The sequence below is a fragment of the Panacagrimonas sp. genome (assembly GCF_965216805.1).
GTDB lineage: Bacteria > Pseudomonadota > Gammaproteobacteria > Nevskiales > Nevskiaceae > Panacagrimonas.
Map to the genome: position 1 here is coordinate 2,036,510 of NZ_CBDCGN010000002.1, position 112,371 is coordinate 2,148,880.

The window sequence follows — 112,371 nt, forward strand, 5'->3', positions numbered from 1 at the left end:
CCCGGCCAACGCTGTACAACTGGAAGCATCAGCTGCTCGGCAGCGAACCTTCCTTGCTCATGCCGCGTAAACAAGACTCCTCGCCAGACCCCGAGCGAGACAAACTGGAAAAGCAGGTCGAGGCACTTCAGCGAAACATCCGGCGCCTGCAGCTCGAGCAGGACATCTTGAAGAAGGCGAACGAACTCCTAAAAAGATCTGGGCATCGACCAGCAGCTCCTGACGAATCGGGAGAAGACACAGCTGATTGATGCCCTGAGATCGAGCTATACGCTGACAGAGTGCTGCGAATGCTATAGCTCCGTTCAGCGGGGGGATTGCTTATATATTATTGTGGTGTAACATCAATGACACGCCAATGAAAACCAAAGACCGACTATCCGCCGTGGATGCCAGTGCCAAGGGCTGGCGCGAGGGCGTTCCCGAGTTCTCGATCGAGGATGTGACGCTGATGCGCCTGATCCGCGTTGCCAGCCTCGGTATTACCGCGTTCACCGATCCGGTCCTGCGGCCGACCGGTCTCACCGAAAGCTCCTACCACACGCTCATCGTGGTGCTGGCCAGTGGCGACGAAGGCACGACGCCTTCGACACTGAGCGAGCAGGTCGGTCAGAACCACGCGAACATGACGCGCATCCTCAGCGTGCTTGCCGCCGAGAAGCTGGTTCGGGTTAGCCAGGACGCGCGCGATGCGCGGCGGCGCCGCATCGTCGCGACCGCCGCCGGCCGCACGCTGGTTCGGACCTTTGCAGCCCGGTTCGAGCCCATCGTGAAGGCTGCATTCGGCAGTCTGAGCGCGGCAGACAAGCGCGCGCTCCAACGCACGCTGCGCTCGCTCATCGAATCCATGGACGCGGCAGAACGCATGCTGGGACCCACCGCGTGACCGCGCGCCGGAGCGGCGACTGGCAGCGACGGGTGGCACGAACCGCCGGCGGGGTGCTCCTGTGGCTTGCAGGCGAGGCCGCAGCATCGAATGGCATGAATTCGCCCGGTACGGGTGCGGTGCAGCTGGGCATGGCCGGCGCGGGCACGGCGCTGGCGTCGGATGCTTCTGCGACCCTGCGCAATCCGGCAGCGGGCGCGTGGCTAGGCAATACCCGCACCGCCGAACTCGGCATCGCGATTCCCGACGGCGGCTATCGAGCCGGACCGCTCGGCGAGAACGCAGCCTTCGGCCTGCTCGACTTCAAGCCTGGACGCAACACCTCCGTCACTGGCGTATTTCCTATTCCCTCGTTCGCTCGCAACTGGCGGCTGGACGACCGGACCGCCGTCGGCTGGGGCGTTTCCGCGTCAGGATTGAAGGCGCTTTCGGAAGGAGGATCGGCCACCCTGGCGCGCGGCGTGCCGGTGCTCGCCGCGCGCTGCGACGGCGATTTCGGCGGCGGGCAACCGCTGTCGGCCTTCTCCGATATTTCGGGGCTCTGTGGTCGTAGTGGCACGACGCTCGGCGTGGACCTCACGCAGATCCTCGTGTCTGCGCACTGGGCGTATCGCGTCTTGCCGAACCTGTCGGTCGGAATCGCGCCGGTGGTGGCCGGGCAGCGGATCGAAATTCGTGGGCTCGGGGCGTTCGCGGCGTTCTCGAATTCTCCGGAGCACACGTCCAACCGCGGGCTCGACTACTCCTATGGAGGCGGTGCGCGGATCGGCCTGCTGTGGGAGGTCGGTTATGGAATCGGAATCGGCGCGGCCTACCAGACGCGTCTGTATCAGACCGAATTCGACAAGTACCGCGGTGCCATCATCGGCGGCTCGTTGGATTTCGCGCCCGTCCTCAACCTCGGCCTGCAGTTTCATGTGATCGACGGCCACCGGCTGTTCCTCGACTACGAGCAGGTGCGGTACGGCGACATCCGGCCCTTGGCCAATCAGGTCGAGCCGCAGCGCTTCACCGATGGGTGTTTCGTTCCCCGCCTGTTCACTCGCAACCAGCAAAGCCCACCCGATCTCGACGCCTGCCTGGGCGCGCCCGGCGGCCCTGGATTCGGCTGGGACACCATCGATGTCTACAAGATCGGTTACCAGGGTGGGCATGACCGGCTGACCTGGCGGGCCGGATTCAGCTGGGGGGGAAATCCTTTGGTGCGCGACCAGACGCTGCCGAAGATCTTCGCGCCAGCCATCACGGACCGCCATGCGGCGCTTGGCCTGTCCTGGAAGCTCTCATCGCAGCTCGAACTGGGGTGGGCGTTGATCTACGCCATCAAGAACACGATCCGCGAGACCAACAGCTTCAGTAGCGCGACGCCCACACTGCTGCAGGGGGAACTTCTGAGCTTCGACGTGAGCAAAGATCCCGAGGATCAGACCGTAGAAACGCATATCAGTGTGTGGCAGTCCCAGCTCAGCCTGACGTGGAGCCTGGGGGACGAATGAAACGGCCCGTGCCCGCCGCGATCCTTTGCTCGCTGTTCTCCGCATGTCTTGCGGCCTGCGGCGATCCTCAGCCCTATCCGGCGCGAGCGCCATCCGAGCACTACCTGCCGACCCTACGCCTCGCCACCGAACGGCTCGCCGAGGACTACCAGACCGTGGGCTCGGTGGTTTCCGACGAGCGAGTCGAAATCAGTTCGCGCCTTCCGGCCTATGTCCGTGCGATCAGCGTGCGCGAGGGCGAGCACATTCGCCGCGGCCAGGTCCTCGTCCAGCTCGACGCTCGGGATCAGGAAGCGGCCGTACAGCAGGCCCAAGCACAGCGCGCGCTGCGCGAAGCCGCGCTGCGCGATGCCGAACGCACGCTGGTGGATACGCAGACCTTGTTGGCGCGCGGCCTGGTGTCTGACGCCGCGCGGCGCAAGGCGCAACTGGAACGTGATACGGCCGACCAGTTGTTGCGCACCGAGGATGCAGCGCTGAGCGCGGCGCAGGCTCAGCTCCGCTACACCGAGATTGTCAGCCCGGTGGATGGCGTGGTCGCCGAACGACCCGCACGGGCCGGTGACCTGGTGACGCCCGGCCGACCCTTGCTGGTGGTGGAATCCGATACCGCGCTGCTGTTCGAGACGGCGGCGGCGGAATCGCAGGTGCAACACATCACCGTCGGCGACGTGGCACAGGTGAACATCGATGCAACAGGGAAAAGCTATCGAGCGACCGTGCTGCGAGTGGTTCCGTCGGGCGATCCGGTGACGCGGCGGTTCACGGTGAAGCTGCAACTGGACGATGCGGCGGGCCTGACGCCGGGACTGTTTGGACGCAGCCGCTTCAAGGTCGGCGAAACCGACGGCCTGCGCGTGCCGGACGCGGCGCTGGCGCAGCGCGGTGGACTGACCGGCGTTTTCGTCGTGAGCGAGAAAGACCGGCTCGACTTCCGCTGGGTGCGCACCGGGCGGCGCGATGGCGTGCTGACCGAAATCACCGCGGGGCTTCAGGCGGGTGAGACGGTGCTGGCGCAGGTGCCGGAGACGGTTCGCGACGGTGATCGCCTGAAGCGGCAATCGCCTTAGCAGGCCGGGCATGCGCGAACGCGAACTCAACTCGGCAGGCCGGATCGCCGACTACTTCATCGAGTCCAAGCTCACACCGGTCTTCGTGCTGTTCTGTCTGGCGGTCGGATGGATCGCCGCGACGCTGACGCCGCGCGAGGAAAATCCGCAGATTCTGGTCCCGGGTGCGGAGGTGTTGTACGCGCTTCCGGGCCGATCCGCCGCCGATGTCGATCGCCTGGTGGCCGCGCCGGTTGAACGCGCGCTGCGCGAGATTGAGGGCGTGGACCACACCTATGCCACGGCGATGCAGGGACAGGCACTCGTCGCTGTCCAGTTCCACGTCGGCGTGGACAAGGAAAAAGCCATGGTGCGCGTGTATCAGCAGATCGGCAGTGTCCAGGCGCTACTGCCGCCGGAGGTCGCGCCGCCGCTTATCAGGCGGGTGGATACCGACGACATTGCCGTTGTCACCGTCACGCTGGCCTCGGAGCGCTACGACGACTACGCCCTGCGCCGCCTGGCGGAGCGCGTCGCCGAGCGGCTCAACTCCATTCCCTCCGTGTCGCGCGTCGAACTGCACGGCGGCGTGTCACGCGAGATTCGCGTCGAGCCCGATCCGGCGCGGCTCGAAGCCTTCGGCCTGACCCTGAGCGAGGGCCTGGCCGCACTGGCGGCGGGAAACACGGCCGCGGAGGTCGGCGATACCGTGCACGCGGGGCGGACCCTGCGCGTGCAGTTGCGCGGTGAACTGCAATCGGCCGACGAGGTGCGCATGCTGGCGGTGGGCGTTCATCGAGGCCGCGTGATCTACGTCGACGACGTGGCGACCGTCCACGACGGGCCCGCGCAGGAGCGGGAATCCCAGGTGCGACTGGGCTTTGGTGCCGGCGATGCGCGATTCGGGCAAGTCGCCGGTGAAATGCCGGCCGTTACGATATCCGTGGCCAAGAAGCCGGGAACGAACGCGGTCACCATGGCTCGCGAGGTGCTGGCCGCCGTCGAGACGCTGCGCCAGCAATTCATTCCGGCGGACGTGCACGTCGTCACCACCCGCGACGACGGTGCCAAGGCCAACGACACGGTCAATCATCTGCTGCGTGATCTGGCGGTGGCGATCAGCGCGGTGATCCTGACGCTGCTGCCCTTTCTCGGGCTGCGCGCCGGCTTGATCATCAGCTTCGTGCTGCCCCTGATCCTGTGCCTGACCCTGATGGTGGATCTGCTCACCAGCCACACCGTCAATCGCATATCGCTGTTCGCGATGATCCTGTCGCTGGGCATGATCGTGGACGACAGCATCGTGGTGCTGGAGAACATCTACCGCAACTATCAGCATCGTTCGGATGTCGACTCACGCCGCCAGGCGGTGCTGGCGGTCAACGAGATCGGCCCGCCGACGACCATTGCGACGTTCTCGGTGGTTCTCGTGTTCGCGTCGCTGAACCTGCTCACCGGCATGAACGGGGCCTACTTCGAGCCGATCGCGTTCAACGTGCAGATCACCATGGCGCTGTCGCTGCTGCTGGCGTACATGATCGTGCCCTGGGCCTGCCATCGATGGCTGCGCGGGCACGTCCACTCGCATGCGCACGAAGACGCGTCTTCCGCGTCGCATCACCGCTATTTCAAGGTTCTGACGCCGCTGTTGCACGATCACCGGCGGCGCCGGACGTTCTATGCGCTGACCGCGCTCGCCCTGCTGGCCGCGCTGATGCAGCCGGCGTGGCAGTTCATCCGGCCCGCGGGCGTCGGCGGTCCGCCCTCGGCCGGCAGCGTGATGGTCGCCATCATGCCCAAGGAGGACCGCAGCCATTTCAGCATCACGCTCGACATGCCCGAAGGCACGCCGATCGAAAGGACCGACGAGGTCGTGCGCCGCTTGGGCGCGCTGCTGCGCGGCCAGCCGCTGGTCGCCAACTGGGTGAGCTACGTCGGCCTGCCGCCAGTGGTGGACTTCGCCGGACAGATCCGTGGGGCTGCAAACCGTCAGGCCGCGCATCTAGCCGAGATCACGGTCATGCTGGTACACAAGAAGGCGCGCAAGACGACCTCGTCCGCGGTGATCGCGGAACTGCGCGCCGCCGCCGCCCCTTTGCGAACCGACTACCCCGGTCTGGAGATCACGCTGCGCGACGTTCCCCCCGGCCCTCCCAGTGTCGCCACGGTGGTCGCCGAGATCTACGGCGAGGATGCCGGAGTGCGCCGCCAACTGGTCGCCCAGGTGCGTGAACGCTTCGAGGCGACTTGGGGCGTGGTGGACGTCTATGACTCCGAGCCAGTGGATGCACCACGGATCGATCTGCAGGTCGACCACGAGAAGGCGATGTTATCCGGCGTCACCGCCGCTGCCGTCGAGGAGACGCTGCGCAGCCTGCTCGACACGCGCGTGCTCTCCGAGGCGCGCATCGAAGGCGAGCGGGCGCCGGTGCCCATCCTGGTCCAGGTGCCGCGCGGGCACGATTTGGATCCGCGGCGGCTCGACCGGGTATACGTGGTCAATGCACAGGGCCAGCGCATTCCGGTTTCGGAAGTCGTTAAGCCGGTGCAGACGCACGTCGATCGGCCGATCCTGCGCAAGGACAATGAGCCCTACAGCTTCGTCGCCGCCGACGCTGCGGGCAGCGCTGCGGGCTACATCATCCTCGAAATGAACCACCACCTGGACGGCCTGGAGCTGTCGGGGGGCAAGGTGCTGCGCACCGGCAATCTGGGCCTGAAGGCGCAGGCACCGAGTTCTCTGGACGGGTACCAACTGCTCTGGGACGGCGAGCTGCGAGTCACGCTCGATGCACTGGGCGAAATGGGCATGATCCTGATCGCCGGTCTTTCGCTGATCTACCTCCTGCTCGTGGCTGTGTACCGATCGTTCGTGCTCGCCACGCTGGCGATGACGGCGGTGCCGCTCGGGTTCATCGGTGTATTTCCCGGGCACTGGCTGCTCGGCATCGACTTCAGCATGGGGTCCGCCATCGGGGTCGTCGCACTGGCGGGCGTGGTCATCCGCAATTCGCTGCTGATCATCGACTTCATTCGCGACTACCAACGTGCGGGCCATCCGCTGGAGGAAGCGGTCAAGCTCGCCGGTGCCGTTCGCTTCAGGCCAATCATGCTGTCAGCGCTGACGGTCGCCCTCGGAACGCTGATTCTCTACACCGATCCGATGTTCGCCGGGCTGGCCACCTCGCTGATCTTCGGCACTGTGACTTCGACCGGACTCACGCTGCTGATCCTTCCGACGATGTACTACGGCATTGCCACCACGCACCCGGGATGGCTGCCGGGAATCGTTCTGAATAGCACCGCCAACGTGCAGGGCGATGAGCTGCAGTCCTGACTTGTCGTCGCAGATGACTTGGACAACGAGTCCGCGATCTCTGACGAGCCTCCGGTCCACGCGATCGCCATAGAATCGGTCCCGGGTCATTCCAAGGGGATCACTCTGTGGGATCAGCGGCGAGCTTCTCACCGACAAGCCTCATCGGAAGCTGGGGTGGTTCATCGTTGGATTCGACGCCGGGGACCACGGCATCGCTACATCCTCGCCACGCCGAAGGTATTGCCGTGAAGGCGTGTATGCTCGTTGCGCACGCATAGATCAATCAGCTCCACCAGCAGGTCGCGCGTGCGACGCGGATCGACGATACCCTCATCCCAGACCCGCGAGGTGCAGTAGAGGGCGCTGGAGACCTCGTCATAGAGCGATGTCAGTTCACGGCTCTGCGCCGCGAGCTTGTCGCGATCCAGAGTCTTGCCGCGTGCGCGCTGCTTGTTGTCCTCCACGATCTCCATGACCATCGCGGCCTGTTCGCCACCCATCACCGCAAGCCTCGCGTTGGGCCAGGCAAACAGGAAGCGCGGCTCGAACGAGCGGCCGCACATGGCGTAGTTGCCCGCGCCATAGGACGCACCAACGATGATGGTGATCTGCGGCACCCGCGCATTGGAAACGGCATGGATCAGCTTGGCGCCGTTCTTGATCATGCCGGCGGTCTCGGATTCCTTGCCGACGATGAATCCGGTGGTGTTCTGCAGGTAGATGATCGGCTTGTTGGCCTGACCGCAGAGCTGGATGAACTGCGCCGCCTTCTCGGCACCGTGGTTGTCGATGGGGCCGTTGTTGCCGATCAGGCCCACCGGCCAGCCGCCGATCTCGGCGAAACCACAGATTGTGTACGGGTCGTACAGGGCCTTGAACTCGGTGAAATCCGAACCGTCAACCAGCCGCGCAATGATCTCCCGGCAGTCGAAGGCCTCACGGTAGTCCACCGGCACCAGACCGCAGAGATCCTCCGCCGGATATCGCGGCGGCGCCACCGCGCGGCCGTGGTGCGCGGGAACGCGCTCATGCCAGCGCAGCTGCTGCACCAGCTCGCGCGCAATCTGGATGGCGTGCGCATCGTCTTCCGCCACAAACTCGGCGAGGCCGGAGTGCGTGGCGTGCATGTCGGCGCCACCCAGCGTTTCTTCGTCCGCGATCTCGCCGGTGGCGGCCTTGAGCAGCGGCGGGCCGGCGAGAAAGGCGCGCGCCTTGCCGCGCACCATCACCACGTAGTCGGACATGCCAGGGATGTAGGCGCCGCCCGCCGTGGAATTGCCATGCACGACGGTGATCTGCGGAATGCCCGCCGCAGACGAGCGCGCCTGGGTCATGAAGCGGTGCCCGGCACGGTTGAAGCCCAGGTGCTGCTTGAACAGGTTGCCGCCGCCGCTCTGCACCAGGCTGATGAACGGCAGCCGCGCGCGCATTGCGATCTCCTGCGCGCGCTTGAGCTTGTCGTAGGCCTGCGGCATGTTGGTGCCGCCCTTGATCGCGGCATCGTTGACGTACACGAGGGTTGGCGGGGATTCTGACGAAATCGCAGCAAAGTCGGCATAACTTGCTGTTTGTGCTTGTTAATTTTAGCCCTCGAAACTTGAGATTTCAGAGCTTCTAAACCACCCGCCCTTTTGACCTTTTAGCGCGGCGGCGATGCATCCAAGCGGTGACTACTCACGCTCAAGCCGCCGCGAGCACTTCAATGATGGGGCAGGCATCCCCGCCATCACCGGCGTCGCACTGCCGGATCAGGTCCGTCAGCGCCTCCTGCATTGCCACGAGATCGGCCATTCGCTGCTCGATGATTGCCAGCTTCCGCGCAGCAAATTCCCGGGTGTCGGCGCACATGCAGGCGGAATCCAGCCTAAGCAGGCCACCGATCTCAGACAGCGTGAAGCCTAGGCCCTGTGCCCGCTTGATAAAGCGAAGCTGCTTGGCTTGCTGAGGGGTATACCGTCGATACCCGTCAGACGGCTTCGTGGGTTCGTTGAGTAGGCCCAGCCGTTGGTAGTACCGCACCGTCTCGATATTGACGCCAGCTGCTTCCGCGAGCTTGCCGATTGTCAGTCCTGTTGTCATCGCGCGCCCCTTGACTCCGTACCTTGGTACGGAGTTTAGAGTAGCAGCTAAATTGCCAGGTCAAGGATGCGGCGGATGCAATTCACTGGAAAACCCTCACTGATTGCGAGTGTCGCGGCGGCCACTGGAGCATCCGTGTGCTGTGTCGGGCCGCTGGTGCTGCTGGCCTTCGGAATCGGTGGATCGTGGATCAGCAACTTGTCGGCGATGGAGCCGTACCGGCCGATCTTCATCGGCCTGACGCTGGTCTTCCTCGGCCGCGCATTTCACCAGCTCTACCTCGTGCCACAGGTATGTGCGCCTGGCATGCCATGCATCGATCCAATCACCACCAAGCGCCACCGCCTGATCTTCTTGGTCGTCGGCATCCTGCTGCTCTGCCTGCTCGCGGTACCTCTGCTGGCCTCGCTGTTCTACTGAAACGGAGACTCCCATGTACAACACTTTCTTGGCACTGCTCGCACTCACGGCGCTGCCGCTGGCAGCCTTCGCGATGGCCCCACAAACGGTAACGCTTGTTGTTCAGAACATGACCTGTCAGGTGTGCCCGATCACCCTGAAGAAGTCGCTGCAAGGCGTCGCCGGCGTAAGCGAAGTCAGCATCGATTTCGCGAAGAAGACGGCGCGCGTCACTTTCGATCCGGACAAGGCCAAGTCCGCCGATCTGACCGCCGCGACCAGGAATGCCGGGTATCCATCGGCCGTGCAAAAGTAGCGACGGCCATGAGCGCCATCGTGTTTGAATCAGTGATTACCTGTCCGCGATGCGGAGCTTCAAAGTCCGAGACCATGCCTGCGGATGCCTGCCAATTCTTCTACGAATGCAGCGATTGCAAGACGCTTCTCCGGCCGACTGCCGGTGACTGCTGTGTGTTTTGCTCATTCGGCTCGGTGAAGTGCCCTCCGATTCAGCAACAGAGCCGATGCTGTGGCTGATCCAATGACTGACCCGCGAAGCTGCGACAGCGTTCGCAGGCCGTCGCATGTGCTCGGCTTCTGGATCATTCCCGGCGGCATCTCCGCAGGGGCGTTCTTCGGCGCTGACCGGTATCCCGCGCTTCTTCTGATCGGGGCCGCCGCCTGTGTCTTGATGGGGCTCGCCTGCCTCGTCAATGCCGCTCGCTGCCACCGACTGCATTGCTACATCACAGGACCCTACTTTTTGCTCCTGGCAATAGCTGCGAGCATCGCGTACGGATTCGACGTAGGCACCTCGCATCACTCCGAAAAGTGGCTGCTAGTGTCGCTCGGAATAGCTCCACTGCTCATTTGGCTGCCCGAACGCCTTTCGGGTACGACCTATCGGAAGTCATCAGGCTGCTGAACGATCGCCTGGCACCCCCTGCCTCATCCTCGGGCAACCTTGACGGCGAGTAACTCAGCGCCTTGGTATCAGCCGTCGCCTACTACGAGTTGTGTCACTTTCGCTGGTGAAACATCCGCAAAGCAGCGGAATCGCGGAGAACGTTGCAAGAATGGTTGCGAAAATTCTCATGTGGTGGACGCCTTTGATATGATCAATCCGGCCGCCGGACAAGGTGCGGCGGCATAGGTGACTGACGCAACCTGTGCTGCAGACGTCGAACTAAGAGCTTCCAGCCTCACCGGCTTTGGCCTTCTGCAGACGGCGAATCTCAGCCTTGGCTTCCTCCAATTGCCCCAGCAGTGCCGACAGCCGGCCTTCGAGTTTTGCCGCATCTCTCAAGGCCTCGTCGCGGTCACGTTTGTGCTGCTCGCTGCTCCCGGTCAGCTGTTCGATCTCGGCACGGGCACGATCCAGTTCAGCCTGGCGCAGTGCCTGGTCCCTGGCGGCCTGCTCATGGACCCGCTGCAGGGCATTCTCGGCGGCCACCACGGCCTCCTGGCGCTTGGCGAGGTCACGCTGCGCAGTCGTCAGCTCCGCCCGGAGCGAAGCATTCAGTTTGGCGGCCTCCGACACCGATGTCTCGAGGGTTGCCGCATGCTTGGCTGCGGCGGCCGTTTCACGCTCTCGATCCTGCACCAGGCGTTGCAACTGGGCCTTCTGTTCGTCGATACGACCCAGCAGGTGACGCTCGTTGCCCTCAGCCTGGTCGCGCAGCCGCTGCAGTTCGCCGGTGTGCTTCTGGGCGGCGCGTTCGCGCTCGGCCTCGGAAGCGCGGGCCTGGGCCTCGGCGGTGGTCGCGCGGGTCGTCTGGGTTCCCAGCTCTTTCTCGGTGCTGGCGAGCTTGGCTGAGGTGGTCTTGAGCTGCTCCCGGTGACGTTCCAGATCGGCGTTCAGGTCGGCAACTCGCTGATGGAACGCCGTGCGCTCGACTTCGAAGTCGCGGCGATCCTGGGCCAGAGCTTCGCGACCTTGGGCGAGCGCCGCCTCAGCCTCTGCACGTTCCGTTTCGAGTTCCTGGCGGGCAGTACTCTGTACTTGCTCGTAGAGTTCAGCCGCGGCCGTCGCGATCGACGCCGGCAAGTTCAGGCGCAACGGCAGCGACTGGAAGTACTGCTTGAGCAGAGCGTTCACCGTACCAGGCGAGCCGGTCCCCAAGATCCGGCGCACGCCATCGATCGTCGGCCGCTCACCTTCGGCCAGCAGCTGATCCGCAGCGCGCGTGATGTCGGTCAGCGTTACACCGCGCATAGGGTTTTCCCGGTATTAACCGGCTCCGATTTTCGCGTTTTAATGCTCATGGGGCCTCCCGATTCTCAATTCCCTGCCCTTGCCTTTATACTCGTGATAAGAGATGTTTATCACGAATACGACAGGTCGAACGTCGTATTTAATACATAGTACATAGGATTTATACCGATATGCCGACCGCTGAGCCACCGCGCAGACGCAGGCCCAAATCCGCGGCCGTGACGGTCGCGGCGCCGGCCGAGCTGATCTCGCCGTCCGAACTGGGCGACGCGGCGCGGCGCGCGGCCGAGGAAATCCTGGTCGCCGGCCAAGCCGAGAATACCGTCCGCAGCTATCGCAGCGCCCTGCGCTACTGGTGTGCCTGGGCCCAGGCGCGTTACGGGCAGCCGCTGGCCCTGCCCGTCGCCGTGCCGACGGTGCTGCAATTCCTGGTCGACCACCTGGCGCGCGGCCCGATCGACCAGCCGGTCTGCGAGCTGCCAGCGGCGATCGACCAGCTCTTGGTCGAGAGCGATTTCAAGCGCCAGGCCGGACCGCTGAAGATGAACACCGTGGTCCACCGGCTGGCGGTGCTTTCCAAGTTGCACCAACTGCGCCGGCAGCCTAATCCCTGTGAAGATCCGCAGGTCCGCCAGCTGCTGTCGAGCGCCAAACGCGCCGCCTCCAAGCGTGGTGAAATCGTCACGAAGAAGACGGCGGCGACCCGGGAGCCTCTGGAAGCCATGCTGGCCACCTGCGATGACTCCCTCAAGGGAATCCGAGATCGGGCGCTGCTGCTGTTTGCCTGGTCCAGCGGCGGTCGCCGGCGATCGGAGGTGGCCGATGCCATCGTGGAGCGCTTAATCAAGGCGGATGGCAGCAACTATGCCTATCGGCTGCATCGGTCAAAGACCAACCAGGATGGGACAGTCAAGCAGCCAGATAAGCCGATCCGTGGCAAGGCAGCTGAGGCCCTGAAGGCCTGGCTCGACGCGGCTGCCATTGCCGAGGGCGCGATCTTCCGGCGCCTGTGGGGGTCGCGAGTGGGCCCTCCCCTCACCCCGGAATCCGTCGCGAACATCGTGCGCAAACGCGCCTTGTTAGCCGGATTGGACGGCGATTGGGCGGGCCACAGCCTCCGGTCAGGCTTTGTCACGGAGGCGGGTCGGAAGAACATTCCCGTGGGTGACGTAATGGCCATGACCGAGCATCGGAAGGTCGATACGGTTATAGGGTATTACCGGAGCGGCGAACTGGCGGCCAACGCCGTTGGAAACCTGTTGGACTAAGGCAGTTCCGTGCGCGGAGGTAACCCGAGCAATGCTCGGCAGATGTGGGGGTCTTAAGCTACTATCGAACTTGGCAAAGGCCGGAATCTACAGGTCGAAGCCCTTGATTCAGAATAAAAAGACTCAAAACCGATCGGGGACCAAAACGGCGCCATGCCTATTGCCTTCATTCACCTCTCGGACATCCACTTCGGCCAGGAAAAAGGCGGAGCGGTCGCCGTCCACGACGATGTCAAGGAACGGCTGATTGAAGATGTCCAGGATCAGGTGGCACGTCTTCCCGGACAGCGAGCCAGCGGCGTCATTGTTTGCGGGGATATCGCGTACGCTGGAAAGCGTGAACAGTATGCGGCCGCCGCGGCTTGGCTCGATCAGATCGCTGGCGCGGCCGGTTGTGCGAAAACCGACGTACAAATAGTGCCGGGCAACCATGACGTAGATCGCGCCAAGATTTCTGCGGCACTCACCTGGATGCTTGATGAGATCAAGGTGAAGGGCGAGCCGAAACTTGACGAATTCTTGGCGGCCGAGAACGACAGGACCCTCCTCTATAGCCGCTTCCACGCCTACGAGCCCTTTGCAGCGGGCTACGCCTCACCCCTAGACAAATCCGGCGGCGACGCAGGAAGCCGAGTCGTCGAACTTGCCCCTGGACGACACCTTCGATTCATCGGTTTGAACACCGCCCTAATCTGCGCCAAGCAGGATGACAAGGCATCCTTGCTCCTGGGGGCGAGGCAACGAGTCCTACCCAGCAAGCCGGGCACCGAGTTGGTGGTCCTCACCCACCATCCTCTGGATTGGCTGCAGGACTCCGAGGACGCCCGCAAATACCTGCGCGCCAGAGCCCGGGTATTCATCTCCGGCCATGAGCACATGCCCTCGGCCAAGGTGGACCCTGTTTCTGCGGGCTGCGATTTGTTGCACATCGCTTCTGGCGCGACCGTTCCCCCCACAAACGAGGTGGAATATGGCTACACCTATAACCTGCTCCAGTTCGAATGGGATTCTGCAGCGGATGAGCTTGTTGTTACAGTGATTCCCAGAAAATGGGATGACGATGCAAAGCGGTTCGCGGCTGATCCAGGACGCCTGGGCGAAGGCGGGCCGAACTATCGGCTAGGATGTCCCAACTTCAGGGCCGTGCCCAAACCGGCAAGCGGGTCCGCGCCGTCGCCAGAGCAAAGCGAGGTTCCTGTCCATATTCCGATTGTGCAGGAGGAAGGCATGATCGAAGAGAGGACAAGTTCGTCGGAACCGCCAAAGTACGCGCAACTCCGCCTGACTTTTTTTCGCGACCTGACGGCCACACAGCGCATTAGCGTGCTGGTGAAGCTCAATGCACTGCCGCCGCAGTGGCAGGACACGCTCATGCATAGTGCCGAACAACAAATTCTCGATTCCCTGCACCTGACAAACCGTCTTGCTGAACTCGAAGCGGCGATGAACGAAGTGCTGGGCCTCGATCCGAACAACCACCAGAAATAGCCGGATACCCCGATGGCCGACATTGCACGCTACTGCCGCATATTCGATCAGACCCCTAGCGATGATCTGGTCACAAAACGGACCCAGGGAATCGAGGCGCTTCGGAAGGCCTGGCTAAAGAAAACCGACGTCGAAGGCCTCGTCCGGTTGGCCAGTGGCGTCGCCGACGCCTTGCAGGATCCCAACGCCCTGCCCGCTTCACTTGCGACTGAGGCGGTCACCCCATTGAAGAAATTTAGTCCAGCTCTGATCTATCAAGGACATGAGTTGGAAATCGCGGTCTGCTCCGCCGTCGCCTTACTCGCTTGGCTGGAATCGTCAAGTCCATCCGATGATATTCCCATGAGCAGGACCGGCTGCATTGCCAGCGCACTCTGGTGCGCTTTGGCCGTGCAGACTCCGTCGTCGAATTTAAAGCTGGAGGAATTGCGGCGCCAGGTTTTGTCCCAAGCTCAGGAATGGGTCCTCAATTGCGGCATCCTCACCCGGCGCCGAAAGACAGTACCCGATTTTGAGATGCCCCTACAGGAAGGCGAGGTGCCCGATGCTCCCAAGCTCCTGGAAAAGGTCGAGATCGCCGCTGACGCCACCATCTCCGCCCTACGTGAGAACGCCATCCGGGATCGAGAGGAGTTGGACTTGCTTTGGTGGGCCCTCAGCGATTTCAGCGAGACGCTCAGCCGGCCGCTTTCGGCGTTGCCTCCGGTGCTGCGCGCCATCACAGGCGCCTTGGAACTTTCGAAGATCATGAGGCGCCTGCCCACGGAGTCCCACAAACAGTTGGTCATCCGGCAGATCGAAGATACGGAGGCGATGTCATTCGAAGCCATCTTGGCCGATCTTGGCAAAGACCGGGCGAAACTGGCGGGAATCCATTCCGGCAGCAAGATCGTTTCCGATCTCCCTAGGGTGTTTCCGCTCCTTTCTGCCATCGCAACTAATGACCGCAAAGTCGACAGCTCGATCAACTTGCCCCTGTCCATCTGGACAAAGCATGTGCTCCTTGAGGCGTGCGTTGCCACGATGGTCGTCCAAGCATCGCCTGGAATCTGACCGTGGAACGCGGATGCAGAAAGGAAGAGTGCACGGTTCAGCAAACTGGCAAGTGCGCTCTGAGCCGAGACCCCAATGAGTGCTCCGAGCGCCTCGATGAATCAGAGGGGGCTGCCATCGAACCACCCTCGGTCTTGGAGACGGAGAGCACCCTTGCACCTCCGCCGGAAAAGCCAAAGCTTCCGAATAGCCTTACCCTCGATTTAGACCAAATTCGAAGTCTGGGGGCTTCCCGGCAAACCACGCTGGTTGGGGTACTGGGATGCCCTGACTCGGGTAAGACGGCAGCACTTGTTAGTTTGTATCTGCTTCTGGCCCACAACCGCCTGGAAGGCTTTCGCTTTGCCAACAGCCTCACTGTGATGGCTCTTGACGAAATCAGCCGCGGCGCCAGGCGCTGGAGCGAAGGCGCGCGGCCAGATCAGATGACGGTGCATACCGAGATATCTACGGAACGCGGAGCTGGGTTTATGCATCTGCGAGTTCTCGACCAGCGAGATCGTCTCTGTGACCTGCTCGTCCCTGATCTGCCAGGTGAATGGTCGAATTCGCTTGTCGACGAGAACAGGGTGGAGCAGTGGTACTTCCTGAAATCGGCTGACGTTCTCTGCTTCTTTGTCGATGGTCGACAACTGGCAAGCAAACGGCAGTCCACCGTCCATCGCACAAAGCTGCTAATTCAAAAGGCGGCGGCTCTGGTTGCACCGCGAACGCCGCCGGCCATTTTGGTAGTGTCGCACCGGGATGCCTTCGAGCCCAATGCGACAGCCTTGCAGCAAATCATAGAGGAGGCTGCCCGCTACGACTTGCAAATCCAAGTAGTCCCCATCGCGTCCTTCACTAAGGCGGACTCCGGGGTTCAACCGGGATTCGGCATTGGCGCCCTCGTCGAGACCTGGGTAAATCCGTCTCCTCCCCTTCCCCTGGAATTCTGGCCGGATACGGACAACTCTTGGTGCAACCGGGTCATGCTACGCTTCCGGGGACGCAAATGACCGCGAGCACCGCCTCGATCCTGCTTGTGGGCTTGCCCGAGACTGGCAAGACGAACTACCTCGCGCGTTTGTGGGCCTCCCTACGCGAGGGGAAATCCGCAGTGACTTCGACACCGGATACAGGGGTGATCAAGTACGTTGAGGATGCCGTCGCCCATCTTCTCGAAGGTGCATTTGCGGGCCGAACCACCCTGGACTCCGAAGATCAAAGCGCAACATTTCGGATTCCGGTGCGTGCTTCAGAAGGAGCAATTGCCGCGGAACTGGTGGTGCCTGACGTAAATGGTGAAATGTGGCGAGATGCCGTGGAGGATTCCGAAATATCGCAGCGCTGGCATGACGAACTCTGCCGAACCTCGATGGCATTGCTGTTCGTGCGAGCGCGGTCTCCGTTGAATCACATGCCCTTGGACTGGGTGGTCTCGGATGGCATTCTGACCAAAATCACCCCAAATGCCGAGGTGCAGAGTCGGATTCCCACCCAGGTCTATTTGTGTCAGCTGCTTCGATTCCTCGAGACCACCTTGGGTCAGTCAGGGGTGAAAACTCCGCGCCGTGTTGCCGTCGTCGTGACGGCATGGGACCGGCTGGATGCACAGCAACGCGCGCAGGGTCCCTGGCGATATCTAGAGTCCGAATTCCCGTTGTTCTTTGGTGCCTTGCAGAACTCTGAAGAACTCGACATCGATGCCTTTGGGGTGAGTATCGTCGGGGGCGACTTGACCGATGATCCGGGGTTCAAGGCTGACTTCTTGGCCAATGGCGACGTCCATGCTTCCGGCTACGTCGTGCATGGCACCGAGGAACAAGCGGATGTCACCATCCCAATCGCCTGGCTTCTACGGAAGTGACGCAGCGACGAGAATGTACGCACGCGAGCAATTTCACGGCTACCGGAACGGTCATCAACTGCTGCAGGGTAATGTTGAGCTGATCCAGCAAGACCAAGATACCGTCGACCGTCTGTCCGATATCTCCGGGCAGTTGCGGCCAGGGGAGGAGTTTGCCCCGTATTTTACGTTCTATCCCCTCCCCAGCCAGACTTACTATGTCGTGGCGCTGACGCGACAGGATCTGGCGGCGCCAAGAGCAGGCTGCGTTCGCACGCATAGCCTGTTTGTGCCGATGCCGGAATGGACCGCGCCCACAGTCCTTCAGACTCTGCGCGATGTTGTTTCACATTTTCAGCTGAGCGCGGATTCGAATGTTTTAGGACATCCTTCGGGCGCAGAGGAGATTCGGACCTGGCCTCGTCTCGAAAGCCCATGGAGCCTGGAGCTGGTCGAGGCAATGTTTTTGGAGAAGCGCGCCCCGATTGCGGTGTTCGATGCAAAGGATGCCGACCTTGCTTGTTTTCGCCTGATTGCAGCTTTATGGCCGGCGCTCCGGAAGATGTTTGCCGTTTGTACCTTTTCTCTCGGTCCCAGATCAGTACAAGGACGTCCTTTCGACATAGTCTTCGCACCAAAAGCTGCACGGTCACGTTTCAGCGATTGGTCAGGTAGAAGGATTGAGCCATCGTCGACGCCCTACCGTCCACGCCACCGTTGGTCGAATGCCCTTGCTGAGGCGGTCTTCAAGGACTTCCCTCCGAATCTGGATCGTCTGGACGAACTGGGAATTCTTGGAGGCCATCAGGACGCCAGCGAATCCCGACTGAGACTATCCCTGTTCTGGCGAGAGCTGGCTGATAAGTCGGCGGAGTCGCCGGAAGCAGTCTTGGGGTTGATCGATATCTACACGACGGCTCACCCGACTAGCCTAAGGGCCCGTGAATCTCTGGCAAACGAGATTCGAGTTGGTGTCTCGACGGCGCGGCGGTCGTTTTCGGATTCCCAGTTCTGGCAATACCTCCTGGCCCTCACGCAGAAGTTCGAGAAAGGTAGGCTGCCCAAAGGAACTGCCTCCGTAGTCCGCGCAGCTGCTAGGGCCCGTGCAGCGAACGCGCCGCTTGCTTGCGTGTCGGCGTTTCAAGAGTCCATGACCGAGGGCGCGACTCTGCCTGCCCCACTGGCCTCGGCCATTGGTGAAGGAGTATCGCAAGCGACTGAGAATGACGCAGAGGTTCTGGCCACACTTTCGGCGTTTCCCGGGAGGATCGGCTCGCAGATCATTTCCAGGAGCAGAGTGCTGGCGAATCGACTCGTCTTTGCGGCGGGAAATGACAGCGAGCTTCTTTCGGGTCTCCACAACCTGTTGCAATCGGCAGATTCGAAGACGCGACAATCCCTTCTACTTCGCTCCGCGCTCTCGTTTACCCGGGCAAGCCAAGCCGGATTGCTGGATAGTCTTCTACGAGGTACCAGTTCTTCGACGCTCTTGTTTGCCGTGCAGGCCATAGGAAATGCCACGTCATTCGATGTGCCACAGTTCGATGAACCCTTGGTCAGCGCGGCCCACGCCACGCACTCAATACTCAACTTAAGAAAAGTGGTCGGTCTTCATGAGAGCGAAGGAGCCGATCGGCTACTGGCGACCACGTTGACGATCCAGAGCGAGGATGTTCGTTGGCTGAGTCAGAGCATCTCGGAACCTCAACGAAAAGCCAGGGTATTGGCAGAACTGATTCATGTGTCTTCGGATCACCAGATCAAGCAGCTCGTCGAAAATGCATCCGCAGACTTTGACCTCTTGGCGACGCTGGCGGTGGATTCCTTAACGTATGCCTTGCCGATGACAAGGCTTCTAGGACTTGCTTCTGTGTCCGATGAGCAACTGTCGTCGTATGGCTCCTCACTGCTGCGACAACTGTCTCCTGAGGACACTGCCTATCGTCCCCTCGCACTCCACGTAATCAGTCGTCTGCAGGGGAACTCAGAACTCCTTGATGATCGTGCGTTGCTGCAGACAGTAGAAACCCTAGTTGCTACGGGAAGCGGGCGGGAGGCAATTGACTCGCTGTTTTCCGGCCGGACTTCAGATACGGCAGTAAGCCGAGCGCTGTATGCCTACGACTTAGGTTCACAGCGCTTTAAATCCCAACTGCACAGTCGGATTGACTTGGTGACAGGCCGAATACTGCAGTCAGGCCTAGCCGGGCTATCTAAACCGGACTTTCGGACAATTGCGGAGATGTTGAACCGTTCCGGGGATTCGAATCGGCGTGGACAAGCCGTTGCATGTGGCCGCGTTCTCGATCAGTGTTTCGCTTCCCCTCATCTTCCGGTCGGAGATTTGGTGGTTGCGGCCTTCCCGATTGTCTACCGAGAAGTGAGATCCGGAAGTCCCGGATTCAACCTACTCGACTTGCTATTTACCGATTGGGACCACTGCAAGACCATCCGGCGCAAGCTTGTAGAAACCTACATCCGATCAGCCTGGCCTCCTGTAGGCGTATTGATTTGTGCGTGGCGCGCGCATGATGTTGATAGAGTGTTGCGCAGCCTTCAAAAGGCATGGCGAGGTAGGGAGTATTTGAAAAGCATTCAAGAAAGCCTTTCGCAGTACGAAGGGCCGGATAAGGAGCTCCTTTCGCGCGCCCTACGATCCTTTGTCGCCATCGAATCGATTGACGCGGAGGATGATTAACAAAGAGTAGCAGCCTCGCGTGCAGTCCCCGTTGCAGAATGACGCAAAGACACTACTCCCAGGTGCCTGCGCCCATATGGCGAGCCGAAATTCGTCAAGGACGATAGAGTTTCTCGAAGAATCCACTGACACGGACAATCACGGTCACCGGCTGGGTTCCCTTGTTACTCCAGTACCACCCGTGAGCGCCGTCGAATGGAGCGATGAAGTTGCCATGCGCGGCGGTCTGCTCACGATCACGCCAGTAGCTGCTGAACTGATCACCGGCATTCGGGGGCTCACCATGCATGTCGAAATTCACGGCACCGCCCTCTGCTTTCCAGGTGAAAACAAAGGAATCGCCCTCGCGCATGGCGGCCTTGATCTCAGCTCCTTCATTCGGCTGGAGAACCAGCATCATCTCCTTCGTTTGGAATGGCGCCTCGTTGGCGATCACTGCCATCTCGGTATTGGGAACGGTACTCGCGGGGCTCGCAGCGGAGGCCTCCGAGGCGTGCAGCGCGATCAGCCCCAGGACTTTTCCGATGCCCGTGGGATCGACGCCGAACTCCGCCGGCATGACCGTGGTAACCAGCAAGACTGCAGCGCCTGCCAGGGCAATGGCCGTGGCCTTCAGCAGTGTCGGAACGCTGGCTTGGATCGGCGAAACAGGGACGTTTGGGTTAGTCATTGAGATAGAAACCTGCAAGTTGATAGCCGGTGAGCAGGAAGCCCGCACTCATCAGCACGACATTGGCGGCGAAGGCCTGGCGTCCGAATGCAGACGTCCTGCGCCAGAAGCCCATCGCGATCAGAATGCCGGTCAGGGCCAGCAACTGTCCTATCTCCACGCCCACATTGAACGCGAGCATGTTAGGCACCAATCCGTCTGAGCCCAGTGAGAAGTCCTGCAGCTTGGTGGCCAAGCCGAAGCCATGGAACAAGCCGAAGATGAACACGGCCGCGCGATTGTCAGGCTGGACGCCGAATACCGTCTTGAAGGCGCCGAGGTTGTCCAGTGCCTTGTAGACGACCGACAGACCGATGATCGCATCGACGATGTATGGGTTGACGTGGGTGCCGCTGAGAACGCCGTATAACAGGGTGCTGCTGTGACCGATCGCGAACAGGGTCACATAAAGCCCCACGTCGCGTATCCGGTAGAGGAAGAAGATCACCCCGAACAGAAACAGGAGGTGGTCGTAGCCCGTCACCATGTGCTTCGCGCCCAAATAAAGGAACGGGATCAGTTGCGCTCCCGCGCTGCCCTCGATGAAGAGCTTGTCATCCTCGGCAACGCCATGCGCCGCCGCTGCACCGGCCAGGAGAAGGCCGGGCAGCAGCAGTGCAAGGGATACCCGCCTCACTTCGATGTAGGCGCAGCCGGCGCCTTCTCGTCGGCCTTCTCGGCTTCGGTCTCTGCCCCCTGTGCCTTGTCCCCCTTGGGGGCGGCTTTGGATGCGCCAGCCTTGCGCACAGACTGGGGCTTGACCACAGCGCCCTCTTCTTCCGGCTCGTGGTTTCCGTGAGCCATGGCCAGCGGGGCGCTCAGGCTCAGCAGGATCGCAGCAACAAACGACTTCTTCATCTCGAACTCCAGTGGGGATGGAACAGCGGTACAGCAAGGGACCGGTACACCGGAGCGGCCGTCGAGCCGCGCCGGTGTTCCAGTGGGGGTTAAGACGGCCACCTCCGATGCACCTCATCGATCACGAAGGGATGGCTATGGCCATGGTCGCTATGCTCGCCTTCGGCCAGATGCGGGTGGTCTGACGGGAGATCGTCATGTCGGTGCACCGGCGCTCCGCTGTCGTCGGCGGACCAGAACCGCGCCGCCGCGATCCAGCCCAGCGTGGCGATCGCCGCCATGGTCCATAGGGCCATCCCCATCCCCGCCTGGGCCCCCAGCCATCCCACCAGGGGATAAGTGATAAGCCAGCAGGCATGGGACAGCGAAAACTGTGCAGAGAACAGTGCCGGCCGGTCCTCCTCCCTTGAGGAGCGCTTCAGCAGACGCCCACCCGGGGTGACCAGCGCCGCATAGCTGCTGCCCAGCAGGACCCAGCCTCCCAGCAGGAGCCCCCAGTGCGCGCGCTCCGCCAGTGACCAGGCCATGGCCAGGACAGCGAGCAGGATCGACATGCTCCCGGCCGCCGTCAGCATCACGCTGCGATCCCGATAGCGCTCCAGCAACCGCGGCAGCACAAAGGCCATGATCATTGACCCTGCGCCGAAAGCAGCCAAGGCCAGGGCCACGGCGTGATCCGACTTCTGCAGCTCGCCCCGCACAATCACCACGGTGTTGACGATGACCATCGCGCCGCCGGCTGCCGCCGCGAGATTGAGTGCCAGCAGGCCACGCAGGCGGGGCGTGGCGAGGAAGATGCGCATGCCCTGAGTGAGCTTCCGGGTGATGCGGGTCGACGCAGTCTTGGCCACCGGCCGCGGCAAGGCCACCGAAAGCACAAGCAGAGCCGATCCCAGGAACCCGACAGCGGTCCCCATGAACAAGCCCTGGTCGGTGATGATCGTCAGCAGCACCGCCGCCAAAGCCGGGCTTAGCAAGGTCTCCAGGTCATACGCCAGCCGTGCCAGGGACAGGGCCTTGGTGTAGTCCTCTTCCTTGGGCAGCACTTCCGGGATGGTGGCCTGGAAGGTCGGCGTGAAGGCGGCCGAGGCGCTTTGGAGCACGAAGATCAGCACATAGATCTGCCAGATCTGATCCACCCAGGGCAGCACCAGCACGACGAGCAATCGGACCACATCGAGAGTGACCAGCAGCCTCTTTCGCGGAAACCGTGCAGCGTAGGCCCCGGCGATCGGGGCAACCACCACGTAAGCGATCGTCTTGATGGCGAGGGCGGTGCCAAGCACCGCCCCCGCATCTTCGCCCGCCAGACGGAAGGCCAGCAGCCCCAGGGCCACCGTCGCCAGGCCGGTACCCACCAGCGCCACGACCTGCGCCAAGAACAGGTGCCGGTAGGTCCGGTTCCGCAGAACCTCAAACATGGGCCACTCTCCCGGGGTTGGTAGCCCGCCCGGCCTCCTTGCGATGAGCCAGGCGGTACAGCGCCGGGAGCACCAGCAGCGTCAGCAGCGTGGAACTGATGATGCCACCAATGACCACCGTCGCCAGCGGGCGCTGGACCTCGGAGCCGATTCCTGTATTGAAGGCCATGGGCACGAAGCCCAGCGCCGCCACCAGGGCCGTCATGAGTACCGGGCGCAAACGGGTGCGGGCGCCCTCGCGGATGGCTTCGTCCAGACCCACGCCATTCTCGCTCAGGCTGCGGATGAAGCTGACCATGACCAGGCCGTTGAGTACCGCGACCCCAGAGAGTGCGATGAATCCGACACCCGCCGAGATCGATAGCGGGATGTCGCGCAGCATCAGCGCGGCAACGCCGCCGGTCAGCGCCAAGGGCACACCAGTGAAAATCAGCAGCGCATCGCGCATCGACCCGAAGGCCAGCCACAGCAGGCCGACGATCAGCGCCAGCGTGATCGGTACGACGATCGCCAGGCGTTGGCTGGCCGACTGCAACTGCTCAAAAGTGCCGCCATAGGAGATCCAGTAACCCGGCGGTAGCTCCGCGTCGCGGGACACCGCCGCTTGGAGATCGGCGATGAACCCGCCCAGGTCCCGATCACGGACATTAGCCGTCACGACGACCCTGCGCTTGCCATTCTCGCGGTTCACCTGGTTGGGGCCAGGCGCCAGCTCCAGTTCGGCCACCTCTCCGAGCGGGACATAGCCGCCAGTCGGAAGCGGCACAGGCAGACGCTCGAGGGCATCGATATCCTTGCGCAGTTCCTCCTGCAGCCGGATCACCAGCGGACTCCGGCGGTCACCATTGAACACCAGCCCCACCGTTTCGCCGCCGTAGGCCGATGCCACGACCGATTGCAGGGCGGCGACATCCAGACCGTAGCGCGCCAGGACCTCGCGGCGGGGCTGCACGCTCAACACCGGCAGCCCGGTGACCTGCTCCAGCGAAACGTCCTGGGCACCACCGACGCCCTCGACGATCCCTTCGATCTGCTTGCCAATACCGGCCAGCACCTCCAGATCATCGCCGTAAACCTTCACGGCAACGTCCGCTCGCACGCCGGACAGCAGCTCGTTGAAGCGCATCTGGATCGGCTGCGTGAACTCGTAGTTGTTGCCCGGGATCGGACGCACCACAGCTTCCAGATCGGCGACGACCTGTGCCTTCGGCTTGCGCGGATCCGGCCATTCGCTCCGGTCCTTGAGGATGATGAAGTTGTCGGCCACCGACGGCGGCATCGGATCCGTGGCGATGTCCGCCGTACCGATCTTGGCGACGATGCGCTCGACCTCCGGCAGCTGCTTCACGGCAGATTCCAGCTGGGCCTGCATACCCACCGCCTGCGTCAAGCTGGTGCCCGGGATGCGCAGGGCGTGCATGGCGATGTCACCCTCGTCCAGGTTCGGCAGGAACTCCGACCCCATGCGCGACGCCGCAAAGCCCATCACCAGGACCAGCGCGGCTGCCGCTCCCGCCACGGCGACGCGCGCCCGCAGGCTGGCATCGAGCAGCGGCACGTAGACGCGCTCGGCGAACCGCGCGAAGCGGGTTTCCGAGTGCGGCTTGGGCGCGGGCACCAGCAGCGCGACGGCCGCGGGAACCGCCGTGACCGAAAGCACCATGGCAGCGACCAGGGCCATGACCACCGTCTGGGCCATGGGGTGGAACATCTTCCCCTCGACCCCGCTGAGGGCGAAGATCGGCAGGTAGACGGCCGTGATGATGAAAACCCCGAACAACGCCGGGCGAATCACCTCACTGCTCGCCTCGTAAACGATCTGCAGCCGCTCCTTGAGTGGCATTTCCCGCCCGTGGGCTGCTTCCAGAGACAATCGCCGCAGGCAGTTCTCGACGATGATCACCGCGCCATCCACGATCAGGCCGAAGTCCAGGGCGCCCAGACTCATCAGGTTCGCCGAGACGCCCGCCTTCACCATGCCGGTGATGGTCAGCAGCATCGTTATCGGGATGACCATGGCGGTCAGCAGCGCCGCCCGGATGTTGCCCAGCAGCAGGAACAGCACCACGATCACCAGCAGAGCGCCTTCGAGCAGGTTTTTCTGCACGGTCTTGAGCGTCTTGTCGACCAGCCAGGTGCGGTCGTAGGCAGTGACGACCTGAACGCCCGGCGGCAGCGACGGCTGGATCTCCTTGATTTTGTCCGCCACGGCGCTGGCCACGGTCCGGCTGTTCTCGCCGACACGCATCAGCACCGTGCCCAGAACGACTTCATGCCCGTTCTGCGTAGCAGCACCGGTCCTCAGCTCGCCGCCCGTCGTCACATTGGCGACATCGCCGACGCGCACGGGCGCATCGCCGACCGTCTTGATGACGATGCTCCGGAGGTCATCCAATGCGGCGTCGCCGGCTCCCACCTGACCGGGGATGCGCAGCAGCATCTGCTGGCCGAAGCGCTCGATGTAGCCGGCGCCGGCGTTGGCGTTGTTCCGCTTCAGGGCGGCCGCCAGTTCTTCGAAGCTGACGCCGTAGCCCAGTAGCGTGGCCGGATCCGGCTGTACCAGGTACTGCCGCTCATAGCCGCCAATGGAGTTGACGTCGGCGACGCCTGCGACGCGCAGCAGCTGGGGGCGCACGATCCAGTCCTGCGCCTGACGCAAATCCGTCGCCGTGACCGGTGAGCCATCTGCATTGCGCGCACCGGGCGCGGCATCGACGGTGTACATGAAGATTTCGCCGAGTCCGGTCGCCGCGGGGCCCATCGACGGCTCGATGCCGGGAGGCAGCTGGCCGGCGACTGCCTGCAGCCGTTCGGCGACTTGCTGGCGGGCGAAGAAGGGATCCGTTCCCTCCTCGAAGATCACTGTGACCTGCGACAGGCCGTAGCGGGACAAGGAGCGCGTGTACTTGAGCCGCGCAAGCCCCGCCATCGAGGTCTCCAGCGGGAAGGTCACGCGCTGTTCGGCTTCCAGCGGCGTGTAGCCCGGAGCCTCCGTGTTGATCTGGACTTGGACGTTGGTGATGTCCGGAACGGCGTCGATCGGCAGGTTCTGGTAGCTCCAGATGCCGAACAAGGCCGTTGCCATGACGATGAGCAGCACTGGGATGCGCTGCCTGATGGATAGACTCAGTATGCGTTCGAGCATGATCAATCTCAGTGGTCGTGGCTGGCGCCGGATTTATCGACATCGGCCTTGATCAGATAGCTGTTCTCGGAAACGTACCGGGCGCCCGGCTCGATGCCCCCGAGGACTTCCACGTAGTTACCGTCCTGTCGACCGAGCTCCAGCATGCGCACTTCGTAAGTCTCTCCGATCAGCTCGAAGACGACCGTGAAGTCACGGAAGGCCTGTAGCCCGCTGCGCTTCACTGCCAGGGGCACCTCGGCCGCACCAATGCGCACCTCGCCGCGAGCGAAGAGGCCGGGTGTCCATTGGCCAGAGCCATTGTCCAGCGCGACTCGCGCGGTGTAGACGCCGCTCAGGGTGCCGCGACCGGCTCCCTCGGCCGGGGCGATACGGACGATCTGGCCGGAAGCCTGGACGTCCCCGCGGTCGACACTGGAAAGGGTCACGGGCTGGCCGACGCGGAGCTTCGCGAGGTCGCGCGGGAAGACCGATAGTTCGACCCAGAGCTTGGTGAAGTCAGCGATCACGAACAGCGGACCGTTTCCGGCAAATTCGCCGGGGTTGGCATCGCGCTCCAGCACGACGCCGGAAATCGGCGAGGTCACGTTGTAGCTCTGCAGGCTGTCGTTGCTCTCGACCACCGCCAGCCGGTCACCCGCCTGTACGGTATCGCCGACCGACTTGGACACCTTCTGGATCGTGCCGGGGAAGCGTGCGGTGACGGCCCGCACATGCTCGGCATTGGGAACCACACGACCCGTGAGCTTCAGTACCTCCGCGATCGTTGCGGGACCGGCGGCTTCGGTCCGGACGCCCGCATCCTGGGCGTTCTTGGCCGAAATAGTGGTACGGCCTTCGAAGTTGTCGAAGGCCCAGCGATGGGTCTTACCACCCTCCTCTGCCGTCACCACGACGCTGAAGGAATGGGGCTCGGTGACCGTGCCGCTGCCGATCAGGTAGCTGTCCTTCGGCGCGAAGGTGAAGCGGTTCTGCTTGTTGCCCAGCCGGTTGAGTTCGACGACCACCTTGGCCGCGGTCGGCGGAAGAAGCTTGCCGTTCCGGTACAGGTAGACGTGGTACTCGGGCGGCACGCCGTCCTCGAAGATCTGGAGTTCGAGGGCGAAGTCGCCGTCACGCAGCATGCGGCCGCGGTTGGGGCCTCGTTCGTACTCCGCTGATGCGGCCGTTTCGCCACCGTGCTCGGCGGCGGGTTCGGCAGACTTCGGGTTGCAGGCTCCCAGCACCAGGCCGAGCGCGATCAGGATGCAGGTCGTTTGGCGATTCATGGGGTGTTTCCTTCGATGAGACGGTCGCCGGTAATGCGTTCGAGTTCGGCGAGCAGAGAGTGATAGCGGACAGCAGTGTCCAGGCGGGCGCGACGGGCGTCGGCAAGCTCCTGGAGCACCAGCGACAGTTCGAGGTAGCCATAACGGCCACGGTCGTAGGCGTACTGGGTCTGCTTGAGTGCCTCCTGGCGTGCAGGTAGAACCTCGGTGTCGAGCAAGCGCAGGGCTTCCTTGGCATGGCCGAGTTCCTGGTAGCGCTCGAACAACTCCTCTTCAGCGCGAAGCAGGGCAGCCTGGCTTTCGGCCTGGGTCTGTTCCTGGCGGGCGGAGATGAGGGCGGCCTCGTCCCTGGCCCGACGTCCCGCGAGTAGCGGCAGGCTAAAGCCGACGACGGCTGCGACATCGTTGCCGTCCTCATAGCGGCGCGCGCCGCCGGTGAAGGTCGGCCGCAAGCCGGCAGCAGCCAGCGCAGCACGGCGTTCGGCATCCAGCGCGGCGGCTTCGGCCAGACGAGCCCGAGCCGACGGGCTCTGCTTCAGGCGTTGACGCAACTCCGGCAGCGGACGCAGCGGGGGCAGGTCGAACAAGGGCGCTTTGAGTTCGCCAAAGTCCGGCTCGGGAGAGCCCATCGAGACCGCCAACGCGACCCGGGCGCTCATTTCCTCGTGCTCGGCGTGCTCCCGTTCCAAAACCGCCTGGGAAAGAGCGGCCTGGGCACGTGCACGCTCGGCCACAGGGGCGCGAGCAGACCTCACTCGAGCGTCTGCTGCCGCCAGGCTTTTGCGGGCCAGTTCGACCTTCTCTTCGGCTAGACGTAGACACTCGCCGTCGGCGGCGGCCTCGTAGAAGCGCTGGGCAACCTCCGCCAAGGCGTCGCGGCGGCGCACTTCCTGGTCGGCCGTCAGGGCCACGGCCCGGGAGTCGGCCGCGCCAAGACGGCTGGAGCGCTGGTCGCCCAGCTCCAGGGCCTGGGAAAAGCTCAGGGTCCACTGGGCGCCATCGAGGCCGCTGCGGGCTCCGTTGCCGAAGACATCCTCCAGGAGGACGCTGACCTCTGGCGTGGGCGATTGCTGCGCCAAGCTGCGGCGGACGGCGGCGCCTGAGCGCTCGGCGTCAAATCCTCGCAGGTCGGGATGCGAAGCTTCTGCTCGCTGCAGGGCGTCGCGCAAAGTGAGAGGCTCGGCTGCCCGAACGGGCGCGACAAGCATGAGCGCTGCCGCAAGAGCGGCAGGACGCCAGACAACGGAAAGGTACACGGGAAGTCCTCTTCCAGGAACGCGGATGTACGCCGCGTCCTTCAGAGGGCGCGGCGCGCTAAACGGTCGAGAAAGCCTGGGGAGGAGCTTGGCTTGGAGGCATCAGGAACCGGGGTGGCCCTGTTACACGCTGATCCGCGAGCAGGGGCAACAGGCCGGGAACCCCATCGACGTCGATGGACAGAGCGGCACTGGGTACTGGCCCCACCGGCGGATGATCCAGAGAAACGCGGGTACCCAGCTTGTTGCTGTCGTCATCCTGACTGCCTTCAGCGTGAGCCTGGGCATGGTCGATATCCAGCGCAGAAACAACGTAGCTGTGCACCTCATCATGCCCGTGCGTATGCCAATGCACATGCGGGCCAAAACCACTAAGGCCCGCCAGCAGGCAAAGCGACAGCAGGATGGGGACGAGGCGCGCGAACATCAGTAGACAATAGTCGATATCGATCGGGTGGCGCCAGCAGCCTGGACTGCGGCAGGCCAGGAACCACCGATAAAGTAAGAGCCGGGCATGGCTGTCCTCACGCTGCGGCGATCTCGACCGTGACGTGGACCAGTTCTTCATGCACCGCGAGTTGCCGATGGAAGTCCTCGGCCGTCGCATGACCCGCGACCGAAAGCCGCAGGATGCAGGCGTACTTGCCCGTGGCCACGCGCCAGACATGCAGATCGGAGATCGACGCCTTGACCGGGCTTTGGGCAATCACCTCGCGGATTTCCTCGATCACGGGCGCATCCATCTCCGCATCGAGAAGCACGCGGGTCGTGGACTTCAGCAGGCCCACCGCCCAGATGCCGACCAGCACCGCCCCGACGATGCCCATCGTTGGGTCGAGCCAATCAGCCCCCCATAGCTTTCCCCCAAAAAGCGCCACGATGGCCAGAACCGAAGTCATCGCGTCCGCCACGACATGAAGATAGGCGGATCTGAGATTGAGATCTGGCGCGCCATGGTTGTGGCCATGGCCATGGCCATGATCGTGCGCGTGATCATGCCCATGTGGCTGATGCCCGCCGGCATGCAGGAGCTTTGCGCAGACCAGATTGACCGCCAGGCCAACGAAGGCGATGACGATCGCCTGGTCGTAAAGAATCGGAGTTGGTGAGTACAGGCGCTCGATCGATTGATAGGCCATTGAGAAGGCCACGAGCAGGAGCAGCAGCGCACTGGTAAAGCCGCCCAGAATCTCGATTTTCCAGGTGCCAAATGCAAAGCGATGGTCGTTGGCGAGGCGGCGGGCCAAAGAATAGGCCAGTGCTGCCAGACCGAGTGCAAGAGCGTGGGAACTCATGTGCCACCACATCGGCCAGCAACGCCATCGAATTGTAGATCCAACCGCCGGTGATCTCGACCACCATCATCAGCGAGGTCAGTGCTACCGCCCAGCGCGTGCGGGTCTCCGCCAGAGGGTTCCCCTCGTTGAACGTATGGGAGTGCGTCGACATTTGGCCTGGACCTGCAGTTTCAATATACTCACCCCCAGTATACAGGACGACAATCCATGGCGCATACCACCGAGAACAAAAAGCCGCTCCTGAACCGCGTTCGGCGTATTCAGGGGCAGCTCAAGAGTTTGGAGCTGGCGTTGGAGGAAGGCTCGGAATGTAGCGCCGTGCTGCAGCAGATCGCAGCGGTGCGCGGTGGCATCAACGGACTCATGATGGAAGTCATCGAGGGTCATCTGCGCACCCACTTGGTGCCGGCGGACGGCGGCCACGCCGACGAGCTGGACGACCTGATCAAAATCTTTCGTTCGTATATGAAGTAGCGCAGTAAGGGCTGACAGCTTTTTGGCCCTTAGTGGATGACCATCTGGTTGGAGCTTACAACTGCCCTACTTCACTGCGACGGCAGCATGCCAGCGGCGCGAGGTGTTAGCGGCCTTCCTGTGCCCCATGTCTCTGGAATCAATGATCGAGGCTGCATGGCAGGCATCGCCGCCGACCGAACGGCCGTCCTCTCGGCTGTGGTTTATGAAAGCACACGCAAGGTCGCCCTCGCCTCTTCCGATCAGCCGACTCTTTCGGAAACGAAAGTCAAGCGCCGAGCCCACTCCACCAAATCCGGGCATTTCCGTTTTGGTCGTAAAGAATGACCCCTGGTTTCTCGCCGAGATGAGACGATGACAGAGGCTCATGCTGAGCTGCTGTCGAATCTACCGCTACGCCAAGCCCGGCAGGGTGCTGGCGTGCCAGCAAGTCCAGTGCTTCGGCCGGCACATGACCCTCGACGAAATACTCCATGTACCGTCCCACGTGGCATCCCCGAAGTGATGGCGGGGTCTTCAAGGCCCCCCGGATGGTCTTTAGTGTTTCGGGCTCGTACATCGTGACGACGTACCCTTGGGACTTCGATGCTGATCTCTCGACGCCCAGCGGACAGTCCGAATTTGCGAGAGCGGCACGGCCCTTTAGGTCGTGCTTCTTGAGTTCACGACAGGACTGAGGGCTGCCCGGTGTTCCGACTGGTTTATGGAGACTTCGATTTCTCTCTCGTGCTGCCGTTCGAGGCGCACGTCGAGGAACGTCTCTATCGCATTATCAGTTTGGCAGACGGGGCGGAAATGGATCCCCCGGAACTTGCCAGGCGCGCGGCTGATACGCTCTCTGCGGCTCTGGATGCTCACCTCATCCCCCCGACGGGCCCTCAGATCAAGTACGCGATTGCCATTGCGCAAGAACTCGAACTGGAGTTGCCGGCAAACGCACTGCGATATCGGGAATCCATGAGGGTGTTTCTCAGCACTCATGCGCCCACGTTCCGTGAATCCAAAGCCTACCGACGCAGACAGGGGACCGCAGGATGACCACGCCCGAATCTCCCGAGGAGGTGGCCAGCCGGGTCATCGAGGCCCTCGTCCGTGGGCAAGTCATCGACTACGTCGACGGTACGACCGACAAGGAATACCCCGAGGTCATGTGGTCCATATTCGGACTGCCGCTCACGAGGGAGATTGCCGTGGTTGCCAGGGTCGGAGATTTGCGCCTGGGGAAGGCCGCTCCCTCCGCCCTGCTGGTTCCTCACATGGAGGAGCGGGTGTATGGCATTGACGTTTCGGACCAGATACTGGCAAACGAGCTTTCGGAAGCCCTCTGGGCCGAACAATCGGAACGCCTCATCGCAGCCGCATTGCGGCGGCGCGGACACTGACCATGCCGCGGCGGAGGCTGGTCACGGTATCCGTGACCCAGATGCGGCGCCGCTGGGGGCACTATCTGGCCTTGTCGCGCCGTGCGGACATCCTGATCTGCCGGCGGGGCATTCCGATCGGCGTCATGATGAGCGTCGCCCGCTATCGTCGCCTGACGGCTGCGGCCGCGCGGGCCAACCAGCCCCGTGCCCCTGTGCCACCCGTCTCCCGCAAGGGGAGAACGGCCAAGCGGCGCCGATAGCTCATCAATGCTGAAGATCTCGATCCGGGCCTATCGACTGGCGGAACGTCGCGCAGCTCGACGCGGCCTGGTCTTGCGCGCAACCGACGCCTACTTCGACCGGCGACGACGTCGCCTTATCGTCACGCTGGATTCCGGCGCCCTGGCGGCCACCCAAACTGCACCAGCGCTGGCCGGGTCAAAATGCACCGCCCTTGCTTGCCGCTTGACGCAGTAGCGACAGGATTGTCCCCTCGACCGCCCGCTTACTGGATGCTCACGCCTCGGCTTTTCCGAGGAGCCAGCCGAAGCGACTTTCCGAGTAGTGCCAAAAGCGGCTCTACGCGACCGTCCGCTGTGCGTCGCCTGAAAATCGCCCGTCTGCTGAACCGCAATTTGATCCCTTCCTCCCGCGCGATTCATCCGAGGCACATCTGAGAGCCATCACTAGAGACTGGCAGTCGAAAGCTCGGCGACCGTTGACTGCAACTTCAGCGCAGGGAACCCGCGATCAAAATCCCACAGCCGACGGCAATCGTTGCAACTCCGGCGATGTCGATCACGGTGGGTGTGACTCGATCCACAATCCGCAGCCAAGCCAGCGCGGTACAGGTGTACACACCGCCGTAGGCTGCGTAGACACGCCCGGACTCGGCCGGATGCCGGCTCAAGAGCCAGGCGAAAGCAGCTAAGGCGATGATCGCGCCGATCAGCACCCAGGCTCCTGCATCTCGTCGCGCCCAGAGCAGGACCAAATAGCAGCCGACGATCTCGGCGATCGCGGTCAATACGAATAAGCCCAGGGTGATGACCCAGCACACCTCAGCCGCCCCGCCGGGCTGAATGCACGTTGGCGGATCGTGGCCTGCGCGCGCCCTTCGAGGCCGCCAGTTCGCGCAGGATGCCGCAGTTCTTCGCCGTGCTCGGCACTTCGCAGCGGGCGCGGATCGCCTTGAGCTCGACTTGCAGCCGGCGCAGCGCGCGAAGGCGTTCGGCGACGTGCCCGATGTGCGCGTCGAGCACGGCGTTCACCTCGGCGCAGCCCTGGTCGGGGGCATCGCGCAGGCCGAGGAGCTGCCGAATCTCCTGGTGCGTCATATCGAGTGCACGACAGTGCAGGATGAACTCCAGGCGCTGGCGTTCGGACTCGGCATAGAGCCGGTAGTTGCCCTCGCTGCGCGCGGGCTGCGGCAGCAGGCCTTCCTTTTCGTAGTAGCGGATGGTTTCGATGGCGACGGACAGATCGTTCGCCAGTTCGCCGATGCGATAGGTCTTGGGCATGGTGGGGCTCCGGAGCTTGACCCTGAAGCTACTACAGGCTGTTCAATGTGCGCCATCGAATCCTGGAGCCTGCGATGGCCGCCGACTGCTGTGAGTCCAGCTGCACAAAAACAACCTCGGTGACACCCCGCTACCGACGGGTGCTGTGGATCGCGCTGGTTGTGAACCTCGCCATGTTCGGTGTGGAGCTGGCGGCTGGCTGGGGCGCAGGCTCCGCCGCGCTGCTGGCCGACGCGGTGGACTTCTTCGGCGACGCGGCGAACTACGCGGTGTCGCTGTTCGTGCTGTCGATGGGACTGGCCGTACGCGCCCGCACAGCGCTGCTCAAGGGCCTGACGATGGGCGGCTACGGCCTCTACGTGCTCGGCCAAGCGGGCTGGAACGCGCTGCACGGCGTGGTGCCAGACGCCGGCACGATGGGCGCAGTCGGCGCGCTGGCGCTGGTTGCGAATGTGGGCGTCGCCGCCCTGCTCTACGCCTGGCGCGAGGGAGACGCCAACATGCGCTCGGTCTGGCTGTGCTCGCGCAACGATGCCATCGGCAACGCGGCGGTAATGCTCGCCGCGCTCGGCGTGCTCGGCACCGGCACCGCCTGGCCGGACCTGATGGTCGCCGCCGGCATGGGCCTGCTGGGATTGAGCGCCGCGCGACAGGTCATCACGCAGGCCCGTTCTGAACTTGCACCCACTTCGGAGGGACGCCGTGCTCACGCCTGAAATCACCTACGCCGCGCTGCTGGTCGTGCAGACCCTGCACCTGCTGCATCATCGTCTGGCGAAGCGTCACATCAGCTTTGCGGAAGTGACCTCTTCTGCGGTGCTGTGCATCCCGCCCTGGGTCGCGCTTCCGGCGGCGCTGTTCATGGGGGCGCATCTGAGCCTGATCGCCATCCAGATCATCGGCAGCGTGTGGATCAAGCGGCTTTCGCCCGCATGGGAGCAGGCTTCGTGATCGTCGAACTGAGTACCACGCTGCGAGCGACGACCGACGACTGCATCGCCGCGGTGATGACGCCCGCGCTACTACGTCACGTCGCCGCACCGCTCGTGCGTTTCGAGCCGGTCGCGCCGGGCGGCTGGCCCGCGTGCTGGAGTCCGGGTGCGTTCCCGGTGCGGATGACGCTGTTCGGTCTGTTGCCGCTGGGCGAGCAGGTCATCGACATCTCGCTGCCGCCCACGGCGCCCGGTCGCTTTGCGTTGCGCGACAACGGTCGCAGCCGGCAGATTCGGCGCTGGGATCATCTCATCACCATCGAGCCGCTCGGGAGCGGCACGCGCTACACCGATCGGGTCGAGGTCGAGGCGGGCTGGCGCACGCCGTTTGTATGGCTGTTTGCGCGGCTGTTCTACGCGCACCGGCAGCGTCGCTGGCGGCGTCTTGCGGAGCGCGGCGCGCTGCCGCCGTTTGTCTCGGTGCTAAGCTGACAGGAATGCCGCGTCAAACTGCGATCTGGATGCTGTGCCTCGGCCTCGTGCTCACGAGGCTGCTCGGCTTGCACGCGCACGCCTGTGCCGGTCTCGACAGCGCCGGCCACGAACACGAGGCCCCGCACTATGCCGATGCCGGTTTCCTGTTCGGCGAATTCCACGTCGACGATGACGCCGATCATCTGGAACTGGAGCTGTCGGCTGCCGTCTCCGGCGCAAAGTTCGCGCTCGATCTGGGCGGTGACGATCCCGCGCTTGCCGTCGCGGGGGATCTGAGCACCGTCGCCTCGTCCGGCTGGCTCACCGTCCGCGTGCCGCGCGGACCGCCCGACGCGCACGAAACAAGACCCTCTCATTTCGCACCGCCGCTGCGCGGTCCGCCCTCGAACTCCCTCGCCTGATCCGCCCCTGGCCCCGTGCCCGGGGCCTCCGCGACCCTTGCGGGTTGCCACACGGATTCATGCTGTACGGGAGTTCCCATGTACCGATTCACTGCCACCGGGCGCGTCGCGCTCGCGGCCGCGCTGGCGCTCGGCATCGTCACCGCCGCGCCCGCCGCAGACGCACCGCTGACCCTGCGCGAGGCCCTCTCGCGCACCTTGCAGTCAAATCCCGACCTCGCCGCCTACCAGTACGTGCTCAAGGCGCAGGACGGCCGCATCACGCAAGCGGGGTTGCGGCCCAACCCGCGTCTGAATGTCGATCTCGAAAACGTCCTCGGCAGCGGCGACACGAAAGGTCTGGATGCGGCGGAATTCACGCTCGGCCTGTCGCAACTGATCGAACTCGGCGGCCTGCGCGACAAGCGCGTGGCCAGTGCGCAGCTCGAGCGCGAAGGGTTGGACGTGCAAGGCCACGTCGCGCGACTCGACGTGCTCGCCGAAACCGCGCGGCGCTTCGTCTCGCTGGTGGGCCAGCAGGAGCAGCATCGCCTCACGCATCGGGCAGTGGAGCTCGCTGACAAGACCGCCGTGGCGGTGAAGCGGCGCGTGGAAGCTGCGAAGTCGCCGGAAGCCGAGCTGGATCGTGCGGCGGTCGCGCTGGAGCGTGCGCGCATCGCCGATGCCCACGCCGAACACGAGCTGCTCGCGGCGCGCTCGGACCTGGCCGCGACCTGGGGCGCGAGTGCGCCGGACTTCACCGACGCTGCTGCCGACCTCTACCAGTTGCCGGAAGTGGCTGCGTATCCCGAGCTGCTCGCCGCCCTGGAACGCACGCCCGACCTGGGCCGCTATCTCACCGAGGCGCGCCTGCGCGAATCCGAAATCACCCTGGCGCTGGCCGGTCGCCGGCCGGGCATCGAAGTGGGCGCCGGTGTGCGCCGGCTGGAAGAGAACGACGACACCGCGCTGGTGTTCTCGCTCGGTATTCCGCTGCCGTTTTCCGACCGCAACCAGGGAACCCTTGCCGCGGCGCAGGCGCTCAGGAACGGCGCGGAGGCGCAGCGCGGTGCGGCGCTGATCAAGGCCCGCGCGCAACTGTTCCGCAATCACCGCGAGCTGCTCGACCAGCGCCAGCAGGTGACCGCGCTGCGCGAGCGCGCGCTGCCGCGCATGGAAGCCGCGCTGAAGAACACCGAGTACGCCTACGAGCGCGGCCGCTACAGCTATCTCGAACTGGTGGACGCACAGCGCGAGCTGCTCGCGGTGCGCAACGGCCTGATCGAGGCCGCCACCTCCTACCACCTGACCCTGATCGAAATCGAACGGCTCACCGGCACCGCCGCGAGCCGCTGAGGAATCCACCATGACGACCAAGACCTTCCCTGCTGCACTGCTGTTCACATTTGCGCTCGCGCTGTCCGCGTGCGGCAAGCCCGAGACCCCCGCCCACACAGACGAGAAGGGCCATGCCCACGACGATGCCAAGGGCCATACCGAGGCCGAGCCGCACGACGAAAAGGAGGGTCACCGCGAGGGCGACCGCCACGAGCCGGGCAAAACCGCCGAAGCGGGCGGCCATGAGAAAGGTGGGCATGGCGAAGCGCTGACGCTCACGCCCGAGGCACGCAAGGCGGCGGGCCTCGTGATCGCTCCTGCAGGCCCGGCGACCCTGGTCGAGACCTTGCCGCTGTACGGCGTGGTAAAGCCCAACGCCGAGCGCGTGCGCAGCGTCACCGCGCGTTTCCCCGGCGTGGTGCGCAGCGTCAGCGTGAAGATCGGCGACAGCGTGAAACAGGGCCAGCCGCTGGCCACGGTGGAGAGCAACGAGAGCCTGCAGGTCTATATCGTCAGCAGCCCGCAGGCGGGCGTGATCACCGAGCGATTCACCAATCCCGGCGAGCAGGCCGAGGGCCAGCCGCTGTTCACGGTGGCCGACCTGTCCACGGTCTGGGTGGAGCTGGCGCTGTTCCCGCGCGACCGCGGCCGCGTGCAGACCGGCCAGAGCGTGCGCGTGCAGACCGCCGATGGCGGACCTGTCGGCGAGGGCCGCATCGTGTTCGTGTCGCCGCTGTCGAGCGGCGCCACGCAGAGCCTCACCGCGCGCGTGCAGCTGGCCAACGACGACGGCCGCTGGTCGCCAGGCCTGTACGTGCAGGCGCAGGTGGGCATCGGCGAATCGAGCGTCGCGCTGGCGGTGCCGGCGGCCGCCTTGCAGGAGCTGGAAGGTGGCACCTCGGTCTTCGTGGATGACGCCGACGGTCTCGAACCGCGCGTGGTGAAGACCGGCCGCAGCGACGGCCGCGTGGTGGAAATTCTCGAAGGCTTGCAGGCCGGAGATGCGGTGGTGGGCGAAGGCAGTTTCGTGCTCAAGGCGGAACTCGGCAAAGGCGAGGCCGAGCATGAGCACTGAGCCGCGCATCCCCACCGCCTTCGCCGGAGACACTTCCCATGCTTGAATCCCTGCTGCGCTTCGCCATCGCCCGCAGCGGCGTGGTGATGACGCTGATGCTCGCGCTCACCGCGCTGGGCATCTACAACTACCAGCGCCTGCCGATCGACGCGGTGCCGGACATCACCAACGTCCAGGTGCAGATCAATACCCAGGCGGCGGGCTACACGCCGCTGGAGGTCGAGCAGCGCATCACGGTGCCGATCGAGACCGCCATCACCGGCCTGCCGGGACTGGAGTACCGGCGCTCGCTGTCGCGCTACGGGCTGTCGCAGGTGACGGTGGTGTTCGAGGAAGGCACCGATCTGTACTTCGCGCGCAATCTGGTCAACGAGCGCCTGCAGCAGGCCCGCAGCCGACTGCCCGACGACGTGGAACCGGCGATGGGACCCATAGCGACCGGCCTCGGCGAAATCTTTCTCTACTCCGTGGAGGCCGATCCCAAGGCGCGGCAGCCGGATGGCAGACCCTACGACGCCACCGCGCTGCGCAGCCTGCAGGACTGGGTGATCCGGCCGCAGTTGCTGCAGGTGCCGGGGGTCACCGAGGTGAACTCCATCGGCGGCTTCGCCAAGCAGTTCCACGTGCAGCCTGACCCCGCGCGCCTGCTCGCCTACGGCCTGACGTTCGAGGACGTGGCGCAAGCCGTGGAGCGCAACAATGCCAACCAGGGCGCCGGATACCTGGAACGCAACAAGGAGCAGTTGCTGGTGCGCATTCCCGGCCAGCTCGCCGGCATCGAGGATCTGCGCCGCCTGGTCGTGGCCTCGCGCGAGGGCCTGCCGATCACCATCGCCGATATCGCCGAGGTCGGGCTGGGCAAGGAACTGCGCACCGGCGCGGCGACGCGCGACGGTCACGAGACCGTGCTCGGTACCGCCGTGATGTTGGTCGGCGAGAACAGTCGCACAGTGGCCAAGGCGGTGGCCGCGCAACTGCTCAAGGTCAATGCCTCGCTGCCGGAGGGTGTGCAGGCGGTGACCGCCTACGACCGCACGGTGCTGGTCGACAAGGCCATCGCGACGGTGCAGAAGAACCTGGTCGAAGGCGCGCTGCTGGTCGTGGTGATCCTGTTCCTGCTGCTGGGCAATCTGCGCGCGGCGCTGCTCACCGCGATGGTGATCCCGCTGGCCATGCTCATGACCATCACCGGCATGGTGGAGACCGAGGTCTCCGCCAACCTGATGAGCCTGGGTGCGCTGGACTTCGGCCTGATCGTGGATGGCGCGGTCATCATCGTGGAGAACTGCCTGCGGCGGCTCTCGGAGCAGAGCGCGGAGCGCGGCACCCTGACGCTCAAGGAACGCATGGAGACGGTGTACGACTCCACCGCCGAGGTGATCCGGCCGAGCCTGTTCGGGGTGTTCATCATCACCGCGGTGTACCTGCCGATCTTTGCGCTCGAAGGCGTCGAGGGAAAGATGTTCCACCCGATGGCGCAGACGGTGGTGATGGCGCTGGCAGCCGCGCTGTTCCTGTCCGTCACCTTCGTGCCGGCGGGCGTCGCGCTGCTGTTCCGCGGCCCGGTAAAGGAAAAGCACAACGTGATCCTGTCCGCCGCGCGGCGTGGCTACGAGCCGCTGCTGCGGCTGGCGCTGCGCGCGCGCTTGGCGTTCCTGGTCGGCGCGGTGGTGCTGGTGCTGGCCTGCGGCTGGCTCGCCACGCGCCTGGGCAGCGAGTTCGTGCCCAGCCTCAATGAAGGCGACATCGCGGTGCAGGCGCTGCGCATTCCTGCCACGGGCCTGACCCAGTCGGTGGAATTCCAGAAGCAGATCGAGCTGCGCCTGTTGCAGTTCCCGGAGGTGCACACCGCGTTCGCGCGCACCGGCACCGCCGAGGTCGCCACCGACCCGATGCCGCAGAACATCTCCGACGGCTACGTGATGCTCAAGCCGCAGGAGCAGTGGCCCGATCCGAACAAGCTCAAGTCCACGCTGGCCGACGAGATGCAGGAGGCGCTGGAACAGTTGCCGGGTAATGCCTACGAGATGAGCCAGCCAATCCAGTTGCGCTTCAACGAACTGATCTCCGGCGTGCGCTCGGATTTCGCGGTGAAGCTCTACGGCGACGATCTGGACCTGATGCTGCGCACCGGCAACCAGCTCGCCCAGGCCGTGCGCGGCGTGGACGGCGCGGCCGACGTCAAGGTCGAACAGGTCACCGGCCTGCCGGTCCTGTCGGTGCTGCCGCGCCGAGAGGCGCTGGCGCGCTACGGCCTGACGCTGTCCGAGGTGCAGTCGGTGGTCGCCACCGCACTCGGCGGACGCGAGGTCGGTTCGGTGTTCGAAGGCGATGCGCGCTACGCGATCGTGGTGCGCCTGCCCGAGGCGCGGCGCGACGATCTGCGCGCGCTGGAGCGCCTGCCGATCCCGCTTCCCGGCGGCGGCCAGGTGCCGCTGCTGGAAGTGGCGAGCCTGGACATCGCACCCGGTCCCAACCAGGTCAGCCGCGAAGACGGCAAGCGCCGCATCGTCGTCACCGCCAACGTGCGCGGCCGCGATCTCGGCAGCTTCGTGGCTGACGCGCAAACCGCCATCGAAGCGGTGAAGGTGCCACCGGGCTACTGGCTGGACTACGGCGGCACGTTCGAGCAGTTGCAGTCGGCGAGCAAGCGCCTGTCCATCGTGGTGCCGGTGACGCTGGCGCTGATTCTCGGCCTGCTGAGCCTCGCCTTCGGTTCGGTACGCGATGCGCTGGTGATCTTCAGCGGCGTGCCGCTCGCGCTGACCGGTGGCGTGCTCGCGCTGTGGCTGCGCGACATCCCGCTGTCGATCAGCGCCGGCGTGGGCTTCATCGCGCTGTCGGGTGTCGCGGTGCTCAACGGCCTAGTCATGGTGAGCTTCATCCGCACCCTGCTGGAAGACGGCAAGGGACTGGACGACGCCATCATCGAAGGCGCGTTGACGCGCCTGCGCCCGGTGCTGATGACCGCGCTGGTTGCGAGCCTGGGCTTCGTTCCGATGGCGCTCAACGTCGGCACCGGCGCCGAGGTGCAGCGTCCACTGGCCACCGTGGTGATCGGCGGCATCGTGTCCTCCACCCTGCTCACCCTGCTGGTCCTGCCGGGCCTGTTCCGCATGGCGCATCGGCGCGAGGCGGAGCCGAAGCCAACGACGCAGGAACAGATCGCATGAGCGCCGCGGCATTTTCGAAGGAGCAGATGCTGCCGCAGCGGATCGGGCCGATCCCTGCGGCGGCCTCCGACCCTGCCGCCTTGCTCGAGCAGCTCAAGCTGCACAAGCGCGCTCTGGTGCAGAGCTACGCGCGAGCCAGCGATGTGCGCGGCGCGCTCGCCGTGAGCAGCACGCTGCTGCCGATGGGCGCACTCTGGTACGCCGCCGCATGGATCGGCAGCGCGCATGGCGCCGTCGCGTTGCTGCTGGCGCTGCCGATGAGCCTGCTGCTGCTGCGCTGCTTTGCGCTGCTGCACGACTGCGGCCACGGCAGCCTGTTCCGCACCGCGCGGCTCAATCGCGCGTTCGGCTTCGTGTTCGGCGTGATCTCGGGCATGCCGCAGTACGTGTGGTCGCAGCATCATCACTACCACCACTGCACCAACGGCAACTGGTCGCGCTATCGCGGTCCGCTGGCCATCCTGTCGGTGCAGGAGTTCGACGCGCTGACGCCACGGCAGCAGCGCGCGTATGTGCGCTCGCGGCATCCGGCGCTCGCGCCGCTGGCAGGGCTGATGTACCTGATCGGGCAGCCGCGGCTGAACTGGCTGCGCGGCACGCGGGACCTGCTTGCGCATCTTCGGCGCGAGAAGGTCGCGCAGCCGGACGTGGCGCTGCGCACGCTGGCGGCGCAGTTCCGCACGCGCCGCTGGAAGACGGCGGCCGAGTACCGGCACATGACGCTCAACAACCTCGTGCTGCTGGCGCTGTGGGTGCTCATGAGCCTGTGGCTGGGAGCGGCGCTGTTCTTCGGCCTCTACCTGCTCGGCACGGCGCTGGCGGGCGCGGCGGGCTTGGTGCTGTTCACGGTGCAGCACAACTTCGAGCCCAGCTACGCGGGCGACGATCACGAGTGGGACTACGACGAGGCGGCGCTCTACGGCAGCAGCTTCCTGGTGTTGCCGGGCTGGTTGAACTGGTGCACGGCAAACATCGGCTACCACCACGTCCATCACCTCAGCGCGCGCATTCCCAGCTACCGGCTGCCGGCTTGCCACGCGGAGCACGCGGCGCTGTTCGCGGGCGTGCATCGGCTACGGCTGCGCGACATCCTGCCGTCGCTCGACTACCTGCTGTGGGATGCGGACGGTCGCCGGCTGATGACGGTGGCGGCTCATCGCGCCGCGCGGGAGCGCGCCGCGTGAGTGCCGCGCACGCGCACGGCCGCTCGGTCAGCGAGCGCGCGATGTGGATCGCGTTCGCGCTCACCGGCAGCTTCATGCTGGCCGAGGTCGCGGGCGGGCTCATCACCGGCAGCCTGGCGCTGATCTCGGACGCTGCGCACATGCTCACCGACACCGCCGCGCTCGCAATCGCGCTGTTCGCGATGCGCGTCGGTCGCCGTCCGCGCGACGCGCGGCACACGTTCGGTCATGCGCGGGTGGAGATACTCGCCGCCGCCTTCAACGCAGCGATGCTGTTTGCGGTGGCGGGCTACATCTTCTACGAGGCCATCGAGCGCCTGCGCCAGCCGGTGGAGGTGCAGTCGCTGGCGATGCTCGGCATCGCCACGCTCGGGCTGGCGGTGAACCTGATCTCGATGCGCCTGCTCGCCGGCGGCAAGGACACGAGCCTCAACGTGCGCGGCGCCTACCTGGAAGTGTGGAGCGACATGCTCGGCTCGCTGGGCGTGATCGCGGGCGCGCTGCTGATCCGCTTCACCGGATGGACCTGGGTCGATCCGCTGATCGCGGTGGCCATCGCGCTGTGGGTGCTACCGCGCACCTGGACCCTGCTGCGCGATAGCGTGGACGTGCTGATGGAAAGCACGCCCGCGCGCATCGATGTTGCGGCGGTGGAGACGCTGCTGCGCGCCGACGAGGACGTGCTCGACATCCACGACCTGCACCTGTGGAGCATCGGCAGCGGGCAGCTCAGCCTGAGCGCGCATGTGCGGGTGCAGCCGCGCACCGAGCTGACGCCGTTTCTCGCGCAGATGCGCGGCCGCCTGGCGAAGACTTTCGACATCCATCACTCGACCTTGCAGTGCGAGTACGAGCCCTGTGGCATCGAGGTGTGTTTCGAGGACGATGCGGACGACGCGCATGCGGGGGCCGCCAAGCCGTGAAGCGAGCACCGCAGGCGCCGCCGCGCTCGCTGCGTAGGCCGCTGCTGCTGATCGGCATGGTCGCGCTGGGCTTCGCTGCCGTGGCCGCGCTGCTGCTGAGCTGGGATCGATGGTTCCCGCTGCCGCCGGAGCAGCAGGTCGAGGTGGTATGGACGCACGGCTGTCCCTGCGCGCGCGACTGGATGGAGACGCTGCGGCGGGACGGATTCACGGTTCGCGACTTCGATCTGCTGGACCTGTCTTCCACTCGTCGTCACTGGCAGGTGCCTGCCGCGGCCACCGGCTGCCATCCGGGTCGGTTCCTCGGTTACGTGCTCGACGGCCACGTGCCGGGCGCGCTGCTGCGGCGCCTGGCGAAGGAACGGCCGCGCGCGGTGGCGCTGATGCAGGTGCGCAGCGCCGATCCGCAGGACCCGCGTTTCGAGCTGCTGCAACAGGACGGATCGAGGGCAGCCTGGCCGTGACCGCCGACCCCGTTCATTGCGCGGCGAAGGACCCTGAAACGCCCGCATCGCCCGGCGAGCGCGAGGCAAGGCCGGTACTCGCGCTGTCGCCGCAGGCCCTGCGACACCGTCTGCGTCAGCCCGAACCCCTGCTGCTGCTCGACGTGCGCAGGCCGGACAGCCTGTCGCAGCAGCCTTGCGGAATCCTCGGTGCGATTCCGGTGATTCTCAAGATCGAGGGCCCCGACCTGCCGGACGTGGAGCGCAGCATCGAGATCGCGCTCTACGGCAACGACGAGCACGACACGGACAGCGCGCGGGTCGCGCAGTGGCTGGCCACCGCGGGCTACCGGAACCTATGGCGACTCGAAGGCGGACTCGCAGCATGGCAGGCGGCGAACCTGCCGCTATTCCAGATGCGCTTCGGCGCGCGCAACTGCGAGGCGCTGCACTGGACGCCGCTGCGCCGGCTCAAGCCCAGGTACCGCGCCCGGTCGAACACTCCCGCCGCCGATTTCCTGCGCAGCCTGAGCCTGCCTCTGCTGCGCGAGGTCGCGGTGCTGCGCGTCGGCGTGATCGAGACCATCGCAGCTTCGTGGCGCGGCGAAGCGGCACTCGCGCAGGTGCAGCGCCTGATGCTGTGCATCGCGTCCGCGGCGTCTCGTCATCGCGCCGAGCTGCACGACTTCGAGGGCGACGGCACCACGCTCTACTTCGCCGACTGCGGCAGCGCACTGCGCGCGGCCTTCGCGATCCGGCGCGAGCTGTGCCTTGCGCGCAGCGCTGACGACAGCGTGCCGCTGGTGCGCCTCGCGCTGGACAGCGCGCCGCTGACCCTGGGTCATGTCGGCGCCGACGCACCCGGCCTGCGCTGCCTGATCGGACCCTGCGTGCCCACCGCGCTGCGCATTCTCAAGCAGGCACCGCCCGGCGGCATCGTTGTCACTGCGCGCGTGCTCAAGCTCGGTGCCGAGACCGCGCCCGAGCTGGGCACGCGCTTCAAGCGCATGCCCAACCGCCTGCATGTGCGCAACGCCGAGCAGAGCCTGCCGGTGTTCCTGTCCCTTCCGGACCCGGCCGACATCGCGGCCGCGAATTCCACTTCTTCCACCCACGATTAGCAGGACGTACATGAAGCTCCTCATTCCCCTCCTGGCCCTGTCCATCGCCGCGCTGTCGGGTTGCGCGAACCTGAGCGCGTTCAGCCGCGCCGACGACAACGGCGACGGCCGCGTCAGCCAGGCCGAAGCCGCCGGTTCCGAAGAGCTGGGGGCCGTGTTCAGCAGCGCCGACGGCGACCGCAACGGCGTGCTCGACGCCACCGAATTCGCCGTCGCCGAACAGCTCATCGCCGGCTGGAAGGCCGCGCATGGCGAAGGCGGCGATCACGGCGGCAGCGCCGCACATTCACACTGACAGGAGCAGACCGATGCATACCTCGAAAACGATTTCCCTCCTCGCGCTGCTGGGCCTGCTGAGCGCCTGCGGCGGCCTGCGCAGCTTCCGCGATCTGGACGCCAATCAGGACGGCCGCATCGATCGCGTCGAGGTCAGCCAGTCGCCCAAGGTCGCCGACCTCTTCGACTCCGGCGACGACGACGACAGCGGCGACCTGGAGCCGGCGGAGTACGACTCGATCGTTCTCGTCCTGGAGCGCGAACACCGCAACGTGCCGCGCCGATCCAGCGGCGGTGGAAACGTCGATGTGGGGCACTGAGATGCGAGGCTGCGTTCGGCACCTTCCCTGTATTCACCCGGCCTTCCGACACCATGAATGATCCGCAAGCGCCGCGCGCGCCCGAGCCGCGCTCCCGACTCAAGACGCTGCTGCTCGCGCTGGCACTGGTTCTGGCGACGCTGGCCTTGATCGCCAGCCAGGAGGCGCGGATCAAGCGCCTGGCTTCCCGCTGGGCGCAAACCGACACCGCAACCTCGCCAGCGCCTTCGACCCGCGACGGGCCGCTCACCGTTCACGACGCGCCCTTCAGCACCCAGGGCCTGAGCGTGACGCTGGCGCCCGGCGAGGGCGCGGAAATCCTGGCCTCAATGGGCGCGGGCGATGCATTCGTGTTCGCCTGGATCAGTCGCGGCGGAGCGGTGAGCGTTGACCTTCATGGTGTCGAGCGCGACGACGAGTCCGATGCCTTCACCAGCTTCCACGAAGCGGAAACGACGCAGGACGGCTTCGGCCACTTCGTTGCGCCGTTCGACGGCACCCACGGCTGGTACTGGCGTAATCCCGGCGATGCACCCGTGACCATCAGCGTCACCGTCAGCGGCTATTTCGACGAGCTGTTCGTGGAGAATGGCGAGCATTCCGAGGCACCGGGCCTGCATGGTCCGTCGCAGACGAAATGCTGCGCGACGCTGCGGACGAGATCGGGAGCGTCGATCTAGCGCGGCAAGGCCATCGGCAGGCAGTCGCTGACGCGCCTTCGGGGTCCACGCAGCGAACCGGCTGCGTGCGGTCGAAATCGCTTGACTCTGGACCCGGGTCCAGCGTTTACGATTCATTCCGTCGCACGAATCCCCGAACGAAGAGACCGGAAAACGGTCTCTCCTGACACAGACCGCACGAGCTTTCCGAACGATCATCCTCCCCATGTTGCGCCGCCTCCTCGTCCTCTTCTTCATCCTCACGAACCTGACCGCCCAGGCGGGCGTGGCGTATTCGTGCGCGATGATGGGCGGCGCGCCGGTTGTCGTGAAGCAATGCTGCTGCGACCCGGAACTGCGAACCTCGACGTGCCATGAGTCGCGGTCCGGCGCGGGCTGCTGCCAGCAGGTGGTGGATGTTGCCGACGGCCCGGGCGATCAGGTCGGTGCCGTTCACGAGCCGTCCCAGCTTCCCGACTTCAAACCCCAGCCGCTGCCGACGCTGTTCGCGCTGTTCGTGGCGCCGGCTTCCCACCAAGCAGTCTGGGATGCCTCGCGCGATCACGGTCTCAACGGGACCGATACCTACCTGCGCACGCAGAGATTGAGGCTGTAGCAAGCCGCGTTTCGATCGAGGCCATCGGCCTCGAGTGACTCCCGCGCACGACACCCGTCGGCGCGATTCATTCCTGTCGAAATGTGAGGTTTGCCATGTCTACCCCTCGTTCATCGCGTGCTTTCGCACGCCTGCTGCTTGTCGTCTCCCTCGGTCTGACCGCCACCGCCCAGGCCCACGGCCCCCGCCACGCTTCGGCGCTCATCGAACCGGTGCCGCAAAGCACCGCGACGGAGTGCCGCGGCACCGGCGACGCCATCGCCTACACGCCCGGTCCGCGCAGCAGCGCGGTACCGAGCGCCAGTTGCCGCACGCCGGGCGAGACGGCCTCCGTGTCGCCCGCCGCGCAAGGGCTGATGGCCTACGGCCCGCACGGCAGTGCTTTCCTGAAGTAATCCCTGTCGAGACCGCGGATTCCCCGCTGGTCTCCTGAACCCCATTGGAGATACCCCATGTCTACGATTCATACCTTCCGTCGTTTCGCCTTCCGCACCGCGGCCGTCCTCGTCCTTGCGGCTCCGTCGCTGAGCTTTGCCGCCGACCGCAACTGCGATCCTCCGTCCGAGTCGAGCGGCACTCACCTCCCGGCGACGGGTTCGCACGAAGCCTGGAAGATGGCCAAGTTCCCCTGGCTGTACAGATCGCCTGCGGCGGTCGACTCGACGCCCCGCCACTTCCCCGAACCCGGCTCGGCCGAGGCGGTGATGATGTGGAAGACGCCGTACCTCATGCACAAGACGACAGCCGTCGCGCAGGACAGTGAGGGCGGCAAGCGCTGGCCCGAACCGGGATCGGCCGAGGCGCTGAAGTTCTACAAGACGCCGTATCTGATCGACCGCCCCGCAGTCGAGTCCTGCAAGTAATGTGAAGCCTTGCGCCCCTCCGGCGGGTCGATACCCGCCGGAGGGGCGCTGTTCATTGCACAGCGTTCCGGCAGACGGCGATTCGAGGTTCGGTGTTTCCGCTTCCCATCGAATCGTTGTTTCAGGTCAAAGTCCGGGCCAGGATTTCGGGTTACTTGCGCCTGGTGAACCGCCTGGCCAGGAAGAAGCTCAGCGGAAACAGAATGAGGAGCTGTGCCACCGGCAGTGCGGAAATCGAAGTGCCGGGCAGTCGCGGAGCGGCATCGGTGTAAGCCCAACGCCCGGTGTTCAGCGCATAGATCTCGAAGCCGACGCTCATCACCAGCGCCATCCCCAGCAGTATCAGCCACACCCCCGGCGACCACGGCCGGAGCGGCCATGACGCGCCGTGCAGCGTGGACACTGCGCCGTAGGCCAGCAGCGTCAGCAGCACATCTCCCAGCGTTGCCCTGAGCATGGCGGCGGAGGTGGGCGGAGAGAGGCCGTGAACGAAGAAGGGCTTGCACTGCACCCATTCCCAGATCCAGTGCAGCGGAAAGCTGACCAGCGAAAGAGCCATCAGGAAGACTGCGAGCTGTTGCCTCGTGGTCACGGCGTGCATGGTGCCTTCGATTTCCTGGCCGCGAATTTTGTCGAGGCGACTTTGGGCCGTTGCAGATGCCAAGGTCCTCAGCTTATCGAAAGGTGCATGCCTAGCGAATCGTTCGCCGCTGTGCGTCCGTTTCTCGGAACGGCCATAGCAGCTGCGCCGTGTACTGTTCCGGCATCGTGTTGTCTTGCAGTCCGATCTCTCCTTGCGCCGGGCTGCGCGGTGCATCGTGGAACGTGCCGAACAGTCGATCCCAGATCAGGAACACCTCGCCGTAGTTGACCTGCGCATCCTCGAACTCGCGCTTGTGATGCCAGCGGTGCATCTCTGCGACGCCCAGCAGATACCGCAGAGGTCCGAGCCGGTAGTCGAGGTTGGCGTGCTGGAACGCCAGATGCACGCTCATGAAGCTCAGCCACGCACCGACCGCGATGGGCGTGGCACCGAGCGCGAGCAGCGCGGTCAGGCCCGGCACCGCGAGGACCAGCGCCGACAGCGGATGGCGTCGCCCGCCGTTGAGCCAGTACAGCCGCTCGGAGCTGTGATGGATCGCGTGCAGACGCCAAAGGAATCCATGCGCGTGACTGGCGCGGTGCATCGCATACAGGCCCAGGTCGAGAATCGCGCCGGCCAGCAGGACCTGCGCCCACATCGGGGCAGCGCCCGGCCACAGCGCGCTGGCTTCCGGCAGCAGCGCGCGCAAGCCGAAGGCCATGGCAACACCGGAATGGATCAGCAGCGTGCTCACGATCAGGTGCAGCGCATCCACGCGCGTGTCGCCCGCGTGATCGCGATTCCAATCCGGCTCGAACGGTGCGATGCGTTCGAGTAGCGCCACCGCCGCGATGCCGGCGAACGCGATCAGCGGAAACGTCGGCCAGTACGCGATGCCCCGACTCGCGAGCACGACCAGCAGCAAGAGGATGCTGCCCGCAAGCGCGGGATAAGCGAGGTAGCGGATCAGGGTTTTCATTGCGGGTTCCGGTGCATCTCCTTTGTATTGGAAGCATGCGAGCCGGACACCGCTACGTCTTGAACGAACGGACTACCGGCCGAGCGCGGCCATCATTCCCGGTGTGATGCCGAAGTGTCGGCGCACGGTGCGGGTGAAGTGCGCGGCATCGGCGAAGCCGCCGGACAGGGCGGCGTCGGTCAGCGACTCGCCGTGCATCACCGCCGCGATCGCGATCAGCAGTCGCCGCCAGCGCAGATACGGTCGGAGTGCCAGACCGGTGCGCGCGCGGAAACGATGCTGGAAGCGGCTGGCCGACAACCCCGCCGCCTCGGCGAGCTGCGTGGCGGAGACGGGCCGTTCGAGACGCGAGGGAATCGAGGCGATGATGCGGTCGATCACGGGATCGGGCCTCGATGCCGGTTCAGACTCCACGCTGGGTTCCAGCGCGTGAACGAGCACACGGTCCGGCTGCGTCGCCGGATCGGCTTCGAACGCTCGCTGGATCGCGATTCTCTCGGCGTCCGTCAACTCGCGAACGCCCTCGCTCAGGGCCAGACGCAAGCGGGCACCGCTCTCCGATTCCGGCTCGACATAGATCAGCGTCACCCGCTCCGCGCCGGGTGCGAGCGCATGTGCGAGGTCCGGCCCGATCATCAGACCTCGCACCTCCTGCCAGCCGCGCTGCGACGTCCACACGCGCTTCGGCGCATCCGCGAGCAGTACCTGGATCGCGTGATGGGCATGCGGCCGGTTGTCACCGGCCGCGCCCGTGAACAGGCCCCAGCCCAGGCCCATGCGCGCCGCGCCCTTCCAGCCTGCGGCCATTCAGATCCTCAGTGGCAAGGCTGCTTGATGCTGCGCTTGAGCAGCCACCAGTTCACCGGCCAGGCGGCGACGAAGCCGGCGGGCAGCGCGAGGAGATATCCAATCCAGAACTGCGGCGCGAAGATGGAGCCGGCCGTGACGCCGCCGACGTGGTAGTCGGTGAAGTTCATCGCGAACTCCATCACCGCGATGGAAATCGTCTCGCCCAGCCACAGCGTCCTGAACGCCGCGCCCCAGCTCATGCCCTGCTTCACCAGCGGCCACAGACCGAGCGTGTAACCGCTGACGAAGCCCAGCGCGGTGGCGAGCGCCATCGTCGCCCAGGGATTCAGGCCCAGCGACACGCCGATGGCGAGGCCAATGAACTCGCCGATGGCGCAGCCCGTGAGACAGTGAATCGTCGCCGAGGTGGTCAGCCCGAACATCGAGCCGCCGCCGTGACCGGCGTGGCCGTGATGCGCGTGATGTGCGTGATGCGCTGACGCGGGCGGGGCCGCCGCCTTCGACGCACAGTGAGCCTCGGCAGGCGCTTCGACCTTGGGCTTGGCGTGGCAGCAGGCGGCGCCGTCAGCGGCGGGTGCGTGAGGATGTGTTGCGTTCATGGGATGACTCCGTAGGCATTGCGAGAGAAACCGCCTGCACGCCCTCGATGATCGGGCAGCCGGCGACCGGTCCGCTGCCGCAACACTGCGCTTCCAGTGCGACGAGGGCGTCGCGGATGGCGCTCAGTTCGCGGATCTTGCGGTCGAGGTCTTCGATGCGTTCCCGTGCCTTCGCACGCACCTTCGCGCGCGGTCCACCACCGTCCTGCAGACGCAGTAGCTCGGCGATGTCTTCCAGCGTGAAGCCGAGCGCCTTGGCCTGGCGAATGAAACGCAGCCGGGTGACGTCGGCTTCGCTGTACAGGCGATAGCCGCTGGCCGTGCGTTGTGCGCGCGACAGCAGGCCCTCGTGCTCGTAATAGCGCACGGTGTCGATGCTGACGCCGGCCGCTTTCGCGGCATTACCGATGGTGGTTTTGGACATGGGGGCTTTCTCCAACCTCGCGGTCATGCTGCGGTCTGGAGCCTACTCCAGGGTCAAGACCGTTGGTCGGTACTCTGGGCGTCGGGCGAGTGCTCGTCGCCGCAACCAGACCGGAACCGCCTGCTCGGCAGACTGAAAGGGCCGGACGCTTGCCGCGCAGTCATCGCAGGATTCCGGTCTGCACGATTCGCCGGGTCAGCGCGCGTGCGAGGGGAAAGCTGAGCGGGAACAGGACCAGCAACTGCGCCGCCGGCAGCACCGAAATCGGCGTGCCGAGAAACAGCGGCGCAGCGTCGGTGTACGCCCATCGATACGTCTGCAAGGCGTAGGTCTCAACGGCGATGCTCAGAATCAGCGCTACGACCAGCAGCGCAATCCATACCCCGAAGGTCCAGTTCCGCAGCGGCCACGAAGCGCCGTAAACCGCGGCCACCGCGCAGTACGCGATCAGGGTCAGCAACACATCGCCGAGTGTTGCGATCAGCATCGAAGCCAAGGTCGGGGGCGCCGCGCGATGCACGAAGAATGGCTGGCACTGGATCCATTCCCAGGCGAGGTACACCGGAAAGCTGATCAGCGCAAGCGCGGCCATCAAACAGGCAGGCGCTTTCCAGTTTGCGAGGGCGGTCATCGGCAATCGCGTCCGGGGAGATTTGGAACGATCTGCCCGCAGCGTGGCTCGATTCGATGGAGTAGTCATTCGGTCGGCGCGACGCTTCGAGTCATCGCGAGTCTTCCGGAAGCAGTGCGGCGCGCGAACGCCCAAGTGCATCTTGCGGTAGTGACTTCCCCGCAGGTTCTCCGCGATAATCGCGACCGTCACGTAGGCAAGCACGGGCTTCGAGTCCATGTGGTACCGGGAGTGACGCAAGCCCCGGTCACTGTCTCCATGCGGTGTACCGGACTGCTGTCCTGATTCCACCGGTACTCTCAATGCCTTCGTTTCGCTTAACGCCGTTCGCGGCTGCTCTCCTTTCCTCCCTGGCCTGGCCGACTGTTGCGCAGTCGGCCGATTCCGACCCTGCCGTCACGCTTGAAACCATCGAGGTTCGCGGCGACGCGCCTGACGGTGACAGCTACCACAGCAGCTCGAGCAGCACCGCCACGCGCACCGACACTCCCCTGGTCGATGTGCCGCAATCGATCACAGTGGTGACCCGCGCGCAGGTGGAGGATCAGTCCGCGCAGAACCTCGCCGACGTGGTGCGCTACGTGCCCGGCGTCGGCATGGCGCAGGGCGAAGGCAATCGCGAAGCACCGGTGTTCCGCGGCAACGTGAGCACCTCGGATTTCTTCGTCAACGGTCTGCGCGACGACGTACAGTATTACCGCGACCTCTACAACATTGAGCGCGTGGAAGTCCTCAAGGGTCCCAACGCCATGATCTTCGGCCGCGGCGGTGTGGGCGGCGTGATCAACCGCATTACGCGCGTGGCCGATGGCCGCAGTCATGGAGAGGTGTCGCTTCAGGGCGGCAGCTTCGACAACAAGCGCGCCACGTTCGATTGGGGCCAGGGATTCAACCCCAACGTAGCCGCGCGGGTGACCGGCGTGATCGAGGACAGCGAGAGCTATCGCGACGATGTCGCGCTCGAACGCCGCGGGGTCAATCCCACGCTGCGCCTCGTGGTCGGACCCGCCACAGCGGTGACGCTCGGCCACGAATATTTCTTCGACGAGCGCGTGGCCGATCGCGGCGTGCCCTCGCGCAACGGCAAGCCGTTCGATACCGACGAATCGACGTTTTTCGGCGATCCCGGAAACAGCCCGACCGGCACCGAGCTCAATGTCACCAGTGTGACGCTGGATCACGACTTCGGCGGCGGCCTGACCCTGGTCAATCGCACGCTTTACGGCCGCTACGACAAGTATTACCAGAACGTATTTGCCAGCGGCCCCGTCGCGGCGGACGGCACGGTGCCGTTCCAGGGGTACATCGCGACGACGGAGCGCGACAACCTGTTCAACCAGACCGACCTGGTCTACAAGCTCGAGACCGGCGCCGTCGAGCACATCTTGCTGGCGGGTGCGGAGTTCGGCCGCCAGCTCACCGACAATCTGCGGCTCAGCGCGCGCTTCACCGATGGCGCGGATGCCGATGCCGATCCGGACAGCACCTTCATCGCAGCGGCGAGCAGCCCCAATTTCAGCGAACCGCTCGTGGCCTTTGTGCAAGGCGGATCGAGCGACGGCAACAACGAGAACGAGACCACCATCGCCGCGGTGTATCTGCAGGATCAGCTGTCGTTGTCCTCGCAGTTCGACGTCGTGCTCGGCCTGCGCTACGACCGCTACGACACCGAATTCGAGAACCGGCGGACCGACGCCGCGCCGGCGGATCGCCGGATCGACGCCAAGGACGACCTGCTGTCGCCGCGCGTGGGCCTGATCTACAAGCCGATCAAAGCGGCTTCGATCTACGCCAGCTACTCGGTGAGCTATCTGCCGCGCGCGGGTGAGCAGCTCGGCTCCCTGACGCCGACCAACGCCTCGTTCGATCCCGAGGAGTACACGAACTACGAGGTCGGCGCGAAGTGGGATGTGCGGCCCAACCTGGCTCTCACCCTGGCGGTGTACCAGCTCGATCGTGACAAGGTGATCCTGCCGGGCCCGACGGCGGGGACCAGCATCCTCGGGGATGGCGCACGAACCCAGGGCGTCGAGTTCGGCGTCAGCGGGTATGTGACCAAGGCCTGGAGCATCGCCGGCGGTTACGCCTATCAGGACGGCGAACTGAATGCGACCAGCGGCGCCACCGCGCAGGACGGCGCTGACCTTGCGAATCTGCCGCGCCACAGCGTGTCGCTCTGGAACCGTTACGATTTCCACCCGCAGTGGGGCGCCGGGATCGGGGTGTTCAACCGCAGCTCGGTCTTCGCCAGCACCAGCAATGCCGTGAAGCTGGACGGTTACACGCGGGTCGATGGCGCGTTGTTCTACCAGTACAGCCCGCGCTTCCGCGCCCAGCTCAACCTGGAGAACCTCGGCGGCGAGGATTACTTCGTCAACGCGCACAACGACAACAACAGTCTTCCCGGGGCACCGCTGACGGTGCGGGCGAGCGTGACGGCGACTTTTTGAGGCGGTCACGCCGGGCAGCAGGTCAGCAGACGAATGCGGTGGGACGAGCCTCACCGCACTTGTCTCCGCGCTCTACTTCGACGACATCGCGTCCGGCATAACCTTCTTGTGCGCTGCCAGCCACTGATCGAAGGCGGCGAGTTCCTTCTTCTGCGCGGCGTTGATGTCCTTGGCCATCTGCACCATCTGCGGGTTCTTGCCGTTCTTGATCTGGGCTTGCGACATTTCGAGCGCTTTCATGTGATGCATGCGCATATTGGCCGCGAAGTCATAGTCCACATCGCCGGTCATGGACATGCCTTCCATGCCCTTCATGCCGTCCATCTTCATCCCGCCCTTGGAGTCACCCATCGAGGCGGAGGGCATGGTCTTGGTATCGTGCGCCGACATTCCGTCGGCATGGGCCCACATCGGGGTGGCAAGCATGACCGCAGCCGACATCGCTGCGGCGCAGGCCGTTACGCTGGAACGCTTGAAGCGGGTCATCGTAAGTCTCCTGAAGTCACACTGCGGGCGAGTGCCCGCGTGCCTTGGAACCCGCATCCGCCGTGCCCGCTTTGCGTCCCCCACAAAAGTCATGGCCCTGGAAAGAACCCGGGCGAGAGCAGCGGTGCTGCCCGCCCGCGAACTGCACGCTCGCCCAAGGCGTTGCGTGCGCAATGCATGCGGGCCTTTGACCCTTGCGGCCTGCAACCAGGTTCGCTTCGCTGGAACCCAACAGGCCCAATGGCAAAGTGTTGAAGATGCGGCGTGCCGATCAGGCCGCCATCTTCCGACACTCCGCAGCGCATTTGCGGCAGGCTTCCGCGCAGGCCTGGCAGTGGCTGTGCGGATGCTTGGCACACTCTTCGGCGCAGGTTTCGCAGATATGCGCGCAGAGCGCGCACACCTCTTTCGCATGAATGCTGCCCCGTGCCATGAAGCCGGCCGCGAGACGACAGATGGCGGCGCAGTCGATGTCGTTGCGGATGCAGTCCGCCATCATCGCCGGGTCCTTTTCGGCGAGGCAGGCGGTGGCGCAGTGATCGCAAGCGTCGGCGCAGGCATTGCAAGCAGAGATGCAGGATTGATGCTGCTCGTGTGACATGGGGTGTCTCCGGAGGTCGGGCGGGCGGTTGCCCGCGTACGTCGCTCGTCGCAACGGCCGTGCCCGCCGCGCTTCTCTACCTAGCTGAGCCATGGGCCAGAGCGAGCGCCCCGGAAGAGGCGGGCGAGGCAACGCGCACAGGAATGCGCCTTGCGCGCCTGGCAAGGCGACCGACGGTCGATACGGCCATGGCGCGCGCCTGCCTCAGTGTTGGTGGCCGTCTCCGGAGTGTCCGCCGCCACCCGCGCCCGGACCTTCCGGGTGCGAATCGCCGGACGCGCGCAGCACCTCTTGCGCGCTATCGAACTCCCCGCTGCTCAGATAGCCGTCCTGGTTGGCATCCGCGTAATCGAATACCGCGACGAGCGATTCCGCGCGAGCTGCTTCGTCGCGGCTGATCCGGCCGTCGTCATCCGCATCGGTCCGTCCGAATGAGCCGGCGCTGGCACAGGCACCCAGGATCAAGCTGAGCACCAGCGGGACCATCGTTCTGTTTTTCATATATCGATTCACCATCAAGAAAACATTCAGTGGGAGTGCCCGTCGCCGCCGCCGCCGGACCCCGCTCGTGTCCTCGGCGGACCCTCGTGAGTCGAAGTGCGCGACTCCTGCAGGAAGGCGCGCACGTACTCGTACTCTTCTTCGTTCAGCACGCCGTCCTTGTCTTCGTCTGCGGTGTTGTACAGCGATGCCAGTTCTTCAGAGCGCGCCGCCGCCTCGTCGTGGCTGACGGCACCGTCCTGGTTGGCGTCCGCTTCCTTGAACGGCCCGAGCGATGAACAGGCTGACAGCAGCAGGCTCGACGAAAGTGCGGCGATGCGAAGTGAGGTCATGGGAGTTGGAGCGTGGACAATGGAGTGGAAGGGGGATCGGCAACGCGGCATCAGTTGAAATGCCATTGCCAGTTCAGGCGACCAATAAATGTGGACTTGAGCTGTGGGCCATCGAGCGACTGGTAGGCCGGCACACCGGCCTCGAAGTAGAAGCGCTGGTTCTCGACGCCGCTGCCGCCGGAGGGCTGGAAGTTGAGGCCGAGCAGCACGTCGATGCGACGGCCGGCCTGGAGGTTAGGGTCCTTGGTTGGTTCGTCCTCGCGATCCAGCGCCTCGTCCGCGCCCTCGATGTTCTCGATCCGTCGCGCATCGGCACGCAACGAGACGTTGAGTGACTCACTGAGCCGGCGCATTGCCCAGGCATTGATGCGGTACTGGTTGCCGAGGCGGTAGTCGTAGCGGTTCTCGTCGATGCGCAACGTCGGTTGCAGGTCCATGCCCCAGCCCCAGTCCGCCTGCTGCCCGATGTAACTCAGCCCCGGCAGCACCGAGACGGTGCCCGCGCCGAGCTGCATCGGGTATTCGAGGCGCGCGCCGTTGAGGCGCTCGTTGATCGAGCCGGTGGGCAGGGCCACGCCGCCGTTAAAGTAGACGAGGTGCTGGTGGTCGGCGCTCTCGTGCACCGTGTAATGCGCGCGCAGCTCGATGTCGCCGAGGCCATCGGTCTCTTCCTTGAAGCGCTCGCCGTCCACCGTGAGGTGATCCATGTCCTTCACCAGGTAGGGCACCATCGCCATCAGCGACAGGCCCTCGCGCGGCGCGTACATCAGCGTCGCCATGTGCATCTGCATTCGCATCTCGGTCGGCGATGCGAAGAAGGACTGGAGAATCTCGCTGGTCCGGATGCGATCGGAGCCGTCGAGATTGCCGTTCATGCGTTCGTATCCGAACTCGTAGCCGAGCATCCACTTGCCGCTGTGACCCAGCATCACGCCCGCGGGCGACAGGCGCGGCGCGTGGCCGGCGTGCAGCGAGGGCGATGGGGGCGAGGCCAGCGGGATCACCGGGTAGGCATCGGCGCTGTCCTGCGCGGAAGCTGCGAAGGACAACCCGAGCATCGTTGCGGCGGAGGTTCTTGCGAACCAGGTCTTTCTGCGTTGCATCGTTCTCTCTCCAGGGGGACCGCGTTGTTCACGAGGCGGGCAATTCCGCGTCGCGCTTTTGTTCAGGGTTGGACGCCGGCAGCGCCAGGTCCTCGACCGCGGGCAGCGACAGGTACACCGACACGCTTGTGTCGAAGCCCTTGAGGTGCAGCCGGTTGGGCATGCGCGAGAACGGCTGGGCACATTCCGGGACGCTCAACCGGCCCTGCCGGATCACGCCCGAGGTCGCGACGATGCCGCCCGGCGGCGCCTGCTTGAGGATGCGCGCGGCGGTGTTGATGCTCGGGCCGATGAAGCACAGGCCACGCCGCTCGCGCGTGCCGACATGACCGATCACCAGCGGCCCGGCGTCGAGCGCGATCCGCGCCGGCGGCATCAGTGCATTGAGTGCGCGCGCATGCAGGAGCTGGCGACGCAGGGCGAGCGCGGCCGGCAGCGCGTCTGCAACGTCGGAGAAATACAGCATCGCGCCGTCGCCCTCGAAGTCGTGCACGTCGCCGCAGTGCTGCACGGCGACCTGGACCACGATCTCCATGAACGCCTGCACCAGCGCCAGCACGACCTCGGCCGGGCGCGTGGTCACCAGGCTGGTGGAATTCACCATGTCCACGAACAGCACGGCCATGTCGCGGCGCGTGGGCAGCGGGACGCCGGAGAGAAACGCGCGCTCGGCGATCAGCGTGCCGGAGGTGCCCTGCTCACGACCCGCGGGCAGCAGGCTTTCCAGCGGCGTCCAGCGCAGGTCGGGACTCATCACCACCTGCCAGATCGGCAGGTTCGCGGCGCGCCAGGCGGGCAGTCCGCCTTCGAGCACCGAGACGCGCCGATAGCCGGCCTCGATCAGCCACTGCGCCACGCGCGTGCTCGACGCCTGACCCGCGCAGAGGCAGTAGACCGCGATCTCGCGCTCGCGCTCGATGTCGGGAAGCTCGGTGCCGACGGCCTTGAGCACCACGGGGATCGCGCCGCTGATGCCGAAGGGCTGCTTCTGCAGGCTGCCCGGGCGACGCACGTCGAGCAGCAGCAGCGGCTCCGGCCGTTCGAGTCTTGCGAGCAGCGCGTCGGGCGAGATTCGGCCGGGCATCATGCGGCGGCGGTCCGCACGGCGATACCCAGCGGCCTGGCAATCGCCTGCACCGCCTTGAGGCCGGAGCCGAAGCGCGCCATCGGCTCGCGGTTCGTGCGCAGCGCCTCGTAGGGCAGGAAGCGCAGGTCGAGTTCCGCAACGCGGCTGAAGGCGGGCCGCGCGAACTGCGCGCGCACGGCGTCCTCGCGGTCATCCGGCGCGACCAGGAAGTACGCGCTCGCCAGATGATCCGGCAGCCCCAGCGCGAGATCGAGCATGCGCACGATGCCGGAGTAGATGCTGGTGCTGTGCTCCACCTCGAAGGCGGCCGCGACGCTGTCGTGCTCGGCCGACAGCCACAGCACGTCGATCAGCCGGATGGTGTCTTCCGCGCCGCAGTTCGCGATCGGCGCCGGCAGCACGTCGAGACAGCCGTCGCCGAGATGGCCCTGCGCGTAGCCGCGCCCGCGATCGTTGCTCGCCACCCACACGCGAAAGCCCAGGGCATGTCCCAGATCGCGCAGCCAACCCTGCACCTGCGTGTGCGTAAGATCGGCCTCGCAGGCCTGGGCCAGCGCCCGCGTCTCGCGCGTGCTCTCTTCGCGCACGCGCGCGAGGTCCGCCTGCCAGCGCGCGAGTGCCGATGCGTCGGCGGCGTCCGGCGGCAGCGGATAGCGATCCGAACCCACGTCGAACAGGAAGCCGGCGATGGCGCCCAGATCGTTCGACAGCAGGGACCGGTGCGCGGCATTGAGTGCGAGCATGCCCTCGCGCATGGCCAGATACTCGTCCCAGCGACCCAGCTTCACCTTGGCGCCGGTCACGCGGTTGTAGCCGCGCACGATGGCGGTGTTGAACGGCGGCACCAGGGTGGGATGCAGGAAGTACAACAGGTTCGCCGCCGCCGGTCCCAGCCCCTTGATCTTCATCTGGTCGAGCTGGCGGATGGCGGACAGCACCGGCGCCTCGTGCGTGCAGCAGGCACAGGTGTCGAGAAAGCGCCCGAAAGCCTGCTGATTGACGCGGCTCTCGTAGATGTCGGGAATGCGCAGCTTCGGCTTCCAGAGAAAAGCGTGGTCCGCGCCGCGGAAGATCTGCCGCTGCTCGGCAATGGACCCGACCACGGTCTCCAGCGAAGAGCCCTTGTAGACGTTGCCGAAGCGATCCGCCTCGATCTCGGCGACCACCGCCTCGACGCCGCGCCGGATCGAGCGGAAGTTCTTCAGCCGCTCCTCCCACAGGAACCAGCCGAGGTAGGTCGCGCCGGGGTCGCGCCGCCACTGATCCAGCAGCGGGCGCAGCCAGGCGTCGCGTCGCAGGTCGGTCACGGTTGTGGCGAGGCGGCGGGCTTGCGGTCGCCGTGTTCGGCGAAGGTCTGCGCGCTGCCTTCGGCCGTGAACAGTACGGTCTCGTAGGCGTCGCGGCGCTCGCCCTGTTCCATGCCGGGCGATCCTATGGGCATCCCAGGGACCGCGAGGCCGCGTGCGGCGGGCTTGTCGGCGAGGAGCTTGCGGATGTCGCCGGCCGGCACGTGGCCTTCGATCACGTAGCCCTCCACGACGCCGGTGTGGCAGGACGCGAGCGACTGCGGTACGCCGAGCTTGGTCTTGAGCGGATTCATCGCCGTCTCGTTGTGCGCCACGACGTTGAAGCCCTCCTGGCGCAGATACTCGATCCACTTCGAGCAACAGTTGCAGGTGGGGCTCTTCCACACTTCGATGGTGGGCTGGTCGGCCGGCGCCTTGGCACCGCAGGCGGCGATCAGGATGACCATGGCCGTCAGCAGGATTTTGAGTTTCATCGTGGCTCTCCAGGAGCAGGTGATGGGGTGAAGAGACGGCTCAGAATTCAGCAACGACCAGGCAGACCTGTCGGTTCGCGAAGGTCATCTCCATGGCATACCGGACGGCGCGCGCGTGACGGCGGATGTCGGCGAGCAGCGGCAGCTCGAAACCAGGCGCAGCGCCGACCGGCACCGGAATCGCGATGGCGAGCAATGCCGGCCGCAAGGACTGTCGCCAGCAGCGCCAGATCGTGCCGAGCAGCGCGGCGTCGAACGACCGCAGTTCGTCAGCGTCGGTGAGAAAGACCGAGCCGGGCGCAGCCTGCGTGGCGACCCACTCGAGCAATGAAACGCACTCGAAGCGAATCGGGAAGTCGCGATACAGCGCCCGGTTGAGTTGCGTCTGCGTGCGGCTGTCATGCAGCCCGACGTAGCGGACGATCTGCGGCAGCCGCTCGGCGCAGTCGCGCAGCACACGGCCCGATCCACAGCCGATCTCGCACAGGGTGGAGAATTCGCCGCCACGACGGATCAGCACGACCCTGAGCAAGGGAATGAGGGCCGCATGCAGATCGAGCGCCGCGTCCACGTACGGGGGATCGCGTTCCATACCGGGCAGAGGCGAGTCTCGGCTGCTCACGGCGACACCGACGACGACCAGTGGATGTGCGCGATCCGCCAGCCCTGCGGCGAGCGGTTCAACACGATGGTCTCGGTCACTGTCGTCGGCGGCCGCGGGTCCGCTTCGCGCGAAACCAGCCGGGACCGCGTCGTGACCCAGGCGGTGTTCCCATCGACACGACTGTTCTGGCCGAGTGTGTCGACGTAAACCTTGGCAAGGAATGCGATGTCCGCCTTGAGGTGATGGGCGGCATAGTCGTCCCGGGACGTCTGCTGTTCGCCCGCCTCGAAGACGAGAACATCAGGCGCCAGCAGCCCCAGGACCTGCGCAACGCTTCCATCCTGCAGGGCACCGCGAAACTGGTTCACGGTGGCCACGGGGTCATCGAACCCGCCGCCGGCAGCGTGAACCGGCGGCGGCAAGCTCACGAGAGCGACGAGCAGGATCAGGCCAAAGCCGTTCGCTCCGTGCGAAGACCACGGCCACCCGAACGCGCGACGCGGCGCGCGCTCAGTGCGCATGCGCCTCCGCTTGCCCATCGTCCGCCCCGGTCGCCGGGGTTTCCGCGGACGCGCCATGCTCGTCGTGGCCGCTCTCGCCCGGCATGCGCGCGGTGAGGATCTGGTACTGCACGGCGTTGAGCGTCGGCAGCTTCTGCAGGAACGCGACCATCGCCCAGATGCGCTCGTCCTCGTGCGTCGGCCCGAAGGCCGCCATGCCGCTGGCCTTGATGCCGTGCTTGATGATCCAGAACTGGCGTGCGGCGCTGGTCTTCATGTCGCCGTGTCCGCCACCGTCGCCGCCCTCGGCGTGGTGGTGCGCCTCGGCGCTCATCGCCAGATTCGGCGGCTGCGGGTACAGGCCCTGGCTGATGTCAGACCCGGTCTTGCCCGGCTTCAAATGGCAGCCCGAACACATGTCGTTGTAGTCGGCGCCGCCGGCCAGCAGCATCTGCGGATCATCCAGCGGCGGCACCTCGATGTCGCGGATCGCGCGGGCGATGGAACGCTCGCGCAGCGTCTCCAGCGCCCAGTACGTGAGCGCGTTGTGCGGCACGTCTGCGCCCATCGGGTAGAGCCCGGAGTAGAGAAAGCCGAGCCCGCCGAGTCCGGCGAGCAACCCGGCAGCGAGCAGAATCTTCAGCGTCTTCATCGTGCGCCTCGCGCTTACTTACCGTGTTTGGAATGGTCCATGCCTGGCATGGATTCGCCCGGGGGAACCGTGGGCTGCGCCAGCGGGCCGGTGGTGGATTTTCCGTAGGGATCGCGTCGCGGCGGATTGCCGAACGCGGGATCGGCGCTGACCTTGCGAGCGATCTTGTCCTTCGGATACCGATACCAGCCGGGGTCGGTGTAGTCGCCGGGCTTGAGGTTGTCGCGCACCTTGACGATGGTGAACATGCCGCCCATCTCGATGGGCCCGAACTGACCCTCGCCGGTCATCATCGGCAGCGTGTTGTCCGGCCCCGGCAGCCCCATCGCGACATGCCCGCCGTGCTCGGCCATGCCGAACTTTCCCATCGCGCCGTAACCAGGCAGGAACTTGCGCACCTCCGCCTCGACACCCGACTGGTCCACGCCGACCGGATTGGGAATGGCGTGGCCCATCGGCCCCATCGTGTGATGCGCCATGTGGCAGTGGAAGGCCCAGTCGCCGGGTTCGGTGGCGATGAACTCGATGTCCCGCATCTGGCCGACGCCGATGATTTCCGTGACCTCGCGCCGCCACTGGTTGCGGGGCCAGCGGCCACCGTCGCTGCCGGTCACCCAGAACGGATTGCTGTGCAGGTGGATGGGGTGATTCCACATGGAGAGATTGCCCATGCGGATGCGCATGCGCTCGCCGGTGCGCATCACCAGGTTCTCGATGGCCGGGAACACCTTGCTGTTGAAGGTCCACAGATCGAAGTCCTGCATCACCGCCGGATCGGGTCGGTAGGTGCCCGGATGCAGCGCCCAGTTGTGCAGCAGGAAGGCGTAGTCGCGATCGACCGGGACTTCCTCGCCGGCCTTCGGATGGATGATGAATAGGCCCATCATGCCGAAGGCCATCTGCGTCATCTCGTCGGCATGCGGGTGATACATGTGCGTGCCGTGCTGCTTGAGCGTGAACTCGTACGCGAAGGTTTCGCCGGGCTTGATCGAAGGCTGGTTTAGGCCGGCAACGCCGTCGTAGCCCGCCGGCAGGTCGATGCCGTGCCAATGCACGCTGGTCGGCTCACCCAGCCGATTGGTGACCAGCAGGCGCACGCGGTCGCCTTCCACCACTTCGATGGTCGGCCCCGGCGTGGTGCCGTTATAGCCCCAGCACTTGGCACGCGAACCCGGCGCGAACTCGTGCTCGATCTCTTCGGCGACGAGATGAAACTCCTTGACGCCGCCCTTCATCGTGAACGGCAGGGTCCAGCCGTTGAGCGTGCGCACCGGCAGATAGCCCTGCGGGTGGCGCTTGAGCGCGGCGGGCGGTGCGAGTTCCGGCGGCGGGGCCACCGGCTCCAGGGACTTCTCCGGCATCTTCATGCCGGACATGTCGTGGCCCTCGTGCTGGGCCTGCGCCGCGCGGGAGACGCCGGCCAGCAGGCCGGCGCCGCCCACCGCGAGCGCTTGCAGCAGATCGCGTCGGGAAGTCATCAGTGCCCCCCGTGCGCATCGGGCTTGGCTGGCGCGCTGCCCGCCTTGCCGTGATCCATGCCGGCGTGCGCGTCGGCGCCGCCGCACTTGGCCATCATGGCTTTCATGACCGGATCGTTCGCATCCATCTTCGAGTGATCCATGTTCTTCATCGCCGCGCAGTCGGGCGCGGCATTCTTGGCGGCGGCTTCCTTGGCGTGCTCGGCCGGGTCGTGTGCGAAGGCGAGCGGTGCGGCAATGACGAGGGCGAGAATCGAGCAGCGGCGGGTGATGCGGTTCATCGTGAGACTCCTGTGAGCAAGGCGCGGGCTCGCGCCGGTGGAAACGGGTTCAGTGCGCATGGCCGGACTCCGGCTGCGCGGCAGGCGATGGACGGCCGTGATCCATGCCTTCCATCGACATGCCTTTCATTTCGTGGCCGGCATGCGGATCCGCGGGCGCAGCCGCGCCGCCGCAACGCGCGAGCAGGGCCTGCGTGACCGAGTCCTTGGGGTCGAGCCCTGCGCGTTCGGCCGGCGTGAGCGCGGCGCAGTCGGGTCCCTGCGGCGTCTTGGCCTGCGGCTTGGCGGCGGCCGGTGGCGACTCGTGCGACATGCCTTCCATCGGCTTGCCGCCCATGTCGTGGCCGGCGTGCGGATCGGCCGCGGCGGGCGCGGCGCCGTGCCCGGAGTGATCCATCCCCTCCATACCTTCCATGCCTTCCATACCTTCCATACCTTCCATACCTTCCATACCTTCCATACCTTCCATGCCGCCCATCGAGTGCCGGCTGTGATCCATGCCACCACCCTTGGGCTTGAGCAGCTCGGCCGGATCGAGCGTCGGGTCGGCCGGCTGCTGCGCGCTCGGCAGGTTGCGGCCCACGGCGCGCGCGAGCTCGGTGCGCGCGGTCCAGTAATCGCGCACCGCCTCGATATAGCCGGCGTAGGCCTCGTACTCCTGCTGCTTGGCGAGGATCAGCTCGAAGATGCCGATGAGCATGTAGTTCTGCTCCAGCTGCATCTGCGCGACCACCGCCTCCTGCTGCGGAATCAGCGCGGTCTTGAACTCCTGCGCTAGGGCGCGGGTCGCCTGCACCTTGGCGGCGGCGAGCTGCACCTGGTTGGAGACGTCGAGCACGCGGCCGTCGAGTTCGGCTTCGGCCTGGTCGAGCGCGGCCCGTGCCGCGGCCACGCGACCGCCACCCCAGTTGAACAGCGGCAGTTCGAGCGCGAGCGTCGGACCCGCGTCGAGCGCGCCGTCGAAGTCGCGTTCGCGCTCCGCGCCGATCTCGATGCCGTTGACCAGCCGCGTGCTGCGCTCGAAACCGAAGCGGTCGGCGATCGCCTCCGCCGTTCTGCGCAGGCCGGCCAGGTCGAGGCGGCTTTCCAGCGCCAGCTTCTGCAGCGCCGCGACCTCGTCCTCCTTCGGCAGCGGCTCGGCCAGCCGTGCGTCGAGCGTCCACTGCGACTGCGCGGCGGACAGGCCCATGAGCCGGTTGAGCGCGGCACGCGACTCCACCGCCTGCGCGCGGGCGGAGATCGCGGCCAGCACCGCCTGGCTCGCCGCCGCCTTTTCCATTGCCAGTTCGCGTGCGCTGATGTTGCCGGCGTCGAAGAAGCGCTGCGCGAGGTCCGCGGACGCGCGCTGCGCCCTGGCCGCGGCGTCGCGCATCTGCGCGAGCTGGTCGGCGCCGACCGCCTCGTACCAGGCGCTCTCGACCTCGGCGGCAAGGTCCATCGCCACCGACGCCACGTCGAGCTTGGCGGCTTCGAACTGCGCACCGGCAAAGCGGCTGTTGGCCGGCAGGAACAGCAGGTTGGCGAAATTGAACGCAAGGCCCAGGGTGAGCTGCGGCACGTTCGCGCCCGCGCTCGAATCGCCGGTCAGCCGCGTCAGCGAGAACGTCGGGTTGGCGAGCCGCCCGGCGTCGTACACCTCGGCCGCGGCAAAGCCCAGGCGCGCCGTTTCGCGGCGCACATCGGGGTTGTTGATCAGCGCAAGCTGCACCGCCGTCTCGGCGCTCAGGGGCCTGCTCAGCGCCTGCGTCGTGAACGACTTGGCGTCGGCCACCTGCGGCACCACGCGACCGCGCTCGGCGGTCATCTTTCCTACATCGGCGCGGCCCCAGTCGGCGGGCGCGCTGGCACAACCGGCGAGCCCTGACAGCAGCAGGGACGCCGGCAACAGCATCAGTCGGGAAACCACGAAAACCTCCCACGTGTCTTGAGGAGCCACGCGCACCGCGAGGGGCGCAGGCGGGCTCGGACAGTCGCGCGCAGGGCTTGCCTGCGCCGCGACCGCGGCTTTGCCTCAGGACTTACTGGGGGGTCGGATCAAATCCAGGCCGTGCGCTGCGCGCAGGCCGGCTTGCGGCTGCTGGCCGGAGAAACGTGCCGGCGGCACGTCGAAGGCGTTGCCCGCGCTGAAGCCGGCAATGCCCAGACCATTCACGACGCAGCCCATGCTGGCGCAGTTGCAGCCGCACTCGCAGCCCAGCATGGCGAGACCGGTCTTCGCATCGTCCGGCGACGTCGCGGCCTGCGCGTCCGCATGGTGATGCGCATGCGCATCCGCGGCGGCGTGGTCCATCTGCATGCCGGCGCTGTGGTGCATGCCCGCCGGCATGTCATGCGCCATCGCCGCTGGGCCAGCCGCATGCGAGCAGCGCACGCCCGCCACGGCCGCGACGGACTGGAATCCGACGCACCAGACGAGCAAGCCAATCAGCAGACGGAAGAACGGGAGCGGCATGGGTCAATTAGACGCGCCTGCGGAGGGAAGTTCAATTTCTGCATGTGGCGGACTTCGAGACCGGACCGATGTTGCGACTCAAGCCCGCAGACGACGGCGCTGCATCAGCAGGTACGCTGCCGGAATCACGAACATCGACAGCAGTGGCGCGGTGATCATGCCGCCGACCATCGGCGCCGCGATGCGCTGCATCACCTCGCTGCCGGTGCCCGCGCCCCAGAACAGCGGCAGCAGGCCGGCAATGATGACGGCCACGGTCATCGCCTTGGGCCGCACGCGCAGCACTGCGCCTTCGACGAGCGCGTCTTCCAAGTCGGCAACGGTGCTCATCGCGCCACGCTTCTCGCGCTGTGCGATGGCCTGCTGCAGGTAGATCAGCATGATGACGCCGAATTCGGCCGACACACCGGCCAGCGCGATGAAGCCGACGCCGCTCGCGACCGATAGGTTGTGACCCAGCGCGTAGATCAGCCACAGCCCGCCGACCAGCGCGAACGGCAAGGTCGCCATGATGAGCAGCGCCTCTCCGAAATTGCGGAAGGTCAGGTAGAGCAGCAGCAGGATGATGGCGAGCGTGAACGGCACCACTAGTTGCAACCGCTTGGCGGCACGCTCCAGGTACTCGAACTGCCCTGACCACGCGATGGAGTAGCCCGCCGGCAACTGCACCTGTTCACCCACCACACGCTTGGCCTCCGCCACATAGCCGCCGAGATCGCGTCCGCGAATATCCACATACACCCAGCCATTGGGTCGCGCGTTCTCGCTCTTGATCATCGGCGGGCCGTCGGCAATCTCCACCGCAGCGATCTGCCCCAAGGTGACCGTCGCGCCCTTCATGGTCACGATGGGCAGCTCGCGCAGGTCGTCGAGCGAGTCGCGCAGCTCACGCGGGTAGCGCAGGTTGATGGGGAAGCGTTGCAGGCCCTCCACCGTCTCGCCGATGTTCTCGCCGCCGATGGCGAGCGCGACGATGCGCTGCACGTCGGCAATCGACAGGCCCAGCCGCGCCGCGGCAATGCGGTCCGGATGCACTTCAATGTAGCGCCCGCCGGACACGCGCTCGGAGAACGCCGACGAGGTGCCGGGAATGTCCTTCACCACGCGCTCCACTTCGGCGCCCAGGCGCTCGATCACGTCCAGATCCGGCCCCGCGATCTTGATGCCGACCGGCGACTTGATGCCGGTGGCGAGCATGTCGATGCGATTGCGGATCGGCTGCACCCAGACATTGCCCATGCCGGGAATCTTCAGCGCCGCGTCCATCTCCTCGATCAGCTTCTCGGTCGTGAGGCCCTCGCGCCATTCGGACTTCGGCTTGAGCATCACCGTGGTCTCGACCATCTCCAGCGGCGCCGGATCGGTCGCGGTCTCGGCACGCCCGATCTTGCCGAACACGCGCTGCACCTCGGGAAAGGTTTTTAGAATTCGATCCGTCTGCTGGAGAATTTCCGCGCCCTTGCCGACAGCCAGACCCGGCAAGGCGGTGGGCATGTAGAGCAGATCGCCTTCGTCCAGCGGCGGCATGAACTCGCTGCCCAACTGCAGAGCCGGCCAGATCGAGGCCGCCATCGCGAGCCCCGCGATGACCAGGGTCGCCCGCGGATGCCGCAGCACCGCGTGGATGCCCGGCCGGTAGATCGCGATGAGGAAACGGTTGAGCGGGTTGCTCTGCTCGTCGCGAATCTTTCCACGGATGAACCACACCATCAGCACCGGGATCAGGGTCACGGACAGGCCCGCGGCGGCCGCCATCGCGTAGGTCTTGGTGTAGGCCAGAGGTGCGAACAGCCGGCCTTCCTGCGCCTGCAAGGTGAACACCGGTACGAAGCTCAGGGTGATGATGAGCAGGGAGAAGAACAGCGCTGGACCGACCTCGGCCGCGGCCTCGGCCATTAGCCTCAATCGCTCCTCACCTTCCGGATCGCGCTCTCCGTGCTCGTGCTTCCAGTGCTCGAGCTTCTTGTGCGCGTTCTCGATCATTACTACCGCCGCGTCCACCATCGCGCCGATGGCAATCGCGATGCCGCCCAGCGACATGATGTTGGCGTTGATGCCCTGCATCTTCATCACCGTGAACGCCATGAGAATCCCCAGCGGCAAGGTGAGGATGGCCACGAAGGCCGAACGCAGGTGGAACAGGAACAGCACGCAGATCAGCGCGACGACGACGAACTCTTCGAGGAGCTTGGTCGTGAGGTTGTCCACCGCGCGTTCGATCAGCGCGGAGCGATCGTAGGTCTCGACGATCTCCACGCCCTTGGGAAGGCTGGCCTTCAGGATCTCCAGCTTCGCTTTCACCGCCTCGATGGTGCTCGCCGCGTTGGTGCCGGAGCGCAGCACGATCACGCCGCCCACGACTTCCCCTTCGCCATCGAGCTCGGCGATACCGCGCCGGGTCTCGGGCCCGAGCTGCAAGGTGGCGACGTCACGCAGCAGGATGGGCGTTCCGTTCTCGCCAAGACCGACCGGGATCGCGCGGAAGTCATCGAGCGTCTTCAGGTAGCCCCGCGCGCGGACCATGTACTCGGCTTCGGCCAGCTCCAGCACCGAACCACCGGTCTCGCTGTTGGCATCCTGCACCGCCTGCACCACCGTCTCGACCGGCAGCTTGTAGGCGCGCATCCGATCCGGGTCGAGCACGATCTGGTACTGCTTGTTGAAGCCGCCGAGTGTCGCGACCTCCGCGACGTTCGGCACGGACTTCAGCTCGTACTTCAGGAACCAGTCCTGCAAGGCGCGGAGCTGGCTGATGTCCTGCCCGCCCGTGCGATCCACCAGCGCGTACTCGTAGATCCAGCCGACGCCGGTCGCGTCCGGACCCAGCGCAGCACGTGCGTTGGCAGGCAGACGGCCCTGCACCTGGCTCAGGTATTCCAGGACCCGCGAGCGCGCCCAATAAAGGTCGGTGCCGTCCTCGAACAGCACGTAGACGAAGCTCTCGCCGAACAGCGAGTAGCCGCGCACGGTCTTGGCGAAGGGCACGGACAGCATCGTGGTGGTCAGCGGATACGTGACCTGATCCTCGACCACCTGCGGTGCCTGGCCGGGATACGTGGTGCGGATGATGACCTGCGTGTCCGAGAGGTCGGGCAGCGCGTCGAGCGGCGTGGTGAGCGTGGAATACGCACCCCAGGCGGCCAGCATCAGCGCGGCCATCAGCACGAGGAAGCGGTTGTAGATGCTCCAGTGGATAAGGCGCGCGATCACGGGGTTTTCTCCATGCTCGTGCCGGACATCGGCTCCATCTCGGACTTCTGCCGCATGTCGGACATGCCCTCCATCGCGGGCTTGTCCTTCATTTCTTCCACGCTCTGCATGCCCTCGCTCATGCCGCTGCCTGCGCCCATGCGCTGATAGGCACCGAGCAGGCTGGCCTCGGAGTCGATGAGGAACTGGCCGGACACGACCACGTTCTGTCCGGCTTCCAGGCCGGACAGGATCACGGTCTCGCCATCGCGCTCGGGCCCGGCCTCGACGTGCGCCGGGCGGTAGCGGCCTTCGCCCTCGGCCACCATCACCACCGTGCGCGTGCCGGTGCGAATCACCGCCTCGGTCGGCACGAGCAGGACGTCGCGCTGCGCGCCGCCGAAGAGCGTCACGTCCGCGAACATGCCGGGACGCAGCGCGCCCTCGGCGTTGTCGAACACCAAGCGAGCTTTCAGCGTGCGCGTCATCGTGTCGAGCTGCGGGTACAGGTAATCGACGCGGCCCTCGAACACCTTGCCGGGCAGCGACTTCAGCCGCGCTTCGGCGCTGCGCCCCTCCTTGATCCAGCCGGCCTGCACCTCCGGAATCTCGACCAACAGCCACACCTGCGAAAGATCGGCGAGCTTCATCAGCGGCATGCCGGGTGCGATCTGCGCGCCCTCGCGCGCCATCAGTTCCATCACGAAGCCCGACGCCGGTGCGAACACGCCGGACTGGCTGCTCGCACCCGCGCCGCCACCGAGCAGGCGCAGACGCTGCTGGCTCGCCTTGACCAGTGCCGCATCGCCGCTCGCCTCGGCGAGCTTCAGTTCCTGCCTCGCAGCGAACAGTTCTGGCGAGTAGAGCGCGGCCAGACGCTGCCCCTGTTTCACCACGTCGCCTTCTGCCCGCACATCCAGCTTCTCGATCCAGCCCGCCGCGCGCGACTCCACCGTCACGATGCGGCGTTCGTCCAGCGCGACGCTACCGACGGCGTCCACGCGCTGCCAGAACGTGCCTGTCTTGGCGGGTGCGATGCGCAGGCCCAGGTTCTGTGCCATGCGCGGGTCGATTTCCACCACCGTTGCGCTCGCCGCTCCAGCGGACTCATCCGCGTACTTGGGCACGAGCTCCATGTCCATGAATGGCGATTTGCCGGGCTTGTCAAAATGCTGGTCCGGCCGCATCGGGTCGTACCAGTACAGCGGCTTCTTCTCGGCTCCCGACGTCACCATCCCGCCTGTGGGAGCCTCGGTTCGCTGAGTCAGCTTCATGCCGCAAATCGGGCAAGAACCAGGTTCATCCTGCCGCACCTGCGGGTGCATCGAGCAGGTGTAGTAGGTCTTGCCCTCGGAGTTCACACGCTTTTCGAGCTGGTGCTTGTGCGGCGCTTCCGATTGTGCGAGCCACCAGCCGCCGGCACCGAACAGGGCGACGACACCGACGACAGCGAGAACGGATCTGGTTTTCATGGTCACTCTCCAGCAGGAATTCGGTAGGGGTTTCGATCAGGGCGCGAAGTAGCGGAGCTGCACCTGGTGGCGCGCGGAATCGGCTTGCAGGTCGAGCTTCTGCATGGCGATTTCGAGCGCGCGCCGACGCGCGTCGAGCACCTCGCGCAGCGCGCCCGAGCCCGCGCCGTAAGCGGCGAGCGCCGCATTCACGCGCGACTCGGCCTGCTGCAGCAGCAGGCTGTCGTAGCGCGCAAGGCGCTCCTGCAGGAGCTGCCAGTCGTCGGCATTGGCGCGGATCTCGGCGCGGTGCTCGCGCAGCGCATCGTCGAGCCGCGCTTGCTGCGAGGCCTGCATGCCGACCGCGGCTTCGAGCTGCGGGTCCTGTCGCCGGGCGGTGAACACCGGCAGCGGAATCTCGACCTGCACCTGCGCGTAGTCGGCGAACTCGGGGCGATGACCGTAGCCCACGGTGAGCGCCCAATCCGGTCGATAGTCCTGACGTGCGAGCTGCACGTCGGTCTCGGCGGTGACTACTTTCTTCCCTTCCGCGAGAAAGTGCGGATGTGTGAGCAGGGCCGCGGAGAGCGCCGCGGCATCGGGCGGCGTTTCGGGCGGCAGTTCGGGGCAGATGGGGTTGAACGCCGCCTCACCAATCCAGCGCGCAAGTCCGTTCCGGTAGTGACGTGACTGCTGCGCGAATCCCGCGATCTCATCGCGCAGGGCTTCGGCCTCGACCTTGGCCGCGAGGAACTCGGCCTGCGTGCCGCGGCCCGCGGTGTAGGCGATCTCGGTGGCCTGCACCTGTCGTTCGGCTTCGGCGAGCGTGCGGTTCGCGAGCCGGCGGGATTCCTCGGCCTTCCACACATCGAGCCATGCCAAGCCGGTTTCGCGCGCGATCTTCCGCTCGGTGGCGAGCCGTTCGGCATCGAAGGTGTCGGCCTCGTGCTCCGCGCGTTCGCGCTTGAGACGGCGCTTGTCGGCGCGCGGAAAATCCTGGCGGATGCCGGCCATGATCTGCGTGTCCGACTCCTCACGCAGCGTGAAGCGATTGGAGCCTTCGAGCGTAAGGTCACTGATGCCAAGGCTGAGCCGCGGATCGGGCAGCTCGCCGGCCGCGATAGCGCGCTGACGCGCGGAACGGGCCTCGGCATCCAGTGCGTCGAGTTGCGGCTGACGCTGGATGGCGAGCGCCGCAGCGTCGTCCAGGCTCAGGGCGATCAGCGCGTCGGATGCGCCGTCAGCACTCGCGACCGATGGAAGCGTGAGGGAAAGCGTGGCGAGCAGGATCGGGCGCGCGCAACGCGTGATGTGAATCGTGGAGAAAATCGACATGGCTGCCTCTCGATGACGGGAAAGGTGCAGCCCAGAGGGCTGCACGGGTCATGAGCCGCCCTGCGCGAGGCGCAGGGCGGGCAGCGTTTAGAGCCGCAGGCGAGCCGTGGTGAGGTAGGTTCGGGTGCCGCTGCCGAGTGGCGGACCTCGTACGGGTGGCAGCGTCGCAACCGTGCGTGTCGTCGGGTCCGTCAGATTCCACGACGTGGAAGGAAGCAGTACGACGGCCGGCAAATCGAGTGCGGGAACCTGCGCAAGCAGGCCCGGCTGATGGTGGTCCAGGGCCGCGTCGGCGACCACATCGCAGCAGCCCGGCGCTGCCTCAGCCTCGACCGCCGCCTTCGAGTCCGGCATCGCGTGGTCGGGCGCCTCGTGCCCATTCGGGCAGCAGCACTCTGCGCGCACCACGTCCAGACCATCCATCCGGCACGCATAACCCGTCGTGACCCACGACAGGCTGATGATCAGCAGGAGGCTGATGAAACGGCGCATGGGACACAGCGTAAACCCTTGTGTTACCCAAGGGTCAAGCCTTTCATGCCCCAAGCGCCGGAATTCATGCTTTTCTCTTTCCATACGGCTGCAACGTCAACGCTTGGTATCGGCCGCGACCGGCATCCGCCGTTAGATCGCCCAGACAACTATTAGCAGACCTGTATCAGAGGTCGTGCGGTAGTGACCTGCTATGGCGATCCACCCATCTGCGCATCAACGTCCGCTTTCGACTGCTCTATCGACGTGTGCCGAAGACCGCTTCGGGCTGAACTCAGCCTCCGGCCTTCTTGGTGAGGAGTGTCCGCCTTCAGGCACCGAGACCGGGACCGCAAGGAGACTCACGCACGTTCCTAAAGTCGGGGGTACTGGCGCAGTTTGACCTGGCCATCAGTGGTGCACTTTGAGGTGGCCAGCAGGGCGTGGAGTTGTCGGCCCCGCGACGCTTGCTGCTTCCCTTGAGCGGTGCCCGGGTGGCCGACATGAGTATGGTCAGGGTCTCCCCGGCAGGCTATTACCTTCATTGGCCACGCCTCGGCGGCTATCTCTGGGTAACCGATTTGTTCGGGCTGAACTTTCGGCAAGTCCTCGACGAATTGTAGCGATTGCTCACCTTCCGAAGCGCCCTCGCGCTGCGTCCGGCCTCGCGATTTCTCGACGGCTCTCAGCTCCGCCGTTCTGGGAATCGATAGCTTCCGAATTGCCGGACCACCCCTGTCACCACTCCCCAGATCGAATCTCCCTGGTCGGGCTGCAGCGGTCGGCTTCGATGCTCTGAGTTCGTCGAGTCGGGCTCGAGCGAAGGGGTTCGTCGTCTTGCCACGAAGCGGTGGACGGTCAGGTCCCGGTTCTCCAGCACTGCCAGCACGATATCGCCAGTCGCTGGCTTCAACCGGCGATCCACCAGCACGCGGTCGCCATCGAGGATTCCCGCTCGGTCCATCGCGTCTCCGCGGACCGTGTACACGAAGGTAGAGCCAGGTTCAGGAGTCAGCGGGTCATGGGAGCCGTCGCCGGCGAGACCACCCCCCAGCGCGTTTGTTGCCATCTCCCGCACGAGGTTTAAATCGATTCCCTGGGCCGACGGCCTTTGGCCCTGCGCACCATGCCATCCGGCCAGGGCATGCGCCCCACGGGAATACTCCTGAAGCTGGGCAAGCATGGAATCGACCAGCGAGGTCGGTACTCGCATTACCCGCGTTTCTTCCCCGTGGTATCGCCCCGAGCCTGCCGGCCTGCCAGCACCCGCTCGACGTCCGCCGTGCCTAGCCATGCACAGCCCTCCGCACGGTGCCAGCGCTGTCGGACGGCCAGCACCACAGGGCATTGCTTCGCGACGCCCTTAGGGGGCGGCCATAACCATGAAGGTTCTGAATCATTTTCCCTGCAAAAAAGGACTTCTCCAGACTGTTGATATACGTTACTATAATCATGTTGGCAAGCTTCGAACCGGCATCAGGGGAACGGCAATGCGACAGAATCAGAGGTCTTCCCAGGCAATCGGTCCACTACGGGCCGCGCCCCTGGCGCTTCGCTTGGTGGAGGCCTGGGAAGCCGAGCGGGCGCAACGGGGCCGCGCGAAGCGCGGAATGCGCGTCGAATTGAAGATTTGCGTTTCTGACCGCGGTGATTCCCCGGCCAGAAGCCAAGCAGCGCTTCGGCTCATTGAGCGGTGGTGCCTGAAGGATTACCGCCCGCGTCGATTGCAGGCCGATGGCTCGCTCATCGAGCTCGCCCTGCCCCCCACGGGCGGTTCGATTGATCAGGCGGCGCAAGCGCTGCTCGAGCGGATTCGCAGCGTCGGGAATGATCGAGATTGCGAGGTCGATGCAGTGATCCGCCACCGCGACACCAGCCGAGTCTGGAGCTAAGCTCCCTCCCCTCTCGGTGGCCACGGTCGAGGAAACCGCATACCCGCGATTGCTTCCAGAGCCACGGCCCAGGGAGCTCAACGACCATTACATCCCTTCCGACGACGAGAAGGCTTGGGCAAAGAAGAGCGCCAATTCCGCCACCAAGCGCGTCGCACTTCTGGTGCTGCTCAAATGCGCCCAGCGCCTGGGATTCTTCCCGCGGCTAAAAGATGTTCCTCGGCCATACCTGGATCACGTCACCCTTGCGAGTGATTTCAAGCGTCCCCTGACAGGCGATGAAATCAGGATGGCCGATGATGGCGGCGTCCGCCATCGCAATCTCAATCTCCTCCGCAAGCGTTTGGACATTCGCCCGCTCGACGATGAGGATTGGATGATCGAGCGCGCAGCGACGGCGGCGCTGACTCAGCATCACCTCACAGACATCATCAATGTGCTGCTTGAGGAGCTCATCCACTATCAGTATGAGTTGCCCGGATTCACGACCTTGGAGCGCATGGCACGCCGCGCCCGGGAAAAGGTCGAGACCCTGCACTATGGTTCCCTTGCCGACCCATTGTCCTCGCAGCTTCGCAAGAAGATCGATGCCTTGTTCGAGACCGCCGGCTCGAGCACATCCGCCTGGAACGCGTTGAAGCAAGAGCCCAAGCGTCCAACGAACAATGCCGTGCGCGACTATCTCGACCACGTCCGCCAGGTGCAGCAACTTTCGGTCGGTCTGCCAGCGGTCGCCGATATACCGGTCAGCAAGCTCAAGCACTATCGCGTGCTGGCGCGAGCCCAGAATGCCACCGAAATGCTCGAGCTGGTTCCCCGCAAGCGATACGCGTTGGCCGTCACCTTCATTCGGTCCTGCCATGCGCGGGCTCTGGATGACGCCGCCGATCTGTACATCCGTTTGCACGACAGGCTCCGGTCCTCTGCCGAGCGTCGACTCCGCCAGTACCAGATCGAACGCGCCAAGGCGATCGATCTCTTGGTCGAGCGATTCCACGGTACTTTGAAGGCCTACCAGACCGATGCCAGCGCGGTGAAAAGGCTGCAGGCTATCGAGAACAGCATTGGAAGTGACGCCGCGATGCTCTTGGAGCTGTGTGAAGAGCATCTCGCGTTCTCGGGCTCCAATTACCTGCCCTTTATGCTCAATCGCTACCCGGGATTCAGATCCCTTTTTCTGAACTGCCTGGAGGTGATCAAGCCCAAATCGACGAACGAAAACCAGGGAATGGAGAAGCTGATAGAAGCACTTCATCGTCTCCGGCATTCCCGAATCGAGCATGTCTCGCTGTCAGAATTGGGGCTCAACGCCAAAGCCGACCTAGGCTGGATGAGCAATGCATGGCGGCAGCTGGTGTTTGATGACGGCACGGGGTTGCCTTCGACTGGCGATATCGTTCATCGCAAGGCCTTCGAGCTCAGCGTCATCTCGCGGATTCGCGAAGACTTGGGTAATGGCGACCTGTTCATCCAGAGCGGCGAGAAGTACGACGACTATCGCGAGCAGTTGGCAGATATGGATACCGTCGAAAACGAGCTGCCTGAATACGGCGAAATGGCGGGCATCGACGTCGATGCGGTCGAAGCGGTGGCCCGGCTGCGCACAGAGCTCGCGGAGCTTGCGACGGAGGTTGATAAGCGCTTCAAGCACAACACCCACGCTTCGATCGTCGATGGGAATTTGTCGCTGCGCAATCTGAAGAAGACCATGCAGCCGGCCGCCGCGGAAAAGCTCGATATGATGATCCGGGATCGCTTGCTCCCGGTCAGCATCCTCGATGTGCTGATCGACGTGGAGCGCTGGCTGAACCTGCATCGCCATTTCAAGCATTTGGCAGGCACGGACACCCGGATTGAAGATCTTCCGAAGCGCTTTGTCACCTCGTTGTTCTGCTACGGCTGCAACCTCGGCGCCGTCCAGACCAGTCGATCGGTCAAAGGGATCAGCCGCCGCCAGATCAGTTGGCTCAATCTCAAGTACGTGACGGAGGAGTCACTCGACAAGGCGACAGTCGAGGTGACCAATGCCTTTGCCAAGTACGATCTGCCCGAATACTGGGGCAGCGGCAAAACCGCCTCTGCGGATGGCATGAAGTGGGACCTGTACGAGCAGAACGCGGTCTCCGAGTATCACATTCGCTATGGCGGCTACGGTGGCATCGGTTATTACCACGTTTCAGATCGGTACATCGCGTTCTTCAGCAGGTTCTTTCCCTGCGGAGCTTACGAAGGGGTGTACCTTCTCGACGCCATGGTCGAGAATGAGTCCGATCTAAAGCCCGATACCATCCACGGCGATACACACGCTCAGAACCTGGCGATTTTTGGCATCTCGCACCTGCTGGGCATTCGGCTGATGCCCCGAATCAGGGGCATCAAGAAGCTCAACTTCTACAGGCCTTCCGCTGGGGCGAAGTACAAGCATATCGACGATCTATTTACTGGGACGATCAACTGGAAGCTGATTCAGGCCCACTACAAGGAGATGCTCCGCGTGGCGGTGTCGATCAAGCTCGGCAAGATCACGGCTTCAACGATCCTGCGGCGCTTCGGAAACAAGAATCAGAGCCGGTTGGCTATGGCGTTCCGGGAGCTTGGGAAGGTAATCCGCACCAAGTTCCTCTTGCGGTTCATCGACAACCCGGACTTCCGCAAGCTGATCAGCGCGGCCACCAACAAGAGCGAGGCCTTCAACAACTTCATCCAGTGGGTGTTCTTCGGCAGCGAGGGCATCATTCAGGAGAACGTCGCTCACGAGCAGCGCAAGATGATCAAGTACAGCCACCTGGTGGCGAACATGATCTGCCTCTACAACGTCCAGCACATGACGCGGGTGATCCGCGAACTGAGGGCGGAGGGGGTGGAGGTCACTGCCGACATGGTCGGCTTCCTTTCCCCTTATCGAACCTGGCACATCAACCGGTTCGGCGACTATGTGGTGGACTACGATCGCCCCTGGGACCCTATGGATTGGACATTGAAAGTTTTCGATTAATAACAGACACTTAAGATAACTTTGCTGCGATTTCGTCAGAATCCCTGCCAACCCTCTACACCATGCAGCGGGTGCCCGCCACGTAGCCGATGCCGGTGATGATGCCGGCACCGTAGACCTCGTCCACGCCATCGTCGTCGTGCTGCGCATAGCCCGCCAGGGTGGACAGTTCGACGAAGCTCGCGCCCGGATCGAGCAGCTGGGCCAGGCGTTCACGCGGCAACAGCTGCCCGCGCTTGTCGAACTGCGGCTTGGCCCGCGCCGAGCAGCGGTGCACCTGTTGCTCCAGACGTTCGATATGGGCGATCAGCGCCAGCATGGCCTTGCGACGCCGCGCGAAGGTTTCGGAGTCGCGGCGCACCTGCGATTCGATGATGGGCATTGGCGCCTACCCGCTTCTGGCAGAGCTACGCGTGGCCGGGTGGTAGCCCAGATCCTTGGCGATGATCTGCAGCATCACCTCGTTGGCGCCGCCGCCGATCGAGCACAGGCGGGTGTCGCGGAAGATGCGCGTGATCGGGCTGTCCCACATGAAGCCCTGCCCGCCCCAGAACTGCAGGCAGGCGCTGGGCACGGTCTGGCCCAGTTGCCCGACCTTGAACTTGGCCATGGAGGTCAGCAGGGTGGCATCGGCATCGCCGGCGATGTAGTGCTCGGCGGCCTCGCGCAGCAGCGCCCGCGCGGCGTTGCACTCGACCTGCAGCTCGGCAAGCTTGCAGTGAATCATCTGCTGATCGAGCAGGGGCTTGCCGAAGGCGACGCGGCTGGCAGTGTATTCGGCGGTGACGGTGATGGCGTCCTCGATCTGGCTCAGGTACTTGCTGCCGGCGAACAGGCGCTCTTCCTGGAACTGCTGCATCTGGTAGATGAAGCCCATGCCCTCTTCGCCGATGCGATGCCGCACCGGCACGCGCACCTCGTCGAGATAGATCGGCGCGGTGTCGGAGCTGCGAGCGCCCAGCTTGTTCAGTCGCTTGCCGATGCTGACGCCCGGCGTCTTGGTGGGCACCACGATGAGGCTCTTGTTGCGGTGCGGGGCATTCTCGGAGCCGGTATTGCACAACAGGCACAGCCAGTCCGACTGGGTGCCGTTGGTGATCCACATCTTGGAACCGTTGATGATGTAGTCGTCGCCATCGCGCCGCGCGGTGGTCTTGATCGACGCCACGTCGGAACCGGCGCCGACCTCGCTGACGGCAATGCTGGTGACGCACTCGCCGGCAATCGCCGGCACCAGGAATTCGCGCTTCAGCGCCTCGCTGCCGTAGCGGGCCAGTGCTGGCGTCGCCATGTCGGTCTGCACGCCAATGGCGGTGGACAGGCCTGAGCACTTGATACGGCCTATTTCTTCCGCGTAGACCAGCGAATAGCTGTAATCCAGCCCCTGTCCGCCATATTCCACCGGCTTGGTGATGCCCAGGATTCCCGCGCGGCCAAGCTTCGGGAACAGTTCGTGCGCGGGAAAGATGCCCTCCTCCTCCCAGGCATCGACGTGGGGCGCGATTTCCGTTTCTACCAAACGCTTGATAGATTGGCGCAGCAGTTCGTGTTCCGGTGTGAATCTCATGAGGGGATGATCTCCGGGGTGGTGTCCGCAGCGCGGCGCCGGATGATTCATCGGATTACGAGTGGCACGCAAGTTACTGGCCTTATCCCCTACGCGGCCCATCAGGCCGGCCGCAACAGAATTGGAGGCTCGAAGCGTGAAGACCCAATGGATGCTCAGCGAAGATCACGAGATGGTCCGGCAGACCGCCGAACGCTTCGCGCGCGAACGTTTGCGCGAAGGCTACCAATCCCGGGAATCCATTCCCACGATGAGTCAGGCGCTGATGCGCGAGATGGGCGCTCTCGGGCTGATCGCCCCCAACGTGCCCGAGCCGTTCGGCGGCATCGGCGCCCCGAGCCTGGTCAACGGGCTGATCTGCGAGGCCATTGCGTACGGCGACTTCAACCTCAGCTATCTCAACATGGTGACGCCGCTGATTTGCGACGTGCTCCTGCGCCACGCATCGCCCGCGGTGCAGGAGCAGTACATCCCGTCTCTGGCCGCGGGCGAATCCATTTGCGCCCTGGGCCTGACCGAGCCCCGCGGTGGTTCGGACGCCTCGCATCTGGTGGTCTCGGCCACGCGCAAGGGCGACAAATTCATCTTCAAGGGCGAGAAGACCTCCATCAGTTTCGCCGAGCAGGCGAGCAGCATGCTCACCTTTGCCCGAACCAATCCCGAGGACAGTGGCCCGCGCGGCGTCTCCGCCTTTGTCGTGCCGCTGGACCTGCCCGGCGTCAGCCGCATCGCGTTCAATGACATCGGCACCAAGCCCGTCGGCCGCGGCTCGGTATTCTTCGACGATGTGGAAGTGCCCGCCAGCGCCATGATCGGCCGCGAGAACACCGGCTTCACGCAGATCATGGAGGGTTTCGATCTGAGCCGCATCCTGATCGCGCTGCAGTGCATCGGCGCCGCCCAGGCGTCGGTTGACGAGACCTGGGCCTACGTCAGCGAGCGCGAAGCCTTTGGCTATCGGCTGTCCAAGTTCCAGGGCGTGTCCTTCCCGCTGGCCGAGCACGAGAGCCAGCTCGAATCGATGCGCACGCTCTGCTATCACACCCTGGCCCTGCGCGACGCGGGCAAACGCCACACGCGCGAGGCGGCCATGGTCAAGTGGATGGCGCCGAAGTTCTGCACCGACATCATCCAGAACTGCCTGCTGCTGCACGGCCATTACGGTTACACGATGGACCTGCCGCACCAGCAGCGACTGCGCGACGTGATGGGCCTGCAGATCGGCGACGGCACGGCGCAGATCATGAAAACCATCATCGCGCGCGAAACCATCGGCAGCGTCGGGGTGCACTACAAGTAGTCGCCAGACCGCCCCGACGCGGCTCGACGGCATCGGGGTATGCGACCCGCCCCAGCGATGTGGCGGCGGTTCACTTCGGATAGCCAGAGATTCAAAAGCGTCGGGCTTGTATCGCAAACGACCAACCGAGGTATACAGTACGCGCGCGTTGTTCGAGTACGCACACCGCAAAACACGCACAGGCCTTCGGATGGCGAGGTGTTCTGCCGATCCGGCGAGCCGCCATCCGGACATGATCGAGGGGAAGATGAGCACCACACGCAAACATGGGGCCGCCGTCGGCGCGCGATGGCTGGGCCTGCTGGCCGGATGCCTGCTCGGCAGTTCGGCTCTGGCCACCGGCGATCAGGCCGCGCTGGGCAACGAGGCCGACGGCCGCAACTGGGCTGCCGGCGGGCGTACATTCAGCGAGCAGCGTTTCAGCCCGCTGGACGCCATCAACACCAGGACCATCGACCGCCTGGGACTGGCCTGGTCACTGGATTTTCCGGACATCTGGAACGTCTCCACCATCCCGCTGGCGGTGGACGGTGTGATCTACGTGGCAGCGGGCTTCACCGTGCTGCACGCGGTGGACGCACGCAGCGGCAAGCTGCTGTGGAAGTACGACCCCAAGGTCGATCCCAGGAAGATGCGCATGGGCTGGGGCAGCCGTGGCCTTTCGTACTGGAACGGCAAGATCTACGCCGGTGTGCAGGACGGACGCCTGATCGCGGTGGACGCCAAAACCGGCCAGCCACTCTGGGAGGCCATGACCACCGAGCCGGGCGACAACCGCTACATCACCGGCGCGCCGCGCGTGTTCAACGGCAAGGTCATCATCGGCCACGGCGGCGCCGACTACGGCCAGGTGCGTGGCTACGTCACCACTTACGACGCTGAGACCGGCAAGCAACTCTGGCGCTGGTGGGTGGTGCCCGGCAATCCGGCGGAGGGCTTCGAGAACGAGGCCATGGAAATGGCGGCCAGGACCTGGAACGGCGAGTGGTGGAAGTCCGGCGGTGGCGGCACCGTGTGGCACGCCATGACCTACGACCCCGAATTCAATCGGGTGTATCTGGGCACCGGCAACGGCTCGCCCTGGAACCAGAAGCTGCGCAGCCCTGGCGGCGGCGACAACTTGTTCCTCTGCTCGGTGGTGGCGCTCGACGCCGACACCGGCGAGTACGTCTGGCATTACCAGACCAACCCGGGCGAGACCTGGGACTACAACTCGGCGATGGACATGGTACTCGCGGACCTGACGCTCGACGGCAAACCGCGCAAGGTGCTGATGCATGCGCCCAAGAACGGGTTTTTCTACGTGATCGACCGCGAGAACGGCAAGCTGATTTCGGCCGAGACCATCGCCAAGGTCACCTGGGCGGAGCGCATCGACCTGGAAACCGGCCGCCCGGTGGAAGTGCCCGGCGCGCGCTATCCCGGCGGCGAGGCGCTGATCTGGCCCGGCCCCGCCGGCGCGCACAACTGGCAGCCCATGGCATACAGCCCGGACACCGGCCTGGTGTACATCCCCACGCGCGAGATGGCCGGCTACTACGACGACCGTGGCATCACCAAGGAAAACTGGTCCCCCATGGGCCTGATGCCGGTGGGCGTCAAGCTGTTCTTCGACGACATACCGCGCAACGCTGCGACCACCTTCCTGCAGGCCTGGAACCCGGTCACGCAGAAGCAGGCCTGGCGGCTGGATACTCCCGGGGGCACCAACGGCGGCGTGCTCTCCACCCGGGGCAGCCTGGTGTTCCAGGGCCGCTCGGACGGCAAGCTGGCCGCGGTCGATGCGCGCACTGGTGAAATTCTGTGGAGCCAGGACATGGGCGTGGGCACGCAGGCTTCGCCCATCACCTTCGAAGTCGACGGCGTACAGTACGTCTCCATTCTCGCCGGCTGGGGCGGCAGCCCCATGCTGATGGGATCGCTGAGCGCGCAGAGCGGCTGGGTGGGACGCCAGTATCCGCGCCGTCTGCTGACCTACAAGCTCGATGCCAAGGCCCCTTTGCCGGTTTCACCACCGCCCACGGCGAAGGTGGAGGTGGTGGCAGCACCCGAGTTCAAGGTGGACCCTGCGCAGGCCGAACGCGGCAAGCTGACCTACGCGACCCGATGCATGCTCTGCCACGGTGCGGCAGCGGTGGCCGGCGGTTTCGCCCCCGACCTGCGCGCATCGCGTGTACCTCTGGACCCAGCTGCTTTCGCGACGATCGTCCGCGACGGTGCGCTCACCGCTCGCGGCATGCCGCCGTTCGCGGAGCTTAGTGCCGCGCAACTCGAAGAGCTGCAGCATTACCTGCGCGAGCGGGCCAATCACGAGCCCAGCCTGTTCGAGACTGCGGCCATGCTGGCGCACTTCGGTTGGGTGTTTATCAAGATGCAATTGATGAAATACGGTCTGATGGGATGAGCCACTCCGGAGGACGATGTAAACGCAGCGAAATGATGAGCGGCTGTTCCCAGCGGCACAGACTAAGGACGAGAAAAGGGCAATGAGTGAATCTGGCTACGTGACACCGGCGACCATCAGTCCCACCGCCCACTACACCGGCTATGTATGGGCGCGTCATGGGCTGTCGCATTCCGCATTGGTGACGTCCGAAGGGCGGACCCTGTTCCATCTGCTGCGGCCGGCTGCGGCGATTGGCGGCGCGCTCGGTGCGCCCTATATCGAAAGTGTGCTGATGACGCGGCATCGGCTGATCGATCTGAAGCTGAGCGAGGCGATCGAGTCGGGCCGGATCACGCAGATCGTGGAGATTGCCGCCGGCCTGTCGCCACGCGGCTGGCAGTTCAGCCAGCGCTACGCTGATCGCCTGACCTACATCGAGGCCGATCTGCCGGGCATGGCACTGCGCAAGCGCGAAGCACTTGCCCGCATCGGACCGTTGGCGCCGAACCATCGCGTGGTCGATCTCGATGCCTTGGCTGATGAAGGTCCGGAAAGCCTGGCCGCGCTGGTCGCAACGCTGGATACCACGCAGGGCCTGGCGATCATCACCGAGGGTTTGCTGAACTACTTTACCGAGGACGTCGTCCGCGGCATCTGGCAGCGCTTCGCCCGTGCGCTGGCGCCGTTTGCGCGCGGCTACTACTGGGCAGACCTGCATCTGTCTACGGAGACGCGCGGCCCCGGTGTGATGACCTTCATCAAGCTCCTGTCGATTTTCGTCAAAGGGCGGGTGAGCCTGCATTTCACCTCGGCGGAACAGGCGCGGGCGGCGCTGCTCAAAAGCGGCTTTGGCGAGGCCAGCCTGCTCGATCCGCGCGACTTCAACACTCAGCTCGTCGGCATCCCGCATGGCGTAAGCGGGCACGTGAGAATCATCGAAGCGAGCGCCACAACCCCGGCCTGAGCGCCGCCGCTGTCGCAGTGCAGAAAGCCAAATCACAAGGAGCCAGATCACCATGAGCAGCACGCAGAACCCCTACCGCCTCGAAGGCAAAGTCGCCCTGGTCACCGGCGCGGGCCGCGGCATCGGTGCCAGCATTGCCAGCACGCTCGCGCGCGCCGGGGCCAAGGTGATGCTGACCGATATCGTCGGCGACTCGGCGCGGGCCATGGCGACGCAGATCGTCAAATCCGGCGGGCAGGCCGATTCGCTGCAGCACGATGTCAGCAGCGAGGCCGAGTGGGAGGCGGCCGTGGCAACCACCGTCAGTCGCCTGGGCGGACTGGACGTGCTCGTCAACAACGCGGGCGTCGAGATCATGCGTTTCATTGCCGACATGACCCAGGAGGAATTCCGTCACCTGCTCGCCGTCAATGTCGAAGGCGTGTTCTTCGGACTCAAGCACGGCATTCGGGCGATGCGTCCCGGCGGCTGCGCGGGCAAGGGCGGCAGCATCGTCAACCTGTCGTCGGTCGGCGGCATGATCGGCTTCACCGGTCTGTCCGGCTATTGCGCGACCAAGGGTGCGGTGCGCCTGCTCAGCAAGGCGGCGGCCGTGGAGTGCGGCCAGTTGCAGACCGGTATCCGCGTCAATTCGGTCCACCCCGGCATCGTCAAGACCGACATGGGCGTGAGCGTGATCCAGGGCATCGTCGACCTTGGACTGGTGGCGGATCTGGCGACCGCCGAAACGATGATGCAGAGCCTGCATCCGATCGGCACCGGCGAACCCGACAACGTCGCTGACGCGGTGCTCTACCTCGCCAGCGATGCTTCGCGCTGGACGACCGGCGCCGAGCATGTCGTCGACGGCGGTCTGTCGGCCATGTAGTGATGCAGTGCGCGCCGTCCTCGAGCAGGGCGGGCCGCACAAAGACCCCACATATTCAGGATCTGAGGAGAACTTTTGATGGCACAGATGGAAGGCAAGGTCGTATTGGTGACCGGCGCCGCACGCGGCATCGGCTTGGCGGTTGCCGAGCGGATGATCGAGGCGGGCGCGAGGGTGATGTTGAGCGATATCGACGCCGAGGCGGGGGAGTCTCAGGCCCGTCGTCTCGGCGAACGGGCTGCGTTTCAGGTCCATGATGTGACGGTGGCGTCGCAGTGGGACACCGTGCTGGAGGACATCGAGCGGCGCTGGGGCGGACTCGACGTCACGGTCAACAATGCCGGCATTGCACAGATGGGTGATATCGAATCCTGCACCCCGGCGCAATGGCAGAAGACCCTCGATATCAACCTCACCGCAGTGATGACCGGTACGCAGAAATCCATCCCCAGGATCAAGACGCGTGGCGGCGGCTCGGTCGTCAATATCGCCTCGATCGAAGGATTGATCGGCGAACAGATGGCGATGGCCTACAACGCCGCAAAAGGCGGCGTGCGCCTGTTCTCGAAATCGGCGGCGATTCACTGCGCGCGTTCCGGCTACAACATCCGCATCAACTGCGTGTGCCCGGGTTTTATTGAGACGGCCATGGTCGCCGATGCCGTTGGCTCCCTGGGCGCCGAGATGGCCCAGCAATTCCAGCAAGCCCTGCTGGCACGGGTGCCGATGGGGCGGCTGGGCCACCCGCGCGAGATTGCCAATGCCGTGCTGTTTCTGGCCTCCGACGACGCCAGTTTCGTCACGGGCGCCGACCTGGTGGTCGATGGAGGCCACACCGCCTGCTGAGCCCGGGCCTGACGCTAAGGCCCTCACACTGTTGTTTTGAACCACTTGGAGAACTGAAATGAAGAAGATCAAAGGAAAAATCGCGGTTGTGACCGGTGCCGGCAGTGGTATTGGCCGCGCCACCAGCATCGCTCTTGCCCGCAAGGGCGCGACGCTGGTGCTGGCAGACATCAATGAAGCCGGCATGCGCGAAACCGCGAAGCTGATCACCGGCATCGGTGGCTCGTCCAGCGTCCACGTCGTCAACGTTGCAGACAAGAGCCGGATGCAGGCGTTCGCCGACGAGATCGACACCAAGCACGGGCGCGTGGACATCGTCGTCAACAATGCCGGCATCGGCATCCTCGACGACTTTGTCGATGGCAGCCTCGAGGATTTCGAGAAGGTCGTCGACATCAACCTGTGGGGTGTGGTCTACGGTTCCAAGATGTTCCTGCCAATGATGCTGCGTGCCGGCGAAGGCCATATCGTCAACATTTCCAGCCTCGCCGGCATCATCTCGACGCCAGGTATGGTGTCCTACGGCACGACCAAGTTCGCCGTACGCGGCTTCTCGGAGTCGCTGCGCGCGGAGCTGGCTGGCCGCAATGTCGGCGTCACGTCGGTGCATCCGGGCATGATCCGCACCAACATCGCCAAGAGCAGCCAAGTCGCGGACAGTGCGCTGCAGGGCCGCATGGTCGAGTGGTTCGAGCGATATGGGCGTCCGCCGGAACTGGTTGCCGGCAAGATCGTGCGTGCGATCGAGAACAACGACATGCGCGTGCTGGTGACGCCGGAGACCTACATCATGGATCTTTTCAAGCGTGCGGCACCGACTGTCGCCGAAACCTTCAACGCGAAGGTCATGAACCGATTCCGCAAGGCCGTCAACCCCGCGTACGGATCCAAGACTTCACTGCGTGCAAAGCCTGCGAGGAACGCTGAGCGTGACGCGGCCTGATTATCTGCACGACCCAAGGGGTCGCCGTGAACGCGCATGTCATATCGCGGAAGCTGTTTGGTGGCCCGCTGTCGCTGCCGAATGCACTACGAGGACAGCAACTCGTTTTGCCGAGCAATTGTTTCCTGGACGGGAACGACTGCCGGCAGCCTGAGAGCACTGCCACCGCCTCCAGAATCAAGGGTTCGTCGGGCCGCGCGCAGGCTACAGGACCTGGGCCGAGAAGCGGAACCACATCACCGCGAGGGCGACGCAACTCGCCACGTATGCACCGAGTCTGGACGGAACGTGGTTGAAGCCGATGTAGATGATCACGTGCAGCACGCGCACGCCAACGAAGATCCATGCCAGTTGAAGCTGCGCGGGATCGCACTTGTGCATCACCAGCATCAGGATGCAGACCACGTAGAACAGGACCGGCGCCTCGAGCAGATTCATGAACGTGCGCGCCGGCCGCTCGACCCAGTCGTCGGGCGCTTCCGGCCCCCGGAACGCCTTGTAGTAATCGACCGACACCCTGCCCCGGATCACGGTCAGATTGCGAAAGACGAACATCAGAATCCAGACGACGGCCGTCAGGGCCACGAGTGCGATCACCGGCCGGACCAAGGCGGCCGGATCGACGCTCGCCGATGATCCCCGCGTCACGACCCACCAGAGCGCGACGAAATACGCGGACAGCAGCGTCGTCAGGACGACATAGGATCGTGCGAGTGAAGGGCTCATGCAGTACTTCCGACCGTGAGGGAGTGCGTCCCGCTCAGGAACGCACTCCCGGGAAAATCAGGGGTTCCCGAGGAAATCCAGGGTCAGTCGATTGAAGGCGGTGGCGTGCTCCCACTGCGCCCAATGCCCGCAGCGCGGCAGCACGTGCAGGTGCGCATCGGGCACGCCCCAGATGATCTTCAGCCCGTGGTCCAGCGGCACAAAACGGTCGTCGCGCCCCCATACCACCAGGGTCTTGGACTTGATCTCACCGAAGCGATGCGACACATCCCAGGCCGACAGCGGCACCTTCTGCGCGCTGATCAGGAAGTTCTTCAGATGTTCCGGGCTGCGCTGAATATTTTCCCAGCGGCCCTGGATCAGTTCATCGGTGATGAGAGACTGGTCGTAGATGAACACCTGGATCATCTGTTTGAGGTTTTCAAAGCTAGGTTCGGCGTAGAGCTTGAACAGTAGCTTGATCCCCTCCAGGGGCATCGGGCAGAACAGGCTCGGCCCCAGCCCTCCCGGCCCCATCAGCACCAGCTTGCCGAGGCGATCGGGATATTCGAGCGCAAAGTTCAGCGCGCTTGCGCCGCCCATCGAGTTGCCGACCAGGTGGGCCTTGTTGATGCCCAGTGCATCCATGAGCCCTTTTACCGCGCGTGCATTGACCAGCCCGCGCTGCTCGTCCATCACCAACGCATCCGACTTGTTGAAGCCCGGCGAGTCCTTGAGGATCACGCGGTAGCCCGCGTTGACGAAGGGCTCGATGTTGCGCGAGTAGTTGCTCCAGCCACCGGCTCCGGGCCCGCCGCCGTGCAGCATGATCACGGTTTCGCCGCTCTCGGGGCCGGCTTCGTTGTAGTGGATCAGGAAATTGCCGAGTCCCTTTTCATTGATGCGGACCTGCCGGCTGGTTGCTGCTTCAGTCAAATTGCTCATGGTGGTCTCTGGTACTGGCTTTCAAATGTGAAATAGTGAAACGTCTTGCCCGCATCAACCCGGCGCGCGCAGCGGCTTGTGGCCCCACATGCTCGGTACATCGTGGCGACCAACCGACCAGGACGCATCCACCACGCGCGCACCCCAGCCGAACTCGACTTCCACGCCCGATGGCGAGGCGCAGTAGAACGACACCATCTGGTCGTTGCTGTGCCGGCCAATGGTCGTGGTCAGGCAGTTGTCGCCGCCGAGGCGGTCGAAGGCATAGCCGACGTCGTCCAGCGACTTCACTTCGAGCATGAAGTGGTGGATGCGCTTGGGCACCGGGAATGCCGCCAGCGCCAGCGTGTGGTGACGACCGTTGCAGTGCAGAAAATAGGTCGGGATGACCATGCCGGGCGCGAGCGTCATGTCGATGACGTCGGTCAGGCGGAAGCCCAGCACCTCGGTGTAGAAACGCAGCGCGACCTGGGCATCCGCCACGATCCGGACGAAATGGCCGATGCCCTGGTCGCCGGTCAGGAAGCCGCTGACACCGGCGCTGGCGACGAACGGCTGATCGCTGACTTCGCTGCCGCCGTAATAGATTTCCAGTGGCAGGCCGAAAGGGTCGGCAAATTCGATCAGGCCGAGCACCTTGCGCCTGCGCGCCAGCGCCTCGGCGCCGACCCGGACCTCGACACCCGCCTTGCGCAGCGTGTCGGCCATCTTCTCCATCGCGGCCGCGCTCGCCACTTCGTAGCCGGCATAGGCCAGATCGTCTTCCTGGCCTTCATGCACGGCGATGCGCCAGGCGCGCGAATCCATGCGGAAGCAAGTGGCGTCCGGCTGTGCCGCCGCTTCCATCAGCCCGAGCTGCTGACCCAGGAAACGACGCCAGGCCGGCACATCCTTGACCGCAAAACCGAGGTATCCCAGACGCTCGACGCTCATTGCTTGTCTCCTTTCAGAAGTTTCAGTTTTTCCGGCAGATCATGACCGCCCGCAGCAGAAAAGAAGCCGCGCACGCCGAGTCCGCCGTCGTAGTTCAGCAGGGAACCGGTGGCCGGCACGGCGTCGCTGCGGGAGGCGAAAAACACATAGGCTCCGGTGTACTCCTCGACCGCCGGCATGCGGCCAATCGGCAGCACATCGGCCAGCATGTCCGCCAGCGGCACCGAGGAAATGGATTGTTCGCTCAGCCCCAGCGAATTCGGCCCGCGAAGATCGGTGCCGATGCCGCCGGGCGCCACGCCGTTGACGCGCACGTGCGGCGCCAGTTCGAAGGCGAGTTCGCGCACCAGTCCCACCACCGCATGCTTTGCGGCGGTGTACAGCGGGCCGCCGCCATTGGGATAAAAGCCAGCGTTGGAGATCGTGAAGATCACGCTGCCGCGACTTTCCACCAGGGCCGACAGGCAGGCCTTGACCGCGAGCAGATAGCCCTTGACGTTGACATGAAAGATCTCGTCGAACGCGGCGTCGATGCGGTCTTCCGGCAGGTCGACCAGCGGCGTCGAGTAATCCCAGATACCCGCGTTCGGAATCACGCAGTCGATGCGGCCGAAGCGTTCGGTGCAGCTGGTGGCGGCAGCCTTCTGGTCGGCCATCGACCGCACGTCACCGACACAGCCGATCACCTTGTCGCCGTGCACCGCTTCAATCGCCGCCAGACGCTCGGCGGACTTGTCGAACACGGCCACGCGGGCACCCTCGGCAACGAAGCGGTCGACGAGCGCGCGCCCGAGTCCGGATGCTCCCCCGGTGATCAGGGCCACCTGGTCCTTGAGCCTCATGTTTCTCCTCCTCTCAATCGTTATGGTTCTGGCGTTGTCGTTCTGGGTGCTCAGCTTGGAGCTACCGAAGGGCGGGCACGCAGCAGGTCACGAAGCTTGGTCGCCGGATCACGCAGCTCCGGCAAGCTCACCGGGGTTCCGGCTTCCACGAGCCGGGCGGCCGTGGCGAAGTCCTTGGTGGCATCCACCGACATGGCGGCCAGCACCGCACCGTCGTGCACGCGCAGCATCAGCAGCGGATGGCCGGACTCCGCATCGCCGCGCAGCAGCCAGCTGCCCAGGCCTTCGAAGTCGCCGATGGTCTGGATGCGATGTCCGGCAATCTCGGTCCAGGCGCGCGGAACCTGTGGCGAGGGTTCGGCGCGGCCAAGCATGGCGGCCGCCACGGTCGCCGCCTGGGCCTGACTGTTGAGATAGGTTTCCAGCGAGCGCTGGCCACCCCCGCGCAGCGGCCAGCACGCGGCATCCCCCGCCACGAACAGTTCGGGACAGGCGCTAAGGCCGGTGGCATCCACCGGCACGCCGCGCGCGCAGGCCAGCCCGGCCTGCTGCGCCAGCGCCGTGTCCGGCTCGGCCCCGACGCTGACCAGCACCGTGTCCGCTGAGACACGCAGGCCATCGGCGAAGGCCACGGCGTGCACGCGACCGCCCTTGCCTTCGAATGCCGTGACCCGGGCATTGCGCTGCACCACCACGCCGAGCGCTTCCAGCCGTTCCCGGCACCAGGCCCCGAGCCGACGGCCCAGTACGCGCAGCAGCAGTTCATCGGCCGATTCGAGAATCCTGACTTCGGCACCGGTCTTGCGCGCCGTCGTGGCGACCTCGCAGCCGATCAGTCCGCCGCCGACGATCAGCAGCGACATCCCGGGCCCGATACGGCTGCGCAGATTTGCGCTGTCGACCTGATCGCGCAGGCTCAGCACGCCCTCGAGTTCGGCACCCGGAAGGTTCAGCGTCCTCGCACGGGCGCCGGTGGCCAGCAACAGGCGGTCATAGGTCAGGTGCGTGCCCGCAGGCAGATGCAGCCTGCGGTGCGCAAGGTCGATCTGCTGCACGCGCGCACCGGCATGAATTTCCACGGCGGCATCGGCGTACCAGTCGGCATCGAGCAGCGGCGGGGCCTCCGCCACTGCGCCGGACAGCACTGACTTCGACAACGAGGGGCGGTCGTAAGCCGGCACCGGCTCGTCGCCGAACAAATGGACGCGGCCGTCGTAGCACTGGTCCCGCAGGCTGCGCGCAGCCGAGGCCCCGGCCAAACCAAACCCGACAATGGCGATGTCCCGGATCACGGTGTGGCCGCGGCCGCGTCGAAATCGACGAACACCTCATCGCCCTCGACCCGCACGGCAAAGGTTCGCAGCGCGCCCTTGGCCGGTGCCGAGCGCACCTTGCCGGTCCGCACGCAGAACTTGCCCATGTGCAGCGAGCATTCGACGACATCTCCATCGAGGTAGCCGTCCGACAGCGACCACTCGCCATGCGTGCAGCGGTCCTGGGTGGCGAAGAATTTGCCGTCGACATTGAACAACGCAATCGGAATCGCGAACTGATCCAGCTTCAGTGCTTCGCCCTCGGCCACATCGCTGCGGCCACAGACTTTTACGAACGCCATGGTCTGCCTCTCAGAAGAAAATGCTGAGGTTGTTCGACATCAGCGTGCCCTGGTCGATCAGGATGGTCCGCCGCGCGATCTTGAAGCGCATCCCGGTGTCGCTGCGACGCAACACGTCACGACGCTCGCCCGCGAAGATGTCGACCTGCCGTTCGAGACGGTTGCGGTAGACCAGGAATGCGGAACTGACCTCGTAACTGTCGTGCTCGCTGCCGGGGCTGATCATCACGTTGGTGACCATATGACGCGTGCGCGAGGGCGGGTTCTCGGCCCAGCCGAACTCGCTCAGGGCCTTGCGCACGCGGCCGTACATGGTGGCGTAGGTGTCATCGAAGTGGGCGAAGTCGTGGTCGCCGCTGTACTCGCGATCGGCCTCGCGCATCATGCGGGTGGTGCGCAGCGGCATGAAGTAGCGCAGGTCGGCTTCCATCAGGCCCAGCCAGGCCTCGTAGGCGCGGCTGTCGAGCAGCGCCGCCTCGCGGTAGTAGAACTGCTCGATCTCCTGTTGCAGCAGAGGATCGGTGGGCTTGGCGCTCATCTGCATCAGACTGGCGAGGTCCATTTTTTCAATTGTCATGGGGGTGCTCCGGAATTGGCGGTCGGCAGAGATCAGGGCTTGAGCGTGTCCCAGCTGGGCTCGGACATCATCCGCGCCCAGTGCTGGTACATGCCGCGCGCCGCCTCCTCACCGTAGACGTAGCCAATGCGGCCCGGAAAATTGGGATCGTCGGTCCGCGAGCGGCCCAGGCCCATCTGTGCATTCAGCGGCCGGCTGCGCGCCTTGTGGCCGCGCAGCACCTTCTGGATCTCCACCCAGTTCTCGCCGTCGTCCTGCTCCAGCACGCCGCCGGCGGAGAAGGTGCGGATGTTCTGGCGACGGAACTCTTCCTTGATTTCGGGCGGCGCGTCGGCATCGACGAGCGCGAAGGCCCAGACCTCGATCTCGTTGGGGCCGCGCGGATGCCAGGTGCGGATGGTGTTGATGCCGGGCAGGAACGAACAGGTCGGGAAGATGGTGGTGTGCTGCCCGAACATGTGCTTGGCCGGCATCTGGTCGAGGCGACCCGCAGCAATGTCAGCCGCCGCGCCCTCGGTCCAGTACTGCGTGACCTGCGGCCCCATGACGCCCATCAGGATGCCGGGTTCATCGACATACCATCCAGCGCCGTGGCCACCCCAGGCGGCACGAAACTGGTTGCCCTGGGTGGGGATCTGGGCGTCGGCGAGGCTCATTTCGGGCGGCATGCCCGCGAGCAGGCCCGACAGGTGCGACACCGTACCGGCGTGGTACATGTCACTGCAGAACTGCTCGGCCGCGAACTTCCAGTTGCAGGGGATCACCCACTTCTGAATGCCGCCGATGGCCTCGGTGCCGGCCGGCGTGCGATCGAGCATCACATCCATGTAGGGCTTGGCGTCGCCGATGTAGGTTTCCAGATCGGGCGCTTCGGCGTCCCAGTTGGCGAACACCAGGCCCTTGTAGATCTGCACGCGCGCCTGCAGCGGGCCCCAGTCGGCCTTGTCGAAGCCGCATTCGTGTTCCTTCTTCGAGCAGTACGCGGTGTCCTCGTAGGGCACGCTGACCAGATTGCCGGCAATGTCGTAGGCCCAGCCGTGATAGCTGCAGGTGAACGCCTTGGCATTGCCGGCGTCCGATCGGCAGATGCGCATGCCGCGATGACGGCACTGGTTGAGGAACACCCGGATGCTGCGGTCCTTCTGGCGCGCCATGATCACCGGGTCTTCGCCCATGTAGGTGGTCAGATAGTCACCGACCTTGGGCACGTGGCTGACGTGCCCGAGCAGTAGCCAGGAGCGCGCGAACACCCGCTCCAGTTCCAGCTCGTAGAGGTCCGCATCGGAGTAGATGCGCGGGTCCAGCAGACCCTTGTCCTGATCCACCAGTGCGCGTATCGCCTCCGGCGTCCAGGTTCGCTTGAACCGCAAGGGCACTTCTGCGGCACCGTTGTTTGTGTCACTCATGTCTCACTCCTCCAATGACCTGCGCCTGTACGGCGCTAAAAAAATTTCTGTTCAACCAACAAGAAAAAGACCGACCGAGGGTAGCAGCCCATGCTGGCGCACCGCCTCCAGCGAGGCCTCGATGTGGGATTTCAGCAGCGACGCACACAGGGCCCCGTCGCGTGCCAGCGCGGCATCGTGCAGCGCCTGGTGTTCCGCGTTCACATCGCGCTCTGGCGACGGGTGATGGGCGGTCAAGCGCCGATACCGCTCCATGTGCAGGTAAAGCACCGCGCGAAAGCGCCGCGACCACAGCGAGGGGCAGGCACTCAGCAGTGCTTCGTGGAAGTCGCGATTGCAGCGCTCCCATTGCTCGAACCAGACCCCGGGATTCTTCACCGTGCGCGAATGGATACGCGACAGCCGGTCAAACGTGGTCGTGACCTCAGACCGCCATTGGTCATCGCCCAGACGGACGCTCTGGCGCAGGGTCTCGCACTCGATCAGCACGCGCGTGCGCGTCAGGTCTTCCATGTCGGCCAGCGACATCGGCGCCACGCGAAAGCCACGCTGCGCCTCGGCGTGTGCCAGGCCTTCGGACACCAGCAGGGACAGGGCTTCGCGCATCGTTCCGCCGCTGACCTCGTAGCTGTCCTTGAGGTGGGCCACAGCGAGCCGCGAGCCCGAAGCCAGGTGCCCTTCCAGGATGTCGCGGCGCAGACGATGCACGGTCGACTCGATCAGGCTGCGCGCAGCGCTGCCGTCGCTCGCTGCAGCACCGACTCGGGACACATGCTGCGCGTTTCCTTCCATCTGACGTCCCCTCCAGTCTTTGCTGAACTGCGCGCAACCGGCTGCGCTGGGGAGATGTATATCCTATTTTTCAAAATATCGACATTTTACCCGCCCATTCTTTTGCATTGATTCGGCGAAGCTCACGACGACGATGCTGGGTTGGCGATTCCCCGTCTTTGAGCTGCCGCGGATCGGCCCCCAGCTCGATCTGCCGGTCTCGCTCAGTACCATCTCGCTCGACACGCGCGACGGGGGATTCTGGAAGCGCGCCCCGGCCGCGCTCAGAGCCTCAGGCTCTTCGCGATGATGTTGCGCTGGATCTCGCTGGTGCCCTCGCCGATCACGTAGACGAAGGCGTCGCGGTGGAAGCGGCCCACGGCGTGGTCGCGCATGATGCCGGCGCCGCCGTGGATGCGGATGGCCTGTTCGGTGACGTGCAACGCGCATTCGCTGGCGGTCAGCTTGACCTTGGCGGCGGTGGCGGCATCGAGCGTGTTCTGCTCGATGCGCCAGGCGCCGTAGTACACCAGCCAGCGCGCCGCCTCGATCTGCGCGGCCATGTCGGCCAGCTTGTGCGCGATGGCCTGGTAATGGCCGATGCGCTTGCCGCCCACTTCCCGATCACGCGCGTAGGCAATCGCCGCGTCGAGCGCGCCCTGGGCCATGCCGACGCAGTTGGCGGCGACGCCGACACGGTTCTCGGAAAGACATTCCAGGATGATGGGGTAAGTGCCTTCCCGCCCACCGAGCAGCGCCTCGTCCGGCACGAAGGCCTCGTCGATGTGGATCAGCCCGGTCTCCGAGGCGCGGATGCCTTCCTTGGCCATTTTGTGAATCACGATGCCGGGGTTGGGCAGTTCGACGATGAACAGGCTCACGGCCTCGGGCGTGAGTTCCGGCCGCGTGCGCGCGGCCAGCAGCACGAAGTCGGCAATCGGTGAGTTGGTGATGTACATCTTGCTGCCGCTGATGCGGTAGCCGCCGGGCACCTTGGTGGCGCGCGTCCGCAGGGCGCGGATGTTGGACCCGCCCTCGGGCTCGCTGAGGCCGAAGCAGGAAATGAGCTCGCCCCGCAGACCCGGTGCGAAGTACTTCGCCTTCTGCTCGGCCGTGCCGCTGCGCCAGATCGGCCACAGGCCCATGTGCGCCTGCACCGACCAGGTGGAGGCGAATGCCTGGCTGACGCGGCTCATCTCCTCGCGCGCCAGGCATTCGCCGAGCTTGTCGAAGCCCGAGCCGCCGTCGGCTTCCGGATAGCGGATGCCGATCAGGCCCATGTCGCCCCACTGGCGGATCATTTCCTTCGGGAAGCGTTCCTCGTCGTCGCAGGCACGGGCAATCGGCGCGACCTCGGTCTGGAAGAAGCGGCGGACGGTGTCGCGCAGCATTTCCTGCTGCGGGGTGATTGAGAAATCCATCGATCAGTTTCCTTCGGGAGTCTTGAGAAAATCAGGGAGCGCGGTCTTGCCGAACGGGTCGAACGCCGGCATGGACTGGTGTTCCGGAACCATGTGCAGATGCTTGGCCAGGCGCAGGCCGCCGTCCACCGGCAGCACCACGCCGGTGATGTAGGCCGCGGCCTCGGACAGCAGGAAGCAGATCGACGCCGACACCTCGGCCTCGGTGCCCATGCGCTGGTAGGGGATCAGGCTGCGCCGCGCCTTGAGCCGCTGCTGGAACTCCGCGTTATAGGTGCCCATGCCGCTGGTGGCGATGGAACCGGGCGCCACCGCGTTGACGCGCACGCCCCGGTGCACCCATTCCAGGGCAGCGGTCTGGGTGAGGTTGATCATGCCGGCCCGCGCGGCGCCGGTGTGGCCCATGCTGGGCATGCCGAAATCGACGATGGCGACCACGTTGACGATGGCGCCGCCGTGGGCCTCCATCCACTGCTGGTAGACCTCGCGCATCACGGTGAACCCGCCATTGAGATTGTTGCGCACCACCGCGTCCCAGCCCTTGTCGGAAATGTCGCGCAGCGCGCTCGGGAACTGTCCGCCCGCGTTGTTCACCAGGCCATCGATGCGGCCGTGTTCCGCAAGGATGGCCGCCACGCCCTCGCGCACCGCAGTCGCAGCGCGGATGTCGATGACGCGAAGGCTGCAGGCCAGGCCGTCCTGCGCGAGTTCGTCGCGCACGCGCTCCAGCTTTTCGAGCCTGCGGCCGACCAGCACCGGCATCGCGCCCAACGTGGCCACTTCGTGCGCCGTGCAGCGGCCGATGCCGGAGCCGGCGCCGGTGACGATCACGACCTGGCCGCCGAGCAGTTGCGGCCGCAGCGCAGACCGATAGCTCATGCGCCGGTCTCCACCCGCAGGCGCAGGCTCACTGGTCCGGCCTGCCGATTTGGCTTAGCTTCGCGCCTCGCTGCCGCCCTGTTCATCGTCCGGTTCCCTGTCCCACGTCGATTCCATGTCGCTCGCCGCCGTCCTGCACCTGATCCTGCACGTCCTGGCTCCCGGGCTGGTCGCCTGGTTTTTCTTCCGCCCAGGCCGGCGCCGAGCCTGGGGAATCATGCTGGCGACGATGGTGGTGGACCTCGATCACCTGCTGGCCACGCCGATCTATGATCCCGACCGTTGCAGCATCGGCTTTCATCCGCTGCACACGCTGCCGGTCATCGCGGTCTATATCGGCCTTACGCTGCTGCCGCGCACCCGCCTCATCGGCCTGGGGCTGATGCTGCACATGCTGCTGGACTTTTCCGACTGCGCCGTGCAGCGCGGGTTTTCCGACGCGCTGTCGCGGCTGCTCGGCACGAACTGAGAGCACGTCACACCGCATCGCCCAACAGCGCACGCGGCACCGTCACCGGAAAATGCAGCAACTGCTGGGCGAACGTCTTGCCCTGCACGTCCAGCCGCAGCGACACCGCGCCACCGCCGCCGAGCGCGTCGTGCAGCACGAAATTCAGCGCGGCCAGGCCCGGCAGATCAAAGCGATCGACCCGCGGCGTGCCGGTGTGCGCGAACCAGTCGCGCACCCCCTCGGCCGTCAGCGCGTCGCGGAGGTACGGCAGATAGTCCGGCCGGCGCGCGAGCACGCCGATGTTGGAGCGGTCGCCCTTGTCGCCGCTGCGGGCCACGGCCAGGCGGATCAGCGGCACGCGGACGGTGTCGCCCTGCGCGGCCCTGGCCTCGACGATTTCAAGAGTCGGCGCAGGCTGCATCGGCGGCGCGGCCGCGAGGCGCTGCCAGTCGAACGCGATCGCGCACCCGTCCACCGCGACTTTCACCGGCACCTCGGTCTTGGACAGCAGGAACGAGAACGGCCGCACCACCGGCGTGGTCTTGGGCCGGCCGGTCGGACCGGCCGCACAGCGCCCGGTGGTCATCGACAGCGCAGCACCCGCGGCCTCCTTGGAGAACACCTCGCAGCCCGAATAGCGCTCGTGCCACACGTCCACGCGCAGCACCAGCTCGTTGGCGTCCACCGGCGGACGATGCGCCGGGTTCCACAAGGTGTTGGTGCCGGTCAGATGAATGGCGGCGCCGCGGAAGTCCGGCAGCTGTTGCTGCGCGAGCCTGCGCCTCGCGACGGAAAGAATCGCCTCGCCGTTGGCGCGCGCGCGGCGCGGCGCATCGAAGCTGGTGATGGTCTGGAGGAAGGTCGCGCGAAAGCCGTCGTCGTGCGTCGCGCAGACCTTGTAGTCCGGCGTTCGCGGACGGCCGCGCACGCCGCTGACGTGGACGCGGTCCGGCGCCTGCTGCACCAGCCGCGCGCCCGAGAAATCGCAGACCACGTCGGGCACGATGTAGGCCTGCGGATCGTCGATCTCGTAGACCAGCTGCTCGCCCACGGTGAACGGCGACACCAGCCCACCGGTATCCGCCGGCTTGGTGATGACGAAGCTGCCGTCGGCCGAACACTCGGCGATGGGAAAGCCCATGCGGTCCCAGCCCGGCGCCACCTGTTCCCAGTCGGTGAAGTTGCCGCCGGTGGCCTGGCAGCCGCACTCGATCAGGTGCCCGGCGAGCGTGCCGGCGGCGAGGCGGTCCCAGTCCTGCGGCGTCCAGCCGAATTCGTGGACCAGCGCGCCCAGGGTCACGGCGCTGTCGACCACGCGGCCGGTGACGACGATGTCCGCGCCCGCGTCCAGCGCCGCCGCGATCGGGAACGCGCCGAGGTAGGCGTTGCAACTGGCGAGCTTTGCCGGCAGCGGCTTGCCGTCGTACATCTCGCGGACGCCACGCGCGCGCAGTTCCTCGCTGCGGTCCAGCAGCTCGTCGCCTTCGACGGTGCCGACCTTCAGCGACACGCCGGCTTCGGCCAGCGCCGCGCGGATCGCCTTCGCGCAGGCCTGAAGGTTCACGCCGCCGGCATTGGCGATCACGCGGATCCTGCGCCGGGCGATTTCGCCGGCCAGCGGCTTGATCACCTGGGTGATGAAGTCGGTCGCATAACCCGCATCGGGCGACTTGCTGCGGGCCTTGGCGAGAATCGCCATGGTGACTTCGGCAAGGTAGTCGAACACCAGGTACTGCACGTCGCCGTGCAGCACGAGCTGCTCGGGGCCATTGGCGGTATCGCCCCAGTAACCGGCGGCGCCGCCGATGCGCACGGTGCGCGCGCTCATGCGGCGTCCTCCAGCTTGAGCAGCGCCTGCCGCGGATCCACCTGCTGCCCGACCGCAACCAGCAGCTCGGCGACGCGGCCGGCGCGGCCGGCGCGGATCTCGTGATACATCTTCATGGCTTCCAGGGTCATCAGCAGGCCGCCCTTTTCCACGGCCTCGCCTGCTGCGACAAAAATTTCCGCCACCCGCCCGCTCATCGGCGCGACCGGCCCGGTGGCGTGCGCCGCAGCGCTGGCGCTGCTCGCGGCCGGCAGCTCGAACACCCAGAGCCGGGCGCCGTCCTGCACATGCCAGGTGCCGTCGGCGTCGCGCACGGCGTGGATGGTGCGGCGCAGGCCGTCGATCTCGAACACGTGGCGCGGTGCCGCGCTGTTCACGGCGACCAGGCGCGTGGCGATCCCATCGGCGCCGGTGACGGTGTAGCCCTCCGGCGTCTCCTCGACCACGCAACGTATCGGCGCGGGGTCGCCGGCCCCGATCGGCAGCAGCGTCACCGGCCAGGACAGGCTGCCGCTGCTGCGCCAGCCGCTGGCCGAGGCGGCGCGGCTGCTCAGCACGGCGGCCACCGCCGCCGCCTGCCGCGCGGCGGCGGCATCGTCGCGCGGCGGTGGGGCGCGCGTATCCAGCCAGCGCGTGGTCACGCCGCCGCTGCGGAACACCTCGTCCTGCAGCAGTTCGATCAGCTGGCCGCGGTTGCTGCGCAAGCCGAGCAGCACGGTTTCCTCCAGCGCGCGCACCAGCTTGCGGCGCGCCTCGTCGCGGTTGGCACCGTGGGCGATGATCTTGGCCAGCATCGGGTCGTAGTCGGCGCCGACTCTCCGGCCTTCGCCGATGCCGGTGTCGGTTCGCGCAAGGTCCGCAGCCGGGGCGCGCCAGCACAGAATCGGGCCGGTCTGCGGCGCGTAGTTGGCGTCCGGATCTTCCGCGTACAGGCGCGCCTCGATGGCGTGGCCGCGCAACTGCACCTGGCCCTGTCCCAGCGGCAGCGGCTCACCGGCCGCGACGCGCAACTGCCAATCGACCAGGTCCAGCCCGGTCACGAACTCGGTGACCGGGTGCTCGACCTGCAGGCGCGTGTTCATCTCCAGGAAGTAGTAGCTGCCGTTCGCCGCCAGCAGCATCTCGACTGTGCCGGCGCCGACGTAGCCGATGGCGCGCGCCGCTGCGACTGCGGTCTCGCCCATGCGCGCACGCAGCGCCGCGTCCACCGCGGGCGAAGGCGATTCCTCCAGCACTTTCTGGTTGCGCCGCTGCGACGAGCAGTCGCGCTCGCCGAGGTGGATGATGTTGCCGTGGGAGTCGCCGAACACCTGCACTTCGACGTGGCGCGCGCCTTCCACCGCGCGTTCCAGGATCAGTTCGCCGCTGCCGAAGGCCGACTGCGCCTCGGCCCGCGCGGCGGCCAGCGCGGCCGGCAGCGCGGAAGGCTCCGGCACGCGGCGCAGTCCGCGCCCGCCACCGCCGGCCGCCGCCTTGACCATCAGCGGATAGGCGATCTTGCCGGCGGCGGCGATCAGCACGGCTTCGTCCTGCGAGCCTTCGTCGTAACCCGGCACGCAGGGCACGCCGACCGCGGCCATGCGCCGGCGCGCCGCGCGCTTGTTGCCCATGGTGTCGATCGCCTCGGGCGAGGGACCGACGAAGCGGATGCCGGCCGCAGCGCAGGCGCGCGCGAAATCGGCGTTCTCGGCCAGGAAGCCGTAGCCGGGATGGATGGCGTCGGCCCCGGTGCGGCGCGAGGCCTCGATCAGCGCCGGGATGTTGAGATAGCTCGCCGACGGCGCAGCAGCGCCGATGCACACCGCCACGTCGGCACTCTCGGCATGCAGCGCGCCGCGGTCGGCCTCGCTGTACACGGCGACGGTGCGGTAGCCGAGCTTGCGCGCGCTGCGCGCAATACGGCAGGCAATCTCGCTGCGGTTTGCAATCAACAGCGTCGAGAAGGCCATAAGCTCTCAGCCCAGGCTGGGCCAGCGTGGCTTGCGCTTCTCCAGGAAGGCCTGCTGGCCTTCGACTCCTTCGGGGCCGCGATTGAGTTCGCCGAAGCGGCAGCCCGCGTATTCGATCAGCGCGTCCAGCGGCATCTCTCCGACACGATTCATGATCGCCTTGGTGGCCGAGCAGGCCATCGGTCCGCAGGCATCGATGTCGTCGAGCAGGCTCGCGAGCCTGGCGTCCAGTTCCTCGGTGGATTGCGCGACCTCATGGGCCACGCCCATGCGCACCGCCTCGGCGCCGTTGATCCGGCGGCCGGTGAGTCCGAGGTACCGTGCGTTCGACAGACCCACCCGGCGCACGACGTGCGGCGAGATCTGCGCCGGCGCCACGCCGATGCGGGTTTCCGACATGCCGATCTGCACGTTGTGCATCACCAGCGTGATGTCGAAGGTGCAGGCAAAGCCGAAGCCGCCGCCGAGCGCGAATCCCTCGACCACCGCCACCGTCGTCTGCGGCAGGTTGGCCAGGCGCAGGAACATGCGTCCGGCGCGGAAGTTGCGCTCCATCGCGATGTCCACGCCGGGGCGCGAGTCGTTGGTCTGCGCGCGGCGCTCGCGGATGTCGCCGCCCGCGCAGAAATGCCCGCCCGCGCCGCGAACGATCACCGAGCGCACGCTGTGATCGCTTTCCAGCCGCGTGATGAGGTTCTCCAGCGCCAGCAGCATCGCGTCGTTCAGCGCGTTGCGGCGCTCGGGGCGGTTGAAGGTGACGTACAGGCGCCCGCCTTGCTGGTCCAGCAACAGCGGGTTGGCTTCGGTTTCGGGGGTGGACATGGCAATGCTCTCGAAAGTGATCAGAACGCAGGCGGCTCAACTGCCGGCCATGCGCAGGCGCAGATCCTCGACCGCCTGCGGATTGACCAGCGCCGACAGGTCGCCCGGATCTCCGCCCTGGTAGACGGCGCGCACGACGCGGCGCATCACCTTGAGGTTGCGCGTCTTGGGCAGTTCCTCGGCGAACACCACGGACTTCGGCCGGTAGGACGTGCCCATGCCATCGACCACGGCTTTCGACAGGCGCTGGCGCAGCGCCTCGTCGGCGACCAGGCCCGGCATCGGCACGCAGACGCAGACCAGGGCCGAGCCCTTGGATTCGTCCGGCACGCCGATCACGGCGACCTCGGAGACGGTTCCCGTCGCGGTGAGCAGGTTCTCGATCTCGGTGGGGCCGGTGCGCTTGCCGGAGACCTTGATGGTGTCGTCCGAGCGGCCGAGCACGTAGTACATGCCATCGGCGTCGTGGCGCACGAAGTCGCCGTGCACCCACAGGCCGGGCAGCGTGTTCCAGTAGCTGTCCAGGTAACGCGCGTCGTCCTTCCACAGGCTCTTGGTCATGCCGATGCTGGCCTGGCGCAGCACCAGTTCGCCGACCTGCCCGTCCGCGACCGGCTCGCCGCTTTCGCTGACGATGCCCAGGCCCACGCCGAGGCCCGGCCCGGCGAAGGAACTCGGGCGCTGCGGGTGATGCAGCGTGCTCACCAGATTGCAGCCGCCCACTTCCGTGCCGCCGACGATGTTGAGGATGGGCAGCCGTCTCTTGCCGACGTGCTCGAACATCCAGCGCCAGGGTGCGGCGGTCCAGGCTTCGCCGCCGGAATGCAGCATGCGCAGGCTGGAGAGGTCGTAGCGTTCGACTTCCTCGTTGCCGTAGCGGCTCAGGTTGCGGATCAGGGTCGGCGCCACGCCGAGATAGCTGACCTTGTGGTTCTGGATCAGGCGCCAGAAGCGCCCGGTGTCGGGATAGTCCGGCGTGCCTTCCGCGACCAGCAGGCTGCCGCCGAAGTAGCTCGGGATGCAGGCGCACATGGCGCCGACCATCCAGCCCATGTCGCTCAAGAAGAAGTAGCGATCACCCGCGCGGAAGTCGCAGCAGATGTGCATGTCGCGCGTGACCATGGACCCCAGGAAGCTCACATGCGTCCACACGCAGCCCTTGGGCTTGCCGGTGGTGCCGGAGGTGTAGAGCAGCACGGCCGCGGCGTCGGCATCCATCGGCTCGGTCGCGAGTGTGGCCGGCTGCGGCGCGACGCGCTCATGCCACCAGTGATCGCGACCGGCCTGCATTGCCACCGGCAGCTTGTCGCCCAGACGCTGCACGACGACGACGTGCTCCACACAAGGCACCTGCGCGAGCGCCTCGTCCAGCACCGGCTTCATCGCACCCACGCTGCCGCGGCGCCAGGTGCCGTCCGCCGTGATGACGGCGCGTGCGCCGCCGTCCTGCAGGCGCGTGATCAGCGGCTGCGGACCGAAGCCCGAGAACAGCGGCATGACGATGGCGCCGATCTTCAGGATCGCGAAGAAGGCGATGAAGGTTTCCGGCAGGTTGGGCATGTAGATGCCCACCACGTCACCCTTGCCGACACCCAGTTGCCTGAGCGCGCCCGCGAGCCGGCAGATTTCGGCATCGAACTCGGCGTAGCTGAGCCCGCGCTGCTCTTCCGGGTTCTCTCCCTCCCACACCAGGAAGGTCTGGTCCCAGACCGGCGTGTCGCGGTGGCGGTCGATGCAGTTGAGCACGATGTTGGTGGTGCCGCCGACGCACCAGCGCGCCCAGGGCTGCCCGCCGGACAGGTCCAGCATCTGCGTGTAGGGCTTGTAGAAACGGAAGTCGCAGAACTGGAACACCTGCTCCATCAGCCAGCCCGGATCGGCGTCGGCACGCGCGCTGAGCGACTCGAAGTTTTTCTCGCCGACGTGTCGCAGGAAGGCGGTGAGCACGCTGCCCTCGATCAGCTCGGGGGTCGGTGTCCAGTCGAAGGGGGCGTCGGTTGCGGCAGGGTTGAGGCTCATGGCTTTTGGTCCCTCAGCGCGGCGCGTGCTTGCGGTGCCAGGACGGCTTGCGCTTGTCGAAGAAGCTCTGCATGCCTTCCTGCGCCTCCTCGGTTTCCCAGAAGTCGGCGAGCCGGTCCACGGTGTAGATGAGATTGTCCGCCTCGTTGTGGCCCAGCACGTACTGCGCGAGGCGCTTGGTCATGGCCACCGCGCCCGGCGCGCAGGACAGCGCCTGGTCCAGCTCGGCGTTGATGGCCTCGTCCAGCTTGTCGGCCGCAACCACTTCATGCACGAGGCCCAGGCGCTGCGCCTCGGTCGCCGTCATCGGCCGCGCGTTGAGCATCACGCGACGCACCTGGCTGGGGCCGAGCTTGGCGGCGACATACGGCGAGATCGTGGCGGGCACCAGGCCCAGGCGCACTTCGGTCAGCGCGAAGCGCGCGCTGTCCACGGCCACCGCCACGTCGCAGACCGCGATCATGCCGACGCCGCCGCCATAGGCCGGGCCGTTGATGCGGCCGATGACCAGGAGCGGAAATGTGTCGAGCCGGGCGAGGATGTCGGCCAGAGGACGCCCGTTGCGGATGCGCTGCGCGCGCGGCTGATCGCGCTGGCTCTGCTGCCAGCGGAAGTCGCCGCCGGCGCAGAAGCTCTCGCCTTCGCCGGAAAGCACGAGCACGCGCACACTAGGATCGCATTCGATGGTATCGAGCGCCTCTGAAAGCTCGGCGAACAGGAGCTGGTTGAGCGCGTTGTGGACCTCCGGGCGAGAGAGCGTGAGGCGCGCGACGCCGGCCTCGTCGATGCTCAGCTTGATCGTTTCAAAGTTGTTCATGGTTGTTCTCAGGCCGCCTTGCCGATGCGCACCACCACGGCATTCCGCTCCACCGTCTGTCCTTCGGTGCAGTGCGTGGACTCGACGACGCCATCGGCCTCGGCGCAGATGCGCATTTCCATCTTCATCGACTCCAGCACCGCGACCACGTCGCCGGCTTTCACCGCGTCGCCGCTCTTCACGTTGACCTTGAGAATCATCCCCATCATCGGCGCACGCAGTTCGCCGCTGGCCTCGCTGCTGGCGCTGATGTAGCTCAAGTAAGGCAGCGCCTCGAAGGCGTGGGTGCCGGCATCGTCCTGGACGTGAACGGTGCTGCCGTCCTGGATCGCGCGCACGTTCAGGCGCCGGCTGCCGAGGATGGCGAGATAGCGGTCGTCACCGAGCGGGCGCAGGTTCAGCTCCATGGGCGCATCGTCGACCGCCAGGCGCAGGCTGCCGTCGGCGGCCAGCGGCGCGAAACGGATGGCCGCGGAGATGTCTCCGCTTTGCAGATGCAGGGCCGGGATCGGCGCCAGGCCGTCGCCGGCATCCGCCATCTGCCAGCCGGTCAGCGCAGCCGCAGACCAGACGCCGGCCGCGGGCTCGGCGCGGTTGCGCAGCAGCCAGACGTATGCCGCGATGCCGAGCGTTCCGTTGTCGTGCAGCGCGTCCTTGAGCGACCAGGACGCCATGCGCTCGTCGATCAGGCGCGTGTGGAAGCTGCCATCGCGCGTCTCCGTCAGGGCCAGCAGGCGCTTGAGGAAATCGCGGTTGGTGATGACGCCGAACACGCTCATCTCGTCGAGTGCGAGCTGCATGCGGTCCATCGCCTGGTCGCGCGTCGGCGCATAGGTGATGAGCTTGGCCAGCATCGGGTCGTACCAGGGCGTGACTTCGCTGCCGGTATCCACCCCGGTTTCCACGCGCACGCCGCGCGTCGGGAAACTCACGTGCGCGAGCCGGCCGGTCGAGGGCAGGAAATTGGCGGCGGCGTCTTCGGCGCAGATGCGCGTCTCCACCGCGTGGCCGCTGATCTTCACATCGCCCTGGTTCAGCGCCAGCCCTTCGCCGGAGGCGATGCGCAGCATCAGCTCCACCACGTCCAGCCCGGTCACTTCCTCGGTAACGGGATGCTCGACCTGCAGGCGCGGATTCACCTCAAGGAAGTAGTAGCGATCACCCTGCACGATGAATTCCACCGTGCCGACGTTGCGGTAGTGCAGGCGCTCGCCCAGGCGCACGGCATCGGCAAGCAGGCGCTCGCGTACACCCGGCGCCAGCGGCGCGGCGGGTGCTTCCTCGACCAGCTTCTGGTGGCGGCGCTGCAGGGTGCATTCGCGCTCGAACAGGTGAATGACCTTGCCCCGGCCGTCGCCGACGATCTGCACCTCGATGTGGCGCGCGCGCTCGATCATCTGTTCGACGATCAGCGCGGGCGAACCGAAGGAGTTCTTCGCTTCGCGCATCGCCGATTCGATGTCGGCGTCCAGCGTGTCCAGCGTGTGCAGCGCGCGCATGCCCTTGCCGCCACCGCCGGCCGCGGCCTTGAGCATCACCGGCAGGCTCAGGCCGCGCACGGTGTGGGCGATCTTTGCGGCGTCGTCGCTGGCGCCCTCGCTGCCCGGCACCACCGGCACGCCGGCCGCGATGGCCTCGCGCTTGGCCATGGCCTTGTCGCCGAGCCGGTCGATGACCTCCGGCGTCGGGCCGATGAAGGCCAGACCCGCAGCTTCCACGGCGCGCGCGAACGCCGCGTTCTCGGCCAGAAAGCCGAAGCCCGGATGGATGGCTTCCGCTCCGACGCTCTTCGCCGCCTCGATCACGCGCTCCATGCGCAGGTAGCTTTCCGCCGCCGGCGCACCGCCGATCTCGATGCTCTGGCCGATCTCGCGCACGTGCAGGCCGTCACGGTCGGCGCTGGAATGCACGCCGGCCGCGGACACGCCCAGGCGGCGGCAGGTGCGGGCGATGCGGCAGGCGATTTCGCCGCGGTTGGCAATCAGGATTTTCTTGAACATGGTCGGGTATCAGGTAGGGGTCGGCCGCATCACATGCGGAACACGCCCATGCGGGTCGGGATCGCCTTGGTACGCCCGGCGAGGTCCAGCAGCAGGGCCATCACCTCGCGGGTCTCGGTGGGCTCGATGACCATGTCGCACCAGAGGTTGCGCGCGTAGTTGTAGGGGCTCACGAAGTCGGTGAACTCCTGACGGATCGGCGCCTCGTAAGCCGTCCGCTCTTCGGGCGTCCAGCTCGTGCCTTCGCGCTGCTGGATGGTTTCGCGCACCATCGACAGCGTGGTCGCCGCCTGGTCCGGGCCCATCAGTCCGGCGTGCGCGGTGGGCCACATCATCATGCAGTGCGGGTTGAATCCGCGGCCGCACATCGCCATGTAGGCGGCGGCGTAGGACGCACCGGTGATGAGCGTGTACTTGGGCACGTTGGCCGAGGCCATTGCGGTCATGAACTTGGCGCCGTGCTTGGCGATGCCGGCTCGCTCCACCGTGGTGCCCACCATGAAGCCGGGCGTGTCGACCAGGAACAGCATCGGCACGTCGCGCTTGCAGCACATCTCCATGAAGTGCGCGCCCTTGACCGCGCTCTCCGGGAACATCACGCCGTTGCTGGCCAGGATGCCGATGGGATAGCCGTGAATGTTGGCGAAGCCGCAGATCAGGGTCTCGCCGAACAGCGGCTTGAATTCCTGCAGCACGCTGCCATCGAGCAGCCGCGCCAGGATCTCGCGCGTGTTGTTGGGCACGCGGCGATCGGCGCTGAACAGCCCGTAGATTTCGGAAGGCTCATACAGCGGCCGCTCGGGCGGCGCGAGCGGCCAGCGCAGTGCCGGCCTCGGCTCCAGCCGCGCGACGATGTCGCGCGTGATGGCCAGCGCATGGCTGTCGTTCTCGGCCATGTGATCGGTCACGCCGCTGATGGTGCTGTGCATCAGCGCGCCACCGAGCGATTCGATGTCGCTGACCTCCTTGGTGGCGGCGTAGACCAGCTGCGGGCTGCCGAGAAACATCGCGCCCTGGTTGCGGATGATGACCACTTCATCGCACAGGGCCGGGATGTAGGCGCCGCCGGCGGTGGACGGCCCGTGGACGATGGCGATCTGCGCGATGCCCTCGGCGGACATGCGCACCTGGTTGTACATGATCGATCCGGCCTGGCCCTCGTCCGGGAAGATGTTCGCGAGATCAGGCAGGAAGCCGCCGCCGGACTGGACCATGGTGATGCAGGGCAGGCGGTGCTGCCAGGCGAACAGTTGCGCCCGCGTGTGACGCTTGGTGGTCATGCCGAACATGGTGCCGCCCTTCACCGTCGCCTCGTTGACGATGAGCATGCAGGCGCGGCCCTGCACCATGCCGACGCCGGTGATGACGGTAGCGCCGGGCGGCACGCCTTCGTACAGCCCCTCGCCCGCCAGGTGGCCGAATTCGAGGAAGGGCGAGCCGGGATCGAGCAGCGCGCTGATGCGCTCGCGCGGCAGCAGCTGGCCGCGGCTCTTGTGCAGCGCGCGGGCTTTTGCCGAGCCGCCGACGCTGGCCTCGGCGCGGCGAGTCTTCAGCTCGCTGATCTGCGCGAGGTAGGCCGCGCGGTTGCGCGCGAATTCCTCGCTGGAAGTTGATACACGTGAAGTCAGTACGCTCATGGTGTCTTCGTCCTCACATGCGGAACACGCCGAATTCGGTCGGCTCCGCGGGCGTGCGGCCCGCGAGTTCGAGCAGCAGGCCCATCACGTTTCGGGTTTCCAATGGGTCGATCACCATGTCGCACCAGGTGTTGCGGGCGAAGTTGTAGGCGTTGGCGAATTCCTCGAAGGTCTTGCGCGTCGGCGCCATGTAGGCCTCGCGCTCGTCGGCGGTCCAGCTCGTGCCCTCGCGTTTGTGGATGTCGTCCTTGACCATGGCCAGGGTGGTCGCCGCCTGGTCCGGGCCCATGATCGCGGCACGACCGCTCGGCCACATCAGCATGGCGTTGGGCTTGAAGGCGCGGCCACACATGGCCAGGTACCCGGCGCCGTAGGACGCGCCGATGATGAGCGTGTACTTGGGCACCTCGGCGCAGGCCATGGCCGTGATCATCTTGGCGCCGTGCTTGGCGATGCCGGCCTCTTCGGCTTCGCGCCCGACCATGAAGCCGGTGACGTCGGCCATGAACAGCAGCGGGATGTCGCGCTTGCAGCAGATGTCGATGAAGTGCGTGGCCTTCATCGCGCACTCGGCGAACAGCACGCCGTTGTTGCAGAGAATGCCGACCTCGAAGCCCATCATGCGGCCGAAGCCGCAGATCAGGGTTTCGCCGTACAGCGGCTTGAACTCGCGGAACTCGCTGCCGTCCATCAGCCGCGCGATGATTTCGCGGTTGTCGGTGGGCACACGGGTGTCGCGGCTGATGATGCCGTAGATGTCGTTCGGGTCGTGGACCGGCGGACGCGGCGGCAGCGTATTCCAGCGCTGCGCTGGCGGCGTGCCGAGATTGGCGACCAGGTCGCGCACGATGGCGATGGCGTGGCCGTCGCTCTCGGCGAGATAGTCGGTGACGCCGCTGACGCGCGAGTGCATCTCGCCGCCGCCCAGCGTCTCCTCGTCCACCACGTCCTTGGTTGCTGCGTACACGAGCTGCGGCCCGCCCAGGAACATGCGGCCCTGGTTGCGCACGATGACGTTCTGGTCGCACAGGGCCGGCATGTACGCGCCACCGGCGGTGGAGGTGCCGTGCACCGTCGCGATCTGCGCGATGCCCTCGCCGGACATGCGGATCTGGTTCCAGAAGATGGTGCCGAACTGGCCCCAGTCCGGGAACACGTTGGGCTGGTCCGGCAGGTTGGCACCGCCGGACTGGACCAAGGTTATGCAGGGCAGCCGGTGCTGCCAGGCAAAGCGCTGCGCGCGCACGTGCTTCTTGCAGGTGATGCCGTAGTAGGTGCCGCCCTTCACGGTGGCGTCGTTGGCCATGATCATGCACGGACGACCGGAAACCAGGCCGACGCCGGTGATGATGCTGCCGCCGGGCGGCACCCCTTCGTACAGTCCCTCGCCCGCCAGGTGCGAGAACTCCAGGAACGGCGAGCCAGGATCAATCAGCGCCGCCACGCGCTCGCGCGGCAGCATCTGCTTGCGCTGCTTGTGCAGCCGCCGGGCCCGTTCAGGCCCCCCGGCGCTGGCCTCGAAACGCCGCCTTTGCAGGTCGACCACGCGGGCGAGGTAGGCCTCGCGGTTCAGGCGGAAGTCCTCGGTCGAGGACGCCACCCGGGAAGACATCAGGGCCATCGGATTCAGAACTCCTGGAACATGGTGCCGCCGCCTGGCGGCGTCGTTGAGGACGGCGGTGTCGACGTGTCCGCTAGTGGAGTGCACCGCCCCTGGTTGCCGCGCGTCCACAGGAGGGCAGTGGTTTGCGTTGACCCGCCAGCGCGTCGAACCCGAGCTTGCGGGCGATCTCGCGCACCAGCATCTCGGGTGTCGATCCGTCCAAGGCATAAAGACACATGTCCTGCTGCATTCCGGAGATCAGGTTGTCTGCCCCAGGCGCGAACTTGCCCCAGATTTTCAGGCACAGGTTGGGCACGGTACGGGCGAGCTGGGCGACCTTGTAGCGCGCCATTAGCAGCGCTGTGCATCCACCGGCGCCGGCCCGCCGTTCGTGCGCGGCTTGCCCGATCAGGGCACGCGCGCTGGCCACCTCCGTCTGCATCTCGGCGAGACTGGCGCCGAGGAACTGTACGCTGACCGACGGACCGCCGCGCAGGCTACGGGACGCGAGGTAGTCGCCAGTGAAGGCAATGATTTCCTCGATGCGGCTCAGGTACAGCGCAGCTGCGAACAGCCGGTCCTCGTCGCGCTGATCCCGATCCATCTCCGGCGATTCGGGCCGGATCGCATAGCGCAGCGGCACGCGCACCGCTTCGAACTCCACCAGCGAGGCATAACCCGGGATCGGTCCACCGTTGGTAGCCGCGCCCAGGATGCTGACACCGGGAAGACTGCAGGGGACCACGACGCGCATCGGCATCGCCGCGGACCCTGCATCCGGGTCCTCACAGCTCACGCAAATCCAGCCGGAATGGTCGGCGTTGGCCACACGCAAATCGGACCCGGTAAGTAGATAGTCGCCCCCCAGGCGACGCACGCTCAGCGAGCGGGCGGCCGTTCGTGTCGGTGAACCGCTTGTCGAACGCAATAATCCGGCGACTTGCTGCCCTGCGAGCGCCGGAGCCAGAAACTCGTTCTGCACCTCGGCGCTCGCGTGCCAGGCCAGGGCTCTGGTCGCAAACTGCGCCTGTACCGCCAGCGCGCCGACCAGGCTGACGCATTTGACGCGGCCCAGTTCCTCGGCGAGCAGCAGGTCGCTACCGCATACCGCTCCCGGATTTGCGCGATCCGCGCCCAGCGGCACGCCAAGCAGCCCGGCCTCGCCAAACTTGCGCATCAGCCCCGGGACGCCTGGGCCGGTTCCCTCGTACCACTCGTCGACCCGCGACAGGATTTCTGTTTCTATCAAACGCTTGATAGAATATTTGACCGCGACATCGACCGAGCCGCTGGACATCAACAATGTTCTCCTCCTGGTTTTCCGCGTCGTTCGGGGTGTCCGCGCAAAGGAATATCGACGCTGTCTGCGAAGCGCCAGAGTGCCCGCGCAAGCTTGCGAGCGCAAGCCCTTTAGGCACCGTTCGACGCGCCGAGAACGCGTTGCGCAGAGCCTGCAGCACCGGACGCCACCCCGATCACTGATCGATGTGCAACAAGCCACAGGGATTCACGACCATGACCAGAACGACGAATACAAACACCATGCCCAGACTCGCCCAGATCTGCCTCGCCGCTTTCATCGCCCTGGTGTCCGCATCCGCTGTACTGGCGCAGAACGAACCGACAGATCCGTCGTCGGCGCAGGCCGCGGGCGGTGCCTGCACTGCGCAGTCCAGTCTAGGGGAATTGTCGCTTTCCGGAGCCTACGGAACGACGGCTCCTACGCTCCACGAAGCAAACATGGATACCGCGAGTGCAGGCGCTGAGCCGCTGAGCTTGGACAGTGAATCGACGAGTACTTCGACACCCAGCGGCTCCGAGTCCGGTGGCTTCGTTTCACTGGCGGGTGGCAGCGCCGACTCGGCCACCGAATGCACGGCCGTCTGGAGCGCGTTGGCCTCGACGCAGGATCTGCCCGCGGCACCGGCGGATACCTCTTCGACTGCGATGGCCGAACCGCCCGCCGAAGCCCCGCCGGCCGTCGCCAGCGAAGAGGTGGCATCGGTTCCAGTCAAGCAGGATGTTACTGTCGAGAAGAAGCAGAAGAAGACGGTCGCGCCACATCGCCAGAGTGCGTCCAGGGAAACCTCGCAGGTCTGGTGGCCGGCGACGGAGTCAGGCCGCCTCAACCTGCGCTTTGCCGGCGAGGCGGCGTTCGGCCAGGCCATTGCGCTGTTGTTCGATACGCCGTTTGCCGACCCCGCCAGTGCCGACGCGCATATTCAGGTTCTGAACCGTGCCGGCACGGTGCTCAAGGGCAAATGGCAGGTGGTCCAATCCAATCCGCAGATGCTCGCCCTCAAGGCCGCGCCGGGTATCTACACGATCCGGATCGGGAGTGACCTCGTCGCTTCCAATGGCCTGCGGTTCAAGCAGGACGCAGAAGGGAAGGTCCTGGTGCGCTGATTCGAGAACGGGAGGTGCCAGCGGGACACAAGGCACTCGACACGCTGCATTGCCTCAGGAGCAGGTCATGAACCACCGCAACGCATCGCCGCCAATGGACCTTAATCAGTCCACGAAGATCACGCGCGCCTGGGAAGCGTTTCTTAGCGGCCAGCACGTTCCAGAAGCGGGCATGCGTCGCATGGTGCTCGCATCCTGGCAGCGCAGCCACTCGCAGCAGGTGGACCCGAAACTGAGCAGGGCCCCGGTCGACACCGACCGCCTAGTCCGCGCGCAAAGCGCCCACAGCGAACTGATCGAATCGGCCGCTCCGATCCTGTGCGATACCGAGCGCCACCTGCGCGAGGCGGGCGTGATCGTCCTGCTGTGCAGCCCCAGCGGCCAGATCCTCGAATTGCGCGGCTCGCGCAAGATCCTGGACCTGGGACTCGACGCCAACATCACGCCGGGCGGCCTCTGGCATGAGGACGTCTGTGGCACCAACGCGGTGGGCACCGCCATCATGGTGGACCAGCCGATCCAGCTCTATGGACCGGAGCATTTCTGCGAAGGCATCAAGCGCTGGACCTGCGCCGCCAGCCTGATAAAGGACCCCGTCGACGGTCGCCTGCTCGGCGCACTCGATCTGTCATACAACGACGCGCGACTGGACGTGCACGCCCTGCCCCTGGTGATCTCTGCGGCCAGGCGTATCGAGGCCAACCTGTACGGCCGCGAAATGAAACGCCAGCACTTTCTGCTGGAAAATTACGTGGATCGCTATGCGCATCGCCCGCACGACGGCCTCCTGCTGCTCGACCGCTGCGGTCGCCTGCTGCGCTGGAACGAGCATGCGCCGACGGCCCTGGCCCGCCTGGGAATCACCCTGCCTCTGAAGCGCGGGACGATGCTTGAAGAGGGTCTGGCCACGCGGGGCGGAATCGAGGATCGCTGCGGCCCGGAGCTGCCCGCGTGGATCAAGCCGGACTGGGTACATCCCTTGGTCCTGGACGGTCATCGCGCCGGGTCCGTCGTCATCGTTCCGGTTCAAGCGGCCGCGCGCCTCGTGGCATCGTCCGGGAACAGCGCCGACCACGGACACGGCGCCTGCGATGCTCGCTTGGCCGGGCATCGCAGCCTGGGCATGCGCCGCGCGCTGGAGCAGGCCGAGCGGGTCGCGGCGCTCGAAATCCCCCTGCTGATCGAGGGCGAAACCGGCACCGGCAAAGAGGTGCTGGCGCGCGAGATCCACCAGCGCAGCGGCCGACGCGGCAAGCCCTTCATCGCGGTCAACTGCGGGGCCATTCCGCGCGAACTGCTGGCGAGCGAATTGTTTGGTC

109 protein-coding genes and 2 pseudogenes (2 of these 111 only partly in view) are annotated in these 112,371 nt (G+C 65.5%); 48 read left to right on the forward strand and 63 right to left on the reverse strand.

Annotated elements, in window-relative coordinates; genetic code table 11:
• The 5 genes and pseudogenes from ACOOHP_RS09740 to ACOOHP_RS09760 all read left to right on the forward strand — a co-directional run.
• Positions 1–282: pseudogene (locus ACOOHP_RS09740) on the forward strand (transposase) (its annotated part extends 73 nt beyond the left edge of the window); the annotation flags it as partial.
• A 103-nt stretch (positions 283–385) separates the two neighbouring features.
• Positions 386–886: a MarR family winged helix-turn-helix transcriptional regulator gene (locus tag ACOOHP_RS09745; protein ID WP_420466248.1), complete on the forward strand. Its 501-nt coding sequence runs from the start codon at positions 386–388 to the stop codon at positions 884–886.
• Positions 883–2,382 carry an OmpP1/FadL family transporter gene (locus tag ACOOHP_RS09750; RefSeq protein ID WP_420466249.1) on the forward strand — a complete coding sequence of 500 codons (1,500 nt, stop codon included), beginning with the start codon at positions 883–885 and terminating at the stop codon, positions 2,380–2,382. The genes ACOOHP_RS09745 and ACOOHP_RS09750 overlap by 4 nt, the downstream gene beginning before the upstream one ends.
• 8 nt (positions 2,383–2,390) lie before the next feature.
• On the forward strand, positions 2,391–3,452 hold the full coding sequence (locus ACOOHP_RS09755) for an efflux RND transporter periplasmic adaptor subunit (RefSeq protein ID WP_420466250.1): 1,062 nt from the start codon (positions 2,391–2,393) through the stop codon (positions 3,450–3,452).
• A 10-nt stretch (positions 3,453–3,462) separates the two neighbouring features.
• Positions 3,463–6,768: an efflux RND transporter permease subunit gene (locus tag ACOOHP_RS09760; RefSeq protein WP_420466251.1), complete on the forward strand. Its 3,306-nt coding sequence runs from the start codon at positions 3,463–3,465 to the stop codon at positions 6,766–6,768.
• 197 nt (positions 6,769–6,965) lie between these two features.
• On the opposite strand, the gene ACOOHP_RS09765 is transcribed toward ACOOHP_RS09760, so the two are convergent.
• Positions 6,966–8,264 carry an acyl-CoA carboxylase subunit beta gene (locus tag ACOOHP_RS09765; protein ID WP_420466252.1) on the reverse strand — a complete coding sequence of 433 codons (1,299 nt, stop codon included), beginning with the start codon at positions 8,262–8,264 and terminating at the stop codon, positions 6,966–6,968.
• A gap of 166 nt (positions 8,265–8,430) precedes the next feature.
• Positions 8,431–8,829 (reverse strand): Hg(II)-responsive transcriptional regulator, encoded by a 399-nt coding sequence (gene merR, locus ACOOHP_RS09770; protein WP_040455173.1) that lies wholly within the window; start codon positions 8,827–8,829, stop codon positions 8,431–8,433.
• Positions 8,830–8,904: 75 nt separating this feature from the next.
• On the opposite strand from merR, the gene ACOOHP_RS09775 reads away from it, so the two are divergent.
• From ACOOHP_RS09775 to ACOOHP_RS09785, 3 genes are read left to right on the forward strand one after another with little or no spacing between them, the layout of a single operon-like run.
• Positions 8,905–9,249 (forward strand): mercuric transporter MerT family protein, encoded by a 345-nt coding sequence (locus ACOOHP_RS09775; protein ID WP_040455175.1) that lies wholly within the window; start codon positions 8,905–8,907, stop codon positions 9,247–9,249.
• Positions 9,250–9,262: 13 nt separating this feature from the next.
• A complete protein-coding gene (merP, locus tag ACOOHP_RS09780; protein ID WP_007187068.1) occupies positions 9,263–9,544 on the forward strand; it encodes a mercury resistance system periplasmic binding protein MerP in 282 nt (93 codons plus the stop codon).
• Positions 9,545–9,552: 8 nt separating this feature from the next.
• Positions 9,553–9,765: a GDCCVxC domain-containing (seleno)protein gene (locus tag ACOOHP_RS09785; RefSeq protein WP_083844665.1), complete on the forward strand. Its 213-nt coding sequence runs from the start codon at positions 9,553–9,555 to the stop codon at positions 9,763–9,765.
• Positions 9,766–10,414: 649 nt separating this feature from the next.
• On the opposite strand, the gene ACOOHP_RS09790 is transcribed toward ACOOHP_RS09785, so the two are convergent.
• Entirely contained in the window at positions 10,415–11,443 is a 1,029-nt protein-coding gene (locus ACOOHP_RS09790) for a DNA-binding protein (protein ID WP_007187069.1), read from the reverse strand.
• A 170-nt stretch (positions 11,444–11,613) separates the two neighbouring features.
• Between ACOOHP_RS09790 and ACOOHP_RS09795 the strand changes: the two genes are divergently transcribed.
• The 6 genes from ACOOHP_RS09795 (at position 11,614) to ACOOHP_RS09820 (ending at position 19,775) form a co-directional block, all read left to right on the forward strand.
• Positions 11,614–12,711 (forward strand): site-specific integrase, encoded by a 1,098-nt coding sequence (locus ACOOHP_RS09795; protein ID WP_007187070.1) that lies wholly within the window; start codon positions 11,614–11,616, stop codon positions 12,709–12,711.
• A gap of 153 nt (positions 12,712–12,864) precedes the next feature.
• Positions 12,865–14,199, forward strand: coding sequence for a metallophosphoesterase (locus tag ACOOHP_RS09800; RefSeq protein ID WP_007187071.1), 1,335 nt, complete (start codon positions 12,865–12,867; stop codon positions 14,197–14,199).
• 12 nt (positions 14,200–14,211) lie between these two features.
• Complete coding sequence (locus ACOOHP_RS09805; protein ID WP_040455181.1) at positions 14,212–15,252, forward strand: GTPase-associated system all-helical protein GASH; 1,041 nt, start codon at positions 14,212–14,214, stop codon at positions 15,250–15,252.
• Positions 15,253–15,254: 2 nt separating this feature from the next.
• Complete coding sequence (locus tag ACOOHP_RS09810; protein ID WP_272942425.1) at positions 15,255–16,247, forward strand: TRAFAC clade GTPase domain-containing protein; 993 nt, start codon at positions 15,255–15,257, stop codon at positions 16,245–16,247.
• Positions 16,244–17,098: a hypothetical protein gene (locus ACOOHP_RS09815; protein WP_040455183.1), complete on the forward strand. Its 855-nt coding sequence runs from the start codon at positions 16,244–16,246 to the stop codon at positions 17,096–17,098. Before ACOOHP_RS09810 ends, ACOOHP_RS09815 begins: the two co-directional genes overlap by 4 nt.
• A gap of 13 nt (positions 17,099–17,111) precedes the next feature.
• Positions 17,112–19,775 carry a hypothetical protein gene (locus ACOOHP_RS09820; protein ID WP_040455186.1) on the forward strand — a complete coding sequence of 888 codons (2,664 nt, stop codon included), beginning with the start codon at positions 17,112–17,114 and terminating at the stop codon, positions 19,773–19,775.
• Positions 19,776–19,869: 94 nt separating this feature from the next.
• Here ACOOHP_RS09820 and ACOOHP_RS09825 read toward each other — a convergent pair whose 3' ends face one another.
• From ACOOHP_RS09825 to dmeF, 9 genes and pseudogenes are all read right to left on the reverse strand, one after another.
• Positions 19,870–20,445: a hypothetical protein gene (locus tag ACOOHP_RS09825; protein ID WP_420466253.1), complete on the reverse strand. Its 576-nt coding sequence runs from the start codon at positions 20,443–20,445 to the stop codon at positions 19,870–19,872.
• Positions 20,438–21,121, reverse strand: coding sequence for a HupE/UreJ family protein (locus tag ACOOHP_RS09830; RefSeq protein ID WP_237715099.1), 684 nt, complete (start codon positions 21,119–21,121; stop codon positions 20,438–20,440). The genes ACOOHP_RS09825 and ACOOHP_RS09830 overlap by 8 nt, the downstream gene beginning before the upstream one ends.
• Entirely contained in the window at positions 21,118–21,342 is a 225-nt protein-coding gene (locus ACOOHP_RS09835; RefSeq protein WP_007187076.1) for a hypothetical protein, read from the reverse strand. The genes ACOOHP_RS09830 and ACOOHP_RS09835 overlap by 4 nt, the downstream gene beginning before the upstream one ends.
• A gap of 89 nt (positions 21,343–21,431) precedes the next feature.
• A complete protein-coding gene (locus ACOOHP_RS09840; RefSeq protein WP_322266721.1) occupies positions 21,432–22,763 on the reverse strand; it encodes an MFS transporter in 1,332 nt (443 codons plus the stop codon).
• A complete protein-coding gene (locus ACOOHP_RS09845) occupies positions 22,756–25,908 on the reverse strand; it encodes an efflux RND transporter permease subunit (protein ID WP_007187078.1) in 3,153 nt (1,050 codons plus the stop codon). The genes ACOOHP_RS09840 and ACOOHP_RS09845 overlap by 8 nt, the downstream gene beginning before the upstream one ends.
• A gap of 8 nt (positions 25,909–25,916) precedes the next feature.
• Entirely contained in the window at positions 25,917–27,176 is a 1,260-nt protein-coding gene (locus ACOOHP_RS09850; RefSeq protein ID WP_007187079.1) for an efflux RND transporter periplasmic adaptor subunit, read from the reverse strand.
• Positions 27,173–28,432, reverse strand: coding sequence for a TolC family protein (locus tag ACOOHP_RS09855; protein WP_157534808.1), 1,260 nt, complete (start codon positions 28,430–28,432; stop codon positions 27,173–27,175). The genes ACOOHP_RS09850 and ACOOHP_RS09855 overlap by 4 nt, the downstream gene beginning before the upstream one ends.
• A 58-nt stretch (positions 28,433–28,490) precedes the next feature.
• Positions 28,491–29,000 (reverse strand): hypothetical protein, encoded by a 510-nt coding sequence (locus ACOOHP_RS09860; protein ID WP_157534809.1) that lies wholly within the window; start codon positions 28,998–29,000, stop codon positions 28,491–28,493.
• Positions 28,957–29,881, reverse strand: a pseudogene (gene dmeF / locus ACOOHP_RS09865) (CDF family Co(II)/Ni(II) efflux transporter DmeF). The gene ACOOHP_RS09860 and the pseudogene dmeF overlap by 44 nt, the downstream one beginning before the upstream one ends.
• A gap of 56 nt (positions 29,882–29,937) precedes the next feature.
• Here dmeF and ACOOHP_RS09870 point away from each other — a divergent pair.
• Positions 29,938–30,204, forward strand: a complete 267-nt coding sequence (locus ACOOHP_RS09870; RefSeq protein ID WP_420466254.1) for a metal/formaldehyde-sensitive transcriptional repressor — start codon at positions 29,938–29,940, stop codon at positions 30,202–30,204.
• Positions 30,205–30,360: 156 nt separating this feature from the next.
• A complete protein-coding gene (locus ACOOHP_RS09875) occupies positions 30,361–30,531 on the forward strand; it encodes a hypothetical protein (protein WP_420466995.1) in 171 nt (56 codons plus the stop codon).
• Here the strand turns inward: ACOOHP_RS09875 and ACOOHP_RS09880 are convergent.
• Positions 30,473–30,763, reverse strand: a complete 291-nt coding sequence (locus ACOOHP_RS09880; protein ID WP_157534810.1) for a DUF411 domain-containing protein — start codon at positions 30,761–30,763, stop codon at positions 30,473–30,475. The genes ACOOHP_RS09875 and ACOOHP_RS09880 overlap by 59 nt on opposite strands.
• A 128-nt stretch (positions 30,764–30,891) precedes the next feature.
• On the opposite strand from ACOOHP_RS09880, the gene ACOOHP_RS09885 reads away from it, so the two are divergent.
• The 3 genes from ACOOHP_RS09885 to ACOOHP_RS09895 are packed head-to-tail and all read left to right on the forward strand — an operon-like array spanning position 30,892 to position 31,828.
• A complete protein-coding gene (locus ACOOHP_RS09885; protein ID WP_050997791.1) occupies positions 30,892–31,242 on the forward strand; it encodes a hypothetical protein in 351 nt (116 codons plus the stop codon).
• The gene (locus ACOOHP_RS09890; RefSeq protein ID WP_040455237.1) at positions 31,239–31,586 is read left to right on the forward strand and encodes a hypothetical protein; all 348 of its coding nucleotides are present in this window, start codon (positions 31,239–31,241) and stop codon (positions 31,584–31,586) included. The genes ACOOHP_RS09885 and ACOOHP_RS09890 overlap by 4 nt, the downstream gene beginning before the upstream one ends.
• A gap of 2 nt (positions 31,587–31,588) precedes the next feature.
• Entirely contained in the window at positions 31,589–31,828 is a 240-nt protein-coding gene (locus ACOOHP_RS09895) for a type II toxin-antitoxin system prevent-host-death family antitoxin (RefSeq protein ID WP_420466255.1), read from the forward strand.
• A 470-nt stretch (positions 31,829–32,298) separates the two neighbouring features.
• Here the strand turns inward: ACOOHP_RS09895 and ACOOHP_RS09900 are convergent, their stop codons facing one another.
• Both ACOOHP_RS09900 and cadR read right to left on the reverse strand, forming a co-directional pair.
• Positions 32,299–32,628, reverse strand: a complete 330-nt coding sequence (locus ACOOHP_RS09900; RefSeq protein ID WP_420466256.1) for a YnfA family protein — start codon at positions 32,626–32,628, stop codon at positions 32,299–32,301.
• A gap of 1 nt (position 32,629) precedes the next feature.
• Positions 32,630–33,088 (reverse strand): Cd(II)/Pb(II)-responsive transcriptional regulator, encoded by a 459-nt coding sequence (gene cadR, locus ACOOHP_RS09905; protein WP_420466257.1) that lies wholly within the window; start codon positions 33,086–33,088, stop codon positions 32,630–32,632.
• 74 nt (positions 33,089–33,162) lie between these two features.
• On the opposite strand from cadR, the gene ACOOHP_RS09910 reads away from it, so the two are divergent.
• The 17 genes from ACOOHP_RS09910 to ACOOHP_RS09990 all read left to right on the forward strand — a co-directional run bounded on the left by ACOOHP_RS09910 (position 33,163) and on the right by ACOOHP_RS09990 (position 46,886).
• Positions 33,163–33,804, forward strand: a complete 642-nt coding sequence (locus tag ACOOHP_RS09910) for a cation transporter (RefSeq protein ID WP_420466258.1) — start codon at positions 33,163–33,165, stop codon at positions 33,802–33,804.
• Positions 33,791–34,039: a hypothetical protein gene (locus ACOOHP_RS09915; protein ID WP_420466259.1), complete on the forward strand. Its 249-nt coding sequence runs from the start codon at positions 33,791–33,793 to the stop codon at positions 34,037–34,039. Before ACOOHP_RS09910 ends, ACOOHP_RS09915 begins: the two co-directional genes overlap by 14 nt.
• Positions 34,036–34,512, forward strand: coding sequence for a hypothetical protein (locus tag ACOOHP_RS09920; protein WP_420466260.1), 477 nt, complete (start codon positions 34,036–34,038; stop codon positions 34,510–34,512). Before ACOOHP_RS09915 ends, ACOOHP_RS09920 begins: the two co-directional genes overlap by 4 nt.
• 29 nt (positions 34,513–34,541) lie before the next feature.
• Positions 34,542–34,916, forward strand: coding sequence for a hypothetical protein (locus ACOOHP_RS09925; protein ID WP_420466261.1), 375 nt, complete (start codon positions 34,542–34,544; stop codon positions 34,914–34,916).
• 78 nt (positions 34,917–34,994) lie between these two features.
• Complete coding sequence (locus ACOOHP_RS09930) at positions 34,995–36,251, forward strand: TolC family protein (RefSeq protein ID WP_420466262.1); 1,257 nt, start codon at positions 34,995–34,997, stop codon at positions 36,249–36,251.
• A 10-nt stretch (positions 36,252–36,261) separates the two neighbouring features.
• Complete coding sequence (locus ACOOHP_RS09935; protein ID WP_420466263.1) at positions 36,262–37,308, forward strand: efflux RND transporter periplasmic adaptor subunit; 1,047 nt, start codon at positions 36,262–36,264, stop codon at positions 37,306–37,308.
• Between the two features lie 38 nt (positions 37,309–37,346).
• Positions 37,347–40,481 (forward strand): efflux RND transporter permease subunit, encoded by a 3,135-nt coding sequence (locus ACOOHP_RS09940; RefSeq protein ID WP_420466264.1) that lies wholly within the window; start codon positions 37,347–37,349, stop codon positions 40,479–40,481.
• Positions 40,478–41,665 (forward strand): fatty acid desaturase family protein, encoded by a 1,188-nt coding sequence (locus tag ACOOHP_RS09945; RefSeq protein ID WP_420466265.1) that lies wholly within the window; start codon positions 40,478–40,480, stop codon positions 41,663–41,665. Before ACOOHP_RS09940 ends, ACOOHP_RS09945 begins: the two co-directional genes overlap by 4 nt.
• Positions 41,662–42,588 carry a cation diffusion facilitator family transporter gene (locus ACOOHP_RS09950; protein ID WP_420466266.1) on the forward strand — a complete coding sequence of 309 codons (927 nt, stop codon included), beginning with the start codon at positions 41,662–41,664 and terminating at the stop codon, positions 42,586–42,588. The genes ACOOHP_RS09945 and ACOOHP_RS09950 overlap by 4 nt, the downstream gene beginning before the upstream one ends.
• On the forward strand, positions 42,585–43,052 hold the full coding sequence (locus ACOOHP_RS09955; RefSeq protein ID WP_420466267.1) for a DUF411 domain-containing protein: 468 nt from the start codon (positions 42,585–42,587) through the stop codon (positions 43,050–43,052). The genes ACOOHP_RS09950 and ACOOHP_RS09955 overlap by 4 nt, the downstream gene beginning before the upstream one ends.
• Positions 43,049–44,152: a rhodanese-like domain-containing protein gene (locus ACOOHP_RS09960; protein WP_420466268.1), complete on the forward strand. Its 1,104-nt coding sequence runs from the start codon at positions 43,049–43,051 to the stop codon at positions 44,150–44,152. Before ACOOHP_RS09955 ends, ACOOHP_RS09960 begins: the two co-directional genes overlap by 4 nt.
• Positions 44,153–44,162: 10 nt before the next feature.
• Entirely contained in the window at positions 44,163–44,447 is a 285-nt protein-coding gene (locus ACOOHP_RS09965) for a hypothetical protein (RefSeq protein ID WP_420466269.1), read from the forward strand.
• A gap of 13 nt (positions 44,448–44,460) precedes the next feature.
• Complete coding sequence (locus ACOOHP_RS09970) at positions 44,461–44,748, forward strand: hypothetical protein (RefSeq protein ID WP_420466270.1); 288 nt, start codon at positions 44,461–44,463, stop codon at positions 44,746–44,748.
• Between the two features lie 53 nt (positions 44,749–44,801).
• Positions 44,802–45,428 (forward strand): hypothetical protein, encoded by a 627-nt coding sequence (locus ACOOHP_RS09975; RefSeq protein WP_420466271.1) that lies wholly within the window; start codon positions 44,802–44,804, stop codon positions 45,426–45,428.
• Positions 45,429–45,633: 205 nt separating this feature from the next.
• Entirely contained in the window at positions 45,634–46,023 is a 390-nt protein-coding gene (locus ACOOHP_RS09980; protein WP_420466272.1) for a hypothetical protein, read from the forward strand.
• Between the two features lie 95 nt (positions 46,024–46,118).
• Positions 46,119–46,418, forward strand: a complete 300-nt coding sequence (locus tag ACOOHP_RS09985; protein WP_420466273.1) for a hypothetical protein — start codon at positions 46,119–46,121, stop codon at positions 46,416–46,418.
• 57 nt (positions 46,419–46,475) lie between these two features.
• Entirely contained in the window at positions 46,476–46,886 is a 411-nt protein-coding gene (locus tag ACOOHP_RS09990) for a hypothetical protein (protein ID WP_420466274.1), read from the forward strand.
• A gap of 151 nt (positions 46,887–47,037) precedes the next feature.
• Here the strand turns inward: ACOOHP_RS09990 and ACOOHP_RS09995 are convergent, their stop codons facing one another.
• From ACOOHP_RS09995 to ACOOHP_RS10020, 6 genes are all read right to left on the reverse strand, one after another.
• Positions 47,038–47,445, reverse strand: a complete 408-nt coding sequence (locus ACOOHP_RS09995) for a hypothetical protein (RefSeq protein WP_420466275.1) — start codon at positions 47,443–47,445, stop codon at positions 47,038–47,040.
• 133 nt (positions 47,446–47,578) lie between these two features.
• Positions 47,579–48,448 (reverse strand): sterol desaturase family protein, encoded by an 870-nt coding sequence (locus ACOOHP_RS10000; RefSeq protein ID WP_420466276.1) that lies wholly within the window; start codon positions 48,446–48,448, stop codon positions 47,579–47,581.
• A gap of 72 nt (positions 48,449–48,520) precedes the next feature.
• Positions 48,521–49,255: a helix-turn-helix transcriptional regulator gene (locus ACOOHP_RS10005; RefSeq protein ID WP_420466277.1), complete on the reverse strand. Its 735-nt coding sequence runs from the start codon at positions 49,253–49,255 to the stop codon at positions 48,521–48,523.
• Positions 49,256–49,263: 8 nt separating this feature from the next.
• Entirely contained in the window at positions 49,264–49,857 is a 594-nt protein-coding gene (locus ACOOHP_RS10010; protein ID WP_420466278.1) for a DUF4396 domain-containing protein, read from the reverse strand.
• Positions 49,823–50,281, reverse strand: coding sequence for a heavy metal-responsive transcriptional regulator (locus tag ACOOHP_RS10015; RefSeq protein WP_420466279.1), 459 nt, complete (start codon positions 50,279–50,281; stop codon positions 49,823–49,825). The genes ACOOHP_RS10010 and ACOOHP_RS10015 overlap by 35 nt, the downstream gene beginning before the upstream one ends.
• 160 nt (positions 50,282–50,441) lie before the next feature.
• Entirely contained in the window at positions 50,442–50,912 is a 471-nt protein-coding gene (locus ACOOHP_RS10020) for a hypothetical protein (protein WP_420466280.1), read from the reverse strand.
• Between the two features lie 302 nt (positions 50,913–51,214).
• On the opposite strand from ACOOHP_RS10020, the gene ACOOHP_RS10025 reads away from it, so the two are divergent.
• Positions 51,215–53,362 carry a TonB-dependent receptor gene (locus ACOOHP_RS10025; protein WP_420466281.1) on the forward strand — a complete coding sequence of 716 codons (2,148 nt, stop codon included), beginning with the start codon at positions 51,215–51,217 and terminating at the stop codon, positions 53,360–53,362.
• A gap of 72 nt (positions 53,363–53,434) precedes the next feature.
• Here the strand turns inward: ACOOHP_RS10025 and ACOOHP_RS10030 are convergent, their stop codons facing one another.
• The 20 genes from ACOOHP_RS10030 to ACOOHP_RS10125 form a co-directional block, all read right to left on the reverse strand.
• A complete protein-coding gene (locus ACOOHP_RS10030; RefSeq protein ID WP_420466282.1) occupies positions 53,435–53,848 on the reverse strand; it encodes a DUF305 domain-containing protein in 414 nt (137 codons plus the stop codon).
• A gap of 271 nt (positions 53,849–54,119) precedes the next feature.
• Positions 54,120–54,347, reverse strand: coding sequence for a four-helix bundle copper-binding protein (locus tag ACOOHP_RS10035; protein ID WP_420466283.1), 228 nt, complete (start codon positions 54,345–54,347; stop codon positions 54,120–54,122).
• Between the two features lie 306 nt (positions 54,348–54,653).
• Positions 54,654–54,965 (reverse strand): hypothetical protein, encoded by a 312-nt coding sequence (locus ACOOHP_RS10040; RefSeq protein ID WP_420466969.1) that lies wholly within the window; start codon positions 54,963–54,965, stop codon positions 54,654–54,656.
• 11 nt (positions 54,966–54,976) lie between these two features.
• A complete protein-coding gene (locus ACOOHP_RS10045) occupies positions 54,977–55,282 on the reverse strand; it encodes a hypothetical protein (RefSeq protein ID WP_420466284.1) in 306 nt (101 codons plus the stop codon).
• A gap of 50 nt (positions 55,283–55,332) precedes the next feature.
• Positions 55,333–56,385, reverse strand: a complete 1,053-nt coding sequence (locus tag ACOOHP_RS10050; RefSeq protein ID WP_420466285.1) for a hypothetical protein — start codon at positions 56,383–56,385, stop codon at positions 55,333–55,335.
• Positions 56,386–56,413: 28 nt separating this feature from the next.
• On the reverse strand, positions 56,414–57,472 hold the full coding sequence (locus ACOOHP_RS10055; protein WP_420466286.1) for a rhodanese-like domain-containing protein: 1,059 nt from the start codon (positions 57,470–57,472) through the stop codon (positions 56,414–56,416).
• Positions 57,469–58,779, reverse strand: coding sequence for a type II restriction endonuclease (locus ACOOHP_RS10060; RefSeq protein WP_420466287.1), 1,311 nt, complete (start codon positions 58,777–58,779; stop codon positions 57,469–57,471). The genes ACOOHP_RS10055 and ACOOHP_RS10060 overlap by 4 nt, the downstream gene beginning before the upstream one ends.
• On the reverse strand, positions 58,776–59,252 hold the full coding sequence (locus ACOOHP_RS10065; protein ID WP_420466288.1) for a DUF411 domain-containing protein: 477 nt from the start codon (positions 59,250–59,252) through the stop codon (positions 58,776–58,778). The genes ACOOHP_RS10060 and ACOOHP_RS10065 overlap by 4 nt, the downstream gene beginning before the upstream one ends.
• Positions 59,253–59,292: 40 nt before the next feature.
• Entirely contained in the window at positions 59,293–59,823 is a 531-nt protein-coding gene (locus ACOOHP_RS10070) for a hypothetical protein (RefSeq protein WP_420466289.1), read from the reverse strand.
• Positions 59,824–59,870: 47 nt separating this feature from the next.
• Positions 59,871–60,377 (reverse strand): YybH family protein, encoded by a 507-nt coding sequence (locus ACOOHP_RS10075; RefSeq protein ID WP_420466290.1) that lies wholly within the window; start codon positions 60,375–60,377, stop codon positions 59,871–59,873.
• The gene (locus ACOOHP_RS10080; protein ID WP_420466291.1) at positions 60,367–61,008 is read right to left on the reverse strand and encodes a c-type cytochrome; all 642 of its coding nucleotides are present in this window, start codon (positions 61,006–61,008) and stop codon (positions 60,367–60,369) included. The genes ACOOHP_RS10075 and ACOOHP_RS10080 overlap by 11 nt, the downstream gene beginning before the upstream one ends.
• Positions 61,009–61,022: 14 nt before the next feature.
• Complete coding sequence (locus ACOOHP_RS10085; protein ID WP_420466292.1) at positions 61,023–62,486, reverse strand: multicopper oxidase family protein; 1,464 nt, start codon at positions 62,484–62,486, stop codon at positions 61,023–61,025.
• Positions 62,486–62,767, reverse strand: coding sequence for a hypothetical protein (locus tag ACOOHP_RS10090; RefSeq protein ID WP_420466293.1), 282 nt, complete (start codon positions 62,765–62,767; stop codon positions 62,486–62,488). The genes ACOOHP_RS10085 and ACOOHP_RS10090 overlap by 1 nt, the downstream gene beginning before the upstream one ends.
• A 49-nt stretch (positions 62,768–62,816) precedes the next feature.
• Positions 62,817–64,673, reverse strand: a complete 1,857-nt coding sequence (locus tag ACOOHP_RS10095; protein WP_420466294.1) for a TolC family protein — start codon at positions 64,671–64,673, stop codon at positions 62,817–62,819.
• Positions 64,674–64,778: 105 nt separating this feature from the next.
• On the reverse strand, positions 64,779–65,219 hold the full coding sequence (locus ACOOHP_RS10100; RefSeq protein ID WP_420466295.1) for a hypothetical protein: 441 nt from the start codon (positions 65,217–65,219) through the stop codon (positions 64,779–64,781).
• A 78-nt stretch (positions 65,220–65,297) separates the two neighbouring features.
• A complete protein-coding gene (locus tag ACOOHP_RS10105) occupies positions 65,298–68,429 on the reverse strand; it encodes an efflux RND transporter permease subunit (RefSeq protein WP_420466296.1) in 3,132 nt (1,043 codons plus the stop codon).
• Complete coding sequence (locus tag ACOOHP_RS10110) at positions 68,426–69,880, reverse strand: efflux RND transporter periplasmic adaptor subunit (protein WP_420466297.1); 1,455 nt, start codon at positions 69,878–69,880, stop codon at positions 68,426–68,428. Before ACOOHP_RS10110 ends, ACOOHP_RS10105 begins: the two co-directional genes overlap by 4 nt.
• 36 nt (positions 69,881–69,916) lie before the next feature.
• Entirely contained in the window at positions 69,917–71,194 is a 1,278-nt protein-coding gene (locus ACOOHP_RS10115; RefSeq protein ID WP_420466298.1) for a TolC family protein, read from the reverse strand.
• A gap of 87 nt (positions 71,195–71,281) precedes the next feature.
• Positions 71,282–71,686, reverse strand: a complete 405-nt coding sequence (locus tag ACOOHP_RS10120) for a hypothetical protein (protein WP_420466299.1) — start codon at positions 71,684–71,686, stop codon at positions 71,282–71,284.
• 664 nt (positions 71,687–72,350) lie between these two features.
• A complete protein-coding gene (locus tag ACOOHP_RS10125) occupies positions 72,351–72,848 on the reverse strand; it encodes a LexA family protein (RefSeq protein ID WP_420466300.1) in 498 nt (165 codons plus the stop codon).
• Between the two features lie 199 nt (positions 72,849–73,047).
• Between ACOOHP_RS10125 and ACOOHP_RS10130 the strand changes: the two genes are divergently transcribed.
• Both ACOOHP_RS10130 and ACOOHP_RS10135 read left to right on the forward strand, forming a co-directional pair.
• Positions 73,048–73,557 (forward strand): hypothetical protein, encoded by a 510-nt coding sequence (locus tag ACOOHP_RS10130; RefSeq protein WP_157534819.1) that lies wholly within the window; start codon positions 73,048–73,050, stop codon positions 73,555–73,557.
• Between the two features lie 16 nt (positions 73,558–73,573).
• A complete protein-coding gene (locus tag ACOOHP_RS10135) occupies positions 73,574–76,552 on the forward strand; it encodes a Tn3 family transposase (protein ID WP_420466301.1) in 2,979 nt (992 codons plus the stop codon).
• Positions 76,553–76,607: 55 nt separating this feature from the next.
• On the opposite strand, the gene ACOOHP_RS10140 is transcribed toward ACOOHP_RS10135, so the two are convergent.
• The gene (locus tag ACOOHP_RS10140; protein ID WP_420466302.1) at positions 76,608–76,934 is read right to left on the reverse strand and encodes a carboxyl transferase domain-containing protein; all 327 of its coding nucleotides are present in this window, start codon (positions 76,932–76,934) and stop codon (positions 76,608–76,610) included.
• A gap of 6 nt (positions 76,935–76,940) precedes the next feature.
• The gene (locus tag ACOOHP_RS10145; RefSeq protein ID WP_420466303.1) at positions 76,941–78,119 is read right to left on the reverse strand and encodes an acyl-CoA dehydrogenase family protein; all 1,179 of its coding nucleotides are present in this window, start codon (positions 78,117–78,119) and stop codon (positions 76,941–76,943) included.
• Positions 78,120–78,255: 136 nt separating this feature from the next.
• Between ACOOHP_RS10145 and ACOOHP_RS10150 the strand changes: the two genes are divergently transcribed.
• The 6 genes from ACOOHP_RS10150 to ACOOHP_RS10175 all read left to right on the forward strand — a co-directional run bounded on the left by ACOOHP_RS10150 (position 78,256) and on the right by ACOOHP_RS10175 (position 85,426).
• Positions 78,256–79,419, forward strand: coding sequence for an acyl-CoA dehydrogenase family protein (locus ACOOHP_RS10150; protein WP_420466304.1), 1,164 nt, complete (start codon positions 78,256–78,258; stop codon positions 79,417–79,419).
• A 247-nt stretch (positions 79,420–79,666) separates the two neighbouring features.
• Positions 79,667–81,823 (forward strand): PQQ-dependent dehydrogenase, methanol/ethanol family, encoded by a 2,157-nt coding sequence (locus ACOOHP_RS10155; protein ID WP_420466305.1) that lies wholly within the window; start codon positions 79,667–79,669, stop codon positions 81,821–81,823.
• Between the two features lie 82 nt (positions 81,824–81,905).
• Positions 81,906–82,769 carry a class I SAM-dependent methyltransferase gene (locus tag ACOOHP_RS10160; protein WP_420466306.1) on the forward strand — a complete coding sequence of 288 codons (864 nt, stop codon included), beginning with the start codon at positions 81,906–81,908 and terminating at the stop codon, positions 82,767–82,769.
• Between the two features lie 52 nt (positions 82,770–82,821).
• The gene (locus ACOOHP_RS10165) at positions 82,822–83,637 is read left to right on the forward strand and encodes a glucose 1-dehydrogenase (protein WP_420466307.1); all 816 of its coding nucleotides are present in this window, start codon (positions 82,822–82,824) and stop codon (positions 83,635–83,637) included.
• A gap of 78 nt (positions 83,638–83,715) precedes the next feature.
• Positions 83,716–84,483 (forward strand): glucose 1-dehydrogenase, encoded by a 768-nt coding sequence (locus tag ACOOHP_RS10170; protein WP_420466308.1) that lies wholly within the window; start codon positions 83,716–83,718, stop codon positions 84,481–84,483.
• A 58-nt stretch (positions 84,484–84,541) separates the two neighbouring features.
• Positions 84,542–85,426, forward strand: a complete 885-nt coding sequence (locus tag ACOOHP_RS10175; RefSeq protein ID WP_420466309.1) for an SDR family NAD(P)-dependent oxidoreductase — start codon at positions 84,542–84,544, stop codon at positions 85,424–85,426.
• Between the two features lie 204 nt (positions 85,427–85,630).
• On the opposite strand, the gene ACOOHP_RS10180 is transcribed toward ACOOHP_RS10175, so the two are convergent.
• The 11 genes from ACOOHP_RS10180 to ACOOHP_RS10230 all read right to left on the reverse strand — a co-directional run bounded on the left by ACOOHP_RS10180 (position 85,631) and on the right by ACOOHP_RS10230 (position 95,520).
• Positions 85,631–86,152: an MAPEG family protein gene (locus ACOOHP_RS10180; protein ID WP_420466310.1), complete on the reverse strand. Its 522-nt coding sequence runs from the start codon at positions 86,150–86,152 to the stop codon at positions 85,631–85,633.
• Between the two features lie 57 nt (positions 86,153–86,209).
• A complete protein-coding gene (bphD, locus tag ACOOHP_RS10185) occupies positions 86,210–87,076 on the reverse strand; it encodes a 2-hydroxy-6-oxo-6-phenylhexa-2,4-dienoate hydrolase (protein ID WP_420466311.1) in 867 nt (288 codons plus the stop codon).
• A 54-nt stretch (positions 87,077–87,130) separates the two neighbouring features.
• A complete protein-coding gene (gene bphC / locus ACOOHP_RS10190) occupies positions 87,131–88,009 on the reverse strand; it encodes a biphenyl-2,3-diol 1,2-dioxygenase (protein ID WP_420466312.1) in 879 nt (292 codons plus the stop codon).
• Positions 88,006–88,851, reverse strand: a complete 846-nt coding sequence (bphB, locus tag ACOOHP_RS10195; protein ID WP_420466313.1) for a cis-2,3-dihydrobiphenyl-2,3-diol dehydrogenase — start codon at positions 88,849–88,851, stop codon at positions 88,006–88,008. The genes bphC and bphB overlap by 4 nt, the downstream gene beginning before the upstream one ends.
• A gap of 50 nt (positions 88,852–88,901) precedes the next feature.
• A complete protein-coding gene (locus ACOOHP_RS10200) occupies positions 88,902–90,143 on the reverse strand; it encodes an NAD(P)/FAD-dependent oxidoreductase (protein WP_420466314.1) in 1,242 nt (413 codons plus the stop codon).
• Positions 90,140–90,466, reverse strand: a complete 327-nt coding sequence (locus tag ACOOHP_RS10205) for a bifunctional 3-phenylpropionate/cinnamic acid dioxygenase ferredoxin subunit (RefSeq protein ID WP_420466315.1) — start codon at positions 90,464–90,466, stop codon at positions 90,140–90,142. Before ACOOHP_RS10205 ends, ACOOHP_RS10200 begins: the two co-directional genes overlap by 4 nt.
• Before the next feature lie 10 nt (positions 90,467–90,476).
• Positions 90,477–91,028, reverse strand: a complete 552-nt coding sequence (locus ACOOHP_RS10210; RefSeq protein WP_420466970.1) for an aromatic-ring-hydroxylating dioxygenase subunit beta — start codon at positions 91,026–91,028, stop codon at positions 90,477–90,479.
• Between the two features lie 47 nt (positions 91,029–91,075).
• Positions 91,076–92,449, reverse strand: coding sequence for an aromatic ring-hydroxylating dioxygenase subunit alpha (locus tag ACOOHP_RS10215; protein WP_420466316.1), 1,374 nt, complete (start codon positions 92,447–92,449; stop codon positions 91,076–91,078).
• A 51-nt stretch (positions 92,450–92,500) separates the two neighbouring features.
• Positions 92,501–93,241 (reverse strand): GntR family transcriptional regulator, encoded by a 741-nt coding sequence (locus ACOOHP_RS10220; protein WP_420466317.1) that lies wholly within the window; start codon positions 93,239–93,241, stop codon positions 92,501–92,503.
• Between the two features lie 263 nt (positions 93,242–93,504).
• Positions 93,505–94,641: an acyl-CoA dehydrogenase family protein gene (locus ACOOHP_RS10225; protein WP_420466318.1), complete on the reverse strand. Its 1,137-nt coding sequence runs from the start codon at positions 94,639–94,641 to the stop codon at positions 93,505–93,507.
• Between the two features lie 3 nt (positions 94,642–94,644).
• Complete coding sequence (locus ACOOHP_RS10230; RefSeq protein ID WP_420466319.1) at positions 94,645–95,520, reverse strand: SDR family oxidoreductase; 876 nt, start codon at positions 95,518–95,520, stop codon at positions 94,645–94,647.
• A 115-nt stretch (positions 95,521–95,635) separates the two neighbouring features.
• Between ACOOHP_RS10230 and ACOOHP_RS10235 the strand changes: the two genes are divergently transcribed.
• The gene (locus tag ACOOHP_RS10235) at positions 95,636–95,989 is read left to right on the forward strand and encodes a DUF6122 family protein (protein ID WP_420466320.1); all 354 of its coding nucleotides are present in this window, start codon (positions 95,636–95,638) and stop codon (positions 95,987–95,989) included.
• Positions 95,990–95,996: 7 nt separating this feature from the next.
• Here the strand turns inward: ACOOHP_RS10235 and ACOOHP_RS10240 are convergent, their stop codons facing one another.
• The 9 genes from ACOOHP_RS10240 to ACOOHP_RS10280 form a co-directional block, all read right to left on the reverse strand.
• Complete coding sequence (locus tag ACOOHP_RS10240; RefSeq protein WP_420466321.1) at positions 95,997–97,799, reverse strand: acyclic terpene utilization AtuA family protein; 1,803 nt, start codon at positions 97,797–97,799, stop codon at positions 95,997–95,999.
• The gene (locus ACOOHP_RS10245) at positions 97,796–99,748 is read right to left on the reverse strand and encodes an acetyl/propionyl/methylcrotonyl-CoA carboxylase subunit alpha (RefSeq protein ID WP_420466322.1); all 1,953 of its coding nucleotides are present in this window, start codon (positions 99,746–99,748) and stop codon (positions 97,796–97,798) included. The genes ACOOHP_RS10240 and ACOOHP_RS10245 overlap by 4 nt, the downstream gene beginning before the upstream one ends.
• A gap of 6 nt (positions 99,749–99,754) precedes the next feature.
• Positions 99,755–100,570 (reverse strand): enoyl-CoA hydratase/isomerase family protein, encoded by an 816-nt coding sequence (locus ACOOHP_RS10250; RefSeq protein ID WP_420466323.1) that lies wholly within the window; start codon positions 100,568–100,570, stop codon positions 99,755–99,757.
• A 36-nt stretch (positions 100,571–100,606) separates the two neighbouring features.
• Complete coding sequence (locus tag ACOOHP_RS10255) at positions 100,607–102,589, reverse strand: AMP-binding protein (RefSeq protein ID WP_420466324.1); 1,983 nt, start codon at positions 102,587–102,589, stop codon at positions 100,607–100,609.
• Between the two features lie 13 nt (positions 102,590–102,602).
• Positions 102,603–103,406 carry an enoyl-CoA hydratase-related protein gene (locus ACOOHP_RS10260; protein ID WP_420466325.1) on the reverse strand — a complete coding sequence of 268 codons (804 nt, stop codon included), beginning with the start codon at positions 103,404–103,406 and terminating at the stop codon, positions 102,603–102,605.
• Positions 103,407–103,414: 8 nt separating this feature from the next.
• Positions 103,415–105,406, reverse strand: a complete 1,992-nt coding sequence (locus ACOOHP_RS10265; RefSeq protein WP_420466326.1) for an acetyl/propionyl/methylcrotonyl-CoA carboxylase subunit alpha — start codon at positions 105,404–105,406, stop codon at positions 103,415–103,417.
• Positions 105,407–105,435: 29 nt separating this feature from the next.
• A complete protein-coding gene (locus tag ACOOHP_RS10270) occupies positions 105,436–107,043 on the reverse strand; it encodes a carboxyl transferase domain-containing protein (protein WP_420466327.1) in 1,608 nt (535 codons plus the stop codon).
• 13 nt (positions 107,044–107,056) lie between these two features.
• Positions 107,057–108,664, reverse strand: coding sequence for a carboxyl transferase domain-containing protein (locus ACOOHP_RS10275; protein ID WP_420466328.1), 1,608 nt, complete (start codon positions 108,662–108,664; stop codon positions 107,057–107,059).
• 73 nt (positions 108,665–108,737) lie between these two features.
• Positions 108,738–109,943, reverse strand: a complete 1,206-nt coding sequence (locus tag ACOOHP_RS10280; RefSeq protein WP_420466971.1) for an acyl-CoA dehydrogenase family protein — start codon at positions 109,941–109,943, stop codon at positions 108,738–108,740.
• Positions 109,944–110,188: 245 nt separating this feature from the next.
• On the opposite strand from ACOOHP_RS10280, the gene ACOOHP_RS10285 reads away from it, so the two are divergent.
• The gene (locus ACOOHP_RS10285; protein ID WP_420466329.1) at positions 110,189–111,052 is read left to right on the forward strand and encodes a hypothetical protein; all 864 of its coding nucleotides are present in this window, start codon (positions 110,189–110,191) and stop codon (positions 111,050–111,052) included.
• Positions 111,053–111,119: 67 nt separating this feature from the next.
• On the forward strand, positions 111,120–112,371 hold the 5' portion of the coding sequence (locus ACOOHP_RS10290; RefSeq protein ID WP_420466330.1) for a sigma-54-dependent Fis family transcriptional regulator. The gene runs 776 nt beyond the window's last position; the window shows 1,252 of its 2,028 coding nt (coding positions 1–1,252); it begins with the start codon at positions 111,120–111,122; its stop codon lies off the right edge, out of view.

Bases quoted from the DNA above. Each gene is read 5' to 3' on its own strand.
- ACOOHP_RS09815 (WP_040455183.1), top strand. From the start codon at position 16,244: ATGACCGCGAGCACCGCCTCGATCCTGCTTGTGGGCTTGCCCGAGACT.
- ACOOHP_RS10100 (WP_420466295.1), bottom strand. From the start codon at position 65,219: ATGCCGCTCCCGTTCTTCCGTCTGCTGATTGGCTTGCTCGTCTGGTGC.
- ACOOHP_RS10165 (WP_420466307.1), top strand. From the start codon at position 82,822: ATGAGCAGCACGCAGAACCCCTACCGCCTCGAAGGCAAAGTCGCCCTG.
- ACOOHP_RS10175 (WP_420466309.1), top strand. From the start codon at position 84,542: ATGAAGAAGATCAAAGGAAAAATCGCGGTTGTGACCGGTGCCGGCAGT.
- ACOOHP_RS10215 (WP_420466316.1), bottom strand. From the start codon at position 92,449: ATGAGTGACACAAACAACGGTGCCGCAGAAGTGCCCTTGCGGTTCAAG.
- ACOOHP_RS10025 (WP_420466281.1), top strand. From the start codon at position 51,215: ATGCCTTCGTTTCGCTTAACGCCGTTCGCGGCTGCTCTCCTTTCCTCC.
- merP (WP_007187068.1), top strand. From the start codon at position 9,263: ATGTACAACACTTTCTTGGCACTGCTCGCACTCACGGCGCTGCCGCTG.
- ACOOHP_RS09840 (WP_322266721.1), bottom strand. From the start codon at position 22,763: ATGTTTGAGGTTCTGCGGAACCGGACCTACCGGCACCTGTTCTTGGCG.
- ACOOHP_RS10265 (WP_420466326.1), bottom strand. From the start codon at position 105,406: ATGTTCAAGAAAATCCTGATTGCCAACCGCGGCGAAATCGCCTGCCGC.
- ACOOHP_RS09860 (WP_157534809.1), bottom strand. From the start codon at position 29,000: ATGAAGAACTGGTCCACGTCACGGTCGAGATCGCCGCAGCGTGAGGAC.
- ACOOHP_RS10000 (WP_420466276.1), bottom strand. From the start codon at position 48,448: ATGAAAACCCTGATCCGCTACCTCGCTTATCCCGCGCTTGCGGGCAGC.
- ACOOHP_RS10090 (WP_420466293.1), bottom strand. From the start codon at position 62,767: ATGAACCGCATCACCCGCCGCTGCTCGATTCTCGCCCTCGTCATTGCC.
- ACOOHP_RS10040 (WP_420466969.1), bottom strand. From the start codon at position 54,965: ATGGTGAATCGATATATGAAAAACAGAACGATGGTCCCGCTGGTGCTC.
- ACOOHP_RS10130 (WP_157534819.1), top strand. From the start codon at position 73,048: ATGAAGGTTCTGAATCATTTTCCCTGCAAAAAAGGACTTCTCCAGACT.
- ACOOHP_RS09785 (WP_083844665.1), top strand. From the start codon at position 9,553: ATGAGCGCCATCGTGTTTGAATCAGTGATTACCTGTCCGCGATGCGGA.
- ACOOHP_RS10270 (WP_420466327.1), bottom strand. From the start codon at position 107,043: ATGAGCGTACTGACTTCACGTGTATCAACTTCCAGCGAGGAATTCGCG.
- ACOOHP_RS09825 (WP_420466253.1), bottom strand. From the start codon at position 20,445: ATGACTAACCCAAACGTCCCTGTTTCGCCGATCCAAGCCAGCGTTCCG.
- ACOOHP_RS10180 (WP_420466310.1), bottom strand. From the start codon at position 86,152: ATGAGCCCTTCACTCGCACGATCCTATGTCGTCCTGACGACGCTGCTG.
- merR (WP_040455173.1), bottom strand. From the start codon at position 8,829: ATGACAACAGGACTGACAATCGGCAAGCTCGCGGAAGCAGCTGGCGTC.
- ACOOHP_RS10020 (WP_420466280.1), bottom strand. From the start codon at position 50,912: ATGACCGCCCTCGCAAACTGGAAAGCGCCTGCCTGTTTGATGGCCGCG.
- ACOOHP_RS09835 (WP_007187076.1), bottom strand. From the start codon at position 21,342: ATGAAGAAGTCGTTTGTTGCTGCGATCCTGCTGAGCCTGAGCGCCCCG.
- cadR (WP_420466257.1), bottom strand. From the start codon at position 33,088: ATGCCCAAGACCTATCGCATCGGCGAACTGGCGAACGATCTGTCCGTC.
- ACOOHP_RS10005 (WP_420466277.1), bottom strand. From the start codon at position 49,255: ATGGCCGCAGGCTGGAAGGGCGCGGCGCGCATGGGCCTGGGCTGGGGC.
- ACOOHP_RS09945 (WP_420466265.1), top strand. From the start codon at position 40,478: ATGAGCGCCGCGGCATTTTCGAAGGAGCAGATGCTGCCGCAGCGGATC.
- ACOOHP_RS10085 (WP_420466292.1), bottom strand. From the start codon at position 62,486: ATGACTTCCCGACGCGATCTGCTGCAAGCGCTCGCGGTGGGCGGCGCC.
- ACOOHP_RS10120 (WP_420466299.1), bottom strand. From the start codon at position 71,686: ATGCGCCGTTTCATCAGCCTCCTGCTGATCATCAGCCTGTCGTGGGTC.
- ACOOHP_RS09930 (WP_420466262.1), top strand. From the start codon at position 34,995: ATGTACCGATTCACTGCCACCGGGCGCGTCGCGCTCGCGGCCGCGCTG.
- ACOOHP_RS09790 (WP_007187069.1), bottom strand. From the start codon at position 11,443: ATGCGCGGTGTAACGCTGACCGACATCACGCGCGCTGCGGATCAGCTG.
- ACOOHP_RS09970 (WP_420466270.1), top strand. From the start codon at position 44,461: ATGCATACCTCGAAAACGATTTCCCTCCTCGCGCTGCTGGGCCTGCTG.
- ACOOHP_RS10045 (WP_420466284.1), bottom strand. From the start codon at position 55,282: ATGACCTCACTTCGCATCGCCGCACTTTCGTCGAGCCTGCTGCTGTCA.
- ACOOHP_RS10035 (WP_420466283.1), bottom strand. From the start codon at position 54,347: ATGATGGCGGACTGCATCCGCAACGACATCGACTGCGCCGCCATCTGT.
- bphB (WP_420466313.1), bottom strand. From the start codon at position 88,851: ATGAGGCTCAAGGACCAGGTGGCCCTGATCACCGGGGGAGCATCCGGA.
- ACOOHP_RS09875 (WP_420466995.1), top strand. From the start codon at position 30,361: ATGGCAGGCATCGCCGCCGACCGAACGGCCGTCCTCTCGGCTGTGGTT.
- ACOOHP_RS09800 (WP_007187071.1), top strand. From the start codon at position 12,865: ATGCCTATTGCCTTCATTCACCTCTCGGACATCCACTTCGGCCAGGAA.
- ACOOHP_RS09850 (WP_007187079.1), bottom strand. From the start codon at position 27,176: ATGAATCGCCAAACGACCTGCATCCTGATCGCGCTCGGCCTGGTGCTG.
- ACOOHP_RS10050 (WP_420466285.1), bottom strand. From the start codon at position 56,385: ATGCAACGCAGAAAGACCTGGTTCGCAAGAACCTCCGCCGCAACGATG.
- bphD (WP_420466311.1), bottom strand. From the start codon at position 87,076: ATGAGCAATTTGACTGAAGCAGCAACCAGCCGGCAGGTCCGCATCAAT.
- ACOOHP_RS10010 (WP_420466278.1), bottom strand. From the start codon at position 49,857: ATGAACGCAACACATCCTCACGCACCCGCCGCTGACGGCGCCGCCTGC.
- ACOOHP_RS09935 (WP_420466263.1), top strand. From the start codon at position 36,262: ATGACGACCAAGACCTTCCCTGCTGCACTGCTGTTCACATTTGCGCTC.
- ACOOHP_RS10240 (WP_420466321.1), bottom strand. From the start codon at position 97,799: ATGAGCGCGCGCACCGTGCGCATCGGCGGCGCCGCCGGTTACTGGGGC.
- ACOOHP_RS09910 (WP_420466258.1), top strand. From the start codon at position 33,163: ATGGCCGCCGACTGCTGTGAGTCCAGCTGCACAAAAACAACCTCGGTG.
- ACOOHP_RS09895 (WP_420466255.1), top strand. From the start codon at position 31,589: ATGCCGCGGCGGAGGCTGGTCACGGTATCCGTGACCCAGATGCGGCGC.
- ACOOHP_RS09985 (WP_420466273.1), top strand. From the start codon at position 46,119: ATGTCTACCCCTCGTTCATCGCGTGCTTTCGCACGCCTGCTGCTTGTC.
- ACOOHP_RS10115 (WP_420466298.1), bottom strand. From the start codon at position 71,194: ATGTCGATTTTCTCCACGATTCACATCACGCGTTGCGCGCGCCCGATC.
- ACOOHP_RS10220 (WP_420466317.1), bottom strand. From the start codon at position 93,241: ATGGAAGGAAACGCGCAGCATGTGTCCCGAGTCGGTGCTGCAGCGAGC.
- ACOOHP_RS09820 (WP_040455186.1), top strand. From the start codon at position 17,112: ATGTACGCACGCGAGCAATTTCACGGCTACCGGAACGGTCATCAACTG.
- ACOOHP_RS09990 (WP_420466274.1), top strand. From the start codon at position 46,476: ATGTCTACGATTCATACCTTCCGTCGTTTCGCCTTCCGCACCGCGGCC.
- ACOOHP_RS10160 (WP_420466306.1), top strand. From the start codon at position 81,906: ATGAGTGAATCTGGCTACGTGACACCGGCGACCATCAGTCCCACCGCC.
- ACOOHP_RS10155 (WP_420466305.1), top strand. From the start codon at position 79,667: ATGAGCACCACACGCAAACATGGGGCCGCCGTCGGCGCGCGATGGCTG.
- ACOOHP_RS10030 (WP_420466282.1), bottom strand. From the start codon at position 53,848: ATGACCCGCTTCAAGCGTTCCAGCGTAACGGCCTGCGCCGCAGCGATG.
- ACOOHP_RS10170 (WP_420466308.1), top strand. From the start codon at position 83,716: ATGGCACAGATGGAAGGCAAGGTCGTATTGGTGACCGGCGCCGCACGC.
- ACOOHP_RS09890 (WP_040455237.1), top strand. From the start codon at position 31,239: ATGACCACGCCCGAATCTCCCGAGGAGGTGGCCAGCCGGGTCATCGAG.
- ACOOHP_RS10015 (WP_420466279.1), bottom strand. From the start codon at position 50,281: ATGTCCAAAACCACCATCGGTAATGCCGCGAAAGCGGCCGGCGTCAGC.
- ACOOHP_RS09760 (WP_420466251.1), top strand. From the start codon at position 3,463: ATGCGCGAACGCGAACTCAACTCGGCAGGCCGGATCGCCGACTACTTC.
- ACOOHP_RS10260 (WP_420466325.1), bottom strand. From the start codon at position 103,406: ATGAACAACTTTGAAACGATCAAGCTGAGCATCGACGAGGCCGGCGTC.
- ACOOHP_RS09775 (WP_040455175.1), top strand. From the start codon at position 8,905: ATGCAATTCACTGGAAAACCCTCACTGATTGCGAGTGTCGCGGCGGCC.
- ACOOHP_RS10065 (WP_420466288.1), bottom strand. From the start codon at position 59,252: ATGAAACTCAAAATCCTGCTGACGGCCATGGTCATCCTGATCGCCGCC.
- ACOOHP_RS10245 (WP_420466322.1), bottom strand. From the start codon at position 99,748: ATGGCCTTCTCGACGCTGTTGATTGCAAACCGCAGCGAGATTGCCTGC.
- bphC (WP_420466312.1), bottom strand. From the start codon at position 88,009: ATGAGCGTCGAGCGTCTGGGATACCTCGGTTTTGCGGTCAAGGATGTG.
- ACOOHP_RS10210 (WP_420466970.1), bottom strand. From the start codon at position 91,028: ATGGACCTCGCCAGTCTGATGCAGATGAGCGCCAAGCCCACCGATCCT.
- ACOOHP_RS09795 (WP_007187070.1), top strand. From the start codon at position 11,614: ATGCCGACCGCTGAGCCACCGCGCAGACGCAGGCCCAAATCCGCGGCC.
- ACOOHP_RS10285 (WP_420466329.1), top strand. From the start codon at position 110,189: ATGCCCAGACTCGCCCAGATCTGCCTCGCCGCTTTCATCGCCCTGGTG.
- ACOOHP_RS10075 (WP_420466290.1), bottom strand. From the start codon at position 60,377: ATGCGCACTGAGCGCGCGCCGCGTCGCGCGTTCGGGTGGCCGTGGTCT.
- ACOOHP_RS09870 (WP_420466254.1), top strand. From the start codon at position 29,938: ATGGCGCATACCACCGAGAACAAAAAGCCGCTCCTGAACCGCGTTCGG.
- ACOOHP_RS10205 (WP_420466315.1), bottom strand. From the start codon at position 90,466: ATGGCGTTCGTAAAAGTCTGTGGCCGCAGCGATGTGGCCGAGGGCGAA.
- ACOOHP_RS10280 (WP_420466971.1), bottom strand. From the start codon at position 109,943: ATGTCCAGCGGCTCGGTCGATGTCGCGGTCAAATATTCTATCAAGCGT.
- ACOOHP_RS10125 (WP_420466300.1), bottom strand. From the start codon at position 72,848: ATGCTTGCCCAGCTTCAGGAGTATTCCCGTGGGGCGCATGCCCTGGCC.
- ACOOHP_RS10080 (WP_420466291.1), bottom strand. From the start codon at position 61,008: ATGAAGACGCTGAAGATTCTGCTCGCTGCCGGGTTGCTCGCCGGACTC.
- ACOOHP_RS09980 (WP_420466272.1), top strand. From the start codon at position 45,634: ATGTTGCGCCGCCTCCTCGTCCTCTTCTTCATCCTCACGAACCTGACC.
- ACOOHP_RS10230 (WP_420466319.1), bottom strand. From the start codon at position 95,520: ATGAGCTATCGGTCTGCGCTGCGGCCGCAACTGCTCGGCGGCCAGGTC.
- ACOOHP_RS09965 (WP_420466269.1), top strand. From the start codon at position 44,163: ATGAAGCTCCTCATTCCCCTCCTGGCCCTGTCCATCGCCGCGCTGTCG.
- ACOOHP_RS09940 (WP_420466264.1), top strand. From the start codon at position 37,347: ATGCTTGAATCCCTGCTGCGCTTCGCCATCGCCCGCAGCGGCGTGGTG.
- ACOOHP_RS10145 (WP_420466303.1), bottom strand. From the start codon at position 78,119: ATGAGATTCACACCGGAACACGAACTGCTGCGCCAATCTATCAAGCGT.
- ACOOHP_RS09805 (WP_040455181.1), top strand. From the start codon at position 14,212: ATGGCCGACATTGCACGCTACTGCCGCATATTCGATCAGACCCCTAGC.
- ACOOHP_RS10055 (WP_420466286.1), bottom strand. From the start codon at position 57,472: ATGATGCCCGGCCGAATCTCGCCCGACGCGCTGCTCGCAAGACTCGAA.
- ACOOHP_RS09995 (WP_420466275.1), bottom strand. From the start codon at position 47,445: ATGGCTCTTTCGCTGGTCAGCTTTCCGCTGCACTGGATCTGGGAATGG.
- ACOOHP_RS10250 (WP_420466323.1), bottom strand. From the start codon at position 100,570: ATGTCCACCCCCGAAACCGAAGCCAACCCGCTGTTGCTGGACCAGCAA.
- ACOOHP_RS10140 (WP_420466302.1), bottom strand. From the start codon at position 76,934: ATGCCCATCATCGAATCGCAGGTGCGCCGCGACTCCGAAACCTTCGCG.
- ACOOHP_RS10275 (WP_420466328.1), bottom strand. From the start codon at position 108,664: ATGGCCCTGATGTCTTCCCGGGTGGCGTCCTCGACCGAGGACTTCCGC.
- ACOOHP_RS09845 (WP_007187078.1), bottom strand. From the start codon at position 25,908: ATGCTCGAACGCATACTGAGTCTATCCATCAGGCAGCGCATCCCAGTG.
- ACOOHP_RS09975 (WP_420466271.1), top strand. From the start codon at position 44,802: ATGAATGATCCGCAAGCGCCGCGCGCGCCCGAGCCGCGCTCCCGACTC.
- ACOOHP_RS09925 (WP_420466261.1), top strand. From the start codon at position 34,542: ATGCTGTGCCTCGGCCTCGTGCTCACGAGGCTGCTCGGCTTGCACGCG.
- ACOOHP_RS10255 (WP_420466324.1), bottom strand. From the start codon at position 102,589: ATGAGCCTCAACCCTGCCGCAACCGACGCCCCCTTCGACTGGACACCG.
- ACOOHP_RS09880 (WP_157534810.1), bottom strand. From the start codon at position 30,763: ATGTACGAGCCCGAAACACTAAAGACCATCCGGGGGGCCTTGAAGACC.
- ACOOHP_RS10225 (WP_420466318.1), bottom strand. From the start codon at position 94,641: ATGGATTTCTCAATCACCCCGCAGCAGGAAATGCTGCGCGACACCGTC.
- ACOOHP_RS10235 (WP_420466320.1), top strand. From the start codon at position 95,636: ATGTCGCTCGCCGCCGTCCTGCACCTGATCCTGCACGTCCTGGCTCCC.
- ACOOHP_RS10110 (WP_420466297.1), bottom strand. From the start codon at position 69,880: ATGAAAACCAGATCCGTTCTCGCTGTCGTCGGTGTCGTCGCCCTGTTC.